Here is a 111,478-nt window from a genome sequence, read left to right as displayed (position 1 = left end):
GTCGACGGCCTTCAGGTAACCTTCGAGCGTGCCGTAGAAGACCACGTCGCCGGCCGTTGCGAGAGCGCCGCCCCAGGCGGAGAACTGCTCGGGGTTCGACCACTTGATCTTGCCGGCGACACCGTCCCAGGCGATGAAGTTGCCCATGCCGCCATGGCTGTTCGGCGCGGGGTACATCGACAGGGTGGCGCCGACATAGGGCTGACCCGGGGTGTAGGAGACCTTGAAGGGCTCGTAGTCCATGCAGACGTGGTTGGTCGGCACGTAGAACAGCGCGGTCTTCGGCGAGTAGGCCGCAGGCTGCTGGTCCTTGGAGCCGAGAGCCGCCGGGCAGATGCCCTTCGAGTTCACGTCTTCACCGTTCTGCTCGGTCGAGTACTTGGAGACGACGAGCGGCCGGCCGTAGGTCTTGGAGTCCTTGTCCATGTCGACCTTGGTGGCCCAGTTCACCACCGGATCGTACTTCTCGGCGACCAGGAGCTCGCCGGTGGCGCGATCGAGGGTGTAGCCGAAGCCGTTACGGTCGAAGTGGGTCAGGAGCGGACGCTCCTTGCCGTCGACCTTCTGATCCGTGAGGATCATCTCGTTGATGCCGTCGAAGTCCCACTCGTCGTGCGGGGTCATCTGGTAGACCCACTTGGCGACGCCGGTATCGGGGTTACGGGCGAAAATGGTCATCGACCACTTGTTGTCGCCCGGACGCTGCTTGGGGTTCCAGGTCGAGGGGTTGCCCGAGCCGTAGTAGAACAGGTCCAGCTTGGGGTCGTAGGAGTACCAGCCCCAGGTCGAACCGCCGCCGGTCTTCCACTGGTCGCCTTCCCAGGTCTTGATCGAGGAGTCCTTGCCGATGGGCTTGCCCTTGTCGGTGGTCTTCTCGGGGTCGACGAGCAGCTGGTCGTCGGTGCCGACCGAGTAGGCGCGCCAGGCCTTCTTGCCGTCCTTCAGATTGTAGGCGGTGACGCTGCCCTGGATGCCGAACTCGCCGCCCGAGATGCCGATGATGACCTTGTCCTTCACCGGGAGAACGGTGGCGGTGTTGGTCTCGCCCTTGCCCGGGTCGCCGTTCTTGACGGACCAGTTGACCTTGCCGGTCTTCGCGTCGAGCGAGACGAGCGTGGTGTCGGCCTGGTGCAGGAGGATGGCGCCGTCGGCATAGGCGAGGCCGCGGTTGACCGTGTCGCAGCACATGACCGGGATCACGGCCGGGTCCTGCTTGGGCTCGTACTTCCAGACGATCTTGCTCTCGGCCGCGAGGTCGAGGGCGTAAACGATGTTCGGGAAGGGCGTGTGCAGGTACATCATGTTGCCGATGACCAGCGGCGAGCCCTCGTGGCCGCGCAGCACGCCGGTCGAGAAGGTCCAGGCGACCTGGAGGTTCTTCACGTTGGAGGCGTTGATCTGATCGAGCTTCGAATAGCGCGTGTTGGCGTAGTCGACGGTCTGAAGCGCCTGTTCCGCCGGGTTGGCGATGGACTTCAGGATGCTTTCGTTGGCGAGCGCCGGGGTCGCAACTGCGAGACCCGCGCCGAGTGCGAGAAGATGTGCCGCTCTCATGGTTCCTCCGTAAGGAAACGTCGACTGCCGGCCGATCGTGACGACGCGGGGCGGCCGGTTTCCGTTGTTTGCCGAATGCCTGGTCGTTGCCAGAGACCATCGCCGCTTGCCGCGAGAGACGGTCAGCGCTCCTAAGCATCCGCGCCCGACGTATCGGGCCACGGCTCCAATGAGCGCCGGACGAGAATAGCCGAGAGCTGCGCAAAATCAATAATAATTTTTTAAATCGAAGATCTTATTCAATGCAATGAGATAAAAAATCGATTAAAATACGCGTTAAGGCCCGATAAAGCGTATCAGGCTTTGCCGGGCTATTCTTATGATGCTGTTATTCTTCTGTCGGTTTAGCGTCGAGATCGATGTTCTTGTTCTGGATTGATTGACACCGACCGTTTCTTCGTTATTTTTCACCTTGTTTGCGACTGGATCTCATCTGCTCTTTGGGGTGTACCGCTCGGGAGCTTTTTGATCGGGGCGGGGTCTTCATGGCCCCGCCTTTTTCTTGCCCGGTCCTGTCACGTTGGCTCGGCCTGACCGCATCGCCTCCCATTCAGGGGCAATGTAGAGAATATAAGCTTATTGTGAGTATGCTCTATCGAGCGTTGCCGTAGGCTGCGAGCCTATCGCATGCGACGGTGATCGAAATTTCGAGCCTCGTCAAACGGCGGGATGATTAGGCAATACCAGTCAGGTAATACAGGTACTTATTGCGGGTCGTTTTGCGAAATCGGACGTCGCCGGCAGAAAGTCCTGCCGCCGACCGCGTGCGGGCTCACAATGCGGCATGCGATCGGCCGCTATCGAGCGCTTGGTCGAGAGGCCGGTGCGTTAGGAATAATTGAGTTTATCCTGTTTTCGGCTCCACCTGTCCGGAGACGCAGCCCCGTTCCGGACGCCCGCCGTGCAGCGGACGGTGATCCGGGACATGGGTGCGCGCACCGAGACATCGGGCGGAAACCGAATGCCGCCCGCTACCGCGCCGGCGCCCCGCCCGGCCCCTCGGCCGAGTTCGCGCCCTCCGTCGTCGCCTTCGGGCTCGCCAGGAACTCGGCGAGATAGCCCTTCCACAATTTGGCGAAGCGCAGCGACTGGTGGCCGTGCGTCTCGGCGGAGGTCGGGACCAGCACGAAGCGGCCGTCCTTCAGCCGGGCCATCGCGGGGTTCATCACGTCGAGCTGCGGTGGGTTCAGCTCGTCGTCGGCGAAGTTGACGGCGAGGACCTTCGCCGTGATCCGGTCGAGCCCCGGATAGGGGTCGTAGTCGAAGGTCGAGTCGAACCAGTACAGCCAGTCATTGGCGTCGGCCTTGCCGGAAAAACCGTCGGCGATGGTGTCGTAGAGCCGGTTGGCGTCGGCATGGGTCGGGGCCTGCTTCTGCAGGCCGAGCACGCTCTCGGTCATGATGTTGAAGATCGGCAGGATCTTTTGGAAGTGCTTCGGCTGTTCCGTGTAGGCGCCGCCCTGCCAGTCGGGATCGTTGCGGATGCCCTCGATGAGGAGGCGCCGCCACAGGGCGTTGCGCCCGCTCACGGCGATCGGCTGGCTCGCCACCGCCATGATCAGGTCCATCGCCGCCGGATAGCGCTCGCCCCACATCCAGGCCTGCATGCCGCCCATGGAGGTGCCGAGCACCATGCGCAGGTGCTTCAGGCCGAGCCCCTCGGTCACCACCCGGTACTGGCCCTCGACGACGTCGCCGTAGCCGTAGCGCGGAAAATCCGCCTTCAGCCCGTCCGAGGGTTTCGACGAGCCGCCGCGGCCGAGCCCGTCCGGCAGGATCACAAAGTATCTTTGCGCATCGAGCGGTGCGCCCGGCCCGAACAGCTCGGGCCCGAGGGACGGGATCAGGAAGGACTTGCCGGTGCCGGTGGTGCCGTGGAGGACGAGCACGGCGTTGTCGACCTCGCCCTGCGCGTTTGTGTGCGGCGTGCCGAGGGTGGTGTAGTGCAGCTTCACCTCGGGCAGCGTCACGCCGCTGGAGAAGCGAAAATCCTTCGCGACGTAATCCGCCTCGGTCTGGTTCGGAAACGCCGCGGGCGCAGCCTGAGCCGTTGCCGTCGCCAGCATCAGGAATCCTGCAAAGGATCCAAGGCGTCCGAAGGGTCGTGCCATGATCGTCCGCTCCCCGCTCGCGCGTCTCGTCCGCAGCGCGGGCGCATGAAGACGCGTCGGGCGCCGTCGGTCAAATCGCCTCGATGGGATTGTCGATGCGGCTGGCGGACCCGCATGCCGGTCTCGGCGCGATCGTTGGCGACGCCGCTCGGTGGAGCTGCCGTTCCGTGTTTCTCGGGGGAGGTGTTTCTTTGGGGGAACTGCCGTGATCGCCGCCGCTACTTACCGGTGACGCGCCGAAACACCAGGCTGAGATTGTTCGCCGGCATCGCCACGCGCTCGGTCAGGACGAGCCCCTGCCTCGCGCCGGCCGTTACGACGGCTTCGACATCGCGAAGGCCCCAGTGCGGGTCGCGGTCGCGGAGGTCCGCATCGAAGGCCGCGTTGCTCGGTGCGGTGTGCGCACCATCCACGGTGAAAGGGCCGTAGAGCACCAGCAGGCCGCCCGCGGGCAGCACCTGCCCTGCCCCGGCCATCAGGCCCTCGGTAACGGACCAGGGCGCAATGTGGATCAGGTTGATCGCCAGGACCGCCTCGGCCCGGTCGACCGGCCAGTCGGCCGTGCCGGCATCGAGTCGGACTGGCGGGAGCAGATTGGGCAGCCCGGCGGCGCGGGCATGAGCGGCGATGCTGCGCAGCGCGGCCGATTCCGGGTCGCTCGGTTGCCAGCGCAGCGCCGGGAGCGCACCGGCAAAGTGCACGGCATGCTCGCCGGAGCCGCTCGCGATCTCCAGCACGCGCCCTGTGGGCGGCAGGACGCGTGTCAGGACTTGGAGGATGACGTCGCGGTTGCGCGCCACCGCCGGGGCGACGAGGGCCTCGCCGTCGAGATCCCATCCGAGCATCGTCAGATCCCGACTGCCGAGGAGCGAAGGTGGCATATCCTACCTCGTGCCAGCGGCCGTAAACTTTGGCTCTTTCGGCAATCAGCGGCTGGCAAGCACGACTGCGCGGCACCGCACAGCCCTTGAGACGTCAGTCGAAAGGGCCACTGGTATAACGGCCGCTCCTTACCCCTTCGCCTGCGCCAACTGCCCCGGCGTCTGCGTCGCGCCCATCGATTCGGCCAGCGCCGCGGCGGTGAGGCCGGAGGCGTCGCGGCGGTCGGGGTCGGCGCCGTGGGCGAGGAGGAGGGCGACGATCTCGGTGCGGTCGAACATCGCCGCGACCATCAGGGCGGTGCGCGAGCCGTCGGCCTCGCCGTCGACCTTCGCGCCGTGGGCGAGGAGCTGTCGGGTGATGTCGAGTTCGCCCTTGAAGGCGGCGCCGGCGAGCGGGGTCTGGCCGCGGTCGTTGGCGAGTTCGGGGTCGCCGCCGGCCTCGAGGATCACGCGGGTGGCCGCCTCCTGGCCGTTATAGGCGGCGAGCATCAGCAGGCTGTCGCCCTTGTCGTTGCGGATGTTGGCGGGCAGGCCCTGCTCGAACAGCTCCGCGAGCTCGTCGGCATGTCCCAGCCGCGCGTACTGGAAGATGCGGCCGGCGAAGGCGAGGGTCTCGTCGTCGAGGACGGGAATGGAGGCGGTCTCCTGAGTCTGCATTCAAAACTCTCTTTGACTCATGAGGAAGCCCATCTGGAGTCGGCGCGCGCGCCGTCCAGCCTCACCGATGCAGAAAGGTTGGGCAGTGGTGATCGGGGCGGAGGCCCGACTCACGGCGGGCGGCCTCACGCCCTCCTGTTATCGCGACGGGTCGGATTTGTCTCGCCGAACCTGAGCCGCCGAAATGGTTGTACCGCTCGCGTCCGGTATCGAACGGTCGGCGCTCGGACGGCTCTCATGATGACGCGATGGGCGTCCCGGCGCATATCCCGGCGCCCTCCGGGTCTATCGCGGGCAGCATGGCCGGGTTGGTTCAGGCGGCGACCGGGACCGCCTTGAGGCCGCCGAAACGGCGGTCGCGCCGCGCGAAGTCGGCCACCGCCGCGGCAAGGTCCGCCTCCCCGAAATCCGGCCACATCCGGTCGGTGAAATGCAGCTCGGCATAGGCCGCCTCCCAGAGCAGGAAGTCGGAGAGCCGCTTCTCGCCGCCGGTGCGGATCAGCAGGTCGACATCACCGCAAGTCTTTGCGTCTTCGACGAGAATCTGCCCGACGGCCTCACGCGTGGCATCCGGCCCGAGGCGGGCTGCGGCTGCCAGGATCGCGTCGCGGGAGGAGTAGTCGACGGCGATGCGCAGGGACAGCTTGGTGCCGCCGGCGGTGGCGGCCTCGGCCCGCTCGATCGCTTCGGGTATGCCCATGGGCAGGCGGTCGCGCCGTCCGAACACCGTCAGCCGAGTGCCGGTGCGGGCGAGCCGCCCGGTCTCCGAGCGCAGATAGGCCTTCAGCAGCCGCATCAGGCCGCCGACCTCGGTGTCCGGCCGCTTCCAGTTGTCGCTGGCAAAAGCGAACAGCGTCAACGTGTCGATGCCCAGGTCCGGCGCCGCCTCGGCGGTCCGCCGGATCGCCTCGACGCCCATCCGGTGGCCGGCCCCGCGCGGCAGCCCGCGTTGCGTCGCCCAGCGGCCGTTGCCGTCCATGATGATCGCGGCGTGCAGGCCTCTGCCGTCGGGATCGGGTCGCATCGTCGAATCTCCGGGCACGGGACGGTACCTGTGGTTCTGGATGGTCCGGTCACACGCACAGGGTGTGCCGGAGACGTGGGGCGGTTTCGCGGTCGATTGCTGACGAAATCACGTCGACCCGGCAAAGGGTTCGGTCATCAGGCGGGGCGTCTCGGGCACGCGCCCGGCGGCCTTGGCCGCGTCGCGCACGACCTGCTCCAGCACGCCGAGATAATCGAGGAAGCGGATCCGGCCCGTCGGCGTCAGGCGGCAGAGCGTCTGCGGGCGGTTGTGGTCGTAGCCCTTCTCCAGGCTGACGAAATCCGCCTCCTGCAGCACGGCGAGGTGCCGGCTCAGGTTGCCGTCCGTCAGCCCGCACAGGCGCCGCAGGTCGGGGAAGGGGAGGCCCTTCGGGTGGGCGACGAGAGAGGTCAGCACCGAGAGGCGCGCCTTCTCGTGGATCACCCGGTCGAGCCCGTCGTAGGAGAAGCGGCCGTCGGTGGTGTCAGAGAGCGGCATCGAGGCCTCCCTGATGATCGCGCATGGCGCGGTGCATGATGAGGGCGAGCATCCCCTGCCCTGCCGCGAAGGGCAGGCCCATCAGCCAGGGCGAGAGGGTGTGGTCCGTGCTGGCCATCGCGAAGACGGACAGTCCGGCAAGGAGATACCAGGCCCCGGCGAGCTGCACCGGCCGCGGCAGGATGCGGGCGGCGGCGAACAGGCCGAGGCCGGTCAGCACCTGCCAGAGGCCCGGCAGCATCCAGACCTGATCCGGCGCGAACCGCGCCACGACCAGGGCGAGGCAGAGCCCGATGCCGGCCGACGGCAGAAAGCTCTCGATGGCGTTCGTCACCATGGCGTCCGCCAGCCCCGAATGCAGCCGCCGCGAGCGCCGTACGGTCTCCACGCCGATCAGCGCGAAGGCGATCGCGGCCGCGGCGATCCAGATTCCGAAATAGGCCAACGGCTTGTCGGACGGCTCGTCGAGCCACCAGGCCTGCAGGCAGGCCGTGGCCAGGGCCAGAGCGCCGGTGGCGGCCAGCGTCGCCGAGCCGAGGCCGCGAAACGCCGTCTCGCGCGCGATCTGCGAGCGGATCGCGACGATGTCGGCCAGTGCCTTGTCCAGGTCCCGCATGCGGGCCGCCCCTCGCGAATCGCGCTTTGTAATACAAAGTAGATTCGGCTGCAGAGGTTGGCAACCGACATTTCAGGTTGTTCAAGCGCTTCAGGCGGTTGCGCGTAGTCCGGCGAGATCGAGCCGCCGCGTCACCATCTGCAGGGCGCCGCCCTCGTCGCGGGGCCACTCCGCCTCCGGCCGGTCCCGGTAGAGTTCGACGCCGTTGCCGTCGGGGTCTCGTAGGTAGAGGGCTTCGCTGACGCCGTGGTCGCTGGCGCCGTCGAGGGCGATGCCGGCCGCCTCGACCCGGCGCAGGGCGTCGGCGAGGGCCGCGCGGGTCGGGTAGAGGATCGCGAGGTGGTAGAGCCCGGTGGTGCCGGGCGCCGGTGCTTCGCCGCCGGCACTCTCCCAGGTGTTGAGGCCGATATGGTGGTGATAGCCGCCGGCCGAGACGAAGGCTGCCCGATCGCCCAGGCGCTGCGTGAGCGCGAAGCCGAGCACGCCGCGATAGAACCCGAGCGCCCGCTCGAGGTCGGCCACCTTCAGGTGGACGTGGCCGATGCGGGTCTCGGGGTGGATCGAATCGGTCATGGGCAGGTCCTTGAGAGCGGGCGCCGGGTTAGCCTTTCCCTCATCACGTCAGACCGCCCGGATCGGTCCCGGGTACCGCGCCATCACGGCATCCGCCGTCGCCAGGGTGATGCCCTCGACCGTGGCCTGCGCGATCAGCAAGCGGTCGAACGGGTCCTTGTGGATCGGCGGCAGGCCCTCGACGGCGACGGCATGCGCGCCGAGGATCGTCAGTTCCTCGTAGCCGTTGTCGAGCAGCGCGCGGCGTAGCACGCGGCGGTCGGTACGAAAGTTCGCACGGCCGAGCCCGCGCTTGATCGCGACCTCCCAGATGCTGACGACGCTGAAGACGGGCGAGGTGCCGGGGTCCACCATCAATTGGCGCGCCGCCGCCGACAGACGGTCGGGGTCTGCCGCTCCCCAAAGCAGCAGATGCGTGTCGAGGAGGACTCTCACTCGTCCTCGCCCTCGAACATCCGGATGATCTCGTCCTGGCCCATGGTGTCGAAGTCGTCGGGCACCGAGATCTGGCCCTTCAGGAAGCCGAGACGCCGCTTCACGAAGGGCGCTGGCACGTCGAGCGCCACGACCTTCACCAGGGGCTTGCCGTCCCTGGCGATCACGAAGGGCTCGCCGCCGGCAGCCTCGTCGACGAGGCGCGCGAACTCCGTATCGGTTTCAGGCAGATCGATCGTCTTCATCCCGGCCTCCGACCGTGGTGGACCAGCCTACCCCGCTCTGCAGCCCCCCGCCACTGTGTGATCCGGAGCGGACCGGTGTCGCGTCCGGCAGCCTTTGTCCGGCTGCGGAACGCGCCCATATTGCGACCATGCCCGCTCCGAAGAAACCGCGCCCCGTCTCGGCCAAATCCGCCTCGTCCAAGGCCGACAAGCCCGAACTGAAGCCCCTCGACGAGCATCTCGCGGAGTTGCTGAGCCCGGCGCTCAACCGCAACCGTCCGAAGCCGATCGAGACGCCGGCCCCGCCGCCGGCCAAGGGTGCGAAGACCAGGGGCGCGAGGGTGAAGGGGGGCGCCGGCTTCGGCGAGGCGCCGCAGGCCGGCTACGCGATCGCCGACGCGGCGGAGGTCGACCCGCGCCTCGCCCAGGCGCTCGGCATGCCGGTGCCGAAGGGCGACTCCGCCCCTCCGGCGGCCGAGGAACCGGTCTCTCAGGCAACCGAGGGCGTCTCCGCCACCATGGCGGCGCTGGAGCAGCTGCTCCAGGAGGGCAACCCGCTGTTCAAGAACGGCGAGGCATGGGTGCCGCACCGGCCCGAGCGGCCGAAGAAATCCGAGGGTGGCCTCCGCTTCACCCTGAAATCCGAGTTCGAGCCGGCCGGCGACCAGCCCCGCGCCATCGCCGAACTGCTGGACGGCGTGAGCAGGCACGAGCGCGACCAGGTGCTGCTCGGCGTCACCGGCTCCGGCAAGACTTTCACGATGGCCAAGCTCATCGAGCTGACCCAGCGCCCGGCCCTGATCCTCGCACCGAACAAGACGCTCGCCGCGCAGCTCTACGGCGAGTTCAAGAGCTTCTTCCCGGACAACGCCGTCGAGTACTTCGTCTCGTACTACGATTACTACCAGCCGGAAGCCTACGTGCCTCGCTCCGACACCTTCATCGAGAAGGAATCGTCGATCAACGAGCAGATCGACCGGATGCGCCACTCGGCGACCCGCGCCCTGCTGGAGCGCGACGACGTGATCATGGTCGCCTCGGTGTCCTGCATCTACGGCATCGGTTCGGTCGAGACCTACACGGCGATGTCGTTCACGGTGACGCTCGGGGAGAAGATCGAGCAGCGCCAGCTCGTCGCCGACCTCGTGGCGCTGCAATACAAGCGCATCCAGTCCGACTTCGCCCGCGGCACCTTCCGGGTGCGCGGCGACGTGATCGAGCTGTGGCCGGCTCACTTGGAGGATCGCGGCTGGCGCATCGGCCTGTTCGGCGACGAGATCGAGGGCATCGTCGAGTTCGATCCGCTGACCGGCAAGAAGATCAACGAACTCAAGTTCGTGAAGGTCTACGCGAACTCGCACTACGTCACGCCGCGCCCGACCCTCCAGCAGGCGATCAAGGGCATCAAGACCGAGCTGAAGGCCCGCGTCGAGGAGCTGACCAAGATGGGCCGGCTGATCGAGGCGCAGCGCCTGGAGCAGCGCTGCACCTTCGACGTCGAGATGATCGAGGCCACCGGCGCCTGCAACGGCATCGAGAATTACTCCCGGTATCTCACCGGAAGAAAACCCGGCGAGCCGCCGCCGACGCTGTTCGAGTACCTGCCCGACAACGCCCTGGTCTTCACCGACGAGAGCCACGTTACCGTGCCCCAGATCGGCGGCATGTACCGGGGCGACTTCCGGCGGAAGGCGACTTTGGCCGAATACGGCTTCCGCCTGCCCTCCTGCCTCGACAACCGCCCGCTGCGCTTCGAGGAATGGGACCTGATGCGGCCCCAGACGGTCCACGTCTCGGCGACGCCCGGCAAGTGGGAGATGGAGCGCACCGACGGCGTCTTCGCCGAACAGGTCATCCGCCCCACCGGCCTCGTCGACCCCATCATCGAGATCCGCCCTGCCCGCTCACAGGTCGACGACCTCCTGGGCGAGGTCCGCGAGGTCGCCCAGGCCGGCTACCGCACGCTGGTCACCACGCTGACCAAGCGCATGGCCGAGGACCTCACCGAGTACCTGCACGAGAACTCGGTGCGCGTGCGCTACATGCACTCCGACATCGACACCCTGGAGCGCATCGAGATCATTCGCGACCTGCGGCTCGGCGCCTTCGACGTCCTGATCGGCATCAACCTGCTGCGCGAGGGTCTCGACATCCCGGAATGCGCCCTGGTCGCGATCCTCGACGCCGACAAGGAAGGCTTTCTGCGATCGGAGACGTCTCTGATCCAGACCATCGGCCGCGCGGCCCGCAACGCCGACGCCCGCTGCATTCTCTACGCCGATAACATCACCGGCTCGATGGAGCGGGCGATGGCGGAGACGGAGCGTCGGCGCGTCAAGCAACTCGCCTACAACGAGGAGCACGGCATCACCCCGCAGAGCGTGAAGCGCGGCATCCAGGACATCCTGGAGAGCGTCTACGAGCGCGACCACGTCCGCGTCGACACCGGCCTCGCCAAGGACGTCGCCACCGTCGGGCACAATCTCAAGGCGGTCATGGCCGACCTTGAGAAGCGCATGCGGGCGGCGGCCGCCGACCTCGACTTCGAGGAGGCCGCGCGGATGCGCGACGAACTCAAGCGCCTGCAATCCACCGAGCTGCTGATCTCCGACGATCCGATGGCCCGCCAGGGCGACGTCGAGCGCAGCGCCGGCCGTCAGGGCGACAAGCGCAGTCGCATCAGCAAGCCGACCCTCGACAACATGGGCCCGGGCACCGACCGTGAGATCCCGGCCGACGCCGTACCCTGGAAGGAGCGTCCGAAGGGGCGCTCGACGCAGGGGATGGGCGGGCAGAAGCCGCGCTACAAGGGCCGCTGATCTGTTTTTCTGAGAGCTTGATCAGTGTTCGGGGTCGGAACCGAACCCGTCGTCGAGGATTGACGAGCCGAGACCTGAACATGGGCCGACTCGGATCGGCAGGCGTAGGTTCGGCTCTCGTCCGCGCGTGACCTCTGGCCACCGGAACAGCTGCATGACCTCCGCTCGCGAACCGGGTGCCGGCGCCGCCGTCACCGGCCTTTTCCTGGGAGGTCTCGCCATCGCCGGCGCGGTCGCCCTCGTCACGGCTCCGATCACGCCCCGCATGGCGGTGGCTCAGACGGCCGCCAATCCGAACGATCGGCCGGCCACCGCCACGCTGTCCGGCGCCGCCGGCACGGTGACAGGGCGGGAATACGCCAGGGGCGCCCTGTCGCCATCCATCGTACCCGTGATGTCGGACGGTTCGGGCAGCCGTATCGATCGGTTGCGGCTGCGCTGACCGGCGAGACCCGTCTGCGACCGACGTGCCGAAATCGGGGCAACCGCGGCGATGATTGCCCGTTGTGCCTGAGGCGGCGCGGGACGGAGGACGGAACATGGGTCTGCTCGATCAGGTCATCGGTGGTGTCGTCGGACAGGTGCTCGGGGGCGGACGCGGCGGCGGCGCGATGTCGCCGATCGTCAAGGCTTTGCTGATGTTGCTCCTCGCCAAGGGCGCGAGCGGCGGCCTCGGCGATATCTTCGGAGGTGGCCATGGTTCGCCGGAGCCGCAGGGCCGGGGCCGCGCGCCCTCCCCCGAGGACTATGACCACCCGCAAGGCGACGACGGCGATCTCGGTGGCTTCGGCCGGCATCCGCAGGGCGGCCGGTCGAGCGGCGGCGATGATGGCGGCGATTTCTCGGATCTCTCCGGCATGCTCGACGGTCCCGGCGATGGCGGCAACCGCTCGCCCGGAGCCGGCCCCTATGCGCAGCTCGACCATGAGCAGGACGTTGCCGGACAGGGCGGTCTCGGCGGTGGGCTCGACGGCCTGATCCAGGGCTTCGAGCGCGGCGGGCTCGGCGACGTGATCGGTTCGTGGATCGGCCACGGCCAGAACCGGGCGATCGAGCCGAACCGGCTCGCCGACGCTCTCGGCTCGGACACCGTGGACACCCTCAGCCGCCAGACCGGCCTCGACCGCTTCGACCTGCTGAGCCAGCTCGCCCAAGCCCTGCCCTCGGTGGTCGACGCGCTCACGCCTCAGGGGCGCAAGCCGGGGGAGCAAGAACGCCAGGGCTGGTGAGGACCGGATTTCGTTCGCGCAGTCTGGCCCGCGCGCTTCCATTTCCTAGCGCGCCTTGCAGGGTCGCAGACCGGTTTTCACGGGATAAACGTTTGAAGCCAAAGCGCGTTTCCCCTCCCCCTTGTGGGGAGGGGGCAGGTGTGGGGGTGGCAATGCCTCATACCGAGGGGTTGCTCAGCGCCGCCGCCGCGTCGACCCCGTCGACTGCACCTTCGCCAGCGCCTCGGCCCGGTCGTCTTCGCTCGCCGCGCTCCAGGCCTTGTCGTAGAGGTCGACGATCCACGCGTCCGATCGGCCCTGCGCACCGTCGCGGGCCAGCGCCAGCCAGGTTAGGCCGCGCACGGTCTGGCGCGGCACGCCGACACCGTTGAAGAGCAGGTCGCCGAGCAGGGCCTGCGCCGGCTTGTGGCCCTTCTCGGCGGCGAGGTTGAACCAGCGCGCGGCCTTGCGCGGATCCGCCTCGGTGCCGGTGCCGTCGAGGGTGAGCCGGGCGAGGTTGTACTGGGCGTTGGGGTCGCCGAACGAGGCGGCGTAGTTGAACATCTCGTAGGCGCGCTCGGGGTTCGCGCGCACGTAGGTGCCCTTGATCCCATCGAGGAAGTAGGTGCCCAGCGCGGTGAAGGCGCTGGCGGCGACGCCGGTGTTGCCGGCCTCCGGCTTGTCGTCGTCGTTGTCGTCGGCGATCCGCGAAAAGTACTCGAAGGCCTTGAGGTCGTCGTGCGGCACGCCGTCCCCGTCCGCATACATGCGGCCGAGCTTCCACAGGGCGAGGGTGTGGCCCTGGTCGGCGGCGTATTCGAGGGCGCGCACGGCGCCTTCCTTGTCGCCGGCATTGTACTCGCGCACGCCCGTGCGCAGGGCGTCCTTGGCCGAGCGGTAGCCCTTCTCCGGGACGGGCGTGCGCGCCGTCGCGTCGAGGGATTCCGCCGGATAGGCGGCGAGGAACATCAGGCCGGCGGCGGCGAGGCCGCAGGCCAGGCGGGAGCGCACTCCGCCGAAGGGGATGCCGGTTCGGCGCAAGAATGCGCGACCGAACGGGGAATCGTCGCGGAGCCGACCGGGAGCGGCCCCGGCCGGCGCAAGCCGGCTTGGGTCAGTCCTAGATGTCCGCATAGGTCTGAATCTCCTGGGCGCCACCCGGATGGGTGACGGCGCCGCTGACCGCGGGTCCGACGGTCTGCATGTATTTCCAGAGGTAGCCGGAGGTCGCGGAGTTGGTCCGCGGCGTCCAGGCCTTGCGGCGCTCGGCGAACTCTTCGTCCGACAGGGCGACGTCGAGGGTGCCCTTGATCGCGTCGAGGGTGATGACGTCGCCATCCTTCAGGAGGCCGATCGGCCCGCCGATCGCTGCCTCGGGGCCGACATGGCCGACGCAGAAGCCGCGGGTGGCGCCGGAGAACCGGCCGTCGGTGATCAGCGCGACCTTGTCGCCCATGCCCTGGCCGTAGAGGGCGGCGGTGGTCGACAGCATCTCGCGCATGCCGGGGCCGCCCTTCGGACCCTCGTAGCGGATCACCAGGACTTCGCCGGGCTGGTAGGTGCGGTTCTGGACGGCCTCGAAGCAGGCCTCCTCGCCGTCGAACACCCGGGCCGGGCCGGTGAACACCTGCTTCTCGGGCGGCATGCCGGCGACCTTCACGATCGCGCCCTCGGGGGCGAGGTTGCCGCGCAGGCCGACGACGCCGCCGGTGGGCGTGAGGGGCGTGTTGGCCGCCCGCACCACGTCCTGGTCCGGGTTCCAGGCGACCTTCTCCATGTTCTCGGCGATGGTGCGGCCGGTGACGGTCATGCAGTCGCCGTGGATGAAGCCGTGGTCGAGCAGGGTCTTGATCAGCAGCGGGATGCCGCCGACCTCGAACATGTCCTTGGCGACGTAGCGTCCGCCGGGCTTCAGGTCGGCGATGTAGGGCGTGCGGCGGAAGATCTCGGCGACGTCGAACAGGTCGAATTCAATGCCGCATTCATGCGCGATCGCCGGCAGGTGCAGGGCCGCGTTGGTCGAGCCGCCCGAGGCGGCGACCGCTGCGGCGGCGTTCTCGAGGCTCTTGCGGGTGACGATGTCACGCGGGCGGATGTTCTTCGCCAGCAGCTCCATGACCTTCTCGCCGGCGGTCATGCAGAATCTGTCGCGGATCTCGTAGGGCGCGGGGGCGCCGGCCGAATAGGGCAGCGCCAGGCCGATCGCCTCGGAGACGGTGGCCATGGTGTTGGCCGTGAACTGCGCGCCGCAGGCCCCGGCGGAGGGACAGGCGACCTGTTCCAGCTCGTCGAGGTCGTCGAGGCTCATGTCGCCGACGGCGACCTTGCCGACGGCCTCGAACAGGTCCTGCACCGTCACCGGCTTGCCGCGGAACGAGCCGGGCAGGATCGAACCGCCATAGATGAAGATCGACGGCACGTTGAGGCGCACCATGGCCATCATCATGCCGGGCAGTGACTTGTCGCAGCCGGCGAGCCCGACGAGGGCGTCGTAGGCGTGGCCGCGCATGGTCAGCTCGACGGAATCCGCGATGACCTCGCGCGATGGCAGCGAGGCGCGCATGCCGGCATGGCCCATGGCGATGCCGTCGGTGACGGTGATGGTGCAGAACTCGCGCGGCGTGCCGTTGGCGGCCGCCACGCCCTTCTTCACGGCCTGGGCCTGGCGCATCAGCGAGATGTTGCAGGGCGCGGCCTCGTTCCAGCAGGAGGCCACGCCGACGAGCGGCTGGTGGATCTGCTCCTTGGTGAGGCCCATGGCGTAGAGATACGAGCGGTGCGGCGCGCGATCCGGCCCCTCCGTCACGTGACGGCTCGGAAGCTTCGACTTGTTGTTCAACCGCAGGTCCATGGCCGTGTCCGAAACCGCTCTTCACCCGTGTCCGGCGCCCTGCGGCACCGGCCGAAAACCCTTTGCGGCCAAGCTTTTCCGGGTGGTGCGACCGCCCTTGGAACAACTTGAAGTCCGGCGCTAAATCCCTGCCGGAACAGCCATTTACCGCGAGGCTCGAGGTGGTCCCGGTTTATGGCGCAATCGCGGCGTGGCCGCGGGCGACCGGGGGCAAAGCTGGGATGGTTTCGCGGTGTGACGGCCCCGCCACAGTCACGCTTGGCGCTCGGGCCGACCCGTGAGGCGCGGGACTCTCCTCCCCCTTGTGGGGAGAAGTTGGCGGTGGGGGCGGTGCCGCCAGCCTTCGACTGCGGCAAGCGGAGCCCCCCCTACCCCTGCCCCTCCCCACGAGGGGGAGGGATGGCGTCGCGCCTCCCGCACCCGGCCGATGAAACCCGAACCGCCCGCTCCGACTTGAGCCCGGGAGGAGACACCCGATGCCGTACGAGCTTCACTACTGGCCGATGATCCAGGGGCGCGGGGAGTTCGTGCGCCTCGCCCTTGAACAGGCCGGGGCGGACTATGTCGACGTGGCCCGCCTCCCCCATGAGGACGGCGGCGGCATCGACGCGATGATGGACCGGCTCGACGCCGAACCGCTGCGTCCGCCCTTCGCTCCGCCTTTCCTCAGGGACGGCGATCTCGTCATCGGCCAGACCGCCAACATCCTGCTCTATCTCGGCCCCCGCCTCGGCCTCGTCGGCGCCAGCGAGGCAGACCGGATCTGGACCCACCAGATCCAGCTCACGATCACCGACATGGTCGCGGAGGCGCACGACACGCACCACCCCGTCGCGAACGGCCTCTTTTACGAAGAGCAGAAGCCGGAGGCCCTGCGCCGCGCGCACGAATTTCGCGAGAACCGGATGCCGAAGTTTCTGGGCTGGTTCGAGCGCGTGCTCACCCGCAACCCGGCCGGCGCCCGCCACCTCGTCGGCGACGCGCTGAGCACCGCCGACCTCTCCCTGTTCCAACTCGTCGACGGCCTGCGCTACGCCTTCCCGAACGCGACCGCGCGGACGCTGGAGGCGACGCCGCGGGTCGTGGCCCTGGTGCAGAATGTCGGCCGCCTGCCGCGGGTGGCGGCGTATCTCGCGAGCGAGCGGCGGTTGGCGTTCAGTGAGAATGGGGTGTTTCGGCGGTATGCGGAGTTGGATGGGTGATCAGTCGGTGTCGTCGTGCTCGCGGTAGAGGGCTTCGTAGTCTCGGCCCCCGTGGAAGATGTTCGTGATGAGCACGCGCGTTTCGTCGATCGTGTAGGCGATCACCGCCGAATGCTCGAACGGTACCATGCGCAGGCCCGGCTTCAGATCGTCACGGGATCGCCCGCTTCGAGGCGCGTCGCCGATGCGCTCGCACCGTGTAATGATCCGCCGGATGAAGTTTTCCGCCGTTGCGTTGTGCTGGCTCACAAGCAGCACCGTGTGAAAGATATCGGCAAGGTCGGCACGGGCTTCCGGCTGGAATTCGACACCCAGCCTATGCACGTCTGGCAGCGTCTTCCTGCGCCTTGGCGAACAGAGTCTCCATGTGCTGCCTCACTTCCTCGGTGCTGAGGGAAGGCCGCGGATCGTCCAGCGAGCGCCGGATGCGAGCCCGGATGGCATCCAGCCGCTCGGCGTCTTCGAGGCGCTGGCGCTGCCAGAGGCGCACCGCGTCGCGCAGCACTTCGCTGGTCGACGCGTACTCGCCCGCCTCGACGCTCTCGCGCACAGCGCGGAGCATGTCGGGCGTCATCGTGATGCTGATCTTCTCGGCTGTCGCCATACCCGACCGCCTCCCGCTAATGACGCAGGATGGTAGCATAAAATGCGACGACATGAATCTCCACAGTGGCCAGGCAGGCGACATGCACCGCCTTCCCTCGCCCCTGCTCGGAAAGTAAAGGCTCAGCGCCCCCCAGGCCCCTGACACACCTCACAAAAAAACGTCGATCGCCCCGACTGCACGATCCGCGAGACCCGCCCAACACACCCCCGCGTCACGCAGGCATGCCCGACCCGGTCGTAGACGCGGAACCCGTGCTGGAACGACCCCCGCGCCCCGTCCGGCTGCGCATAGTCCCGCAAGGTCGAGCCGCCCGCCGCCACGGCCTCGGTGAGCACCGTCCGGATCGCCTTGGCCAGCGCGTTGGCCTTGGCCGTCGGGGTGCCGTCGGGCTTGGCGAGCGTTCCGGCCATGGCCAGCGGCGAGAGGCGGGCGCGGTGGAGGGCTTCACAGACGTAGATGTTGCCGAGGCCCGCGATCAGGCGCTGGTCGAGGAGCGCGGCCTTCAGCGGCGTGATCTTGTGGCGGAAGAGTCTTGCGATGGTCGCGCCGGTCAGCGCCTCGCTCAGCGGTTCGATCCCCATGGCGGCGAAGTGCCGGCACGCGGCCAGCGTGTCGGTCGGCACGAGATCCATGAAGCCGAAGCGGCGGACGTCGTTGTAGGTGATGGTCGCGCCCGAATTCAGAGCCATCACGACGTGGTCGTGCTTCGTGTTGCCGAGCGCGCCGTCGAGATAGAAATCGCCCGGCGAAACATTTTGGCCGTCCGGCAGGGCGACGTCGAAACGGCCGCTCATGCCGAGATGCATGATCAGGCTCTCGCCGGAATCGAGATGCGCGGTGAGGTACTTGGCCCGGCGCGCGAGGTCGGTGACCGTGCGGCCTTCGAGGCGCTGTGCGAAGCGCTCCGGGAAGGGGAAGCGCAGGTTCGGCCGCCGCAGCGTCACGCGCGAAAAACGCGCGCCGACCAGCGCGGGCGCGAGGCCCCGGCGCACGGTTTCGACTTCGGGCAGTTCGGGCATGGATAGGATCGTCAGGCTTGTTGTAGGAATTGTTTCACGTGAAACATGCGACCCGTGGCGTCATAACCGGTGTGCCGCGGCTTCTCCACATGGCGGTTCCGCGGCGCATTCGCTATGAGGCGCGGGCGGGAGCAGGGATCGGGACGGTATGAGCGCGGCAGACGACGGCACGGCTGATTTCGGCTTCGAGCGCGTGAGCCTCGCCGAGAAGCAGGGCCGCGTCGACGACGTGTTTCGCTCGGTGGCCAAGCGCTACGACGTGATGAACGACCTGATGTCGGGGGGGCTGCACCGGGCCTGGAAGTCCCACCTGATCGGGATGCTGCGGCCGGGCCCGAACCGCCCCTTCCGCCATCTCGACGTGGCCGGCGGTACCGGCGACGTCGCCTTCCGCGTGCTGGAGGCCGGCGGCGCGCAGACCCAGGTGACGGTGCTCGACATCAACGAGGCGATGCTGCGGGTGGGGCAAGAACGGGCAGACAATCGGCGCGCCGGCACGCGCTATGGCGAGCGCATCGATTTCGTCACCGGCAACGCCGAGACCCTGCCGCTGCCGGGAAATACCTTCGACGCCTACACCATCGCCTTCGGCATCCGGAACGTGCCGCGCATCGACGTGGCGCTCAAGGAGGCGTTTCGCGTGCTGAAACCGGGCGGGCGCTTCCTCTGCCTCGAATTCTCGCGGGTCGATCTGCCGATCCTGGAAAAGATCTACGACGCCTATTCCTTCCACGTGATCCCGCGCATCGGCGAGCGCGTGGCCGGCGACCGCGAATCCTACCGCTACCTCGTCGAATCCATCCGCAAATTCCCCTCCCCCGGGCGTTTCGCGGCGATGATCGAGGAGGCCGGGTTTTCGCGGGTGACGCACCGGGTGCTGTCGGGGGGGATCGTGGCGATCCACTCCGGCTGGAAGGTGGCTTGAGTGGCTGGCTCCCTGCCTAGGTTTTGCGACGATGCGCTTCCCTCCCCCTTGTGGGGAGGGATTGAGGGTGGGGGTGGCTCCGCTTGCCTGCGTCCCGGCAGGCGAAACCACCCCCACCTCCTACCTCCTCCCCACAGGGGGGAGGAGAAGCTCGCACTGAGCTGCACTGCTGTGCCGGTCACGTTTGGGGCTGTTCCGCTTTGCTAGGCGCCCTCTTCCACTTCGTCCGCGGCGCGCATGTCGGCTTCGTGCTGGCGCGGGAGGGCGGGCTCGCGCTGATCGATACGGCGGAGCTGCCGCCGCATCTGCGGCTCGCGCTGAAGGTCGGGCGCTCGCTGGAGCGGCGGGGCGTCGCCGAGCATGCCGGGGCGAGTCCCCTGGAGCGGGCGCTGACCCGGCTCGGGCCGTCCTACGTCAAGTTCGGGCAGTTCCTGGCGACCCGCCCCGACATCGTCGGCATGGCCGCCGCGCGCGATCTGGAGCGCCTGCAGGACCGGGTGCCGCCGTTCCCGCAAGGCGTCGCCATCCGCGCCATCGAGCAGGATCTCGGCAAGCCGATCGGTGCGCTGTTCGCCACCTTCAGCGAGCCGGTGGCCGCGGCCTCGATCGCGCAGGTGCACAAGGCACAGGTGCTGGACGCCGACGGCACCCTGCGGGCGCTCGCGGTGAAGGTGATGCGGCCGGGCGTGCGGACGCAGTTCGCCCGCGAGCTCCAGGCCATGCGCTTCATGGCGGGCATCGTCCACGCCCTCTGGCCCGAGGCCGAGCGCCTGCGCCCGCGCGAGGTGGTCGAGACGCTGGCCCGCTCGGTGATGATGGAGATGGACCTGCGGCTCGAGGCCGCCGCCATGTCCGAGCTCGCCGAGAACACGAAGGGCGACGACGACTTCCGGGTGCCGCGCCCGGAATGGGAGCTGACCTCCCGCAACATCCTCACCAGCGAGTGGATCGACGGGATCCGGCTCAGCGACCGGGACCGCATCGTCGAAGAGGGCCACGACGCCAAGGCGCTCGGGCGCTCGGTGATCCAGTCCTTCCTGCGCCAGGCGATCCGCGACGGCTTCTTCCACGCCGACATGCATCCCGGAAACCTGTTCGTGGACCGGAACGGCTGCCTGACGGCGGTGGATTTCGGGATCATGGGCCGGCTCGGCCTGCCCGAGCGGCGCTTTTTGGCCGAGATCCTCCTCGGCTTCATCACCCGCGATTATCGCCGCGTCGCCCAGGTGCATTTCGAGGCCGGCTACGTACCGCGCCACCACTCGGTGGACGACTTCGCTCAGGCCATCCGCGCCATCGGCGAGCCGATCCACCAGCGCCCGGCCGACGAGATCTCGATGGCCAAGGTGCTGACCCTGCTGTTCGACGTCACCGCGCTGTTCGACATGAGCACGCGCACCGAACTCGTGATGCTGCAGAAGACCATGGTGGTGGTGGAGGGCGTCGCCCGCTCGCTCGACCCGCATCTCGACATGTGGACCGGTGCCGAGCCGGTGGTGAAGTCCTGGATCGCCCGCAACCTCGGGCCGCTCGGCCGCATCGAGGGCGCCGGCCGCGCCGCCATGACCCTCTCCGACGTCGTCTCCGACCTCCCCGACATCGCCCAGCGCGTCCGCCGCATCATGGTCCGCCTCGACGAGGAGGGCGCGCGGGACGTGCGCGCCCTGGAGCGCATCGCCCGCGCCGAGAAGCGCCGCGCGGTCTGGTCGACCCTGGCCCTGTGGGCGATCGCGCTCGGGGCGCTGGTGATGGCGTTCAAGTGAGCGTGTGAACGCCGGGGCCTGCGAGGCCATCGCGGGCGATCGGGCAGATCACGTCATCGCGAAGATTTCGGATCGTTCTTCAAAGGCCGGCTTTTTTCTGAAATAACCGGACGCCACGCCGCTTGCCCGGCGCATCGACTGAGCGTGTGCGAACGGTCTTCTTGGACTGGATTATGTTTGGCTGTTCCGGCGCCGCAGTATGGCGGTGATCTCCTGCTTTCGAGCGAAAACATTCGTATCAATAGTTTTCGGACGTTGTTCGCTACTGAAAGCTCGACGAGCCGATCTGTCCGGTGAACCGTGCCAGGCGATGTCGTCTGTTCGGCATCGCGGCGTGCGGGCCGGCCCCGCGTCCTCTCGGACGACCGCACGCCTCTGGAACGGGGATCCCGGTAGCCCCGAGTCTTGACGCACGGCTCCGACTCCCCTGACTAGAGCCATGTCCCAGTCCCTCGGCGGCCGCCGCATCCTCCTCGTCATCGGCGGCGGCATCGCGGCCTACAAATCGCTCGACCTGATCCGCCGCCTGCGCGAGCGGGGCGCCGCCGTGCGGCCTATCCTGACCAAGGCGGCCCAGGAATTCGTGACGCCGCTCGCTGCCGCGGCGCTCGCCGGGGCTCGCGCGCATACCGACCTGTTCGACCGGGCGGACGAGGCCGAGATCGGGCATATCCGCCTGGCGCGGGACGCCGACGCCATCGTGGTCGCCCCCGCCACCGCCGACCTGATGGCGAAGATGGCCGGCGGCCACGCGCCGGACCTCGCCGCCACGGTGCTGCTCGCGACGACCCTGCCGATCCTGATCGCACCGGCGATGAACGTGCGGATGTGGGCGCATCCGGCGACGCGGCGGAACCTCGCGACGTTGGCCGGCGACGGCGTGGCGGTCGTCGGCCCCAACGACGGCGCCATGGCCGAGGCGGAATACGGGCCCGGCCGCATGGCCGAGCCGCACGAGATCGCCGACGCGCTCGAAGCCCTGCTCGCCGCGCGGGAAGAGCGCGGCGGTTTCGGGTTCCTCGCCGGGCGGGCGCCGGCGGGGGCACTGGCCGGCCAGGGGCCTCTGGCGGGCAAGGGGCCTCTGGCAGGTAAGACGGTGCTCGTCACCTCGGGCCCGACGCATGAGCCGATCGATCCGGTGCGCTACCTCGCCAACCGCTCCTCCGGCCGGCAGGGCCACGCCATCGCCGCGGCGGCGGCGGCGGCCGGGGCGCGGGTGACGCTGGTGTCGGGGCCGGTGGCGCTCGCCGACCCGGCGGGCGTCGCGGTAGTTCGCGTCGAGACCGCGCGCGAGATGCTGGCGGCCGTCGAGGCGGCGCTGCCGGCCGACATCGCGGTGTTCGCCGCCGCCGTCGGCGACTGGCGCCCGGCGGAGGCCCGCGACGGCAAGATCAAGAAGGACGGCGCCGCCGTGCCCCCGCTCGCCCTCGTCGAGAATCCCGACGTCCTCGCGACCATCGCCCGGCGCAGCGAGGGCCGCCCGCCCCTCGTCGTCGGTTTCGCCGCCGAGACCGACACGGTGCTCGAGAACGCTCACAGGAAGCTCGCGAAAAAGGGCTGCGACCTGTTGGTGGCCAACGACGTCTCGCCTGCGGGCGGCGTGATGGGCGGGTCCGACAACACCGTGCATCTCGTCTCCCGCGATGGCGGCGTCGAGACCTGGCCCAAGCTCGACAAGGACGAGGTCGGCCGGCGGCTGGTGGCGCGGTTCGCGGAACTGCTCGCTTTACGGAACGGGGCGGGTTCCGGGCGGTAGCGGCCGGTTCCGCCGAGCGGGTTGCCCGTGCCGCGTCCCGGTGCATGCCCCGTCGCGCATCCTGGCGCATACCGGGACTTTCCCGGTCGGCATGGCGCGGCCGCCGCGATCGGGCCTCCCGGGCGTTGACGTCGTGGTTGTATCGGCGGCTGGCGCGGGTCAGGCCGAGCGGCGGGATTCGGACGGCTCGGCGGCGTCGCGGCCCTTGCGGGTCGCGAGCGTGCAGAGGCCCTTGCCCATGGATTTCGAGCGGTAGAGCGCCCGGTCGGCGGCCTGGAGCAGGCTCGACATGTCCTCGCCGTGGTCCGGGCGCTGGGCGATGCCGATGCTGACGCCGATCTGCGCAGGCGCGTCGGGGCCGCAGGCATAGGGTTCCGAGATCCGCGCGATCAGGCGTTCGCCGAGGCCGATCAGGTCCGCGCGGCCCCTGCCCTCGCTCAGCACCACGAACTCGTCGCCGCCGATCCGCGCCACGAGATCGCCGAAGGCCGTCTCCTCGCGCAGGCGGTCGGCGACCATCTGCAGGAGCCGGTCGCCCACGACATGGCCATGGGTGTCGTTGACGGCCTTGAAGCCGTCGAGGTCGAGAAAGAGCAGTCCGACCGGTCCGCGCGGGATGGCCTGCATCGTCGCCATCGCTGCGCTGAGGCCGGAGCGGTTCGGCAGGCCGGTGAGAGCGTCGTGGTGGGCGCGAAACCCGTTCTCGCGCTCGGCCCGCATCGTCGTGACCATCATCCGGTTGAGCTTGTGCGCCGCCATGGTCATGGCCAGCATGTAGAACGGCAGCTGCAGGAAGCTGAGATACAGGATCGGCTCGCCGGCGATGGCGGCCCCGATGCAGATCGGCCCCAGCGTCAGGGCGATCATCATCGCCGTGAGCCGCGGCGCCGCGAAGTTCCGGAAGCAGGTTCCGCCCACCATGCCGGCCGCCGAGAGGCAGGAGAGCGTCGTGGCGACCCAGTCGCCGCTTTCGAGGCAGACCAGGGCGCCGACGCCGAGGCTCAACGACCAGGCCAGGGCCAGCAGCAGGGAGACGTCCGTCGGCGTGCTGCGTCCGGCCGCGGCGGCGCGGCGCGCGGCGATCAGGACGACCAGCCGGATCAGGCAGATCGCGACCTCGAACGAGACCCAGGCGAGGACGTGCGGGTGGGGGATGCGGAACGCGATCAGCACCGCCACGCCGATGGTGTTGGCAACGCCGCCCAGGAAGATCGGCAGCGTTCCGTAGAGGCTGCCGATGAGGGCGACCCGGATGTCCTGCGGGACGTCGCGACCGGCATCCGCGAGCCAGCGCGTGAAGCGCCAGCGTGGCAGGCTGTAGGTCAGGGGATTGTCGCGCATGAAGAACCGGGGCAGGCGTGGATACGGCTCTAAGCCTCTGCTTCGACACGCTTTCCTTCGAGGGGCCGGCATCCGCCCGGCCGGAAAGCGCGCTAGACGCGGAATCCACCGCCTGACGTCTCCCGCCAACCTATCCGCCCATTCGTTACGGAATGGTTTGTTCGACGCCAGCGCTACCCTCGGTTGCGATACGGTCATCGCCCCCGGCCCGGAGGATGACCGGGGCGTAGGCGCGCAACAGGTCCGCATCGAGCTGCCCCGCCATGCCGTCCATCAACCGCCAAGCCTGCCCCCCGGAGAGCGCCGGGCGGTAGGCGCGCCGCTCGGTCAGGGCGGAGTGTACGTCGCAGATCGCCACTAGGCGCACGAGGTCGCCGATGGCGTCTCCCCTGAGGCCGTCGGGGTAGCCGCTGCCGTCGAGGCGCTCGTGGTGATGCCGGACCACGTCGAGAATGGTCGCGTCGTAATCGCCATCCTGCGCGAGCAAGTCGGCGCCGATCACGGGATGCTCGCGCATCACCCGCATCTCGTCCGGGGTCAGCGGTCCGGGCTTGTCGAGGATCGCGGCCGGTATGTGTGCCTTGCCGATATCGTGGAGCAGCGCGGCCTGGGCGAGGCGGTGGCGATCGCGGCGGCCGAGGCCGAGTTCCGCGGCGAAGGCGGCGGCGAATCCGGCGACGCTGAGGGAATGCTGGTACACGCCGATGTGATGCTGGCGCAGCCGGTCGAGCCAGGCGTGGATGCCGGCTTCCGAGACGGCGGCGAGTACGATCTCGGTGCCCTCTTCCACTTCAGACACGCTCGGGGATCGGCCGGCTGCGGCAGCATCGAACAGGCCGGTGACGAGGGTCGTGGCGGTCTCGACCCGGACCGCGAGCCTCGCGCCGGTCGATCCGGCGGCCTTCGCATCGTCGAGGAGTTTCAACAGAATCGAGACGATGCCGGCCGAGCGCGAGCCCGCCGCGATCACCGTAGGAGAGCCGAAGCGGCGGCTCCCTTCGGCGCCTTCGCCATGGTGGGCGACGTAGAGACAGGGAACGGTCTCCGTCCGCGTACGCCGGGTCAGCGCCTCGCCCCAGGCGCTCTCGGGCAGACCGTCGGCGAGATCGACCAGGAAGGCGAGCGGCGTGCGCGCGGGCAGTGCCCGCCCCGGCTCGATCACCCGGCAGGGCCGGATCAGGCCGATCGCGCTCGCGAGCCTGTCGGCCCGCTCGCGACGGTCCGAGACGAGGAGGACGCAAGGTTCCTGCATGGGGCCGTCAGACATGGAGCCGTCAGACATGGGGCCGTCATACGCCCATTCGCCCCGGAGCCTGGACGGGACGTCGGATCCGCTTGGGTGAGGGGCAGAATAACCCGGGCTGGTTTCCGAACCATCAACGCTGCGACGCATCGTCTCGTCAGAGATGACACCTCGGCAGCCCAGTCTTGGCAAGCGGGTCTACTCCGCCGCTATGCGCGGTCCATAGACTCCCGGCTCGTTCGCGGCTTGGCCCGGCGGCACGTAGCCGATCTCGTCTTCCGGGTCGTCGCGCTCGCCGACGAAGCGGGCGAACAGGCGCACGAACAGGCGCGACAGGTCGTCGACCAGGATGAAGATCGCCGGCACGAAGATCAGCGACAGGCCGGTCGAGACGATCAGCCCGCCGATCACCGCCACCGCCATGGGGGCACGGAACTCGCCGCCGATGCCCAGCGCCATGGCGGACGGGACCATGCCGGCGGCCATGGCGATCGTGGTCATCACGATGGGTCGGGCACGCTTGCGACCGGCATCGGTGATCGCGGTGACGCGGTCGACGCCCCGCGCCATCTCCTCGATGGCGAAGTCGACGAGCATGATCGCGTTCTTGGTCACCACGCCCATCAGCATCAGGATGCCGATGACGACCGGCATCGAGATCGGCATGTGGCAGATCAGCAGGCCGAGGATCGCGCCGCCGATGGAGAGCGGCAGCGAGAACAGGATGGTGAGCGGCTGCAGGAAGTTGCCGAACAGCAGCACCAGCACGCCGAACACCATCATCAGGCCGGCGCCCATGGCCATGGCGAAGCCGCCGAAGACCTCGCCCATGATCTCGGCGTCGCCCGTCTGCTTGATGGTGACGCCCTCGGGCAGGTTCTGCGCGGCTGGCAGGGCCATGACTTGGTCGATCAGTTCGCTCAGCGCATCCGAGCCCATCAGGTCGGCCTCGATCGCCACGCGCACCTGGCGGTCGTAGCGGTCGATCGCGGTGGGGCCGCGCCCCAGCGTGATGTCGGCCACCGTGGCGAGCGGCACGGCGGCGCCGGCCTTCACCGGAACCTTCAGGGCGCCGAGCTCCTCGAGCTTGCCGCGCAGGGAATCCGGGAACTGTACCCGGATCGGCACCTGCCGGTCCTTGGCGTTGAACTTGGCGAGGTTGGCCGCGATGTCGCCGATCGTGCCGACGCGCACCGTCTCGGCGATGAGGTCGGTCGAGACGCCGAGATCGGCCGCGATGCCGGGCTTCGGGCTGATGCGGATCTCGGTGCGGTCGAGGGGCGCGGTCGACATCACGTTGACGAGGTGCGGCACGCCCGCCGCCTCGCGCTGCAGTCGCGCGGCGATCTCGGTGACGACGTCCTTGTCGTTGCCGGCGACGATCAGGGCGAATTCGCGCTGGCCGCCTTCCTGCAGCGCCCAGAACCGGATGTCGGGCACCTCGCGCAGGATTTCGGCGATCCTGCCGTCGACCTGCTTCTGCGTGAGATGGCGCTCGTTCTTCGGGGTCAGGTTGATGGTCAGGCTCGCGAGCCGGACCTCCTTCTTGCCCGGAAGCTGGCGACCGCCGTCGACGAAGACGGAGCGGACCTCGGGCATCTTGCGGATGGTCTCGACGATCTCGTCGGTGACGCGCCTTGTGTCGTCGAGCCTGGCGCCCGGCGGCAGTTCGACCACGAACATCGTGCGGGCCGCGTCCTCGGCCGGGATGAAGCCCGCCGGCAGCAGCCCGGCGGACATGATCGAACCGGCGAAGCAGACGAGGCCGAGGAAGAGCGTGATGAACTTGTGCCGCACCGACCAGGCCACCACGCGGCCATAGGCGCGCAGCACCGGGCCCTCGTGCTCCTCGTGGCCGGAATCGCGCAGGAAGTAGGCGGCGAGCAGCGGCGTCAGCAGGCGGGCGACCAGCAGCGACATGAACACCGCCACCGCGATGGTGAGCCCGAACTGCTTGAAATACTGCCCGGCGATGCCCGGCATGAAGGAGACGGGCGCGAAGATCGCGATGATGGTCGCCGTGATCGCGATGACCGCGAGCCCGATCTCGTCGGCCGCCTCGAGCGCCGCGCGGAACGGGGATTTGCCCATGCGCATGTGCCGGACGATGTTCTCGATCTCCACGATCGCGTCATCGACGAGGATGCCGGTCACCAGCGTGATCGCGAGCAGGCTGACCGCGTTCAGCGAGAAGCCGAGCGCGCTCATCGCCCAGAAGGTCGGCAGCACCGAGAGCGGCAGCGCGATCGCCGCGATCAGGGTGGCGCGCATGTCGCGCAGGAACAGGAACACCACGACGACGGCCAGCGCCGAGCCTTCCAGCAGCGCCATCATCGCCGAATGGTAGTTGCCGATCGTGTTGACGACGCTCGTGTCGAGGATGTCGAAGTGCACGCCCGGATTGGCCTTGTGCAACTCCTCGATCTTCGCCGCGACGTTCACCGAGACCTCGGCGTCGGAGGCGCCGCTCGATCGCGAGATAGCGAAGCCCACCACCGGCTCGCCGTTGAAGCGGGCGAAGGTGCGCGGCTCCTCGGCCGAGTCGACGAGGGTCGCCAACTCGTCGAGCCGGACCTTGCGGCTGTTCGGGAGCACGATGGACGTGGCCGCGAGCGTCTCTAGGCTCGCCGAGGCGCCGAGCGTCCGGATCGACTGTTCGCCGCCCCCGAGCTCGCCGCGCCCGCCCGCCATGTCGGCGGAGGTCAGGCGCACCTGACGGTTCACGTCGGCCGCGGTGATGCCGAGCGCCAGCAGCCGGTCGGGCTTCAGGGTGATGCGGATCTCGCGCGCCACGCCGCCGAGACGCTCGACCCCGCCGACGCCCTTCACGCCCTGGACCTGGCGCGCGACCACGTCCTCGACGAACCAGGACAGGTCCTCGGGCGTCATCGCAGGGGCCGAGGCGCCGTAGACCATGATCGGCAGGCCGGCGATCTCGACGCGCTGGATGATCGGCTCGTCGATCGTGCGCGGCAGGTTGATGCGGATCTTCGAGATCGCTTCCTTCACGTCGTTGACGGCGCGATCCTGGTTCACCTCCAGGCGGAATTCGATCGTCGTCGTCGAGACACCCTCGGCGATGTTGGAGATGACGTGCTTGACGCCCTTCACGCCCGAGACCGCGTCCTCGACCCACTTGGTGACCTGGGTCTGAAGCTCTGAGGGGGCGGCGCCGGACTGCGTGATCGTCACCGAGACGATCGGAATGTCGATGTTCGGGAAGCGCGTGATCGGCAGGGAGCGGAAGCTGACGAGCCCCAGCACCGTCAGGACCATGAACAGGACGAGCGGCGAGATCGGGTTTCGGATCGCCCAGGCGGAGACGTTGAGGCGCATGGTCGATCGCCTCAGCGTTTGCCGGACACGGCGTCGGCGGCGGCCTGCGCCGCAGCTTGTGCCGTCTTGGGCGGCACCGGCCTGACCCGGTCGCCGTCGCGCAGGAACGAGCCAGCGCGAGAGACCACGACGTCGCCCGCGCTCAATCCGGAGCGGATCTCCGTCAGGCCCTCGGCCGACAGGCCGGTGGCGACCTTGCGCGCCTCGACCCGGCCGTCCCTGACGACGAGGACGCTCGCGGTGCCGTCGGCGGCGTAGAGCACGGCCGCGAGCGGCACCGAGGCGCCGGTGCGGCGGGCGACTTCCACCGTGCCGCGGGCGAAGGCGCCGATATGCAGGGCCGGATCGGGATCGAGGCTGATGCGCACCTTGCCGAGCCGCGTCTGCCGGTCGACCTCCGGGTAGATGCGTCGGACGCGACCGCCGAGCGAGCGGGTCTCGTCGAGGGCGAGCCGGGCCGGGTTGCCGGGGGAGAGGCGCGGCAAAGCCGTCTCGGGCACTTCGCCCTCCAGCTCGATCTCGCCGCGGGCGATCAGCCGGAACAGCGGCTCGCCGACGGCCGTCGCGGTGGCGCCGATGCGCGCCGTGCGGCGGTTGACGATGCCGGCCTCGGGCGCCCGGATCTCGGTGCGGGCCCGGCGCAGCGCGATCTCCTTGGCCTGCGCCCGCGCGGTGGCGAGATCGGCCTTGGCCCCGTCGAGACCGCCCTTCGCCGCCGCCAGCCGGCCCTCGGCGCCCTGGGCCGTCGAGACGCGCTGCTCCAGCGTCACCGCCGTGGCATTTCCCGTCTTCACCAACGACTGCGCGCGCTCCAGGGCCTGCTTCGCTTCGACGTTGGCGGCCTCCATCTGAACGATCTGGCTCCGAGCCTGGATGATCGCGGCCTCGGCGCGGGCGATCGCCGCGACGTTCGAGGCCTCCGAGGTCTCGATCATCTCCATGGAGAGGCGGGCGAGCACCTGGCCCTTGGCGACCGTGTCGCCCTCCTCCACCAGGAGTTCGGTGATTCGCAGGCCCTCGACCTCCGGCGCCACCAGGATTTCGTCGCGCGGGACCAGCGTGCCGGTGACCACCGCACGCTCGACGATCTCGCGGGTCTCGACCGGCACGACGCTCACGGCGGGCAGCAGCGTGGCCGGATCCGGCACGGTCGCCGGCTCGGCCGCGAGGGCGTGCGCGCAGGCGGTTGCCAGCAGAGCCGCCGTGAGCAGAGGGAGGAATCGGGTCTGGGTCATCGCTATGCTTCGCTCACGGGCACCCCGCGCCAGCCTTTCGTTCCGCCTCAGACCGGCGTTTTCAAGGCGTGACCGTGTCGTGCCTTGCGCGGCGGCGACGCTACCATGGCGGACCCGGAATTTCTCAAGCAATCGCAAGGGTGCAGTGCAACCCGCCAATGGGCCGCACGTTGATGAAGCCAGACCACGATCTATCCGGACGGTGTCGAATGAGCATTTTCCAGATCAAGCAGAAGACCAGCGGCGCCGTTCTCTGGACAGGCAGCGCCCATGACGAAAAGACCGCGCTCGACGCGATGGCACGCGAGGCCGGGTATCCGGATTACGCGTCCCTGCCGAACCAGATCCGGGCGAGCGGTGTCCAGGCGGCCAAGCTCGACCTGATCTCGTAGATCTCTTTCGCCCCACACGAATACTTTATAAGGCATCCTTCGATGAAGGGTGCCTTTTCGTTATCCATACCACGGGAGGTATTTCTGCCGAGAACGGGGATCACCTTTCCGTGCACCGGCTACCCTTGCCAAGACACCGAATCAGGGCCTAGCATCATGTCATCGCCACTGCAGGCTTCGGTCGCGGCGGCTGATGGATAGAGATGAAGGAGGTTCGCTTATGCGTTACTCTGTCGTTCTCTCAACGTCGCGCACCGATGACGGTGACGCGGACGATCCACCGAATCAGTACCGACAGGGATGAGGCTTTCGGGAGGGCGAGTGCCGCTCGCGACCGACCTTAAGGGTCGTCGACGGTGGCCCGATCCTCACGGGGAACCCTTGAACCCGAAAGCGTGGACCCTGCCTGAAGGCCCGACATTCGCCGTGTCGGGCCTTTCTCATGCGTGGTCTCGACGGCATCGTCGGCATCGCCGATACCGTGACGATCTTCGCGAAGACGATTTTCGCACGGTCCGGGATCCGCGCACGGCAGAATGGCCCAGTTGAGTGACGATTGCTTTGCCGCCGGCGAAGCGCCGATGACCATCGAGGAGGCCGTGGCGCTGGTCGAGCGGCGCGTCTGCACGGTCGCCGGCATCGAGACGGTGCCGCTCGCCCGGGCCGACGGCCGCATCTCTGCCGTGGATGTCCGAGCTCCCGGCGACCTGCCGCCCTTCGATAACTCCGCCGTCGACGGCTACGCCGTGCGTCACGCGGCGTTGGCGCCCGACCGGGAGACCGTGCTGCCGCTGGGCGGCCGGCTGACGGCGGGAGTTTCGGCCGAGGGCGTGCTCGCCGGCGACACGGCGGTGCGCATCTTCACCGGCGCCCCGATGCCGCGCGATGCCGACACCGTGTTCATGCAGGAGGACGTGCGCGCCGAGGGCAGCCGCATCGCCCTGCCCCCCGGGCTGAAGCCGGGCGCCAACCGCCGCCGGGCCGGCGAGGATGTCTCGCGCGGCGATCTCGTGATTCCCGCCGGCCGTCGTCTGAGGCCACAGGATCTCGCACTTGCCGCCGCCACCGGTTTCGAGGGCCTCGCGGTGCGCAGCCCCCTACGGGTCGCCCTCTTCTCCACCGGCGACGAACTGACCGATCCGGGGACGGTCCTGCGCCCCGGTGCGATCCACGATTCGAACCGTGTCATGCTCGGCGCTCTGCTGCGCCGCCTCGGGGTCGCGGTCGCGGATCTCGGCATTCTCCGAGACGAGCCGGAGCCGTTGGCACGCCGGCTCGCTGCCGCAGCCGAGGATCACGACCTCATCGTCACCTCCGGCGGCGTCTCGGTCGGCGAGGAGGATCATGTGAAGGCGGCGGTCGAGGCGGTCGGGCGGCTGTCTTTCTGGCGCCTCGCGATCCGGCCCGGCCGGCCCGTCGCCATGGGCCAGATCGGCCGGAAGCCGTTCGTCGGACTGCCGGGCAATCCCGTTGCCGCCTACGTCACGCTGCTTTTCGTGGTGCGCCCGCTGATCGCGCGGCTGGCCGGCCAGACCCTGGCCCCGCCGACACCCCAGCCCGTGCGCGCCGCGTTCGGTTACCGCAAGAAACCCGGTCGCCGCGAATATCTTCGCGTCAGCGTCGCGCCGGGGGCAGACGGCGTCGTCGAGGCCCAGAAATACCCGAAGGACGGCAGCGCCGCCCTCACCTCGCTGACCGAGAGCGACGGGCTCGCCGAACTCTTGGATGACGCGACCGGGGTGAGCCAGGGCGACACGATCCGATTCTACCCGCACGCGCTGTTGTGGTGAGGTCGTCCCCGCTCGGCACGTTCGGACCGAGCGCATCCCCTCGCCCCGCAAGCGGGGAGAGGGGATGCGTACCTCCAGAGCGCTCGACCGGAGCCGGCATGAGCCATCACCCCTTCGGCCGCGGCCCGTAGCTCCGAAACTTCTCCACGTTGCGCGCGATCTCGTCGTCCGGCAGCACGCGCGGCGTACCCACCTGGAGCGCCACGGCGTATTGCCGGCAGAGCGTCTCCAGCTCCACCGCGAGCCAGAGCGCCTTGGCGAGGCCCGGCCCGGTGGCGATCATGCCGTGGTTGGCGAGCAGACAGCAGGTCCGGTCCTCCAGCGCCTCAAGCGCCAGTTCGGACAGCTCCGGCGTGCCGAAGGTGGCGTAGCCGCTACAGCGCACCGTCGGGCCGCCCGCGGCCGCGATCATGTAGTGCACCGCCGGAATCTCCATCCCGCAGATCGCGAAGGCCGTGCAGTGGATCGGGTGGGCGTGGACCACCGCATTCACGTCGGCGCGAGCCTCCAGGATGTCGCGGTGGAAGCGCCACTCGCTCGACGGCGCCAGCGGGTGCTCGAACCCGCCATCCATCCGCAGATGCACGATGTCGTCGGCGCTCATCTGCTCGTAGGGCAGGCCCGAGGGCGTGATCAGCAGGCCGTCCCCCCAGCGCACCGAGACGTTGCCCGAGGTGCCGTGGTTGAGGCCGAGCCCGCTCAGGCTGCGGGCCGCGTCGACGATCGACTGGCGCACCGCGAATTCGGTGTGACGGGACATGGCGGCCTCCTGAGACGCCCCCTCTTCTCCCAGGCCGGCGGCCCTGACAACCGAGGGAAAGTCCCGACCTTCTCAGGGCTGTCATGAAGCGCGGGCTAAGCCCGGGGCGACGATCCACGTAGGTGCCCCGAGACATGACCGACGACGCAGCCACCATCGAGGCGATCCGCCGCGAGCTGGCCGACAGCTACGACGAGGAGTTCGAACTCGAACTCGAGGACGAGCGCCTCGAAGGCGTTGCCACGGCCGCGACCGGCCACACGCCGAACGGCATGGAGCGCAAGGTCTATTTTCGAGAACTGCTCCGCCTGCAGCACGAACTCGTGCGGCTGCAGGACTGGGTGCAGAGCCAGAAGCTCCGGGTCGTGGTGCTGTTCGAGGGGCGCGATTCCGCCGGCAAGGGCGGCGCGATCAAGCGCATCACCCAGCGCCTCAACCCACGCATCTGCCGCGTCGCGGCCCTGCCCGCACCGAGCGAGCGCGAGCGCACGCAATGGTACTTCCAGCGCTACGTCGCCCATCTGCCGGCGGCCGGCGAGATCGTGCTGTTCGACCGCTCCTGGTACAATCGGGCCGGCGTCGAGCGGGTGATGGGCTTCTGCACCGAGGCCGAGGTGGAGGAGTTCTTCCGTTCCGTGCCCGAGTTCGAGCGCATGCTCGTCCGCTCCGGCATCGTGCTCGTCAAATACTGGTTCTCGATCACGGACGCGGAGCAGGAATTCCGCTTCCAGATGCGCATCCATGATCCGCTGAAGCAGTGGAAGCTCAGCCCGATGGACGTCGAATCACGCAGCCGCTGGGAGGACTACACCCGCGCCAAGGAGGAGATGCTGGCCCGCACCCACATCCCCGAGGCGCCCTGGCGCGTGGTCGAGGCTGTGGACAAGAAGCGCGCCCGCCTCAACTGCATCAGCCACCTGCTGCAGCAGATACCCTACTCGGACGTCCTGCATCCGCCGGTGACCCTGCCGCCCCGCGTGCGCCACGAGGATTACATCCGCCAGCCGATCCCGCAGGACCTCTACGTGCCGGATCAATTCTGAGGCCGATGATCGATCGGCCGAAACACATCAGGGCCGCGTGTCGGTCTTGAGCGCATCGCTGCCGAACACGTAACCGGCGAACGTCGCGGCCGCGAGAACGAATACCACCAGCTCCCCACCCATCGGACGCTCCATCGTGTCTTGATGAATGGTTAAGCTGTAGAGCGGCTCGGTGTTCCGCCGTGCCGTGGAAATTGTCGGGGACGGACGGTCGTTTCGGCCCCGTGCCGTCGCCTGCGAGCAGACGGCGCTTGACCTCCCCTCCCCCGAACCCGACATCGGGCTCCTCACAGGAGCGATCATGGCGGGCCTCAAGGACAAGCGTGGCTTCATCGACAAGGACCGGCTCGACCTCTCCGAGCGCAAGGCCGTCGAGTACTGGATGAAGCGCTGGGGCGTGACCCTGGATCAGGTCACCGCGGCCCACCGCAAGGTCGGCCGCATGACCAAGGACATCGCCGCCGAGCTCGGCAAGAAGCGCTGACGCCCATGCCCCGCTACTTCTTCCACACCCACATCGACGACGACGTCATCGTCGACCCCGACGGCCGCGACTTGGCCGATGCGGACGCAGCCTGGGCGGCGGCGAAGGTTCTCGCCCTCCAGCTCCTCCAGGGCGCCGACAGCGACCCGGCGCTGTTCAAGGCGGTGATTTTCGTCACCGACACGAGCGAAGAGGTCGTCTTGGAGTTTCCGCTGACCGATGCGCTCGTGGCCGAGCCGGTGGCGCTGCCGGACGACGAGACGCGGCATTGAGGTGAGTGGTCCTCCGTCGTCCCTGCGAGCGCAGCGAAGCAATCCAGGGCCACGCACAGACCATCGGGGAGCCGGCCCTGGATCGCTTCGCCTTCGGCTCGCGATGACGGCGCGGGTACCCGACCCTACGAATGGATCACCTTCCCATACGCATCCAGCACGCTCTCGTGCATCATCTCCGAAAGCGTCGGGTGCGGAAACACCGTGTGCATCAGGTCTTCCTCGGTGGTCTCGAGGTTCATGGCGACATGACCAAAAGCCGAGTAAGGCGAGACACATAGCGGTCGGAATGCTTGATCGCCCGGTCAACCTGAGGAGTATCTAGAAAATCACCACCGGAACTCGCTGGCACAAATGTGGCACAGTGAGACCGACACCGATGGCAACGATCAGGAAGCGGAACGATAGGTGGCACGTACAGGTCAGACGTAAGGGCTCCCCTGCCCTCACCCGGTCATTCCTGACGAAGGCCGATGCTCAGACCTGGGCACGCCAGATTGAGTCTGAAGCCGACCGTAGGGGCCTCCCGGTGGGCCTGAAGGCTCTCGACGATCTGACTGTAGGGTGCATCCTGAAGCGGTATCGTGATGAAATTACACCAACGAAAAAAGGGGCCGTCAGGGAAGGCATGGCAGTCAGGGTGTTACTCAAGCATCCCATCGCGAAGGTGCCTCTGAGTATCCTCACGGTGGCAAAGGTGGCCCATCACCGAGACACACGACTGAAGACGATCAAGCCCGGCAGCATCAACCGCGAACTGGGCATGTATCAGCACGCCTTTGAGGTCGCACGGAAGGTCTGGGGCATCCCTATCGCTGAGAACCCCTTTGCCCTCGTACAGAAGCCCGTGGTGTCCAACGCACGATCCAGACGGCTAGACGCGGGGGAATGGGAGCAACTGAGGGATGCCTGCCTGCGGTCCCGAAATCGCTACATCCTGGCAATGGTGGAATTCGGCGTTGAGACGGCCATGAGGCGGGGGGAGGTGCTGGCCTTACGGTGGCGACACATCAACGCTGCGAAGCGGACCCTACACATCCCCGTGGCGAAGAATGGCCATCCTCGGACCATCCCGTTGACCACAAGAGCCCTGGTGATCCTCGCTGAGCGCAGGCCTGAGAGTGCGGGCCCTGACGTAGCTGTGTTCCCGACCACGGAGGATGCCATAAAGACGGCGTGGCGCTTCGTGATGAGACGGTGTTCCCTACCTGACTTCCGGTACCACGACCTGAGGCACGAAGCGGTCTCACGGTTCTTTGAGATGGGCCTGAGCATCCCCGAGGTTGCCCTAATCAGTGGACACCGAGACACCCGCATGTTGATGCGGTACACTCACTTGAGACCTGAGGATGTGGCTGAGAAGCTTAATAGAAATTCTCATACCTAACTTATGATAAAATATACTTAATATAAATTGGCATACTAGTATTATGTAGAAAAATATCGCGAGACCAAAACTTCGGTTTATTAAATTAATTATGTTATAATATATTATAGGTTGTGCCGAATTTTAATTGATGGCTAAAATCAACCTTACATAATTCATGCGGTGAAATGTCGCATTTAGTATCATGGGCTGTTAAGTCAGAGTATGAAAGATTCCCTGCTCTTGTTTTTCAATATATTTGCCTTTGCGACCACATGCTGATCAATAAGGCTCGATATGTCTAATGAACCGCCCAACATAAGTGAGCTTATTAGGCTAATTAGTGATGCTAAGGACAAGCTTGGATCGACCGGATACTTCCGTGTTCGTGTCCTGCTTGAAATGGTACTCATTCAGCTTGCTGTGGATCATCCCGAATATTTTCCAACTGACACGCCAAGCGAACCCTTAGAGGGATAGCATTCGCCTCATCGCGAACCGTGAGGACTAGCGTAGTTTCTTTTGAATCTTCAGCTTCTGCAATGAGAAGCCTTGCTGCTGTCTGAAGTGTCTCTGCGCGAAGGATTGAGCCCTCTTCAAGTTCACGACCGATTTCGTCACGTATTTCGGTGCCGTCGGTTACATCAAAATAATAGCGCGGCATTTTCACGAACCCCACAGCTGACCGACGGACTCGGTGTTCTCGGAGACAAAGCCGTGAAGTTAATTTCTGATGCAGGTGGGTCAACCGTAGCTAACTGACCCTTGATGGATTGTACGATAACGTACATTTATGATTTTCTTAATTATGGCATTCGGATTTACGGCGGCGTTTCAAATCTAATGACCCCGGCCAACCACGATACCCGCCAGTTTCTCGGCAAGCTTCAAGCCGTCAGCCGAGAGATGATAATCGAGGTGCTGTAGGCCCGCAGGTTGAACTTATCGAAGATTTTCCGGGCGCATTATCTCCGTAACTCTCCGAACCAAGGCCTCTCCTTTAGGCGTCAAGCGATACTCCACCTGCCTGAGACTATGAGGGCTTACGCAGCGTGACACGAGATTGAGAGGCTCTTGGCGCTCTCTGGCCTGAGGCCCGATCTCAAGGAGTACCCGAGACGCTATCGGCTGTGTCGTTCCTGTGGGCTTGGCGTACTCGGTGGGCCCAAGGCCCGGCTTCATCGACACCCATAGCAGCATGTGGAGATACCCGAGGGGCATGTTCGGGGCCACACGACGGACGGTCTCAACGGTCCAATTCAGTCTGGTGAGCGCGCGAAGATCGTTGCCGTCCAAGGTGAAGACCGGAGGTGCCGAAAGGGCCATAGTAGCTTCCATGCAATAGCTTTCAATATGCGTTGACGTAAAGAGAAGCCTGTAAGGTCCCTCTCGGTGTGTGATCAGATTAAGACGAACTCATCGGGCATCTCATCGAAAGCAAAAGCTATATCATCGTGCCCATAAATCATGAGTACGCCATCGATCATTTGACCGATCTTCATCGCAAGACATCCAAGCCAATCCCGGGCCCGGTGCGTAGCAGCTTGAAGCGCCATAGGTGTTACGCTGCCATCCTCATTGAGGTCGGCCCCATCATAAATCAGGTCCACGATCATAACTTAGTCCCTTTACGCCCTATTGTTCTATCGAACGCCGACTCTATAACATGATAGCCACGGGTAGACAAGAGTAAATCTGATATACATACGAATTGTTATTGAATACCACAGTGCGAGGATTGCAAGTCCTCAACACATTGCTTGGATATCAATAGGTTGCTGAGGGTGTCCACTACTCTGCCGTAGCGGCTCATGGGTGTCCCACCGAACCTTTCGGCCCCCTGCGGTTTCCCTGAGCGATCCAAAGGGCCGCTGGTGATTTTGCCATTGGAGGGACCCGTTGCGGAAGGACCCAAAGAGGGGCCGTGGAATCCCCCACGTTCACGCAACGCTCCAAGGTCGAACAACAACGCGAGGCTTTACCGGGAATTTGAAAGCCGGGGGCCTGCCTTGGTCCAGAACGAAGGGGCCTAGAGGGGACCCACGGAGTCCCGGCGACTATGCCCAGGTGGACGGCAGGCGGACTATGGAGGGGGGTCGTAGTGTCAGGCCGGGCGAACGCTCGGGGCTCGGCTCTGAATGATGATGTCAGTAATCCGTAGGGCATTCGGTCAGACATTAGGCTGACCCTTGGGTGTGCCCTCAGTTTAAACCGGCAGCCTTCAAGACGATGCTTCCAAGCAGTGCCACACAGATGCCTAGGTAGGCCACTCCGATGAATGCCACGGGGTTGCCAAAGAGTTTGCCCGAAAGCACGAAGATAATATGCATTGCGACAAGACCTATAACCCAAGCCATTTTTTGCTCCGATCTGATTTAGATCACCACTTTAATCGAGAAATCCTTAAGATCAACCTAGATAACGTGAGTCATAGCCTAATTTTATTGATCATATTGCTTTGGTGGTAATTGAAATCGGGTAAATCAGGGTGTAACAATAACAGCAACGAGCGTAGGGCTCGACGTAACACCCGAGGTAAGCTGTGGCTCAGGGCAAGTTCGTTTCGTATCTCCGGGTCTCTACAGAAAAACAGGGTCGCTCAGGGCTAGGGCTTGAAGCTCAGCGTGAGGCGGTCGCCGGGTATCTCAACGGGGGGCAATGGTCCCTTGTGGCTGAGGTCGTTGAGGTGGAGAGCGGTGGCAAGAATGACCGTGTGAAGCTCGGCGAGGCCCTGAGGCTCTGTAGGCTGCACAACGCGACCCTCGTCATTGCGAAGCTCGACAGGCTTTCCAGGGATGCAGCGTTCCTGCTTAGGCTTGAGGGCGACCTGAAGCGTATGGGCCTTCGGTTTGTCGCTGCTGACATGCCCGATGCGAACGAACTTACGATCCACATCATGGCGGTGGTCGCTCAGGCGGAACGCCAGATGATCTCGGCGAGGACCAAGGCTGCCCTTGCAGCGGCTAAGGCACGGGGGACCAAGCTCGGTGGCGATAGAGGCAACATCCACGACATCAGAGCCATGGGGGTAGCTGCGAGCGTGGCCAAGAGGACTGAGAAGGCCACTCAGCGGGCTGAAGATCTTGGGCACCTCGTGCTGGACCTACACCGTGACGGGGCTTCCTTGAGGCACATAGCGGCTGATCTAAACGTCAGAGGCATCGAGACAGCCCGTGGAGGCCAGTGGAGCGCCGTACAGGTGTCTCGGGTGCTGACGAGGCTGGAAGGCCTTGGCGAGGCTCGTAAGGGCAACCCTGGGGCATCCTAGCGAATCACAGAGACGCCCACATCGCTCATCCCGTCTGCCTACATTTCTAGGCCTGCTGCCTCTAGAAGCGCTCGCATTTGAATAGCGCCAACCCGATGCCATCTTGAAGACGCCATTGCGTCATCCGCTCCGTTGTAATTTCCTTCGTGTTCAAGTGTAAGAGCTAGTTTATACAGGCTGTCAGCGAGTCCTTCTTCAAGCAAAATTGTCTGGTGCATCGTGAATAGCATTGTACGATATACTTCAAGGCCAAACGGAGAGCCTATAGGGTCATCCCGGGTGATTCGCTTGCGAGACATGTCTAAAGACTGCGTGTGACGAAATCGCCTGTCTAGACGCAAGCTCGGATTTGTGCGCTTTCGTACTGATAGCTTGCCGTTGGGATTGAAGCGTAGCCAGTGGAGCGCCGTGCAGGTCTAAAGGGTGATGGCGAAGCTCGAAGGCCGTCCTGGGGCATCCTGAGAGGCCTACGCACGCCAATCGGCTAAATCGTCTTTTCGATCAGAGGCTTAATTGCGATTTAGGGTCACAACGCCCCCCCCTAGAGGAAGCGGGCATCCATACGGTGGCTTGCCGTGCTCACGTCTCGGCTTTCATAATCGGAGGGTTTGTCCGCAAGCTCAGGGACTTAGGCCCGATTTAGGGTCACAACGCACGGTACACGACAGTGTGGCGGCGGGCGGTGTGAAGTGGTGGACTGAAGGATTCCTCGCCAAAGGGATCCCGCGATGTCCTTGTGTCTCCGCACCGCCCTGATCGGAAGCCTATCGGCGCATCTGGGCCTGAGCAAATCGCGTCTCGAGACGTTGAGCACGTTGCTGATCGGTCTGATCCATGGCCGGACAGTGAACCTCACGCACATCGCAAGCCACTGTCACGGATCGGCCTGCCACGCCTCGAAGTACCGCCGCCTGCAACGCTTCTTCCAGTATGTGCGCCTCGATCAGGCGGTGATCGCCGCCATCGTGGTGCGCATGCTGAAGCTATCACGGCCCAAATGCCTGGCGCTCGATCGCACCAATTGGAAGCTCGGCCGCAAGGACATCAACGTCCTGGTGCTGGCCATCGTCACGCGCCGCTTTCGGGTGCCGCTGCTGTGGTCCGTTCTCAGCCATCCAGGCAACAGCAACACGCACCAGCGCATCGCCCTGCTGCAGCGCTATCTCGCCCTGTTCGAACCCAGTTCGATCGACCTGCTCCTGGCCGACCGCGAGTTCATCGGCGCCGATTGGATGCGCTTCCTGGTCGAGAGCCGGGTGCCCTTCGCCATCAGGGTCCGGCAAGACTTGGTGATGGCGCTCACCGATGGAAGCGCTTGGTCGATCGCGACCCTGCTGCGCACCAAGCGCGCCCGTCACGCGATCCACACGCTCGACCTGCTCCTGCCTGACAGCCGCTTGCCGGTGCGGCTGGCCGCCAAGCGTCTCGCAGGCGGCGAATGGTTGATCGTCGTGACCAACAGCCCCGAGCCGCGCCGGGCGCTCCAAACCTACAGAAGGCGTTGGGGGATAGAATGCCTCTTCGGCGACGCCAAGACGCGCGGCCTCAACCTGGAGGACACCCACCTGACCGATCCAGCCAAGATCGACACCCTCACCGCAGTCCTGACGCTGGCGATGACCTGGATCTACAAATCTGCGACCGACAGCATGGGGATGAAGGCCATCGCGCGAAAGACGCATGGCCGACGCCGGAAATCCTGGTTCCGCACAGGCTTCGATGCCCTCCGAAGCGCCCTCATCAATACCCCCGACACCGCCGCAGCCCTATGGTCCGAAAGCTGCCCAAAACGCCTTCGATCCCCGTGAGTCGTGTACTGTGGTCACAACGTGCCCCCCCTAGAGAAACGATCGGTCCAGTAAAGCGTCTGGCCCTGTCATCTCGATCCATCCGTCAGCACCGCATGGTGCTTGGTGTTCAACCCATGGGGGCCTTCGGGCTCCCTTTTTATTTTGTCACGAAGGAAGCAGTCAATGATTACACGACGCTATAGAGAGCCAAGAGGCCTTGAGGCCAACACACCGGACTATGGTTTCTTTGTGAGGGTATCTGGCGAAGAGCGCGATCTACTCAAATCAGCACGCGATTTAGCAGAGAGGCGTCTAGGGGGTGTCCCTAGCAACCCCATGCTCCTCATCGACATGATGAAGTTTTACACGGGAGAAGCTTCCAGCCGTCTACAAGTCGCCCGAAATGAAGACTTGGATATTTGAGGGATCACCACAATGGCTGATGATAATGGGCTCTGGGGCTTCCTGAGGCCCGATGGTTCCCTTGGGATGCCTCCCGCACCACGGAAGGACGCTCAGGACAACTCGCTCCTCAGGTGGCTCAGGGGCGACGGTGTGGTGCAGTTGAGCGGACCACCATCAACGATCCGACAGGCGACCGATGAGCCCGTGGTGGCCATGGGGAGACCCAATGCGATGCCACAAATGCCCTCAGGGATACAGGTGGCCTCTGGGGACAATGAGGCTGACCAACAGGACGGCTTTGCACTGCAGGCTGCCCAGAGGACTGCGGAGAACGAGGCGAGGCAGGTCCAGACCGAAGCGTTCACCAGGGCACTCATTGAGCGGGGCGAGGCTCAGAGACAGGCTGAAGCTCAACAGCCGTCGGCACTCGCTCAGATGACACAACAGACGAGAGCCAGACTGGAAGCCATCAACGGTGATCCGGTGGTCTCCAATGGGCCACAGAAGCCCGTCGCTCGGTCTTGGCAGGAAGAGGTGCTGAGGATGCGGCAAAGGCCCAAGTGGCGCTCTCAGTCCATCCTAGAGCAAGTGATGAAACAGGTCTTATAGATGAATGACAAAGCTACTGGATGACTAGGGTGCTGTCATTGATCTAACACACATATCCTTACGGGCTCCATTATAGGAAGAACCTTAGGGGACCACGAGAGACAACGGACGACATAGGACACAACAATTATGAACACAATAAATATCAAACCTAGAGGAGGAGACCCTTAGATAACTGAGGATCATGACATTGATGTGTTAGACGAGGATGATGAATCTGAGGTAGACCTAGAAGTCTCATGGTATGATTATCATATATACTCTCAATCTAATGTGCTAAAAGATTTGGTGTCAAGCGTCATCCTTATTGTGGACGCTAAGATATCTAGTCATTGCATTAGGCAGCGAAAGCATAGAAAGGGTGTCCGAAAAAGCTTCCTAGCTTCTATAGATAGTATTGTGTCCAATTTAGCCTATGTGTTTGTCCAGCGACAGATATCGACACCGATAGTAGTCTCACGGAAAACCTCAGATAAGCCTGAGCACAAGAACATATATCTTCCAACTAAGACATTTATCAGTTGCTTAGATCTGCTAGAGGAGTGTGGTATCCTTACGCAGACTGTTGGTGCTTTCCGAGGACAACGGACCACCATCACCGCAACAGCATCCTTCGTGGAGTCCTTATTAGCTGCCAATCTCAACCCAACAAGTTTCCGTGAGTGCGATAGTCGCCCGTTGGTAGTTCTAAAGCGGTCCAAGAAGAACAGGCCTGGAAAGAAGCGGACCAAAGAGCCGGTGTCTATCAAAGGCAACCCTGAGGTCGCACAGATGGCTGCTCAGGTTGATCGGATTAATAACTTCCTTCGCTCGGCAGACATAGCGTTTCTGTCAGATGGCCTAATTCCTGTGGTTTTCGACAGTAGGCGAACCTTGGTCCGCTTCTTCACCATCAGGGACGCTCAGGAACCTCGGTTCGATCAAGGTGGCAGGTTATTCGGTGGCTTCTGGCAGGCTCTGAAGTCCGACCGCAGGGGCAACATACGGATTGATGGGGAGCCCGTTGCAGACCTCGATTTCAAGAACCTTGGTCCACGCTTGGCCTACGCCTTAAGCGGACACGAGGCACCGGGGGACGATGAAGACCTGTACGATGTCTGTGGCCTGCTTCCAGGCTACCAGCACCACTATCCAGATCACCGCCCAGCGATAAAACAGGCCCTTGCTTCGCTCTTCAACGGTGGTCAGGCGGGCTCTAGGGAAATCCTCGACAAGCTGCCCAAGGGGACAACGGCAGAGGCCGTCCGTGTGGCTCTGTGGATCAAGCACCCCGCCCTTGAAGCCCTGTGTGATGGCCGCCCGGTGCCTATTGGCTTCACCATCATGTTCACAGAGAGCCGCATCCTGCTGTGTACCCTTGAGAAGCTGATGGCGCTCGGTGTGGTCGCTCTTCCGTTCCACGATGGTTTGATGTGTGCAGCCAGCAAGCGAGAGATCGTCAGGGAAGCTCTCAGGGAGGCCTCAGAGGAGATTGTGAGGGTTAGGCTGCCTGTGGTGTCAAAGGCCGACTACGGGCAACCTGAGGCAACTGAGGGCCTATTGGCCGCTTAAGGTGGTCTGTATAGTAGTGAACATTAATTATATTACTCAAAGGATACCGAATTAGCTAAGGTAAGCCATGGTCCGAACCCTTGGTTTACTCAGATTACTGTCGGCCCCCACAAGCCATCCACTAGACCACCCGTGGACACAGCAAGCCAAACAGCGGCTCACCACTTGTCACCCAAGCTTGACCATGCTTCTCAGTTTGAGTGCCACACGCAGGGACCATCGGCACTGAGGATGACCATGAGGATCGCTGTTGCCCTGTGTATCCTTGGAGTCGCCCTCGGTGGCTGTATGTCCACCGCTGAAAAGCAAAAGGCTGCCTCTGAGAAGGCCAAGACGTACTGTTACGCCAATGGGTTCAACGAGGGCACCGACCCGTTCAATCGATGCGTTGCCGGGGCAGGCTTGGTGTTCACTGACGAGCTTGAGAGGGACCAACGGGCCAAGCGGCAGGACTTTGCGGACCGTCTTGGGAGGGCCAGTGAGGCCATGCAGTCGCTGGATAGAAGAGCCTCGATCAACTGCACGTCCACCAAGGGCCTCGGGCAGACGGTAGAGACCTCTTGCAATTGAGTTTCTCAGATTTACCCTAATGCTGTTCAACCATCTCATAACTTACGAGAGGCATTTGTGTCAGGAAGTTCGTCTTTGCCACTGGTGGTGAGCATTATTGCCTTAGCTATATCTACCTCCCTGACCGTCGTCACCATAAACATATCTTCCAGTCAGATGAAAATCGCTAAGAGGGCGTACGAAGATACTAAAAAACAAACCGAATTACAAACAAGGGCGTATATAACTTCCGTAAATTCCAAGCTCATAAATTTTGAAGTCGGCAAGAAGCCAACAATTTGGATATCTGTAAAGAACGTTGGTCTGACACCCGCTATTGAAGTCACTACAAATGGTCGTCTCGGATTATATCATGCCGAAGAAAAAGAGCCGCAATACGATCAAATTGGCGCGTTTTCATTGTCCCCGTACATGCCCCAGGGGACTGAGCTAACTATACAAATGTACCTCGACCATGAAATTACAATCGAAGACATGACAAAATATAAGTCAAAGAATCTGATTTTGAGAGTTGAAAATGTTTTGACATTCAAAGATATATATGGAGCATCACAGAAATATATTGTTTGCTTAAATGGGGCATACTTTCCGGATACCGATACGTCTAATTTGCCAAATTGTAAGTGAAAACTCTCTGTCTTCAATCTGCGCTGGAAGTTAGGCTAAGAAACGGGAGGTAGCGTTTGGCATTATCAATCACCCAAGTCGGTCTCGATGTTGTGGCCTCGCCGTTTCGCTTCCCTAAGAAAATCCACGACAACCGATGGAAGTTCTTTAGGTCTACCTGCGGCCCTGCGGTCTAGTTCATTAACTTCCTCACGACGTATGGCAGCCGCTTCCAAGCTGAGGCCAAATTTCGATTTGATGTCTTCCGCCGTGTCTGATGATTGGATGAGATAGGCTGGAGCTAATATGCGGGCGGCAAAGCGTTTCGCCTCGCTCTCTTCACGTTTCACCTCAGAGACGAAGCGTTCTGAAGCACTCTTTACTAAGCTGCGATTACGGATACCGCCGTGGCCGAGTTCTCGGTGTGCAATTTCGTGAGATACCGTCATCCGTGCTCTAGAGTGCTGAGCTTGCATACCCTGAAATACGCTCTCCCGAAGACGGATAGTCTTTTTTTCTGAGTCCCATTGCCCCTCTGCATCCGGCATCTGGTAATCAGGAACCCTGAGGTATCCAAATGATTGGTTCTCGACTTTCAGCTTCTGCAGTACCGTCATCATGTCGATGTGCTGCTGGTGTTCCAAGCCAAGTCTGCGCCTGAGTCCGCGCGCCTTGTCCTCTAGCTCCTCATCCGTGCGAAAACGCGACATATCGGTCCTCCGATGACATCGCACACTAGATGTAGTGGTAATCGCTTCGCAATGGCTAAACGAGGACCCAAAGAGCACAGGCAAGCTCGACATGCCGCTTCCTGTGGATAACTACGGAGAAAACTGCGATTTCTGCCGATTGAAAAGGTGGTACCGAGATCGGCTAGGTCCTCCACCAAGGGAACTCTCTGGCACAATTCGGGCACAGTGCGGTGTGCCAAAGGGGGTGTTGTGGTCCCTCCCCTGGCTTGACTGTAGGACAGACGCCCGGCTACCCTGAGAAGCTAACCGCCTGTTCCTGTGGAGGTTTTAGGCACCCCTCAGTCTAGCTGTGGATCACCTTCCCATACGCATCCAGCACGCTCTCGTGCATCATCTCCGAGAGCGTCGGGTGCGGAAACACCGTGTGCATCAGGTCTTCCTCGGTGGTCTCGAGGTTCATGGCGACGACGTAGCCCTGGATCAGCTCGGTGACCTCGGCGCCGACCATGTGGGCGCCGAGCAACTGCCCGGTCCCCGCATCGAAGATCGTCTTGATCAGCCCGTCCGGCTCGCCCAGCGCGATCGCCTTGCCGTTGCCCGCGAACGGGAAGCGGCCGACCTTGATGGCAAAGCCTTGCTCGCGGGCCTTGGCCTCGGTGAGGCCGACGCTGGCGATCTGCGGCTGGCAATAGGTGCAGCCGGGGATTTTTGCCTTGTCCATCGGGTGGGTGGGCAGACCCTTGATCGTCTCGATGCAGAGCACGCCCTCGTGCTCGGCCTTGTGCGCCAGCATCGGCGGCCCGGCGACGTCGCCGATGGCGTAGATGCCGGGTACGTTGGTGCGCCCGAGCCCATCGGTGACGACGATGCCGCGCTCGATCGCGACCCCGAGCCGTTCGAGGCCGAGATTCTCGATGTTGCCGACGACGCCCACCGCCGAGATCAGCTTTTCGGCCGTCAGCGTCTGTGAGCCGTCCTTGTCGTCCTCGACGGTCGCGGTGACCGAGTCGGCGCCCTTCTCGACCTTCGTCACCTTGGCGCCGGTGAGGATCCTGATGCCCTGCTTCTCGAAGCGCTTGCGGGCGATGGCGGCGATCTCGGCGTCCTCCACCGGCAGGATCTGCGGCAGCAGCTCGATCACCGTCACCTCGGCGCCCATGGTGCGGTAGAACGAGGCGAACTCGATGCCGATCGCGCCCGAGCCCATCACCAGCAGGCTCTTGGGCATTTTTTCCGGGACCATGGCCTCGTAGTAGGTCCAGATCTTCTGCTTGTCGGGCTCGATGCCGGGCAGGGCACGGGGCCGTGCGCCGGTGGCGACGATGATGTGCGTGGCTGTGTAGCTGCCTGCCCCCTTGGCGCCCTTCGGCGCGGGCGCCCGTGCCGTCTCCTTCACCGTAACCCGGCCCGGCGCGTCGATGGCGGCCTCGCCCCAGATCACGTCGACCTTGTTCTTCTTGAGCAGCATCCCGACGCCGCCGTTGAGCCGGCCCGAGACGCCGCGCGAGCGCTTGACCACCGCCGCGATGTCGAAGCTCACATCCTTGGCGGAGAGCCCGTAATCGCCGGCATGCTGCATGTAGTGAAAGATCTCGGCCGAGCGCAGCAGCGCCTTGGTCGGGATGCAACCCCAGTTCAGGCAGATGCCGCCGAGATGCTCCCGGTCGACCACCGCGGTCTTGAACCCGAGCTGCGCCGCCCGGATTGCCGTGACGTAACCGCCTGGCCCGGCACCGATGATGATGACGTCGTAGGTCTCGGACATTCAGCTCTCCGGCCACGCTCCTCCCCCTTGTGGGGAGGAGTTGGAGGTGGGGGTGGTTCCGCCGGGCTCCGGGGCGGCTAGCGGAGCCACCCCCATCCCTGACCCTTCCCCACAAGGGCGAAGGGAACGCGGCGCGTTCAACGCAGCGAGAATCGTTTCGAGGACGCCATCGATCTCACGCATGACCTCAGCGTTCGTGAAGCGGAGGACGCGGAAGCCTTGCGCTGCCAGAGCCGCGTCCCGTCGCGCGTCGTAGGCCGCCTGAGCGTCGTGGCCGTGTCCGCCGCCATCGACTTCGATGACGAGCTTGGCGTCCAGGCAGCAGAAATCGGCGACGTAGGAACCGAGGGCGGCCTGCCGCCGAAAATGCGAGCCTGAGACCGGAATCCGATGGCGGAGATGCTTCCAGAGCCGCTTTTCCGGTTCGGTTAGCGAACGCCGTAATGTCTTCGCGTTTGCGGCCGCCCGCGGCGATGCGGACATCGGCGGCGACCGTCTCCAGGGCATCGCCAGGGCTCCACTCATCGCGCCGTGAGGCACGGACGACGTACTTGCCGTCGACCCTCTCCTCCCCCTTGTGGGGAGGAGCCGGAGGTGGGGGTGGTTCCGCCTGCCGCGAGGGTCCAAGCGGAGCCACCCCCACCCTCGATCCCTCCCCACAAGGGGGAGGGAGGAGCATCAGTGCGCTCGGCCGCCATCAGACCAGCATCCCCATCGGGTTCTCGATCAGCCCCTTGAACGCCGCGAGCAGCTGCGCCCCGAGCGCCCCGTCGACCACGCGGTGATCGACCGAGAGCGTCACCGTCATCGCCTGCACGACGGCCGGAGCGCCGTTCTTGGCCACCACGCGGGCCTCGCCGCCGCCCACCGCCAGGATGGTGCCGTGGGGCGGGTTGATGACCGCGGAAAAGCTCTTGATGCCGAACATGCCGAGGTTCGACACCGCCGTGGAGCCGCCCTGGTATTCCTCGGGCTTGAGCTTCTTGGAGCGGGCGCGGCCGGCGAGGTCCTTCATCTCGGCGGAGATCGTCGAGAGCGTCTTCTGCTCGGCCCGGCGGATCACCGGGGTGAACAGCCCGCCGTCGATGGCGACGGCCACGCCGACGTCGGAGGTCCGGAACTTCAGGATGCGGTCGCCGGCCCAGACGGCGTTGGCGTCCGGCACGTGCTGCAGGGCGACGGCGAGGGCCTTGATCACGAAGTCGTTCACCGAGAGCTTGAAGGCCGGCTTGCCGTCCCGGTCCTTCGGCGCGCCGGCGTTGACCTGCGTGCGCAGCGCCAACAGGGCGTCGAGCTCGACGTCCACCGACAGGTAGAAGTGCGGCACCGTCTGCTTCGACTCGACGAGGCGCTTGGCGATGGTCTTGCGCATCCCGTCGAGGGTAATTTCTTCGTAGCTGCCGGCCTCGAACAGCGCCTTGACCTGGTCCGTGGTCATGCCTGTGGCGACGCCGCCCGCGGTCGGGACTGCGGCCTTCGGGGTGGGTGCCGCCGGCGCTGTCGCGGGCTCGGCGGCCGCCTTGCCCGTACCGGCCGCCTTGGCCGCCTGCACGTCGGCGACGACTACTCGGCCATGCGGGCCGGAGCCCTTCACGGCGGTGACGTCGATGCCTTCCTGCTTGGCGATGCGGCGGGCCAGCGGTGAGGCGAAGATGCGGCCCGTCGCCGGCTGCGCCGCACCGTTCGGCTTGGCGCCCTCGGGCGCGGCGTCGACCCGGGCGTATTCCCGATGACCGCCGCCGGGCGCCACGTTCTCGCTCGCCGTGTCGGCGGGCTCGGCCGCATTCTTTGCGGCCGGCGCGCTGCTCGACGCCGCCGTGACGCTGGCGGGGTCCTCGCCGTCCTGAGCGATCAGGGCGATCAGGTCGTTCACCGGTACGTCGGCGGTGCCCTCGGGCACCACGATCCTGGCGAGCACGCCCTCGTCGATCGCCTCGACCTCCATGGTGGCCTTGTCGGTCTCAATCTCGGCGAGGATGTCGCCGGATTTCACCGCGTCGCCCTCCTTCTTGAGCCATTTGGCGAGGTTGCCCTTCTCCATGGTCGGGGACAGGGCGGGCATCAGCACGTTGATCGGCATGGATTCAGCTCTCGGGCGGGCCTGAAGGGGCCGGATCGTCGAAGGCGAACAGGTCGTCGAGGGGAAACGCGATCGCGTCGAAGGGCGGCAGCGAGACGGTTTCGCCCCGCTGGATGGTACCGAGCAACAGCCACCGGCCACCGGTAAGGGCGAAGGCTTCGAGTTCGCCGTCGGTCGGATCGAGCAGCCAGAGATGGCCGACTCCAGCGTCCGCGTAGATCTGACGCTTCGAGCCACGATCGAGCCGCCTCGTGGACGGTGACAGGATTTCGCAGACCCAGTCCGGCGGGGTCTCAATGAAGGCTGTCTCTGGCTCGACAGGCAGACGGCTGCGACGCCAGCCGGCGAGATCGGGCACGACGATCTGCGGCCCAAAATGCAGCTCGGGCTCGTCCATGAAGATCCAACCGCCCGGCCCGCCGCGTCCGTAACGAAAGGGCGGGCTGAGAGTACCGCTCAGATCATTGGCCATCGTCGCATGCCTGGGGCGCGGCCGCGGATGCGTCTCCAGCGTCCCGTCGATGATCTCGGCGACGAGATGTTCCGGGACGGCCTCCAGGTCGGCATAGGTGGCGATGCGGCGTGCGGGCTCGGCCATGGTCAGGGCTTCCGTCGCACCAGGCGAACGAGCCGGGGCGTCGTGTGCGTGATCGTAGCCCGTTCGTCCCGACAGGTCATGCGATGGGCCTTGGCGGTCTAGTTGAAGCTGCCGGGGTCGAGGCTCTCGGCCTCGATGCCCGCGCGGATGCGCTCGAACGCCTCCTCCTCCGACATGTCCGTCTCCAGCGCGTAGGCGCGCGCAGCCTGACGGGCGAGGTCGATCAGCAGGCGCCCCCAGGTGGCGGGATCGTCGAAGGAGCGGCGCAGCGCCACGCTCACGGCCCCGTCGACGACGGCGGCGCGCAGCACTTCGATGCCGCCCTGTTCGAGGGCGTCCGGCGGGATGTCGAGGGCTTCGAAATTTTTCGTCATAGATCCGAGATCGCCTCTCACTCCAAAATGGTCGCGCATTCGAAGCCGACAGGCTGGCGTGTGCTGCAACGAAGAACTCGCAACTTCTGCCGCGATGTTCCCAGTATCATGACGGCATAGTCGTGCGGCAAGCGCGCCTCGCCGCAACTAAGGTTCCAAATGCCGCTCCGTGTGCCGATTTCTGAATTGACAATCGTCTGAATGCGACAAGCACTGGGGTCCGCGATGTGCACGGCACGATCGAATAGCTGGATCTGAAGACTTGCGGGCATCTTCAGTATCTCGGATACCGAGCCAACAAGCGGCTCCCGCTTGGGTTGGCAGTCCCCCGAATCGCGTGAGCAGGACCCTGTCTCTTCAGCCGCAGACGCTGCGCGATTGAAAGCAACATGACAGTCAAAAGAGAGAAACGCGCAAAACAAATATGCTGCTAGGTATCGTGATACGCGCATAGATTCGTTGCCCTATACCAATTTACTTGTAACAAACCGCCTTCGCCGCCGCGATCACCTCACCGACATTCGGCAGCGCCAGTTTCTCGAGGTTCGCCGCATACGGCATCGGCACGTCCTTGCCGGTTACGCGCAGCACCGGGGCGTCGAGGTAGTCGAAGGCGTCGACCATGAGCCGGGCGACGATCTCGGCGCCGATGCCGCTCTGGGGAAAGCCCTCCTCGACGGTGACGCAGCGACCGGTCTTCTTCACCGAGGCGACGACGGTGTCGGTGTCCATCGGGCGCAGCGTGCGCAGGTCGATCACCTCGGCCTCGATGCCCTCCTCGGCGAGCGCCTGCGCCGCCTTGAGCGCGTAGGTCATGCCGATGGAGAACGAGACGATGGTCACGTCCGTGCCCGGCCGGTGGACCTTGGCCTTGCCGATCGGCAGCACGAAGTCGTCAAGCTTCGGCACCGGGAAGCTCTGCCCGTAGAGGATCTCGTTCTCTAAAAAAATCACCGGGTTCGGGTCGCGGATCGCGGCCTTGAGCAGGCCTTTGGCGTCGGAGGCCGTATAGGGCGAGACCACCTTCAGGCCGGGCACGTTGGAGTACCAGGCGGAGTAGTCGTGGCTGTGCTGGGCGCCGACGCGGGCGGCCGCGCCGTTGGGGCCGCGAAACACGATCGGGCAGCCAAGCTGGCCGCCCGACATGTAGAGCGTCTTGGCCGCCGAGTTGATGATGTGATCGATCGCCTGCATGGCGAAGTTGAAGGTCATGAACTCGCAGATCGGGCGCAGGCCCGTGAAGGCCGCGCCCACCGCGATGCCGGCGAAGCCGTGCTCGGTGATCGGGGTGTCGACCACCCGGCGTGCACCGAATTCCTGCAGCAGCCCCTGCGTGACCTTGTAGGCGCCCTGGTACTCGGCGACCTCCTCGCCCATCACGAAGACCTTGTCGTTCGCACGCATCTCCTCGGCCATGGCGTCGCGCAGGGCCTCGCGGACGGTCATCGAGACCATCGGCGTGTCGGCCGGGAATTCCTGCATCACCGGCGCGGCGGCCTTGTTGGTGACGACGGCCGGCGCGGCCGGAGCTTTTTTGGCCGAGTCGTCGCCGGTCTTGGCCGTGGCGGAGGGAGCGTCCGCCATCCCCTCGGCGTCCATGTCCGGTGTCGGCGCGGGCTGGGTGTCGCCCTTGGCGCTTGCCTTCGGCTTGCCGCCGCCGGCTGCCGCTGCGGCGACGTCCTCGCCCTCGGCGGCGATGATCGCGATCGGTGTGTTCACCGCGACGTTCTCGGTGCCGTCCGGTACCAGGATCTTGGCGAGCACGCCCTCGTCGATCGCCTCGACCTCCATGGTGGCCTTGTCGGTCTCGATCTCGGCGAGGATGTCGCCGGACTTCACCGCGTCGCCCTCCTTCACGAGCCACTTGGCGAGCTTCCCCTCCTCCATGGTGGGCGAGAGGGCGGGCATCAGGATGTCGGTCGCCATGAACGCTGCTCTATCGATCCGGTCGCGTGGGGTGGTCGGTCGGCCGAGCGGGGCTCAGGCGCTGGCCTCCAGCAGGATGTCCGTCCAGAGCTCCTTCGGATCGGGCTCGGGATCGTGGGTGGCGAACTCGGCCGCGTCGTTGACGATCTCGCGGATCTTGGCGTCGGTGGCCTTGAGGTCTGCCTCGGAGACCCCGTGCGCCTCGATCAGGCGCTTGCGCACCATCTCGATCGGGTCGTGCTCGTCGCGCATCTTCGAGACCTCGTCCTTGGTCCGGTACTTGGCCGGGTCGGACATCGAGTGGCCGCGATAGCGGTAGGTCTGCATTTCGAGGATGAAGGGGCCCTGCCCCGACCGGGCGTGCTCCACGGCGCGCTCGGCGGCCTCGCGCACGGTGCGCACGTCCATGCCGTCGACCTGCTCGCCCGGAATGCCGAAGGAGAGGCCACGCTTCGAGAAATCGGTCTGGGCCGAGGCGCGGGCCACCGAGGTGCCCATGGCGTAGCGGTTGTTCTCGACCACGTAGACCACCGGCAGCTTCCAGAGGGCGGCCATGTTGAAGCTCTCGTAGACTTGGCCCTGGTTGGCCGCGCCGTCGCCCATATAAGTGAAGCTGACCTTGCCGTTCTTCGTGTAGGCGTCGGCGAAGGCGAGGCCGGTGCCGAGGGAAACCTGCGCCCCGACGATGCCGTGCCCGCCGAAGAACTGCTTCTCGCGCGAGAACATGTGCATCGAGCCGCCCTTGCCGCGGCTGTAGCCGCCGCGGCGGCCGGTCAGCTCGGCCATGACGCCTCTGGCTTCCATGCCGGTGGCGAGCATGTGGCCGTGGTCGCGGTATCCGGTGATGACCTGGTCGCCGTCGGTCGAGGCCATCTGCAGGCCGACCACCACGGCCTCTTGGCCGATATAGAGGTGGCAGAAGCCGCCGATGAGACCCATGCCGTAGAGCTGGCCCGCCTTCTCCTCGAAGCGGCGGATCAGGAGCATCTCCCGATAGGCGTGCAGATCCTCGTCCTTGGTGAATTGCGGGATGTTGGGAGCGGGCTGGTGCTGGGGCGCATCCACGCCTGGCGCGGCCGTGCCCACATCGCTGCCTGCTGCCATCGGCGACCTCCCGGACTTGTCTGTCGTGGAAGGGTTCTAGGGCGCGGCGCGCGGGAAAGCGAGGGTCGGAGCGCGGCCGGGGTGGCGTTCTGCCCGGTTTCGACAGCCGTCGGGCTCGCAGTGCGATCCGTGCGGAGCACAGGCCGATTTCGCCGGATTATTCAGAATGCATAATCGTGCGGGCGCTGGGCGCGCGCAGGTCAGGGGTCGATGATCACGACGTCGTTGGCGTGGACCCGGCCGAGGACGACACGGGCGCGCTCCTCCAACAGGTCGCGGTCGATCTGCTCGGAGCGCAGCAGCGAGACCCGGTGCTCCCAGGTGGCGCGCTCAGCTTTGACCGCCGCGAGCTCCTTGTTGAGGCCGTAGGCCTCGACCTTGAGGGCGCGCTTGGCCTCCATGCCGCGGTTGCCCGTCTCGGCCTGGAGCAGGAAATAGCCGCCCACCAGCGCCGACACCGTCCAAAGGACGGCGGGCACGACGACGGCTCGGACGCGGCGACGGATGACCATGGCGCCTACGATGCAGCGCCAGGGTTAACGTTTCGCGAAGTTTTTCGCGCCGGTCAGGCCGAAGCGAGCTGCTTCAGCGCCTCGCGGCCGGCGTAGCGGCCCTGCGCACCCAGGCCCTCTTCGATGCGGATCAGCTGGTTGTACTTGGCCAACCGGTCGGAACGCGCGAGCGAGCCGGTCTTGATCTGTCCGCAATTCGTCGCGACGGCCAGATCCGCGATGGTCGAGTCCTCGGTCTCGCCGGAGCGGTGCGACATCACCGCGGTGTAGCCGGCGCGCTGGGCCATATCGACGGCGGCGAGCGTCTCGGTGAGCGAGCCGATCTGGTTGACCTTCACCAGGATCGAGTTGGCCGTGCGCTCCTTGATGCCCCGCGACAGGCGCTCGACATTGGTCACGAACAGGTCGTCGCCGACGAGCTGGACCCGGTCGCCGATCTTCCGGGTGAGCAGGTTCCAGCCCTCCCAGTCGTCCTCGGACATGCCGTCCTCGATCGAGAGGATCGGGTAGGCACTCGCCAACTTGGCGAGGTAATCCACCTGCTGCTCGATGGAGCGGGTCTGGCCCTCGCCCTCGTAATGGTAGGCGCCGTTCTTGAAGAACTCGGTGGCCGCGCAATCGAGCGCCAGCACCACGTCCTGGCCCGGCTTGAAGCCGGCGGCCTGGATCGACTCCATCACGAAATCGAGGGCGGCCTCGGCCGAGGGCAGGTTCGGGGCGAAGCCGCCCTCGTCGCCGACATTGGTGTTGTGGCCGGCCTTCTTCAGCGCGCCCTTGAGCGTGTGGAAGATCTCGGCGCCCATCCGGACGGCTTCGCTGAACGAGGGCGCGCCGATCGGCATCACCATGAATTCCTGGAAGTCGATCGGGTTGTCGGCATGGGCGCCGCCGTTGACGATGTTCATCATCGGCACGGGCAGCACGCGGCCCTGGACGCCGCCGACATAGCGGTAGAGCGGCAGGCCGGCGGTCTCGGCCGCGGCCTTGGCGACGGCGAGCGAGACGCCGAGGATGGCGTTGGCGCCGAGGCGCGCCTTGTTCGGGGTGCCGTCGAGGTCGATCATCGCCTCGTCGATGGCGACCTGATCCTCGGCCTCCATGCCGCCGATGGCGTCGAGGATCTCGGTCTGCACCGCCTCCACCGCCTTGAGCACGCCCTTGCCGCCGAAGCGCGCCTTGTCGCCGTCGCGGAGCTCCACCGCCTCGTGGGCACCGGTGGAGGCGCCGGAGGGGACCGCAGCGCGGCCGAAGGAGCCGTCTTCCAGCAATACGTCCACCTCGACCGTGGGGTTGCCCCGGCTATCGAGAATCTCGCGGGCGGCGATGTTGGTGATCGCGGTCATCGAAGGTCCTTCGTCAGGCGTCGCGCGGCGCCGGGCCGGCAGGCGGCGGCAGGGTGCGACATCATCCGCGCGGCTTATCCGCCAAGCGGCAGCGCCGGGCAAGCGCCGCCGCAGTTCAAGAATTTTTTGAGACTTCGAAGTATTTTTCGCCCGTGCGGGCGCGGACGACGGTCCCCGCCCCGTCCGAGCCGGATGCGCCTCGCGCGGCTTCCCGCTATAGCGGCGGCATGAGCGACGATCTCCAGCCCGCCGGCCTGCAACTCGGCCAGTCCACCCCTCTGCCCGCCTCTCCCGAGACGGCGCAACTCGATCGGGTGCCGAACCCGCACGCCGACACCGACTATCTCGCGCGCTTCACCGCGCCCGAGTTCACCTCGCTCTGCCCGGTGACCGGCCAGCCGGATTTCGCGACACTGGTGATCGACTACGTGCCGGGCGACTGGCTCGTCGAATCGAAGTCGCTCAAGCTCTATCTCGGTGCCTTCCGCAACCACGGCGCCTTCCACGAGGATTGTACGGTGGGCATCGGCCGGCGGCTGACGGCGCTTCTCGAACCGCGCTGGCTGCGCATCGGCGGCTACTGGTACCCGCGCGGCGGCATTCCGATCGACGTGTTCTGGCAGACCGGGGAGCCGTTGAAGGGCGTCTGGCTCCCCGAGCAGGGTGTCGCAAATTATCGCGGGCGGGGCTGAGCCTTCGACCGTTTCGCCTTCCCGCAAGGGGAAAGGACACCGCTCGCCACGGACTTGCCGTTCGATCGGGGAGGGTCTCGCCTCAGTGCTGCTCGGCCAGCACGCGGACGGCGCGGGCGATCAAGCGCTCCTGCCGGTCCGTCGGTCCGTGGTGGATGACGGCAACGGCCTCCAGCATACGCTCCAGGTCGTCGCGCTCGGAGGCGTCGAGCTTTTCGCGGAGCAGAGGGGCGATGTGGTCGATCGCCGTGTCGGCGTCGGCGGCCTGCGCCGCGGCATGGCGGATATAAGCCATGCGGGCCGCGAGATCGTCGCCGGCGGGAACGATCGTGCGCATCTGCTCCTCGATCGCCGTTTCCTGCTCGGGCGTCGGCGTGCCGCGGACCAGCGCGACGAGCTGCATGAGCACCCCGGCGGCGTCGGCCGGGTTCCTGATCGCGCGCAGCGGCGCCGCCTTGAAGGCGGCCTCACTCTTCAGTCTCAGCTTCGCGTTGCGGCGGTCTCCGAGATAGCGGTCGATCTGCTCCATGCCGTTTCCGTACATGAACCAGTAGATGAGCCCCGTCATCACCGCCCCGACGACGGCTGCGATCACTGGCATTCGACACCCCCAATGTGTCCTCAGACACACGCAAGATGTCCAGAATGTCGCAGGGACGCAATCGGGTTGAGCCGGCTAAGCCTCGCACCTGCCGCGTGAAGCCGGCAAACGAAAAGGCGGCCGGTTTGCACCGGCCGCCCTTCATCGTGACGCGTGATACGGCTCAGTAGCCGTAGTAACCGCCGCCATACCCATAGGCCGGAGCGTAGCCGTAGGCCGGACGCTCATAATAGCCGTAGGCCGGGCGGCCGTAGTAGTTGCTGGCCGCGCCGGCGGCGATGGCTCCGGCCGCGAGGCCCGCGATGCCGAGGCCCACGGCAGCGCCCGTGCCGATGCCGCGACGGCCGCCATAGTAACCACGGCCGTAGCCGCCGCCGTAGTGACCGCCGTAGTAGCCGCGGCCGTAGGGGCGCGCTTCGGCGGTCGCTGCGAGCATCGGGATGGTCGAAGCCACGATGGTCGTGATGATTGCAAGTTTGCGCATAGCGTCCTTCCCACTTCGAGCTTTGTTAGGGCGGATAACGCCGAGCTTCGCACCGAGTTCCGAAGAATTCGGGGAAATCCGAAACCGCTTCCGCCGGCCCGAAGATTTTCGATGGCCTCAGGATCGCATCCGCGAAATGAACCTGTGCTGAAAGCGGAGTGACGGACGGACGGGAATCGTCGCGTTAACTACGATGCCGAATTCTTGGCCAGCCGGTCAAAGGCCTGCAACGTGGCGAGTAGCCCCGGCATCGCGTCAAGCGGCACCATGTTCGGTCCGTCCGAAGGGGCGTTGTCGGGATCCTGATGCGTCTCGATGAACAGCCCAGCGACGCCGACGGCCACGGCGGCGCGGGCCAGCACCGGCACGAACTCGCGCTGGCCGCCGGATGTCGCACCCTGCCCGCCCGGCTGCTGCACGGAATGCGTCGCGTCGAACACCACGGGTGCGCCATGGGTGACCCGGGCCATGATCGGCAGCGACCGCATATCCGAGACCAGCGTGTTGTAGCCGAACGAGGCGCCGCGCTCCGTGACCATGACGTTGGGGTTGCCGGCCCCGGTCACCTTGGCGGCGACGTGGGCCATGTCCCAGGGCGCCAGGAACTGGCCCTTCTTGACGTTGACCACCCGGCCGGTTGCGGCGGCGGCGAGCAGCAGGTCGGTCTGACGGCAGAGGAAGGCCGGGATCTGCAGCACGTCGACGACGTGCGCTGCCGCGGCACAGTGCGAGGCCTCGTGCACGTCGGTCAGCACCGGCAGGCCCAGCCGCTCCTTGATCTCGGAAAAAATCGGCAGCGCGCCCTCCAGTCCGATGCCCCGGGCGGTGCCGCCGGAGGTACGGTTGGCCTTGTCGAAGGAGGACTTGAAGACGAGGCCGATGCCGAGCCTGTCGGTCATGTCCTTCAGCGCGGCAGCGATGGTGAGGGCGTGCTCCCGGCTCTCGAGCTGGCACGGGCCGGCGATGAGCGCGAAGGGCAGATGGTTGGCGAAGGCGACGGCGCCGGCATGGACGACGGGGCCGGTGGCGGCGGAGGTCTGCGACATGGCTCTCGCTCTACTCCGCTCACGAGCGGGCGGAAAGTCCGCCCCTGCGCCTCGGCCCCCGATCCGCTGCGAGCCGGCACAGCGCCCCTTCCGAAAATCCGTCGAGCCGGTCCGTCGGCTCGCAGCGCAGCACTGCGCTGCCCGCCCTGCCCTGCTGCGGTTCGCCGGTGAGCAGCGTCTGCTGGTGCAGGTTCAGCGCCAGGGTCTCGACGCCCTCGGCATCGGCCTTCGCAAGCGTCTTCGCCGCGAGACCGATCAGCACGAAGTAAGAGCGGTTCGGCTGGCGATAGAGTGAGCGAAACACCATCCGGCGGGGCGTGCCGCAATCGAGGCTCATGCGCTCGGCATCGGCTGCGCGAAACACGACCAGAGAGCCGGTGCGGCCGGCGAGCGAAGCGCCGGTGCCGCGGATCAGCCGCGCGGTCAGTGCGTCGCAGCCGTCGGCGCGGGCCGGAGCGCCGGCGGCGAGACAGAAAATGAGGCCGGCTGCGGCGGCACGGAGGATCATGGCCGACGGTCTATCCCGCACATGGCGGAATGGCGAGACGGAGATCCTCCGAGCACCAGCCTACGGCCCCGGGTCGCTTCGCTGCGCTCGCGATGACGGGGTCGTTCCTGTCGTCGAACGGACAAAGAAATCAGTTCGTGGAGGCGGTGGTGTCGGGGTCCTGCGGCATGGCCTGGCAGGCTTCGCGCTCGTGCGAGCGCAGCACCCGGCGCAGGCGCAGGGGCCGGTCGCCGGATCCGTCGCTGAGCGTGCCGGCGAGCACGTCGGCCGCCGCAATGCCCTGGAAACGCACCGGGCCGGCCTCGCTCTCGACGGTGAAGGCGATCTCGCGGGTCCCGTCGTCGATGGACAGGACTTCGGCTGGGACCGGGGTGACGGCTGTGCCTGCCGCTGCCTCGTACAGCACGCCGTTGCCGTTGGGCGAGCGCCGCACCGTCACGCGCCGGCCTTCCAATCGGTGCGCGCTCGGATCCGTGCAGAGGTCGGCGTAGACGAAGGTGCCGGTGGTCCAGACCGGCCGCGCCGCAGCTTGGAGAGTCGCCGGCACCACGAGCAGTCCGGTCAGGATCAGGGTCGCAGCGCGCATATGGAGGCCTTTCCGGTCGGCAGACGGCGTTGCGGTGCGCCATGCAGGATTCGGGCAACTTTGTGGCGGCCGACTGCCGAACCCCGCCTGGGACCCCGCCGATGTCGCATCGATCCTTTGCTGGTTGATGTCGCGTCGCCGGGCGCGCCGCATGAAACCGCTCACGAAGCCGACGTCCAGGCCGCCCGGCCCTGCGCGTCCAGCGCCTGGAATTCGTCGTCGGTGAGGACGAGGCCGGCACCCTTCACGTTCTCGGCAAGATGCCCGGGATCGCCGGTGCCGGGGATCGGCAGCATTACCGGCGAGCGCTTCAGCAACCACGCCAACGCGACCGCCCCCGCGCTGGTGCCGCGCTGGCCCGCAATGTCGGCGAGTGCCGAACCGGTCTTCGCCAGCGTGCCCTTGTCGAGGGGTGCCCAGGGGATGAAGCCGATGCCATGCCTTTCGCAATGATCCAGAACCGCTTCACTGGTGCGGTCGACGAGGTTGAAGCGGTTCTGGACCGTCGCGACCGGAAAATACGTCCGGGCCGCTTCGATCTCCGCGACCGACACCTCGGAGAGGCCGACATGGCGGATCAGGCCCTCCTCGCGCATCGCCGCGATCACCTCGAACTGGCGCTCGCGCGGGACGTCCGGGCCGATGCGGTGCAGCTGCCAGAGGTCGATGCGGTCGACCCCAAGCCGGCGCAGGCTCATCAGCACGCATTGGCGAAGGTAATCGGGGTGGCCCACCGGCCGCCAGATGTCCGGCCCATGCCGGGTCAGGCCGCCCTTGGTGGCGACGACGAGACCGTCATAGGGGTGAAGCACCTCGCGGATCAGGTCTTCGCTGACGAAGGGGCCGTAGCTGTCTGCGCTGTCGATCAGGTCGATGCCGAGTTCGGGCACCCGCCTCAGCGTGGCTTTCGCCTTGTCCCGATCGGCCGGCTCTCCCCAGATGCCGGGGCCGGTGACGCGCATGGCGCCGAAGCCGAGGCGGTGAACGGTGAGATCGCCGCCGATGGCGAAGGTGCCCGATAGGTGTGCGCTGCTCATGCCCGTTCCGTTCGTCGTGTCACAGGCACAACAAAGTTCGGGGCATCCGGTTCGGCTGGCCGTACCCCCAACGGTTTTCAGGTCGCATGCCGCCCTCACTCCGAACCGATCTCTTCATCGATCGGGAAGGCGATCCAGCGGCTTCAAGGTGATGAACCTTCCGATATCGCTCGGGCCGTCGAAGTCGATTTGCCAGACGGTTCGCACGTTCGGATTGGTGCCGTCCGGCGACGCGATGCGACCTTCGTAATGGAACTTGCGGCCATGCGGGGCGGCATAGGCCTTAATGAGTGTGGCCCCGGCCGGATGCAGGTTGATCGCCTGCAGGAGCTTCAGCGGATCGCCGACGGTGAAGCCGAAGGCCATCAGGAACTTGGCCCGGCCCTTGTTGTCTTCGTGGCTGGGGTTCAACAGAAACTCGGTGACCTTGCCGAGCTCGGTTGCGAAGAGTCGCGGATTGGCCAGATCGCCGGTCAAGATCCAGCGCGGCGGACGAGCCGCAGCAGATCCGGTTCGATCGTCGCCAGGGTCTCCAAAGGCTCGGTGAACTCGACTTCGAAGGCGAGCCCCCTGCCCCAGACCGCGACCACCGTGCCGGTCGAGCCCTTCGGAACCACGGCGTCTTCACCGAGCGCGTCCGCCAGCAGCTGGACGCGGTCCAGCTCGTCGAAAGCAGGCTCCCGGCGAACTTCGGCAGGGCGGCCTGACACCACGTATGTCATGATGCGATCGGACATTTTCGTATCATCGTTTTCGCTCGACCGTGTGGCAACCGGCTTTCTCGCATGGATCGGCGCGATGGCCGCTCTCCCACGCGCGCAACAAAATGACGCCGGCTTCTCTGTGAAGCCGGCGCCGAGTCGGAGGGAATCGACGAGATGACGGCGCGGGCGAACCCGCGCTCGGGAGTACGGCCGAACTCAGCCGCTTTTCGACAGCGAGACCGCGACGAAGCGGGTCACGCCCTTCGAATTCTTGACGCGCATCAGCACCGCCTTGCGTCCGTTGGACTCGGCCGTGCGGATCTGCGCGGCGACGTCGGCAGGGCTCGAGACGTTGGTGCCGGCAACATCCAGGATCACGTCGCCCTGCTCGATGCCCTTGGCCGCAGCCGGACCTTCGGGATCGACCCGCACCACGGCGACGCCGCTGGTGCCGAGGCCGACCTCGTCCGCCGGTGCGAGGCCGAGGCCGAGGCGCGGCTGGCCGCTGTTCGAGAGGCCGCCGTCATCGTCGTTGCGGGCAGCCTTGATGTCGGTCGGCAGGGTGCCGAGTTCGACCGTGGCGACGTCGCTCTTGCCGTTGCGGAGATAGGCGAGCTCGACCTTCGTTCCGGGCTTGAGGCCGGCGATCTTGCGCGACAGCTCCTTGGCGTCGTCGATCGGCTTGCCGTCGACCTTTTCGATGACGTCGCCGGTCTTGAGCCCGGCCTTGGAGGCCGGGGTGCCGCTCTCGGTGGAATTCACCAATGCGCCCCTGGCCTTCTGGAGCCCGAGGCTGTCGGCGATGTCCTGCGTCACCGGCTGGATCTGCACGCCGAGATAGCCGCGCACCACCTTGCCGTCGGTGCGAAGCTGGTCGACCACCGCCTGCACGGTCTCGGCGGGGATCGCGAAGGCGAGGCCGACGCTGCCGCCCGACGGCGAGGCGATCGCCGTGTTCACGCCGACGACCTCGCCGTTGACGTTGAAGTCCGGGCCGCCCGAATTGCCCTTGTTGATCGGCGCGTCGATCTGCAGGAAGTCGTCGTAGGGGCCGGCGCCGATGTCGCGGCCGCGGGCCGAGACGATGCCGGCGGTGACGGTGCCGCCGAGGCCGAACGGGTTGCCGATCGCCACGACCCAGTCGCCGACCTGCGGCGCGGACTTGCCGAACTGGACGTAGGGGTAGGAGCCGGCATCCTGGATCTTCAGGAGGGCGATGTCGGTCTTCGGATCGGTGCCGATCACCTTGGCGTCGAGGGTGCGGTTGTCGTCGAGGGTGACCTGGACGCTCTTGGCCTTGCTCACCACGTGGTTGTTGGTGACGACGTAGCCGTCGGCCGAAATGATGAAGCCTGAGCCGACGGCGCCGCGCTGGCCCTGACGCTGCGGCGACCCGTTCTGGCCCTGCTGACCTTGCTGGCCACCATTCGGGCCGCCCTGCCCGAAGCGCTTGAAGAACTCGCGCAGCTGCGGGGGCACCTGCTGCATGTTCGGGCGGCCCGGGCCGTCGTCGTCGTCGTCCGTGGCGTCGTCGTTGAGCTTCACCTTCACGGCGACGACCGCGGGCTTCACCTTGTTGACGATGCCGGCGAACGAGCCCGGCGGATGCTCCGGCGCCTCGATCGGGGTCTTCGGCAGGGCCTGGGCCAGGGCCTGCGTCGTGGGGGCGATGGAGCCGATGCCGGCCGCGCCGCCTGCGACGAGGGCGGCGGCTGCGACGGACGCGAGGGCGCGGCGACGGAAGGTCGATGTCATGGAACTCTCCGGAAACGGTCGTGCTGTCGCCGCGAGGGGCGGAGCGTGTTTCCGGTGATAGGGGCCGCAGCCTGACCCGGTCGTGGCGCCGGCATTACGGTTTCGTCATGCGACGCGGATGGAGCCGTGAGCGGGCGGGCTCAATTTGGTCGCGATCGGACCCGATAGCGAAGGCCGCAACGGAGCGGTCGACGGCCTGCCATGCAAATCGAAGTCCCTTCGCTCGGGTCGCGGTCCATCTTCTCGAAGGCCGAGCGGATCGACTCGTATCTGCGCGTGCTCAACGCATTGATGCTGCGCGACATGCGCACCCGCTTCGCCGGCTCCTACTGGGGCTATCTGGTCCAGGTGCTCTGGCCGGTGGCGCACATGTTCATCATCGCCTGTGCCATGACATTTCGCCATGTGCCGCCGCCCTTCGGTGACAGTACGATGGTCTTCGCGGCAACGGGCGCCATTCCCGCGCTCGCTTTTCAGTACATCTCCCGTGAAATCATGAAGGGCATTCTGACGAACAAGCCGCTGACCTACTATCCTCAGGTCAGGACGCTCGACGTCATGTTTTCCCGCGTGCTGGTCGAGATCGTCAGCAGCTTCCTGGGCGTCATGCTGATTTTCTCCGTGTTGATGGCGTTCGGGCTCAATCCGATCCCGATCGATCCGGTCACGGCAATCTGCGGTTATCTGTGCGCCATCGCTCTCGGCATTGGAGCCGGAACGATCAACGTCGCGATCGTTCAGGTGTTTCCGGGCTGGATGCTGGGCTATATCGGGATCGGCATCCTGCTCTACATGGCGAGCGGCGTCTTGTTCATGCCTAGCGAATTGCCGGAGCAGATCTATGACTACATGAAATGGAACCCGGTGCTCCAACTCGTCGAATGGGTCCGGCTGGGCTACGATCCGAGCCTGCCGATCACGATCGACTACGTGTACCTGTTCCTGTGGGTGTTCTGCACGCTCACGCTCGGCCTGACCCTCGAGCGCACGATCGGACGCCGCGGCGGCGCCTGAGCCGGCTTCTCCCGGCCCGGTCGTCGGGAGTTCCCGGTCTCCTGTGACGGCCGCCGCTTCGTGGACCGGCATGCCCGGATGGCGCGATAGACGGGCGATGTCGCGTCAGCTCGGGCGGCCCCGCCTCCGGATGACGGGCCGAGATCCGCTTCGCCGGACGCGCTTCTTCCGGATGGCCGAGGCCGGTCGTCATGGGAGTTAAGAATGCTCCGGGATACCGCCCTCGGCTCCCTGCGGCCGCCCTCTCCCTCGCCTTCACCGGCAAACCGCCGGCACAATCGAAAACACCCTCGGACCGGTTTCCGGTCCGAGGGTGTCGATGTCGCCCGGACGGCCCCTTGCGGGACCGCCGGGAGGTCGGTGGCGATAGGTCCTAGTACGAGCCGAACTTGTAGTTGATGCCGGCGCGGACGACGGCGAACTCGGTGTCCTGGCGGCGGACGGCGCCGGAGAGCAGGACGCCGTTGCCGGCGGCGAGGCTGGCGACGCCGCCCGGGCCGACCGCGAAGGCGCCGGTGTTGCGGTTGCCGCCGCGATCGAGATTCACGTAGAGGCCTTCGACCTTCAGCGTCACGGCCGAGGACTTGAAGAAGTTAACGAACGAGTCGGTGGGCAGCGCGTACTCGATGCCGCCGCCGACGGCGTAGCCGGTCTGGAAGTCGCTGGTGGACGAATCCGGCAGGCCGAACTCGCGGCCGCCGCCGGCGCCGTAGGCGAAGCCGCCGGTGCCGTACACGAGGGTGCGGTCGAAGGCGTAGCCGAGTCGACCGCGGACGGTGCCGAAGTAGTCGAGGCCCGACAGGCCGTTCGGGTTGAACACGGTCACGCCGGCGCCCGGTGCGGTGCCGATGCTGGTGGCGAAGCGGTTCCGGTCACGGCCGAAATCGGCGTACTGGGCGTCGGCCTCGACACCGATCACGAAGCCCGAGCCCGGCGTGAACTGATAGTTGTAGCCGATCTGGCCACCGCCGACGAAGCCGTCGGTGCGGTTGCTGTTGCCGAAGGCGATCGCGCCGGTGGCGGGGGCGCCGGCAGCGTTCACGAGCACGCCGTTGGCGGGGACGCCGATCACGGTCGCCTGCTGGTTGTCCTTCGTGCCGAACCCGTAGCCGGCATTGAAACCGGCATAGAAGCCCGTCCAGGTGAAGACCGGAACCGGCGTGAAGATCGGCGGTGCGGCGACGCGGCGGGGAAGGTCGGCGGCCGATGCGACGGCCGTCATGCCGGCGAGGACGGTCGAGGCGAGGAGCAGTTTTTTCATTCGGTGCAAGGTCCTGATTGGCGATAGCCGGCGAGCTTCTAGCCCCGGTCCCGTCGGAAGGTCTGTCGCTTTCCTGCAACAAGCCGCTCAGATGCACCCGGTCTCGTCAAGGAAAGGTAAAGGTTAGCCCCTCCCCGCCGAGAGGATTCGTCGCAGGTGATTTTTCGCACATGGCCCGATCTGGAAGATCATCGCCGCCGTTTCATCGGCGACATGTTGAGTACCGTCTGCTGCTGCGTCGAAAGGATGCGGCTCGATCGTTCCGCTCTGCCGTTTTTGTGGATTTATACTGCCCCTCGCGTAGTGGGCGGTGAGATGATCATGATCATCCGTCCCAAAAAGGACAGCTTTCGGCTTCCTTGCGTCAGGCTGCGTTAACCGCGTTCGCCGAAGATGCCGGCGTGCTCCCCATGTCGGGCGCTCGCGAACGGTGCCCCTCGATGTCCTTGGATCTTTCCGGTTCGCACCCGCTGCGCGGCTTTCTCGTCTCGACGGCCGTTGTCGCCCTCGTGGCCGGCGTCGGTGCGTTCGGGCTGGTCCATCACCTCGCCCGGACCGTGGCGGCGCCGGGAGCCCGGTATGCGGCGCTGCCGCCCGGCATCGTCGATCCGGAGGTTACCGGCGCGATCGGCACGACGGCCCGCAGCATCATGCTCGACCCCTGCAACGGCCGTGAGCGGCTGGTCGTCCGCGGCCCCTGAAAGCAGCGGGAAGGGCATCCCGAACGGGTACGGCCGTCGCGCGCAGATTGACAAGCCACTGCAAGCCTCTAAACGTCGCGCACGCTCGCACCCTCGGCGGAGCGAGGATGGTGCGCGGCCGGACCATGGCTGCGGTGCACGACCGGATGTTTCCGCCGCGACGCGAGCCCGATCGGCCCGAACAGGGATCCGCGGGACGATTCCCGCGGATCCCTGTTCGGGTCTCTTGATTTCGCATCATTCGCCTTGGCGAGATTCGTCCCGGTGAGCCGACGCCGCGTCGCGCCGATGATGCCGAAGACCTCGCGCGGACGGTCTCCCAACGATCATGTCATTTGCCGATCTCGGACTGAGCGACAAGGTCCTCGCGGCCGTCGCCGCCGCCGGATACACCGAGCCGACGCCGATCCAGGCGAACGCGATCCCCCATGTGCTCGCGCGCCGCGACGTGCTCGGCATCGCCCAGACCGGCACCGGCAAGACGGCGGCCTTCACGCTGCCGATGCTCACCATGCTGGAGAACGGCCGCGCCCGCGCCCGGATGCCGCGTACGCTGATCCTCGAACCGACTCGTGAACTCGCGGCGCAGGTCGTGGAGAACTTCGAGCGCTACGGCACCAACCACAAGCTCAACGTGGCCCTGATCATCGGCGGCGTCTCCTTCGGCGACCAGGACGCCAAGCTGATGCGCGGCACCGACGTGCTGATCGCCACGCCCGGCCGCCTGCTCGACCATTTCGAGCGCGGCAAGCTCCTGCTCACCGGCGTCGAGCTCCTCGTCATCGACGAGGCCGACCGCATGCTCGACATGGGCTTCATCCCCGACATCGAGCGCATCGTGAAGATGGTGCCGTTCACGCGCCAGACGCTGTTCTTCTCGGCGACCATGCCGCCGGAGATCGAGCGCCTCGCCGACATGTTCCTGTCGAACCCGCAGCGGGTCGAGGTCAGCCGGCCGGCCTCCGCCGCGACGACGATCGAGCAGCGCCTCGTGGCCACGGGCTCGGAGGCAGCCGCCAAGCGCGAGACCCTGCGCCGCCTGATGCGCGACGCCAAGGAACTCCAGAACGGCCTCGTCTTCTGCAATCGCAAGCGCGACGTGGCGCTGCTGCAGAAGTCGCTGGCGAGCCACGGCTTCAACGTCGCGGCTTTGCACGGCGACATGGATCAGCGCGCCCGCACCCTCGCCCTCGAAGGCTTCCGCTCCGGCGAGGTGCCGCTGCTCGTCGCCTCCGACGTCGCCGCGCGCGGCCTCGACATTCCGGCCGTGAGCCACGTCTTCAACTTCGACGTGCCGCACCACGCCGAGGACTACGTCCACCGCATCGGCCGCACCGGCCGCGCCGGCCGCTCGGGCCATGCCTTCACCCTGATCGGACGCGGCGACGAGCGCTCGCTCGCCGCGATCGAGAGCCTGATCGGCCAGCCGATTCCCTGGCTCGACGGCGACCTCGCCTCGGTCACCGGGGGCGAGGGGGAGTCCGAAGAGGGCCGCCCGCGCCGCCGCGGCAGCCGGAGCGGCAGCCCGTCGCGCAGCGAACCGGCCGCCGAGGCCCGCAACGAGCCCCGCGCCGAGGGCTCACGCCGCCCCAGGAGTGACGAGACCCGCTCCGAAACCCGCGTCCGCGGCCGCCGTCCCCGGTCCGTGGAGGCCGCACCGGCGGAGGAGCCGGCCGCCGAGCGTGCTGCGCCGCCGCCTCGCCGGGCCGTCGAACGTACGGAGCGACCGCCGGCCGAGCGCCCGCGGGAGCGCGAGAGCCGGCGTCCTACGCCTCGGCGCGACGAGGACGGCGACACGCCGGTAGGCCTGGGCTCGCATGTGCCGGCCTTCCTGATGCGGCCCGTGCCGCCCAAGAAGGACTGATCCGGTCCCTCGACGCCCCGTTCGGACATCGTCGAGAGGCGATCGGCGTCTTTCTGCCGCTACCTTAACCTGGCGGCTACGATCCATCGGGCATGATCGTCGCACGGTGGATCGGATAGGTCGAATGAGCGGCGCGGGTCATGAGGATCGCGAGCGGAGCTTCGTCATCGCGCAACGCGCGAACGAGCTGATGCGCGACTACGGCTCGTCGGCGAGCCCGCAGGCCTATGCAGTCTGGTACACGTACGTGTCCGGCCGGCAGCCCCAGATGAACGAGGCCATCAAGCGCCTGACGACGAAGAGCGGCACGCTCTCCGACGACGACATCGCCGAGCTCTACGAGGCCCATATCGATCGTCGCCAGATCGAGGGTGAACTCGACCGCCACAATGCCGGTCTGATCTCCGAGGTGCAGAGCATCATGGAGATGATCGACCTGTCCCTCGGCTCGACCGCCGAGTACGGGGCGTCGCTCCAGGCCATCTCCCGGGATCTCCACGACACGACGCCGAACCGGCTCAAGGACATCGTCGCCACGTTGATCGTCAACACGCGCGACGTGTCGGCCAGCAACCGGACCCTCGAAGCGCATATGCGCGAGAGCCGTCGCGAGATCGAAGCGCTGCGCGAGACGCTTGCCGCCGCCCGGCTCGAGAGCCTGACCGACCCGCTGACCGGCCTGTCGAACCGCAAGCATTTCGAGGAGATGTTGCGCAACGAGATCGACGAGGGCGCCAGGTCGCCGCGCCCGTCCAGCCTGATCCTGATCGATATCGACTTCTTCAAGCGCTTCAACGACCAGTTCGGCCACCTGACCGGCGATCAGGTCCTGCGGCTCGTGGCGATCGTGATGCGGGAGACCGTCGCGTCGGGGGGGACCCTTTCGCGCTTCGGCGGCGAGGAATTCGGCATCCTGCTGCCCGGTATCGGCCGCGAGGCCGCCCGCGTCATCGCAGAAACGGTGCGGACCACCATCATGGGCCGCGAACTCGTGAAGCGCGCGACCGGCGAGTCGCTCGGAAAGGTCACGATCTCGCTCGGCGTCGCACAGAGGTGCTCCGACGACACCATCGTGTCGTTCATCGAGCGGGCCGATTCCTGCCTCTATGCCGGAAAGCGTATGGGCCGGAACCGTACGGTCGACGACGCCGAGATGTCGGCATTGCCCGAGGTCGCCTGACGCGGATCCGAACTGAGGTCTTCGAGGCTGACGCCACGAGGAACGCCAGCTCCTACCGTCGCGACCTGCGATCGTCGAAAGCAGGTCGCCCGACGGGACTCGACCTATCGGTTCAGGCTGACATTCCGGCGGCGGCGAGCCTGTCCGGCGTCGCGGGTGTGATGGCGATCGACTCGCCGCAGCCGCAGGCCGAGGTCTGGTTCGGGTTGTTGAACACGAACTGCGACGACAGCTTGTCGGTCTTGAAATCCATCTCGGTGCCGAGCAGGAACAGCACCGCCTTGGGATCGATGAAAACGGTCACGCCGTTCACCTCGACCATGTCCTCGCCGGCATTGCGGCCTTCGGCATATTCCATCGTGTAGGCCATGCCGGCGCAGCCGCCGTTGCGCACGCCGACGCGCAACCCCGCGATCGGCCTGTCCGCGTCGGCCATGATCGCCTTGAGCCGGTCCGCGGCGCGGTCGGTCAGCGAGATCACCTTGAAACCTGACATCGTTCTCTCCTGCGGCAGGGTTTAAGGCCCGGGCGGGTGAGGGGAATTGTGCGCTAGGCCAAGATAAGCATTCGCCGATTGCTGGTCCAGCGCAGCGCTGCCACGCGCGAAGCCAGCAGCTACCACATATCCAGCGCCACGCGCGCCTCGTCCGACATCCGGCTCTGGTCCCACGGCGGGTCGAACACCATCGTCACGTCGCAGGACTGGACGCCCGGCACCTTCGAGACCGCGTCCTCGACCCATCCGGGCATCTCGCCGGCCACGGGACAGCCCGGAGCGGTCAGGGTCATGTCGATGGCGACTTTGCGGTCGTCGGCGATGTCGACCTTGTAGATCAGGCCGAGCTCGTAGATGTCGGCCGGGATCTCGGGATCGTAGACGGACTTCAGCGCCGCGACGATGTCGTCGGTCAGCCGGTCGAGCTCCTCCGGCGGGATCGCGGAGGTCGCCGCGACGGCCGGCGTGTTGTTGCCGCCGGTGATGGCTGCGTCGGTGCTCATGATGACTCTCCTCCGGTGCGGCCCGCGCCGCGACGGACAATCCGAAAACTCAGGCGAACAGCATCTCGGCCTTGGCGAGCGCGTCCGCAAGCGCGTCGATCTCGGCCTTGGTATTATACAATCCGAACGAAGCGCGGCAGGTCGAGGTCGCGCCGAAGCGGTTGAGAAGCGGCATCGCGCAATGCGTGCCGGCCCGGATCGCGATGCCCTGGCGGTCGATCACGGTGGCGATGTCGTGGGCGTGCGTGCCCTTCATCTCGAAGGCGACGACGCCGCCCTTGTCTCGGGCCGTGCCGATCAGCCGGATCGCGTTCATCGCCCCGAGGCGCTCCTGCGCATAGGCGGTCAGCGCGTCCTCGTGCGCACTGATCGCCTCGCGGCCGACGCCCATCATGAATTCCAGGGCGGCGCCCAAGCCCACCGCCTCGATGATCGCCGGCGTGCCGGCCTCGAACCGGTGCGGCGGGTCGTTGTAGGTGATGGTGTCCTCGGAGACGGTCCGGATCATCTCGCCGCCGCCCTGATAGGGGGGCAGCCGGTCCAGCCATTCCTTCTTGCCGTAGAGCACGCCGATACCGGTCGGGCCGTAGACCTTGTGGCCTGTGAAGACGAAGAAGTCGCAGTCGAGCGCCTGCACGTCGATCGCGCGATGCACCGCACTCTGCGCCCCGTCGAGCAGCACGGGTACGCCATGGCCATGGGCGATGCGGATGATCTCCTCGGCCGGCGTCACCGTGCCGAGCACGTTCGACATGTGCGTGATTGCGACCATTTTCGTACGTGGGCTGAAGAGCTTTTCGTATTCCTCGACGAGGAAGTTGCCCGCGTCGTCCACGGGAGCCCACTTGATGACGGCCCCGTAGCGCTCGCGCAAAAAGTGCCAGGGCACGATGTTGGAGTGGTGCTCCATGATCGAGAGGATGATCTCGTCGCCCTCCCCGATCAGGCCGCCGCGATGCATCGACGACGCGACGAGGTTGTAGGCCTCGGTGGCGTTGCGGGTGAAGACGATCTCGTCGGTGGAGCTGGCGTTGAGGAACTGGCGCGTGGTCTCGCGCGCGCCCTCGAAGCCTTCGGTTGCCGCGTTCGCCATGTAGTGCAGGCCGCGATGCACGTTGGCATAGGCGCCCTCCATGCAGCCGACCATGGCGTCGATCACCGCCCGCGGTTTTTGCGCGGAGGCGGCGTTGTCGAGATAGACCAGGGGCTTGCCATAGACCTGCTTCGCCAGGATCGGGAATTCCTTGCGGATCGCCTCGACGTCGTAGCCCGGCTGGCGGATGGGTGCGTTCATCAGGTTGCGCTCGCGCGAAACCCTCCCCCCTCTGCGGGGGAGGGTGCCTCGCGGAGCGAGGCGGGAGAGGGGAAACCCCGGTCCTCGATGGCCGTGCCGATGGCAGTCATCACTGCATCGAGGTTGCCGAGGACGAGATCGTTCGGAAATCGCAGGATCAGGAAGCCTTGGCTGGTCAACCAAGCGTCCCGGGCTGCATCGTGATTCTTTCGCTCTTCCGTCTCATGAAGCTCGCCATCGAGTTCCACGATCAGGCGCGCCGACGCGCAGAAGAAGTCGGCGATGTAGGGCGCTATGGGAACCTGACGCTTGAACTTGACGCTGCGGAACCGGCCACCGCGAACCTGTTCCCAGAAAAGGGCCTCGGCGCGCGGCATGTCCCGCCTCTGACCGCGGGCGAAGTCACGCAGACGGGGCGTCACTTCGTTCAGCTTTGGACGATCGTTCATGTCCAAATCCCCGTTATGCGCGTCCTCTCTCCCCGTTGCGGGAGAGGGTGGCCCGCGTAAGCGGGTCGGGAGAGGGCAGCGCCGTATCCTGAAGCGTTGCTTCCCTCTCCCGGTCGCTCCGCGACCACCCTCCCCCGCAGAGGGGGGAGGGTTTCCTACCCCCGCGCCCTCAGCCAGCCCTCGACCTCGCCGATCAGCGCCTCGCGAGCGCCTTCGTGCGTGACAGACTCGATCGCCTCGCCGACGAAGGCCTGGACCAGCAGGCTCTCGGCCACCGGCTTCGGCAGGCCGCGGGCCATGAGGTAGAACAGCAGGTCCTCGTCCGGCGCGCCGCAGGTGGCGCCGTGGCCGCAGGCGACGTCGTCGGCGAAGATTTCGAGCTCCGGCTTGTTCATCATCTGGCCGTCGTCGGTCAGCAGCAGGCAGTCCGACTTCATCTTGCCGTCGGTCTTCTGCGCCGCCTGGCGGACGATGATCTTGCCCTGGAACACGCCGGTGGAATCGCCGTCGATCACCGTCTTGAACATCTCGCGGCTGACCCCGCCGACCGCGGCGTGGTCGGCCAGCAGCGTCGAGTCGGCAAGCCGCCCGTCACCGAGCATGGCCGCGCCGTTGACGGTGGCGGTGGCGTTCTCGCCGGCGAAGTGCAGGTAGATCTGGTGGCGCGAGAGTACGCCGCCGAAGACGAGGTTGACGGATTCGATGTTGGAGCCAGCGCCGAGCCGCGCGGTAATCGTCGAGAGCGCAATGGCCTTGTCGCCCTCGCGGTTGAGCCGGGTGTGATGCAGGTTGGCCCCGTCGGCGATGACGGTGTCGACCACGTCGTTCGGCTGGTAGGCGATCCCGTCCGGCCCTTCGTGGCTTTCCAGGAACGAGAACTCGGCGCCCTCCCCCAGGGTGACCAGCACGCGGGTCGCCGTCGAGAACGCGGTCTCGCCAGTGCCGACGAAGCGCAGGTGGATCGGCATCTCGACCTTGGCTCCGGCCTCGACCGAGATCAGCGCGCCGTCCGCCAGGAAGGCGGTGTTGAGCTGATAGATCGGATTTTCGCGGGTCTGCGCCACCGGCGCGAGCTGCTTGAGCAGCGGATCGCCCTGGCTCATCGCCTCGTTCAGCGGCGTGACGGTGACGCCGGCCGGAACGCGGTCGAGGTCGGACAACTCGCCGATCAGGTGGCCGTTGACGAAGGTCAGGCGCACGGCCTCAATGCCGACGAAGGCCGTCGCGGCATTCGCCGCCGCCTTCGCGACCTCGAGCGAGGGCTTCTCGGCCGGATGCGCGGCATCCTCGATCGCGGCGCGCAGGTCCGTGTACTTGAAGGCCTCGACGCGACGGCTCGGCAGACCGGTCGCCTCGAAGAACTTGAACGCTTCTTCCCGCGAGATCTTCTCTTCGCTGGCGAAGCTCTGGCGAGCCGACTCGAACAGGCTCGAAAGCCCGGTCTCGGCAGCGCTGCGCAGGTTCTGGATGTCGGCCATCACGCGGCCTCGCTGCGGTAATCGGCGTAGCCGGACTTCTCGAGTTCCAGCGCCAGCTCCTTGCCGCCCGTCTTCACGATCAGGCCCTTCGACATGACGTGCACGGTGTCCGGCACGATATGGTCGAGCAGGCGCTGGTAGTGGGTGATGACGAGGAACGAGCGCCCCTGAGCGCGCAGAGCGTTGACACCCTCGGAGACGATGCGCAGAGCATCGATGTCGAGGCCGGAATCGGTCTCGTCGAGCACGCAGAACTTCGGCTCGAGGAGCGCCATCTGCAGGATCTCCATGCGCTTCTTCTCGCCGCCGGAGAACCCGACATTGAGGGCGCGCTTGAGCATGTCCTTCTCGATCTCGAGCTTGTCGGCGGCGGCGTTCACCTTGCGGATGAAGTCCGGCGTCGAGATCTCGCCCTCGCCGCGGGTGCGGCGCTGCGCGTTGATGCAGGCCTTGAGGAAGGTCATCGTGCCGACGCCGGGGATTTCCAGCGGATACTGGAAGGCCAGGAACAGGCCGGCGGCGGCGCGCTCGTCCGGCGACATGTCCAGCACGTTGTTGCCGTCGAGCAGGATCTCGCCGTCGAGCACTTCGTAGTCCGCCTTGCCGGCGATGACGTAGGAGAGCGTCGACTTGCCGGAGCCGTTCGGCCCCATGATCGCTGCGACCTCGCCGTCGTTCACGGTGAGGTTCAGGCCGTTGAGGATGCGGTTGTCCTCGATCTGTACGACGAGGTTCTTGATTTCGAGCATGTTCGGGTCGTCCTAGCTTGGAATGGCAGCCAGCCCCCACTGCAAGGCAGCGGGGACGGCACCGGATCTGATCGGCAGGCCGGCTGCAGGCCTCAGCCCACCGAGCCCTCGAGGCTGATCGAGATCAGCTTCTGCGCCTCAACGGCGAACTCCATCGGCAGCTGCTGCAGCACGTCGCGGACGAAGCCGTTGACGATCAGCGCGGTGGCCTCCTCGTTCGAGAGGCCGCGCTGCTGGCAGTAGAACATCTGGTCCTCGGAGATCTTCGAGGTGGTGGCCTCGTGCTCGAACACCGCGGATGCGTTCTTCGACTCGATGTAGGGTACCGTGTGCGCGCCGCACTGATCGCCGATCAGCAGCGAGTCGCAGTTGGTGAAGTTGCGGGCGTTCTTGGCCTTCTTGTGCGCCGAGACGAGACCCCGATAGGTGTTCTGCGAGCGCCCGGCCGAGATGCCCTTCGAGATGATGCGGCTCGACGTGTTCTTGCCGAGATGGATCATCTTGGTGCCGGAATCGACCTGCTGCATGCCGTTCGACACCGCGATCGAGTAGAACTCGCCGCGGGAATCGTCGCCGCGCAGGATGCAGGACGGGTACTTCCAGGTGATCGCCGAGCCGGTCTCGACCTGCGTCCACGAGATCTTGGAGCGGGTGCCGCGGCAATCGCCGCGCTTCGTCACGAAGTTGTAGATGCCGCCCTTGCCCTCGTTGTCGCCGGGGTACCAGTTCTGGACGGTCGAGTACTTGATCTCGGCATCGTCCAAAGCGATGAGTTCGACCACCGCCGCATGGAGCTGGTTGTCGTCGCGCTTCGGGGCAGTGCAGCCCTCGAGATACGAGACGTAGCTGCCCTTGTCGGCGATGATGAGCGTCCGCTCGAACTGCCCCGTATCGCGCTCGTTGATGCGGAAGTAGGTCGACAGTTCCATCGGGCAGCGCACGCCCGGCGGAATGTAGACGAACGAGCCGTCGGAGAAGACCGCCGCGTTCAGCGTCGCGAAGAAGTTGTCCGTCACCGGCACGACGGTGCCGAGGTACTTCCGGACGAGGTCCGGGTACTCGCGAAGGGCCTCGGAGATCGGCATGAAGATCACGCCGGCCTTCGCGAGTTCCTTCTTGAACGTGGTCGCGACCGAGACCGAATCGAACACGGCGTCGACGGCGACGCGGCGCTCGGGGGCGATGCCCTCCAGCACCTCGACCTCACGCAGGGGGATGCCGAGCTTCTCGTAGGTCCTGAGGATCTCGGGGTCGATCTCGTCGAGCGACAGGGCCGCCGGGCGCTTGGGCGCCGCGTAATAATAGAGGTTGTTGTAGTCGATCTTGTCGTAGGAGACCCGAGCCCAATCCGGCTCCTTCATGGTCAGCCAGCGGCGATAGGCGTCGAGGCGCCATTCCAGCATCCATTCCGGCTCGTTCTTCTTGGCCGAGATGAAGCGCACCACGTCCTCGGACAGGCCGCGAACGGACTTCTCCATCTCGATGACGGTCTCGAAGCCGTACTTGTACTGGTCGAGGTCGATCGAACGAACCCGGTCGATGGTCTCCTGCACTGCAGGCATTCAACGTCTCCTGACGGCGCCGGGCCGAACGGCCGGCGTATTTTCGAGATGACGGTGGGAGGCGCGCGTCATGCCGCCTGCCCTCTCCGCTGATATAGGGACGACACGACCCGTTCGAAGGCCGTGAGGAAGCGTGCCGCATCCGCGTCCGTGGAATTCCAGCCGAAACTGACGCGCAACGCCCCCGCGGCCACCGCAGGATTCACGCCCATGGCCGCGAGCGTGGCCGAGCGCGCCACCTTGCCCGACGAGCAGGCCGAGCCCGACGAGACCGCGACGCCGGCGAGATCGAAGGCGATCAGTGCGGTGGCGGCCTCCAGGCCCGGAAGCGCGAAGCTCAGGGTGTTCGGCAGGCGTGGGGCGCCCTCCCCGAACACGACGGCGTCCGGCGCGAGCGCCAGCACCTGGGCTTCGAGCGCGTCGCGAAGGCCGGCGAGCCGCGCGCCTTCGTCGGCGAGATCGGCCTGCGCGCGCCGCGCCGCCTCCCCCATGCCGGCGATACCCAAAAGGTTCTCGGTGCCGCAGCGCAGGCGCGCTTCCTGGCCGCCGCCACGCACGAAGGCGGATTCGAGCACGACGCCCTCGGCGAGCACCAGCGCGCCGACGCCCTTCGGCGCCGCGAATTTGTGACCCGACAAGGTCAGCGCATCGAGGCCGAGCGCGACCATGTCGAGGGGGATCTTGCCGACCGCCTGCACGGCGTCGCTGTGAACCAGCGCCTGCCCATGCCCCCTGGCCAGCGCGACGATCTCGGCCAGCGGCTGGACCACACCGGTCTCGTTGTTGGCGGCGTGGACCGAGATCAGCAGGCTCTCGCCGGCGAGCGCGGCCAGCCGCTCGCGCAGCATGTCGAGCCGGAGGACGCCCGCTTCGTCGACGGGCAGCACTTCGACGGTGTCCGGCGAAAAGCGGTGGCCGGCGGAGACGCAAGGGTGCTCGGTCGCGGAGATCAGCAGCCGCGTCGGCGCCGGCCGGCCGGTGCGGCGCAGGGCGCCCGAGAGCACGGCGTTCGCAGCCTCGGTGCCGCCGCTGGTGAAGGTGACCTGCGTCGGCTTCGCGCCGACGAGGGCGGCGAGGGCGTCGCGGGCGGCGTCGAGCACGGCGCGGGCGGCGCGGCCTTCGGCATGGATCGAAGACGGGTTGCCGGGTAGCGCCAGCGCATGCGCGACCGCCGCCGCCACCTCCGGACGAGCCGGAGACGTGGCGTTGTGGTCGAGGTAGCTGCGGGCTGCTGCGGTCATCCTGTCTGGTTCTCGATCGCTCGATTTCGTCGCGCCGGCCGAACCCCGTGCTCGAAATTCTTGCTTTCGCCCCCCGTCACCGTGCTAAGGCGCTGCCACGCAACACCTGCAACGACGGGGCCGCCTCAAGCGGCTTCTTCTTTAGAATGCTTCTAATCGCCTAGAATTATTCTAAGCCGCTTGTACGAAGCTGGCGGACCGAGTCAAGGCGTTGCGAGATGCGCCCGGATCGGGGGTCCCGCCGGCTTTTCGCAGAGCGGAGGCGATCGGACGCTCCGCCCGAGGACATCATGCCCGAAGTCATCTTCACCGGTCCGGCCGGTCGCCTCGAAGGCCGCTACCAGGCGCCCAAGAAGAAGGGCGCGCCGATCGCAATCGTGCTGCATCCGCACCCCCAGTTCGGGGGCACGATGAACAACCAGATCGTCTACAACATGTTCTATACGTTCGCGAATCGCGGATTCGCAGCGTTACGCTTCAACTTCCGCGGCGTCGGCCGCAGCCAGGGCGCGTTCGATCACGGCTCGGGCGAGTTGTCGGATGCGGCGTCCGCCCTCGACTGGGTCCAGTCGGTCAACCCCGAGGCCAAGGCCTGCTGGATCGCCGGCGTCTCCTTCGGCTCCTGGATCGGCATGCAGCTGCTGATGCGCCGCCCCGAGATCGAGGGCTTCATCTCGATCGCGGCCATGGCCAACCGCTACGACTTCACCTTCCTCGCCCCCTGCCCCTCCTCCGGCCTGTTCGTGCACGGCTCCGAGGACCGGGTCGCCCCGGCCCGCGAGGTCATGCCGGTGATCGAGAAGGTGAAGGTCCAGAAGGGCGTCATCATCGAGCACCAGATGGTCGAGGGCGCCAACCACTTCTTCGACGGCAAGGTCGACGAGCTGACGCAGACGGTGGACACCTATCTCGACAAGCGGCTGGGGCCTGCGAAGGCGGCGTAGCACCAGAACCCTCTCCCCTATGCGGGAGAGGGTGCCTGCGGAGCAGGCGGGAGAGGGGAACGACCTCTCCGGACCCGGCGCACCCCTCTCCCGACCCGCTTCGCGGGCCACCCTCCCCCGCAGAGGGGGGAGGGCTTGGTGCCCGCCCCTACAGCGTCGCTGCCAAAGCCGCGAGCTGATCCGCAGCCTTCCCCCACCCCTCGTGAAAACCCATCCCTTCGTGGGCCTCGCGGTCGGTGGCGGTCCAGTGGCGGGCGCGGGCGGTGTAGCGGGTGCCGCCGTCCTCGGGCTCGAAGGTCAGGATCACCGTCATGAACGGCTTCTGCGAGGGCTCCCAGGCCGAGACGTAGGCGTCGGTGAAGACGAGCCGCGCGTTCGGCACGACCTCGAGATAGACCCCGCGATTCGGGAATTCGGTGCCGTCCGGTCCCCGCATCACGACGAGGCTCGCGCCGCCGGGGCGGACGTCGGTCTCGGCGTGGATCGTGGTCCAGGGCGCGGGCGTGAACCACTGCTTCATCAGCTCCGGCTCGGTCCAGCAGCGGTAGAGCGCGGCCGGGCTCGCCGCGATCAGCCGCGTGAGCACGAGGTCGCGTTCCGCGGTGTCGGCGGTATCGGTCATGGGTATGTCTCCGTCCTGTCAGGTGGCCGCGGTGCTGCTCAGCCGAGCGGCTGGTTGAGCGCCCAGATCACGCCGAACGGGTCGCGGAGCTGGCCGTAGCGGTCGCCCCAGAACATGTCGGCGACCGGCACCACGACGCTGCAGCCGGCGGCCACGGCACGGTCCCACCACGGCGCGATGTCGTCGATCATCAGGGTCAGGTTGAAGGCCTGCGGCGGCAGGAGCGGGTGGCCGTATTCCGGATAGGCGTCGCCGAGCATCACCGACGAGCCGTTGATGTGCAGATGGACGTGCATGGTCCGGCCCTTGTCGTCCGGCGGGATGACGTAGGCGGTCTCGGCCCCGAAGGCGCGGGCGTAGAACGCGGCCGCCTTGAGGGCGCCGTCGACCTGCAGGTATGCGACGACGCCGCCCTTGGTGATGTCCTTCGGGGGCGTGGCGTGCGGGTGGTCGCTCATCGTCGGGCTCCTCTCGTGCTCGGCCGTCTCGCCGGTCCGATCCCAGGACGACCGAAGCAGGGCCATCCCGACAGGCTTTTCACGATTTTTTTGCCGGAGCCTCTCAGGCCGCCTGCTTCGCCTCGGCCGGCGCGCGCGTCACCGGCACCGGCGGCGCGCCCTCCCACTCGCTATGTGCCGGAATCGTCTCGCCCTTCATGACGATGGTGAGGGGCCGGAGCCGCGCGAAGTCGCCGACCTTGGCGTCGTAGAGCACGGTGGCGAAGGAGCCGATCGAGACGCCGTTGCCGATCTCGACACGGCCGACCTTCATGATCCGGTCCTCGTAGAGATGGGTCTGCGCCGCCGAGACACGGTTGACGGTGACGTAGTCGCCGATCGTCACGCAGTCGAACTCGGTGACGTCGGTGGTGAACAGGCAGCAGCCCTGGCCGATCTTCACGCCGAAGAGCCGCAGCATCCAGGGCAGGAACGGCGTGCCCATCATGTGTTCGAGCAGCACCTTTCCGGCGAGCCCCCAATAGGCCACCGCGATCGCCTCGGTGCGCATGGCGAACCACGACCACATCGGGCGCATGCCGGGCTTGTAGGTGCCCATCAGCGCCCATTTCAGCCCGATCACCGCGGCCGTCTGGATGAAGGCGAAGGCGACGCTGACCACGACGAAGCTGATCGCCAGCCCGCTCCAGTTCTCGGCGAGGATGGCCGGGTAGAAGTAGTAGTCGATGCCGCAGACCGCGAGCGTCAGGTACAGCATCGGCGAGAACGAGGTCGAGAACGCCTCGAACAGGCCGCGCCGCAGCTTCGGCCCGATGCCGGGCTCGTAGGTCTTGCCGATCTCGCCGAGGTCGACCCGCTGCCGTGTCGGCAGCTTGATCGGCGGCGAGCCGAACCAAGTGTCGCCGGGCGACATCTCGGCGTTGGACGGCGCCTTCGACTTGATGCCGATCAGCACGTCGTCCGGGATGATCGCGCCGGGCTGCACCACGGCCTCGTTGCCGATGAAGACCCGCGCGCCGGTCGTGACCGGCTTGGTCTCGACCCAGCCGCGGACGATCTCCTCCTCGCCGATGATGACCTCGTCGGCCAGGAAGTTGTTCGGGCCGATGTCGACGATGTCGTAGCGGCCGGAGAGGTTGGTCGAGATCTCCGAGCCCTTGCCCATCCGCGTGCCCATGATGCGGTACCAGGCCCGCATGTAGACCGTGGCGAAGAGCGAGGAGAGCATCTCCAGCGTCACCTCGACGGCGAGCGCCAGGGTCCATTTGCGCAGGTAGAACACCGAGTGGACCGAGTAGGTCTCGGTGCGCAGCCGCGGCACCAGCACCCAGCGCATCAGCGCGATCACCATGACCGAACTCGCCGTCATCAGCATGGCGGTCGGCCAGGTGAGCAGCGGCAGGTACCAGTGGTAGTCGATGTCGGTGACGTTCGAGAGCGAGTCGCTGATCTGGTCGAACACGAAGAAGGCCGGGAAGATCGGCAGCAGCCCGACCGATGGCACGATGGTGACGAGGAGCAGGTAGGCCGCGCCGAGCCAGAACCGGCGGGCCGGCGAGGCATAGGCCGGCTCCGGCAGGCTCGCGACGTCGACCATGCCGACCTTGCGGCCGGGCGAGCCGTCCCAGGCCTCGGCCTCGCCGATCACGGTGCCCTCGGGCACGGTCGTCAGGTCGGCGAGCTGGGCGAAGTCGCCCACCACCGTGTCCGGTCCGAACACGCAGGACGCGCCGGTGACGACGTCGCGGCCGATGCTGACGGTGCCGATGACGAGCTCGTTGCCGACGACTTCCGCGTTGGCGACGACGTTGTGGCCGCCCAGCGTCGCGTCCGCGCCGACGGTGAGAAGATCGGGCGCGCCGACGACGAGTTCCGAGATCAGCGCGTCCCGGCCGATCTTGGCGCCCATCAGGCGCAGGTACCAGACGATCGCCGGCGAGCCCTGGAGCCACTTCACGTGGACCAGCGGCGACAGCCGCGAGACCAACCACCAGCGGAAATAATACTGGCCCCAGAGCGGGTAGCGGCCGGGCTTGGTCCGCCCCAGCAGGATCCACTTCGCCGCGATGGCGATGGCGCCGGTGCCGAGCACGAGGCCGATATAGACAGCGAGCAGCACGCCGAGCTCTTCGAAGAAGCCGAGCCCGCCGCCGGTGAGCAGCAGGTAGGTCACGAAGATGCCGAGCCATTGCGAGGTCGCCAGCGCGATCACGAAGGGCAGCGCGATGGCCTGGGCGAGGCCGCAGAGCGCCCGGCGCAGCAGCGGCGGCGGTGCGAAGCTCAGGTCGCGCACGGCGACGTCCGTGCCGACGCCGCCGAAGCGCGCGATCAGGTCGTCCGACATCGCCCGGAGTGTGCGGTGGGCGTAGACGTCGCGGATGGTCATGGCCGCGAGCACCGGCGTGTCGCGCACGGCGCCGACGAAGCGGGCCGCCAGCAGCGAGTGGCCGCCGAGATCGGCGAAGAAGTCCGCCTCGAAGCCGATCGGCTGTTCGCCGAACGCCTTTTTCGCCGCGGCGAGGAGCGCGGCCTCGGTGTCGTTCCTCGGCTCCTCCTGCTCGCCCGCTACCACCGTGACGGTGAGCGGGGCGGCCTTCAGCGCCTTGCGGTCGACCTTGCCCGAGGTCAGCCGCGGCAGCGTCTCGACGGTCTCGAAATGGCCCGGCACCATGTAGGGCGGCAGCTGCGCGGCCAGCGATTTTCGCAGGGCCGGCGCGTCGATCGTGATCCCGCGGTCCGGCACCAGGAAGGCCACGAGCCGGTCGACGCCGTCGTCGCCCCGCAGCACGACGGCGGCCTGGTTGATGCCGGCCTCGGCCCGGATCCGCGTCTCGATCTCGCCGAGCTCGACCCGGAAGCCGCGCACCTTGACCTGGTCGTCGATGCGGCCGTGGAAGGCGATGCGTCCCTCGGCGTCCAGCGAGACCGCGTCGCCCGAGCGGTAGAGCACCGGATCGATGCCCCCCGTCGCGAAGGGGTTGGCGACGAACTTTTCCGCCGTCAGCTCGGGCCGCTGCAGGTAGCCCTTGGCGACGCCGGGGCCGCCGATCAGCAACTCGCCCTGCTGGCCGGGATCGAGCAGGTTCAGGGCTTCGTCGGCGACGTAGACGGAATAGTTGGCGATCGGGCCGCCGATGGTGACGGGCTCGCCCGGGCGCATCTCGGCGGCGGTGGCCACCACCGTGGCCTCGGTCGGGCCGTAGGTGTTGAAGAGCTGGCGGCCGTTCACCGCCCAGCGGCCGACCAGCGGCTCCGGCAGGGCTTCGCCGCCGAGCAGCACCAGCCTGACCTCGGGCAGATCGCCGGTGATCATGGCGAGCAGCGTCGGCACCGTGTCGAGCACCGTGACGCCGGCTTCCGCGATGATGCCGGGCAGGGTCTCGACGTCGCCCATCATCGTCGGCGTCGCGACGAACAGGCTCGCGCCGACGAGATAGGGAACCCAGATCTCCTCCATCGAGAGATCGAAGGCGACGGATGCGCCCTGGAACACCACGTCGTCGGCCCGCATGCCGTAGAGCGCGTTTCCGGACCGCAGGAAGTGGCAGATGTTGGCGTGGCTGATCACGATGCCCTTGGGCACGCCGGTCGAGCCCGAGGTGTAGATCAGGTAGGCCGGATGCTCCGGCGTCAGGCGCAGGGCCTTGAGGTCCGGCGCGGGCGCACCCTCCGGCACGTCGTGCAGCAGGGCTTCGGTGGTGACGACGGGCGCTGCGTCGGGCGCGCCGGCCTTCAGCGCCTCGGAGACGATCAGCGCCTTCGCCGCTGCGTCGGTGAGGCAGATTCCGACGCGGTCGGCCGGGGCCTCGGCGTCGAAGGGCAGCCAAGCGGCGCCGGACTTGGTGATGCCGATCTGCGCGATCAGCAGTTCCGGCCCGCGCGCCATCCAGAGGCCGACCACCGCGCCGGGACCGATGCCGCGATCGGCCAAGGCCGCGGCGACCGCATCGGAGCGGGCGTCGACCTCGGCATAGGTCAGCGACGGATGGCGGCCGTCCCCATCCCGCGCGGCGCCGTCGATCAGGCACGGATGTCCCGGCCGCGCCTCGGCGCTGGCGCGAAAGATGTCGGCCAGGACTTCGTCGCGGATCAGGTCCGGCCGGGACTCGCCGCGCAAGACGGCCTTGCCCGTGATCCCGTCGGGAGGCGTGCTGCCCTGCCGCCCCCGGCTCGTCTCGGCGAGTGTGCTCATCCGAATCTTCGCTGCCGCTCCCGCCAGGGATCGGCCCTCTCGTCTCAAGTCGGCTCGGGTAGAGCTTGGCCGGCGCGCGGGGCCATTCTGCGACCGGATCTTGCCGTCACGGGGGCGTGATCCCCGTGCCGGTCGCCTAGCACGGTTCCATGGGCCGCTTGAACCGGCGTTGAATGCCGGGACGGATCATGCGGGATACCGAACCATGGCATCGCAGGCTCCGCCCCCGTCTCGGACGCCTGGAGCGTCAGCGGAAGGTGTTTCGGGGAATGGCGGGGTCGGAAGGCGCGGCTTCACGCCCAGCGCCAACCCTCCGGCTCGATCACCAGGATGCTGCCCTGGCGGATGCCGAGCCGCGGGGCGGCGTAGCTGTCGACGTGGCCCAGCGCCACCAGCACCGCGCGGGCGACGCCGCCATGGGCGACGAGCACCGTCGGGCCGTCGAGTTCGGCGACGAGGGCGGCGACGCGGCCCGTGAGCATGGCGTAGCTCTCGGCGCCCTGCCCCTTCGGCTGGTAGTTCCAGCGGTCGCGGTCGCGGGCCGCCGCGCCGGAGGGGTCCCAGCGCCGGATCTCGGCCCAGGTCGACCCTTCCCAGGCGCCGAAGCCGATCTCCCTGAGGCGCGGATCGGTGCGGTAGCCGGAGGGCGGCAGGTCCAGCGTGCGGCGCAGGATCTCCATGGTGTGCCGGGTGCGGACCAGCGGGCTCGCGACGAAGGCGGCATCGTTCAGCCCCTCCCCCGCGACGGCGCGCAGGCGCGCGGCCGCCTCCGCCGCCTGCGCGAGGCCGGTGGCGTTGAGGTCGATGTCGCGCTGGCCCTGGAGGCGCCTTTGCGCATTCCAGTCGGTCTGGCCGTGACGCACGAACCAGATCGCCGATTTCGGCTTCACCGCATCTCCTCTGGCCCGGCTCGGCCTTGGACCTCGGCCGCCACCTCCGATAGCCTGCAACCTTCGCGTTGCGAAAACCTGTCAGGATCCGACTTTTCCCATGACGAAGAAGCACGGCAAGCGCCACCGCGCCGCAACCCCCGCATCCGCCGATGCGACACCATGGCAGGATCGTCCGCGCGCCGCGCCGGGCATCGTCACGGTGGTGCCGGGCCGGAGCTTCGACCTCGCCTCGGTGGATCCGGCCTCGGACGGCGGCTTCGAGAAGGAGGCGGCCGGGGAGGCCTTGAAGGCGGAGCGTACGCGCATCAGCGCGCTGCAGGAGCGGCTCTATGCCGAGCACAGGCGCAGCCTGCTCGTGGTGTTCCAGGCGATCGACACCGGCGGCAAGGACGGCACCATCCGCAACGTCTTCCAGGGCGTGAACCCGCAGGGCTGCCGGGTCTGGTCGTTCAAGGTGCCGAGCGCGGAGGAGCTCGATCAGGATTTTCTCTGGCGCTACCACGCCAAGGTGCCCGGGCGCGGCCTGATCGGCGTGTTCAACCGCAGCCATTACGAGGACGTCCTGGCGGTGCGGGTGAAGGATCTCGTACCCGAAAAAATCTGGCGCGAGCGCTACGGGCTGATCAACGATTTCGAGCGGCTGCTGACGCTCTCGGGCGTCACCGTGCTCAAGTTCTTCCTGCACATCTCGAAGGAGGAGCAGAAGGAGCGCCTGGAATCGCGCCTCGTCGAGCCGGACAAGCACTGGAAGTTCGATCCGGCCGACCTCGTCGAGCGCAAGTCCTGGGACGCCTACCAGTCCGCCTTCACCGACGCGCTCTCGCGCTGCTCGACGCCCTACGCGCCCTGGCACGTCGTTCCGGCCAACCGCAAATGGTACCGCAACCTCGCCATCGCCCGGACCGTCGCCGACACGCTGGAGGCGATGGACCCGCAGTTCCCGGAGCCGAAGCCGGGGATCGCGGGTTTGACGGTTTCGGATTGATCGACCCGCCGGAGGCTCGTCCATGCTCGCCGTCCGTGAGATCGCCGTCTCCGGCTACCGCTCGCTCGAGCGGATCCGTTTCCCGGTGGACGGCCTCGGGGTGTTCATCGGCGGCAACGGGGCCGGCAAGACCAATCTCTATCGCTCCCTCGAACTACTCCAGGCCGCCGCCGACGGCGTGCTGACGCGGGCGCTCGCGGCCGAGGGCGGGATGGAATCGGTGCTCTGGGCCGGCCGGCGCAGGGTCGGCGCGCCGGCGCGCGTCCACCTGTCGGCGACCCTGGCCGACGACGCGATCGGGCATTCCTTCGGATACGAAGTCGCGGTCGGCCTCGTTCCGCAATCCGGCGACGGGATCCACGGCGCCGCCTTCGCGCTGGAGCCACAGGTCAAGGCGGAGCGCCTGACGCTGCAGACGGGCCTGCGCCCGGTGGTTGCGCTGAGCCGGGACGGCCCGTCCGGCTTCGTGCGCGACGAGGACGGCCGGAAACGGCCGTTCGGCAGCTCGCTGCTCGCCACCGAGACCGCGCTCGGCGCCCTGCAGGACGCGATGCGCTTCCCCGAGATCGCGATCGTGCGCCAGGCCATGGCCGCCTGGCGCTTCCACCACGACTTCCGCACCGACGCCGCCTCGGCCCTGCGCCGGCCTTGCCTCGCGGTGACGACGCCGACGCTGGCCTCCGACGGCTCGGACCTCGCCGCGGTGTTCGCGACGTTGAAGCATATCCGGCAGGACACGGCCGATCTCGACGAAGCGGTCGACCACGCTTTCCCCGGCGCGCGCCTCGTCATCCCGCCGCCCGACCGCGACGCCAGCTTCGGCCTGATCTTTTCAGACTATCCGAAGCGGGTCTTCGCGGCCTCTGAACTGTCGGACGGCACGCTGCGCTATCTCGCGCTCGCCGGAGCGCTGCTCGCCTACCGGCTGCCGCCCTTCATCGCGCTGAACGAGCCGGAGACCAGCCTGCACCCGGACCTGATGGAGCCGCTGGCGCGGATGATCGTGCGTGCGTCCGAGCGCACGCAGGTCTGGCTCGTCACCCATTCCGAGCGGCTGGCGCAGGCCATCGCCGAGCTCGGCGGGGTCCGGCCCCGCATCGTGGTCAAGCGCGACGGCGCGACCTGGATCGAGGGGCTGCGGCTCGCCGGGGATTTTTCGGAGGACGAAGAGGACTGATTGGGCACATCCCGGATGCGCAGCGAAGCCGCGCATCCGAACCCAAAAGGAATCAGTCCCTGTCGAGCGCCAGATCCGGCGCGTCGGGGTTCTTCATGCCCACCACGTGATAGCCGGCATCCACGTGAAGAATCTCGCCGGTCATGCCGCGGGACATGTCGGAGACGAGATAGGCCGCCGTCTCGCCGACCTCGTCGATGGTGACGGTTCGGCGCAGCGGCGCGTTGTACTCGTTCCACTTCAGGATGTAGCGGAAATCGCCGATGCCGGAGGCGGCGAGCGTCTTGATCGGGCCGGCCGAGATCGCGTTGACGCGGATCTTCGAGGGGCCGAGGTCGGCGGCGAGGTAGCGCACCGACGCTTCGAGCGCGGCCTTGGCGACGCCCATCACGTTGTAGTGCGGCATCCACTTCTCGGCGCCGTAATAGGTCAGCGTGAGCAGCGAGCCGCCGTTCGGCATCAGCTTCTCGGCGCGCTGGGCGATCGCCGTGAACGAGTAGCAGGAGATCAGCAGCGACTTGGTGAAGTTCGCCTCCGAGGTCTCGACGTAGCGCCCGGTCAGCTCGTCCTTGTCGGAGAAGGCGATGCAGTGGACGACGAAGTCGATGCCCTCGGGAAAGACCTCGGCGGTACGCGCGAAGACCGCGTCGATCGAGGCCGGGTCGGTGACGTCGCAATGGCCGACGACGTGGGCATCCAGCTCCTTCGCCAGCGGCTCGACGCGCTTCTTCAGCGCGTCACCCTGGTAGGTGAAGGCGAGCTTGGCACCGTGCGCGGCTGCGCTCTTCGCGATGCCCCAGGCGATCGAGCGGTTGTTGGCCACCCCGAGCACCAGCCCGTTCTTGCCTGCCAGCAAACCGGTTCCGTCCGACATGTTCCACCCTGATGAGGTCCGCACCGCCGCCCGACCCGAGGGTCGACCATGCGGCCGGCATCCTTAGCGGAGGCCTAAGCCAGGGGAAAGCCTCGTGCAGCCACAGGGTGTCGGCTCAGGCCGTGCCGGCCTTCGCCTCGCGCCGCTGCCGCGCGTAATCGGCCAAAGCCGCGTCCGCGTCGGCCGGCAGGACGATGGCGGTGGTGGCGATGAGGTCGCCCCGCGCGCCGTCCTTCTTCGGCAGGCCCTTTCCGCGCAACCGGAAGGAACGGCCGGAACTCGTCATGGCGGGAATCTTCATCTCGACCGCGCCGGTGAGCGTCGGCACGCGCAGCGCCCCGCCGAGCACGGCATCTTCCAGCGCGAGGTCGACGGTGACGCGCAGGTCCGCGCCCTCCGCCTTGAAGCGGTCGTGCGGCTTGATCCGGATGGTGAGGAGCGCGTCGCCCGGCTCCGAGCGCGGGCCGCCCCCGCCGCCGAGGCCGCGCAGCCGGATGGTCTGGCCGTCGACCACGCCCTTGGGGATCATCACGTCGACGCCGCGCCCGCCCGGCAGGGTCAGGCGCAGCTTCTCGTCGCTCGCCACCTGCTCCAGGGTGACGGAGAGCTCCGCCGCGACATCCTCGCCGCGCGCCGGCCCGCGTCCCGGACCAGGCCCGGCGCCGCCTGCGCGGAACGCCTCGCCGAACAGCGTGGAGAAGATGTCCTCGCCCATGCCGCCGGCCGGGCCGCGGCCGCGCTGCGCGTTCTCGAAGTCGAAGCCGCCGGGACCGCCGCGGCCGCCGCCGAAGCCCGAGAACCCCTCGAAGCCGGTGGCGCGCGGCTTTCCGTCGCCGTCGATCTCGCCGCGGTCGAACTGGCCGCGCTTGTCCTTGTCGCCCAGCACCTCGTAGGCGGTGTTCGCCTCGGCGAAGCGCTCCTTGGCCTTCGGGTCCTTGTTGCTGTCGGGGTGATAGGCCTTGGCGAGCTTGCGGAAGGCCTTCTTGACCTCCGCCTCGCTCGCGCCCTTCGGCACGCCGAGCACGTCGTAGGGGTTCCGCATCCGGGGTCGTTTCCAAGAGAAATCCGGCCGTACGGATACGACCTCGTGATCAGCCCTTCAACGTGGGAATGTCGTTGCCCAACCGCAACGGCGGCGATCAGGTCGCCGCCGGTTTGGGCGCCGCCTTGAGACGCTTCAGCGCCCAGCCGCCGCCCGAGGGCTTGCAGCCGGTGCCGCGCACGAAGCGGCTCGTGGCGGGTGCCACCACGGAGGCGAGGAAATCGCGGCAGATCTCGTCGTTGGAGACGTAGGGCAGGCCGGTGGGGTTCACCGAGCCGCGCATGGCGGTCTCGGGGTTGTCCCACTTCACCGGCTTGCCGTTGCCCTGCGGATCGAGGGCGACGGAGAGCGCGGCATGCGCCCGCCGCCAATCCTCCTCGCCGAGATCCTTGCCGAAGCTGGTCGGCGGCTTGGCGATGCTGCCGGTGCTGGTCGGCTCGTGCGGCAGCTCCGGCTTGGCGTCGACCCCGAACGACAGGATCGGCCCGCTGCAGGCGCAGAGCCCCGACAGGATCAGGCCCGCGACGACGAGCGCACCCGGCGTCGGCCCGTTGAGGGCTTTACAGTCGCGAAAACGCATTACACCTGAACTCGCGAGACATACGTGACCGACGTGTCGGTGCTCCACGCCGGTACCCCCCCGACACGGATGTCACTGCGAGGGAGTAGACCGTGGATCCGTTAAGAGACGATGAGCTTGGGGTGCCTGCGGACTTCACGCTTGCGCGAGATCCCTGGCCGCTGTTTTCCGCCTGGATGACTGAAGCCACGGCCGCGGAACCCGAGGACGCCAACGCCATGGCGCTCGCCACTGCCGACGCCGACGGCCTGCCCGACGTGCGCATGGTGCTCCTGAAGGGCGCCGACCCGCGCGGGCTCGTCTTCTACACCAACGTGGAATCCGCGAAGGGCGGCCAGCTTGCCCGCAATCCACAGGCGGCGGTGGTGCTTCACTGGAAATCTCTGCGCCGGCAGATCCGCGCCCGCGGCCCGATCGCGCCGGTGACGCCGGAGGAGGCCGACGCCTACTTCGCCAGCCGCCACCGCGACAGCCGCATCGGCGCCATCGCCAGCCGGCAGTCGCGCCCGCTCGCCGACCGGCCGACGCTGATGGCCGAAGTCGCGGCCCTGTCGGAACGCTACGACGACGGCCCGATCCCGCGGCCGGAGAACTGGACGGGCTTCCGCATCGATCCCGTGCAGATGGAGTTCTGGCAGAACGGCGATTTCCGCCTGCACGACCGCGTGCGGTTTTCGCGGGACGGCGCGGGCTGGAGCCGGTCGCGGCTGTATCCCTGATCGCGGCAGCGGCTGGATTTGAACGGCACGGACGTTTCGACGCTTCGCGACGCCGTCATGCCGGACCCCGGATCGGGTTCCGTTGACGCTCCACCCGTCCAGGGAAGGGAGCGTGGCAAATTGAAGGAATCGACCGGAAACGGTCTGGATCGCTTCGCTACATTCGCAAAGATGAGAGACGGGTTCGGAGCGAAGCCCGAGAAGCCGGGAGAGCGCAGAACGCTCTCCCGGCCGGCCGAAAGCTCAGTGCTTGAACTTGCCTTCGTACTTGAACTCCGGCGCAGCCTTCAGGGCCTCCTTGGTCGCGTTGATCGAGGCGACCCACTTCTTGGCGCTCTCGTCGTAGGTCAGGCCGACCGAGGTCGGATCGACTGAGACGTAGCGCTCGCCCAGGCCGAGGAAGCCGCCGACCGACAGGATGAAGCCCGACAGCTTGCCATGCTCGATGGTGAGATCCTTGATCTCGCCGACGTTGCTGTTGGTGCCGTCGACGACGTTGAGGCCGATCAGGTTGTAGCTGAGGACGGCCTCCGGCGGCACGGGGGCGAACTTCACGGCCGCGGGGGGCGCGACGGGCTTGGCGCTCTCGGCGAGGACGGGCGAGGCGAGCAGGGTCGCGGCCAGGGCGGCGAGGGCGATACGGCGCATTGTCTGTGTGTCTCCTTGAGACCCGATGGGCGGCTGGAAATGGCTATGTCCGGCCGTTCGTTCCGTCGGCTGCGCCAGAATGTGAATCTTTTTAACATGGCCGCTGCAGCGGTAGCCGGATCTGTTGCCGGCGCTCGAACGCCGTGCCGAGCGTCGGCCCATTGGGGCGGACATGGGCGCGGAGATATGGGGGCGGAGCCGCCGGCAACCCGGCACCGAACCGTTTCGGCCGGCAGAACGTTCCTCTCGTCTCGGAATGAGGAGGTGCGTCGTGAAAATCCGCTACCTGTTGCCGCTGATCGGGGTCTTTGCCCTCGCCGGATGCAAGGACGAGAAGAAGGCTCCCCCGCCGCCGCCCGTGAGCACCGCGCCGACGACCCCGCCGCCGGCCTCGCCCGATGCGCCGAAGCCGGACGCGCCGAAGCCGTAGCCGCTCTGCACGAAAGCCGCCGCGCCGACGCCGTCGGCGCGGCGGCTTTTCGGAGCGCCTGCAGTGCGGGCTGCAGGGCCGATAGCCTATCCGCTCCTTTTCCCGGACGCATGGAGCGTCAGCGGAATGCGATCCGGGATCCAGCGCAAGACTCGCTAAGCGTCCTCATCTCTGAGCGCATTCGGGACTCGGAGCCGCTACGCGGCTGTTTTCCCGCTGGATCCCGGATCGCATTCCGCTTGGCTGCATGCGTCCGGGAAGGGTGGCGATGGATCGTGAACCCAAGGCGTTTCACGATCCATCGCCCTCGGGCCCGGCCCTGCTCTCTCCACCCGTTCCAATCCTCATCCCTACCGATCGCTGCAACGCGGTAGGGTGCTGGATTTCCGGTCTCGCGCGTCATAGACCTGTTGCCGTCCGTGCGGGCGCCGCGGCCTTGGCGGTTCGCGTGCCGGGACTGAAGGAGCGGCCTTGGCCCAGTCCAACGATCGTCGGCGCGTCATGCTGCTCACCGGCGCGAGCCGTGGGATCGGCCACGCCACCGTGAAGCGCTTTTCCGCCGCGGGCTGGCGCGTCATCACCTGCTCGCGCCACCCTTTCCCCGAGAACTGCCCATGGGAAATGGGTCCCGAGGACCATCTCCAGGTCGACCTCGCCGATGCCGAGGACACGATCCGCGGCGTGCGCGAGGTCGCGGGACGGCTCGAGGCGGAGGGCGGCATGCTGCACGCCCTCGTCAACAATGCCGGCATTTCGCCGAAGGGGCCCGAGGGCCAGCGCCTCGGTGCCCTCGGCACCGACTACACCACCTGGGCGCGGGTGTTTCAGGTCAACTTCTTCGCCCCGATGCTACTGGCCCAGGGCATGCGCGAGGAGCTGGCCCGGGCCAAGGGCTCCATCGTCAACGTCACCTCGATCGCCGGTTCACGCGTCCACCCCTTCGCGGGCGCCGCCTACGGCACCTCGAAATCGGCTTTGGCCGGCCTGACCCGTGAGATGGCCGAGGATTTCGGACCGCTCGGCGTACGCGTGAACGCGATCTCGCCCGGCGAGATCGACACCTCGATCCTGTCGCCGGGCACCGACGAGATCGTGAAGAAGATTCCGCAGCGCCGCCTCGGCACGCCGGACGAGGTCGCCAAGGCGATCTACTTCCTCTGCACCGAGGCCTCGTCCTACGTGAACGGGGCGGAACTGCACATCAACGGCGGGCAGCACGTTTGAGGGTGCGGTCGCTCGGCTCTCTTCCCCTCATCGCGCGCGTAGCGAGGCAATCCGGGGTTGCGTCGCCGACTCCGCGCCTGCGGCCCTCGTTTGCTTCGCCTTCGGCTCGCAGGGACGGCGGACGCGCGGGCCTCCTCGCCGCCCTGCTGCTTGCGCTGGCCGGTCCGGCCGCAGCCGCCGAGACGGCGGGCGGGGTCGCGATCGTCGACCTGCCCTTCCCCGTCAAGGCGATGCGCGGCCCCGGCAGCGAGGTGGCGCTCGCCGTCTCGACCTCGGGCCTGCTGCCGATCGCCCGGCCGAAACCTGCGAGCGCCGACCCGAAGGCCGCGCCCCCGCCGGAGCCGGACGCGTTCGAGGTCGCGCCGGTGGCCGTGGTCTGGGGCGAGGGCGGCGGGGCCGTGCTCAGCCTCGACGGCGACACCGTGAAGACCACGCTGATCGGGGCCGAGGCGGTGGAGGGGCTCGTCGCCTCCGAGATGCCGCGCGGCGCGGTGCCGGGCACGCGCCGGGCACTGTCCGGGCCGCTCAGCGCCTACCTGTCGGGGGCTGCCGACGCCGCGGGCCTGACGATCCGCGAGCGCCAGCCCGTCGGCACCCCCAGCGAGCCGACGGCGGTGCCGGTGGCGAGCGTCACGCTGACGCCGGGACCCGGCGCCGCCTTCGCCACCGTCCGCCGGCCGCGCATCGCGACGCTCGACGGCAAGCCGGCGGTGCTCGCCGTCACCGCCGGGCCGGGCGCCGCCTCCGCGCTGGTCCTTGCCGCCAAGGACGTCGCCAAGGACGCTCCCAAAGACGCTGCGGGTGCCTGGAGCCTCGTCGCACGCACGCCGCCGCAGGCCGGCGGCACGCTACTCGCCATCGCCGGCATCGCCGACTTCTCGGGCGGTGGCCGCCCCCAGGTCGCGACGATCCGCGAGGCCGACGGCGGCGGCGTGCTGCAGCTCTGGTCCTATGCCGGCGGCGCCCTCACCCTCGCCGCCGAAGCGCCGGGCTATGCCGGCCCCAGTGCCGACCTCGACCTCGCCGCGGTGATTCCGGGCGAGCGCGGCAAGCCGGCAACCCTCGCCCTCCCCGCGGCCGACCGCGGCACGCTCGCGATCGTCTCGTTGACGGGCGGCATCGAGGAGCGGACGCGAATCCTGCTGCCGGGTCCGGCGGCGCTCGGTGTCGCGGCGCTCGGGCGTGGCGGGCGGGCTCGCGTGCTCGTCGGCCTCGCCGACGGCCGGTTGGCGATCGTCCCCGCGAATCTGCCGGGAAACCTGCCGCGATGAATGCCCCGGTACAAACCCTGGCGCATGCACGGTCATCACCAGGATTATCCATGACCAATGACGACCGGCTGTTTCCGACCCGTCCCTATATCGGCGTCTCGATCGCCGTGGTCCGTGACGGCTTGGTCCTGCTTGCCGCCCGCGCCAACCCACCGATGCAAGGCGTCTGGACGCTGCCGGGAGGCCTCGTCGAGGCCGGAGAACCGTTGGCGGATGCGGCAATTCGTGAGTTGCAGGAAGAGGTTGGCGTGGTCGCCGCAGTCGTCGGCACCAGCCTGACGCCCACCGAGATCATCCTGCGCGACGAGGCCGGGCGCCTGCGCCACCACTTCGTCATCCACCCCCATGCCGCGACCTGGCTCTCCGGCGAGCCGAAACCCGGTCCCGAGGCTCTCGACGTACGCTGGGTACGGCTCGACGACATCGCCGAACTGGAGACCACGCCGGGTCTCGCGGGCACGCTGGCCGAGGCGATTTCCCGTGTAAATGGAGGCGTTTAGGTGATCCGCCGCCTCGGCCCGATCCTGCTGTCGGCGCTGCTTGCCGGCGCTCCGGCCGCCACGGCCCTCGCCCAGCAGCGCGGCGCACCGGTGCGTCCGCAGCCTCAGCAGAAGGCTCCGGACAAGGAGCCTCCGCCGCCTGCCGAGCCGCCGCCGGCCCCCTACGACCGCGACCTGCTACGCCTCTCCGAGATCATCGGCGCTCTGGCCTTCCTGCGCGGCCTCTGCGAGGCGGGCGATGCCGCCGAATGGCCCACGCGGATGAAATCCATCCTGGAATCCGAAGGAGTTACGCCGAACCGCCGTGACCGGCTCGCCGGTGCCTACAACCGCGGCTACCGCGGCTACGCCCTGACCTACCGGGTCTGCACACCCTCGGCGGCCGAGGCCACCAACCGCTATCTCGGCGAGGGCGAACGCCTGTCACACGGCATCGCCGGCCGCTTCGGCGGGTGATCCTGTTGCCGAAAGGCCACGTCACCGCTTGGTTACGACGATCGCTCCAATCGCAGCGTCAACGTTAACCTCTTCGCAATTCCCCGCTGGTCGCCACCGCCCAAGCATCCTATCGTCTCGATGCTTCGCCGGACAACGGATCGGCCCGAAACATGCGCGAGACCATGCTCCAGGAAACCGCCGCCGAAACCTTCGACGTCGACAGCGATGACAAGCGCGTCGCCTTGGGCCTCGTCACCGAAGCCTTCGCGGAGGGCTGTCTCGACGGACTCGACGGGGATTGCATGGCGCAGGCCGCGCTGTTCGCGGCCTTCCAGGAACTTGTTGCCACCTATGGCGAAGACGCCACGGCGACCTACGCCGAAGGCCTGCCGGAGCGCATCCGCGCCGGCGGCTTCACGACGACGCTTCATCATTAGGACGTCGTTCGCCGGGCCGATCGCTCAGGTATCCACTGAGGCTTCCCTGCCGGGATACGCTTCGCTGCATCCCGGGTCTTCAGAATGATCCGGCCCGGATCCGGTCTCTGCGTCACGAAAGCGGATGCAGGGCCTCTTCGAACACGACGGCTTCGCCGCGCGACGGCGTTACGAGTTCGTCCTGCCACACGACGGGGATGCCCCGCACCAGCGTGCCGACCGGCCAGCCGGTGACGGTGACGCCGTCATAGGGCGTCCAGCCGCATTTCGAAGCGATCCAGTCGTTGCGGATTTTTTCGCGGCGCTTCAGGTCGACCACGGTCACGTCGGCATCGTAGCCCACCGCCAGCCGGCCCTTGCGCGCGATCCCGAACAGCCGCTTCGGCCCGGCGCTGGTCAGGTCGACGAAGCGTGCGAGCGAGAGCCGCCCGGCCGCGACGTGGTCGAGCATGATCGGCACCAGCGTCTGCACCCCGGTCATGCCGGAGGGCGAGTCCGGATAGGGCTTGGCCTTCTCCTCCAGCGTATGCGGGGCGTGGTCCGAGCCGAGCACGTCGGCGATGCCCTGGGTCAGCCCCCGCCAGATCCCGTCGCGATGGGCGGCGTCGCGCACCGGCGGGTTCATCTGCACCAGCGTGCCGAGGCGGGCATAGGCCTCGCTGCCGTCCAGCGTCAGGTGATGCGGCGTCACCTCGACGCTCACGAGGTCTTTTGCCTCGCCCAGGATCGGCATCTCGTCGGCGGTCGAGATGTGCAGGATGTGGATGCGCGCGCCGGTCTCGCGGGCCAGCGCGATCAGGCGCCGCGTCGCCTTCACCGCGACTTCGGGTGAGCGCCAGACCGGATGCGAGGACGGATCCCCGGAGATCCGAAGATCCTTGCGTTCGCGCAGCATCGGCTCGTCTTCCGAATGGAAGGCGGCGCGCCTGCGGATGCGTTTCAGGATTTCGCGCACCCCGGCATCGTCCTCCACCAGCAGCGCGCCGGTCGAGGAACCCACGAAAATCTTGATGCCGGCGGCGCCCGGCAGCCGCTCGAGGTCGGCGACCTGATCGGCGTTCTCGTGCGTGCCGCCGACCCAGAAGGCGAAGTCGCAATGCATCCGGTGATGTGCGCGGCCGACCTTGTCGGCGAGCGCCGCGGCGCTCGTGGTCAGCGGGTTGGTGTTCGGCATCTCGAACACCGCCGTCACGCCGCCCATCACGGCTGCGCGCGAGCCGGACTCCAAATCTTCCTTGTGGTCGAGTCCCGGCTCGCGAAAGTGGACCTGGCTGTCGATCACGCCGGGCAGCAGGTGCAGGCCGGTGCAATCGCGCGTCTCGACGGCCTGCGCTCGGGATAGATCGCCGATGGCGGCGACGCGGCCGGCCCGGATGCCGAGATCGGCCCGGGTCTCGCCATCGTGGTTGACCACCGTGCCGCCCGTCAGCACGAGATCGAAAGGCGTCTCCGTCACCGGCCGCTCCACATTGAGGCTCACTGCCGGGCGGCTTATGTCAGCCGCTGGCCGCGCGCAAATGGGTGCGGCGCCATTCAGGAGGCCTCATGCCGATCGCATTGCTGCCGGACCGCGCCGTCGTCACGGTCACCGGCGAGCCGGCGACCTCCTTCCTGCAGGGCATCCTCACCTGCAACGTCGAGACCCTGCCCGAGGGCGAGGCCCGCCTCGGCGCCCTGCTGACCCCGCAGGGAAAGATCCAGTTCGATTTCCTGGTCTCGCGCGCCGGACCCGAAGCGTTCCGCCTCGACGTGGCGGCCGAGCAGGTGCCGGCCCTCGTCAAGCGCCTGACCCTCTACAAGCTGCGCGCCAAGGTCACGATCGCGGTCGATCCGTCCCAGGGCGTCGGCGCCGCCTGGGACGGTGCCGAGACCAGCGCCGAGGTGCCGCGCTTCGCCGATGGGCGCCTGTCGCAGCTCGGCGTACGCCTCTACTTTTCGGAGGGCGCGTTCTCGGCGGATGCCACCGAGCAGTATTACCACGCCCATCGCATCGCCCTCGGCGTGCCAGAAGGCGGGCGCGACTTCGCCTTCGGCGACGCCTTTCCGCACGAGGCGCTGATGGACCAGATCGGCGGGGTCGATTTCCGCAAGGGCTGCTATGTCGGCCAGGAGGTGGTCTCGCGCATGCAGCACCGCGGCACCGCCCGCACCCGTATCGTGCCGCTAGTCTACAGCGACGGTGAGGCCGCCCCCGCCGGCAGCGAGGTGACGGCCGGGCAGAAGAATCTCGGCACCACGGGCAGCGCCGCCGGAGGGCGCGGGCTCGCCGCGATCCGCCTCGACCGCCTCGGCGACGCCCTCGCCACCGGAGAGCCGGTGCGCGCCGGCGGTTTATTGGCCGGTGTCGAGAAGCCGGCCTTCGCCACTTTCGCCTTCCCGGCCGATGCCGCGGCGGCAGCGGGCTGACGCCGCATGGCGGACGTGACCGGCCTCATCACCACCCATCCCGACGGCTGCCCGCGCTGCTGGTGGGCCGGGCTCGACGCGACATACGTCGCCTATCACGACACCGAATGGGGTGTGCCGGAGTTCGATTCCCGCGCGCTCTACGAAAAGCTGATCCTCGACGGCTTCCAGGCCGGGCTGTCCTGGATCACGATCCTGCGCCGTCGCGAGGGGTTCCGCAGCGCCTTCGCAGGGTTCGAGCCTGAAACGATCGCGCGCTTCACCGACGCCGACGTGGCGCGGCTGATGACGGATACCGGCATCATCCGGAACCGCGCCAAGATCGTCGGCACCATCGCCGGAGCCCGCGCTTGGCTCGCGATCGAGGAGAGCGGACCGGGGTTTTCGCGCTTTCTCTGGGATTTCGTCGATGGGACGCCGGTCCAGTCCGGTGCGCAAACGCGCGCCGACATCGCCACCGAGACCGAGGTCTCGCAAAGAATCGCGAAGGCATTGAAGGCGAAGGGCTTCAGCTTCTGCGGGCCGACCATCATCCATGCCTTCATGCAGGCGACCGGCATGGTCAACGACCACCTCGCCGGCTGCCACCGCCACGCGGCCTGCGCGGCTTTGGCGCCGGCATGACGGCTTCGAAACAGCCGCCCCGCGCGTGGCAGCGCATGCTGTCGGGCCGGCGCCTCGACCTGCTCGACCCCTCTCCGCTCGACGTCGAGATCGCCGACATCGCGCATGGCCTCGCCCGCGTCGCCCGCTGGAACGGGCAGACGCACGGTCCGCACGTTTTTTCGGTCGCGCAGCACTCGCTGCTGGTCGAGGCGATCGGCGGTGGTCTGCCCGGCGGCGACGGGCCGGCGCAGCGCCTCGAACTGCTCCTGCACGACGCGCCCGAATACGTCATCGGCGACATCATCTCGCCCCTGAAGGCCGCGATCGGCGACGCCTACAAGTCCGTCGAGCGGCGGCTCCTCGGCGCCATCCGGCGGCGCTTCGACCTCGCCCCGCCCTCCCCGGCCCTGGCCCGTCTCGTCAAGCGGGCCGACCGGATCGCGGCCGCGATCGAGGCGGTCCGGCTCGCCGGCTTTTCGGAGGAGGAGGCCGGGCGCATCTTCGGCCGGACGCCCGCGCTGCCGAAAGCGGTGATCGGCGACATCGAGACCTGGATCGTCTGCAAGCCGACCGCCGCCGTGCAGGCCTGCTACCTCGCCCGCTTCGCGGCGTTGACGGCGGCCCTCCCCGCCGGGCAATTCCCCGTTCGATCCTGAACCGAAGAGACCGATGCCGACCCTCCACGCCTGTTCGCTGGCGCGCCTGCCCGAAACCGTCGCGGCGACGGGGGCGAGCCACCTCGTCACGCTGTTCACGGCCGGCACCGCCGTCAGGCGGCCGCCCGCGATCGAGGCGGAGCGCCATCTCGTCCTCGGCGTCAGCGACATCTCGGCGCCGCAAGCCGATCACATCCTGCCGGCGGAGGCGCATGTCCGTGCCCTTCTCGACTTCGTGCGCGGCTGGGATCGCGCCCGGCCCCTGGTGATCCATTGCTATGCCGGCATCAGCCGTTCGACCGCCGCGCTCTACGTTGCCGCCTGCGCACTCCAGCCGGAGCAGGACGAGGGCGCGATCGCGTCGGAGCTGCGCCGGGCCTCCCCCTCGGCGACCCCGAACCGGCTGCTCGTCGAGATCGCCGACGGCCTGCTCGAACGGGACGGGCGCATGGTCGTCGCCATCGCCGGGATCGGCCGTGGCGCGGAGGCCTACGAGGGCACGCCGTTCCACCTCGCCCTGGCCTGAAGAAAACGCGACGGAATCCGGCCATCATGCGTTACTGGCCCGAGATGATCAGCCGGACCACACACGGGGCTGCGGCCCCGCGCACTCCACCGGACTTGTGCGGCTGCGGCTGCACCGGCATAACCCGCCCGATGGGATGTGAGGGATGAACGCAGCTCGAACCGCCGCGCCGGCCCCTGTGCCCGAGGCGCCCGACGTCGTGCCCGAAGACCTGCCCTTCGAGGCGGCGCTGGCGCAACTCGAAGAGATCGTGCGTCAGCTCGAGAAGGGCGACGTGCCCCTCGACCGGTCCGTCGAGATCTACGAGCGCGGCGAGGCCCTGAAGCGCCACTGCGAGTCGCTGCTCAAGCGGGCCGAGGCCCGCATCCAGCGAATCACCCTCGGCTCCGACGGCCAGGCGGCCTCCGTCGCTCCCCTCGACGTGGAATAGCGGGCGCCTGCCGCATGGCTTCCATGGCGCGCGCCGATCAAAACACGCAGCTCGCGCAAGATCTTGCGCGCCTTTCCTTACTCCGGACATGAGGCTGGTTCGGTGGCATTCGTAGACAAGACCATTCTCGACTCGATCTCGACCCCGGACGCGTTGCGGCGTCTGCCGGAATCGGACCTCCGCGCCGTGGCCGATGCGGTGCGGGCGGAGATGATCGACGCCGTGTCGGTGACGGGCGGGCATCTCGGTTCCGGCCTCGGCGTGGTCGAGCTGACGGTGGCCCTGCATCACGTCTTCGACACGCCCTCCGACCGCATCGTCTGGGATGTCGGCCACCAGGCCTATCCGCACAAGATCCTCACCGGACGGCGCGATCGCATCCGGACGCTGCGCCAGGGCGGGGGCCTGTCGGGCTTCACCAAGCGGAGCGAGAGCGAGTACGACCCCTTCGGCGCGGCGCATTCCTCGACCTCGATCTCGGCCGCGCTCGGCATGGCGGTGGGCCGCGACCTGCACGAAGCCGATCTGAAGGCGCGCGGCGAAACCCCAAAAAACCGTCGCAACATGATCGCCGTGATCGGCGACGGCTCGATGTCGGCGGGCATGGCCTACGAGGCCATGAACAATGCCGGCGCGCTGCATTCGCGGCTGATCGTGATCCTCAACGACAACGACATGTCGATCGCGCCGCCGGTCGGCGCGATGTCGGCCTACCTCGCGCGGCTTGCCTCGGGCGATACCTACCGCTCGATCCGCGAGACGGCGAAGCAGCTCGGCAAGCTGCTGCCGAAGCGGCTCTACGAGCGCGCGGTGCAGGCCGAGGAATACGCCCGCTCCCTCGTCGTCGGCGGCGGCACGATGTTCGAGGAGATGGGCTTCCACTATGTCGGCCCGGTCGACGGCCACAACCTCGACCACCTGCTGCCGGTGCTGAAGAACGTCCGCGATGCGAGCGAGGGCCCGATCCTGCTCCACGTCGTGACCCAGAAGGGCAAGGGCTACGGCCCGGCCGAGGCGAGCGCGGACCGCTACCACGGCGTAGTGAAGTTCGACGTGATCTCGGGCGTGCAGGCCAAGGCCAAGCCCAACGCCCCGGCCTATACCCGCGTCTTCGGCGAGAGCCTGATCAAGGCGGCCGATGCCGACCCGAAGGTGGTGGCGATCACCGCGGCCATGCCCGGCGGCACCGGCATCGACCTGTTCGGCAAGGCGCACCCCGACAGGACCTTCGACGTCGGCATCGCCGAGCAGCATGCGGTGACCTTCGCGGCGGGCTTGGCGACGGAGGGCTACAAGCCGTTCGTGGCGATCTACTCGACCTTCCTGCAGCGGGCCTACGACCAGGTCGTGCATGATGTCGCGATCCAGAACCTGCCCGTGCGCTTCGCCATGGACCGGGCCGGGCTGGTGGGCGCCGACGGTGCGACCCATGCGGGGGCCTTCGACCTCGCCTATCTCTGCTGCCTGCCGAACTTCGTGGTGATGGCGGCCGCCGACGAGGCCGAGTTGGTGCACATGGTGGCGACCTGCCACGCGCACGACAGCGGCCCGATCGCGCTGCGCTACCCGCGCGGCGAGGGCGTCGGCGTCGAGCTGCCCGAGCAGGGCGAGCCGCTGGCCATCGGCCGCGGCCGGGTGATCCGGCGTCCCGCGAATGCCCGCGTCGCGCTGCTTTCCCTCGGCACGCGTCTCGGCGAAGCGCTGAAGGCGGCAGACGATCTTGAGAAGGCCGGCATCGCCGTCACCGTGGCCGACGCGCGCTTCGCCAAGCCGCTGGACGAGGACCTGATCCTCGATCTCGCCGGGACGCACGAGGTGCTGGTGACGATGGAGGAGGGCTCGGTCGGCGGCTTCGGCGCGATGGTGCTGCACCTGCTCTCGGCCAAGGGCGCCCTCGATGCCGGTACGGTACGGGTCCGCACCCTGACCCTGCCCGACAGCTTCCAGGACCACGACAAGCCCGAGAAGATGTACGCCGAGGCCGGCCTCGATGCCGACGCCATCGTCAAGACCGTCAAGGCCGCTTTGCCGGCCGGCAAGGCCTCCGGCGAGCCGCCCGTCGTCAGCCTCGCCGGCCGCCGCTGACATGCGAACGGCGGCCGCACCGCGCGGCCGCCGCAGATGTCACGACGCAAAGTCCCAAAAAATTACTTGATGACCGAGCAGGCGACGCGGGCGCCGGCGCCGCCGATCGGCTGGGCCGTGTGATCGTCCTCGTTGGCGTGGATGATCAGGGCGGAGCCGTCGCCGTCCTTGAGGCTGTCCTCGCCGGTCAGCGCCATCTCGCTGGTGACCTCGCCGTTGGCCGAGCCGTCGGCGTTGGCGAAGAGGTTCGGCAGGTCGCCCTCGTCGGGACCGTCGGCGTTGAGCAGGCCGTGCGAGCGCTTGTCGTGGTTGACGTGCGCCTTCGACTTCTCGAACTTTTCCGGGTCCGAGCAATCGCCGACCGCGTGGAAATGCAGCCCGTGCCAGCCGGGCGTGAGACCGCCGGCCTGGATCGTGACGCGCAGGACCAGCGCGTTCGCGCCGTCGCGGATCACGATCTTGCCGATCGGCTCGTTCTTCCCGTTGGTGATCGGGCTCTCGAAGGTCTGGACTGCGACGGGCGCTTCGTCCTTTTTGTCCTGCGCCAGCGCGGACGACGCGAGGCCCGCGAGCACGAGGGCGGCCGGTATGCATCTCATCGGGTGACTCTCCTTCACACGACGGGCTAGGTAGGGGCCTTGTGGGCTCGCAGACAGGGGCAGCCGGCAACACCTCACCCTTATCCGCGGATCCGACGACGTGCTTGCGATGACGGCCGAACGACAGCGCGCGGACCGGGTGCTGGTGGAGCGCGGCCTGTTCGAGAGCCGCGCCCGCGCGGTCGCCGCGATCCGGGCCGGGCTCATCACCGCCGACGGCCGGGCCGTCGAGCGCCCCGCCGATCTCGTGGCGCCGGATGCCCGGATCGAGGCGAGCGCGCCGCATCCGTATGTCTCGCGCGGCGGCCTCAAGCTCGCGGCGGCGCTCGACGCCTTCGGTTTCGACCCGCGCGACAGGACTTGCCTGGATATCGGTGCCTCGACGGGCGGCTTCACCGACGTGCTGCTGCGGCGGGGCGCCCGCCACGTCACTGCTCTCGATGTCGGCCGCGACCAGCTCCATGCCTCGCTGCGGGCCGACGCTCGGGTGACGAGCCTGGAGGGCACCGACATCCGCAGTCTCGACCCGGCCGCGCTCGGACAGGCACCGGAGCTGGTGACGATCGACGTCAGCTTCATCGCGCTACGCCTCGTCCTGCCGGCGGCGGTCGCGCTGATGGCGGATGGCGCGGAGTTGGTGGCGTTGATCAAGCCGCAATTCGAGGCCGGGCGCGAGCGTGTCGGCCGCGGCGGCATCGTCCGCGACGAAGCCGTCCACGCTGCGGTCTGCGACGAGGTCCGAGCCGGCCTCGAAGGGCTCGGGCTCACGGTGCTCGGTCTCGTTCCCTCCCCCGTCGAGGGTGGCGACGGCAATCGCGAATTTCTGATCGGCGCAGGCAAGGGCACCCATACGTGACCGAGGGTTCGAGTGAGAGTGTCGCCATCGCGCGGCTCGGAGCGCGCGGCGACGGGCTGACCGCGGCGGGGCTCGCCGTCGCCGGTGCGCTGCCGGGCGAGCGCGTCTCGGTCCGGCGCGAAGACGGCCGGGCGCGGCTTCTCGCGATCGAACTGACCTCCCCCGATCGGATCGATCCGTTCTGCCCGTACTACGAGGAGTGCGGCGGCTGCGCCGTGCAGCATCTGGCACCCGAGCCCTATGCGGTCTGGAAGCGCGGCATCGCCGAGCAGGCGCTCTCGCAGGCCCATATCGACGTGGAACTGCTGCCGCTCGTCGACGCGCACGAGGCGGGACGGCGCCGGATCACCCTGCATGTCCGCCGCGTCGACGACGTGGCGCGGGCCGGGCTGATGGCGGCGCGAAGCCACGCCCTCGTGCCGATCGATCACTGCCCGATCACCGTGCCGGACCTGCATCGCGCGCCGCAGGTCGCCGAAGCCCTGGCCGAGCATCTCGGCCGTGGCTCAAAACCCCTCGACGTGCAGGCGACGGCGACCGAAGCCGGCCTCGACATCGATATCCGCGGCCACGGGCCGGTGAGCGACAAGGCGCGCATCGCCCTGACCCGGCTCGCGGGCGATCTCGGCCTCGCGCGGCTGGCGTTGCACGGCGACATCGTCGTCGAGTTGCGCCCGCCGACGCTGCCCTCGGGCGCGGCGCGGCTGATGCCCCCGCCCGGCGGCTTTCTCCAGGCGACGCAGGCCGGAGAGGCACTGCTGACGGCCCTCGTCGTCGGCGCGATGGACAAGCGCGTGAAGCGCGTCGCCGACCTTTTTGCCGGCTGCGGCCCGTTCGCGCTGGCGCTGGCCCGCACGGCCGACGTGCTTGCGGTGGAGGGCGACGAGGCGGCCCTGCGTGGTCTCGACCGGGCCGCGCGCGCGATTCCGTCCCTGCGCCGGATCACGCCCGAGCGCCGCGACCTCTTCCGCCGCCCGCTGCTGCCGATCGAACTCGACCGCTTCGATGCCGTCGTGTTCGACCCGCCCCGCGCCGGCGCCCAGGCCCAGGTGCGCTGGCTCGCCGAATCGAAGGTGCCGCTCGTCGTCGGCGTCTCCTGCGATCCCGGCACCTTCGCCCGCGACGCCGCCACCCTGATCGCCGGCGGCTACCGGCTGGAGCAGGTCACGCCTGTCGACCAGTTCCGCTATTCCGGCCATGTCGAGTTGGTCGGCGTGTTCCGGCGGGAGGCGGTGGCGAAGAAGCGGCGGCTGTAACCCTTCAGAACAGGCTTCCCTGCCCGCCGTCGTCGCTTCGTCGCGGCTCGGCTGCGCGGGGTCTCCGTGCCGGCGCGGCGACCGGCGCGACGAGATCCGCATCGTCGTTCCGGGCGTTGTTCACGCGGTCGCCGACCTGCACCATCGTCAGCCATTCGTCCGGGCACGGCCGGCATAGCTCGATGACTTCGCGGGGTTCGTTGCCGACCGTATCGAGCCAGTTGCCCACCGACTCGGGCGACAGGATCGCCGGCATGCGTTCGTGGATCGCCGAGAGGGTACCGTTGGCGCCGCAGGTGACGATGGTGGCGGTGTCGACCTCCGAGCCGTCGGCGCTCGACCACGTCTCCCAGAGGCCGGCGAGCGCCATCGGCGCACCGTCCTCGCGGCGGATCAAGTACGGGGTCTTCGTTGCCGTCTTGCCGGTGCCCTCGCGCCGCCACTCGTAGAAGCCGTCGGCCAGGAAGACGCAGCGGCGGTGGCGCAGCGCACCACGGAACGTCGGCTTTTCGGCGAGTGACTCGACGCGGGCGTTGAAGATCAGCGGGAAATCAGCCGGATCCTTTGCCCAAGTCGGCCAGAACCCCCAACGCACCAGCCGGAAATGCCGGGCGCCGTGCTCGGCGGTCACGATCGGCACGGGCTGCGTCGGCGCCACGTTGTGGCGGGCCGGGAAGTTCGGCGTCTCGGCATAGCCGTAGAACCGCCGAAAAATCTCGGGCGTCAGGCTGATGACGTAGCGACCGCACATCGGTTGGATATGGTCTGTCCGGCGGCGCGAAATCAAGCGAGGGACCGGTGCGGAATCGGTTGCGGCGACCCGTAGCATCCCCTCATCGACCGTCTCCGCGTAGGAGTGACTTTTGAATTTTTCGTCGTGATAAAGCAAAACTGATTATCGGCATCGATTTGGCCGTGTTTTACGGATCGTCGATTGGAAAAATCGGTTTGTTTTGTGTTTGCCGATCTCTGCAAGAGCGGTTCGAAAATCGTAATGATAGCGCGCCGAAGCAGGAGGGAAGACCAAAGGCATGGGATGCAGGAGCCGAACCTGACGACCATGCGCATCCTGACGTCTTTCCACGCTTCAATGCCGATTCATTGCGGAGTTCCGGGGATGCCTGCGAGCTTGAGGGGACGGAGCGGCCGCGGTCGGGGGCGAGAACACTTGCTGCAATGCCGTCCCGGCCGGCAGCGAAATCTATTCGCCGAAGACGCTCATCGCTGTTGTCTGAGGCGATGGTCGACAAATGGGCGCATTCGAACCGCACCCTCCATCGGATGCCCGATCGGAGCCTGTCCGGGGTGACCCGATGCGCGGAGCGACTATGCTCCGGTTTGAATTTGGAAATCGGGGTGCGGGATGACGAACGGATCTTCCGGGACGCGCGTACTGCTCGTGTTTCCGCGCTTCAACCCGAATTCATTCTGGAGCTTCAAGGAGCCCTGCGAATTGCAGGGCGCCAAGACTTCGACACCGCCGCTGGGCCTCATCACGATGGCCGCGATGCTGCCCAAACATTGGCAGGTCCGGCTGATCGATCGCAACGCGCAGGAATTGAGCGACGCCGACCTCACCTGGGCCGACGTCGTCATGACCGGCGGCATGTTGCCTCAGGAGCCGGACGCGATCCACGTGATCGGGCTTTGCAAGGAGCTCGGCGTCCCGGTCTGCGTCGGTGGTCCGGCCCCGACCTCGAGTCCGGACTATTACGAGACCGCGGATTTCCAGGTACTCGGCGAGGCCGAGGGTGTCATCGACCAGTTCATCGAGGCTTGGGAGCGCGGCGAACGCAACGGCCGGTTCGTGGCGGTAAAATTCCAGGCCGACGTGACCCAGAGCCCAATTCCGCGCTTCGACCTGCTCGATTTTTCAAATTATCTCTACGTTGGCGTTCAGTTTTCGCGCGGCTGTCCGTTCACCTGCGAATTTTGCGACATCATCGAGCTGTACGGGCGCAAGCCCCGCACCAAGAACACGCCTCAGATCTTGGCCGAACTCGACGTGCTGTACGGGCTCGGCTACCGCGGTCATGTCGATTTCGTCGATGACAACCTGATTGGCAACAAGAAGGCCGTGAAACTGTTCCTGCCGCATCTCGTGGCGTGGCAGGAGGCCCATGGTTATCCGTTCCGGTTCTCGACCGAGGCCTCGCTGAACCTCTCGGACGATCCCCACCTTCTGACGATGATGCGGATGGCGAATTTCTTCGTCGTCTTCATCGGCATCGAGACCCCCGACGAGGCGACGCTCGCACAGACTCAGAAGAAGCAGAACACCCGCCGGTCGATCGCGGATAGCGTCCACCGGATCTACGGTGCGGGAATGTTCGTCACCGCCGGCTTCATCGTCGGCTTCGATTCGGAGCAGGGCAGCATCGCCCAGCCGATGATGGATTGCGTGCGCGACACCGCAGTCCCCGCCGCAATGGTCGGTCTGCTCACGGCACTCCCGAATACCCAGCTCCAGCGCCGGCTCGAGAAGGAAGGTCGGCTCTTCGAGAAATTCTCGCACGTCTCGACGGTCACGGGCGATCAGTGCACCGCCGGACTCAATTACGTGACGGCACGGCCCCGGCGAGAGATCCTCGCGGATTATCGTCAAGTGCTCGCCAACGTCTATGATCCGACCGTCTTCTTCGAGAGAGTGCGCGTCGTCGGCCTCGCGTTGAACCGCCCGACCTTCGAGGCCGCCAAACCGAACTGGGCGAGCATCCTCAAGGATATCCGCACCTTTACACGGACCTGCGTGCGCATGACGGTCCGGCGCCCCGAACTGGCCAGGCACTTCTGGAGCGCGTTCTTCATGCTGGCCAAGCGCAACCCCAAGGCGCTCGACTATGCGATCATGAACATGGTGCTCTACCTGCACCTCTATCCGTTCTCGCGCTACGTTATCGCGGAACTCGACGATCGCATCGCGGCGATCGACAACGGAGAGTACGTCGAGCCGTCGGTCATGCCTGCCAACACGCAGCAAGCCTGTAGCACCAAGCCCCTCGCTGCCGTCGCTTGAATTGGCGCCGCTATCGTCAAGCAGATTAGAGCAAAAACTGCGTGGCACAAATCCACGTCACGGCATGCTGCATTTTTCGACTACAATGCAGCATGTATTTTATTGAAATCGGATGTGTATCGAAGCGTTTTTTATAAATATTATTGGGGCGCTTAGAGCCACTTCTTCCAGCGGAAGAACACATACGGCAACACCGCTGCCACAACCATCATGCAGACGGCGAGAGGATAGCCTAGGCTCCAGTCCAATTCCGGCATGATCTTGAAGTTCATGCCGTAGATCGAAGCGATCAACGTCGGCGGCATGAACACCACCGCCATGACCGAAAACAGCTTGATGATGTTGTTCTGCTCGAGATTGACGAGGCCCAACGTCGCGTCGAGCAAAAATTGGATCTTGGACGACAGGAACGTCGCGTGCTCTTCCAGCGATTGCAGGTCGCGCAGAGTCGAGCGTACGTCCTCGCGCAGCTCCCTCGGAGCCTTGCTCGTACGATAGGTCGCCGAGAGCGACAGCAGGATGCGCTCCATCGAGACGAGGCTCTCGCGCTGCTTCGAGATCAGGTCGCCGTGGCGCCCGAGCGCCCGCAGCGTGTCCTGGAGAGCGGTGTTGCGGGCACTGGGATCGCTCTTCTCCTCGAAAATTTTACGGGACAGCCGATCGATGCGCTCGCCTTGCAGCTGCAGCACGTCGGCGGCCCGGTCGATCACCGCCTCGATCAGCCCCGCCAGAATGGTCTCGCCCGAGGAGTTCTGAGAGGGACCGTTGCCGGTCGAGCGTCCGGCCCGCTGCGTATACATCCGGAATGCCTGAGGCTCCTCGTAGCGCACCGTGACGAGGCGGTTGCCGCGCAGAATGAAGGTGATGCCGGCAAGCCCCGGTTCCTCCGAATCCTCGACCTTCGAGAGCACCCGGCCCGTCATGTATCGGGCACCCTCCTCCACGTAGAGGAGTTCGGACGGCTCGATGTCCTTCATCTCCTCCCGCGTCGGGACGGAAATGCCCATGAAGGATTCGACCTTGAGATCCTCCTCCCGTGTCGGGCGGACCAGGTCGAGCCAGAGCGTGTCGTCTGGAATGACGTCCTGCAGTTCGAGCGGCCGCCGCTCCAGGAGTATCTGGGCGGTGCTGGAGACCGGCTGGTGAATGAAGATCAAGGGATCAGACCAACGCGTCGTGAGGCGGTACGCTCGCATCCGGCACGAAGAAGTCCGGCGCAAGAGGGACGCCGGGTGTGACGCGGTATTGTGTGAAGTCCGTGACACCCTCCTCGGCGAGGAACGTATCGTCGATGAGGAAGCGGCCGGAAAATTCTTTCGCCGGCTTCAGGAAGACGGCATGGGCCGCGTCGGCGATGATCTCCGGCGTGCGGCTCGCCGCGATCAGCGCCTCGCCGCCGAGGATGTTGCGCACCGCCGCCGTGGCGATGGTGGTGCGCGGCCACAGAGCGTTGACCGCGATACCGGTCTTGCGCAGCTCGCCGGCCAGCCCCAGCACACAGAGCGACATGCCGAACTTCGCCATGGTGTAGGCGAGGTGGGGCGCGAACCACTTCTCCGCCATGTCGAGGGGCGGCGACAGCATCAGGATGTGCGGGTTGTCGGACTTCTGCAGGTAAGGAATCGCGTGCTTGCTGACCATGTAGGTGCCGCGCGTGTTGATCTGATGCATCAGATCGAAGCGCTTCATCGCGGTCTGGGGCGTGCGCGTCAGCGAGATCGCGCTGGCGTTGTTCACGACGATATCCACCCCGCCGAATTTTTTGGCCGTTTGGTCCAGCGCATCGCGGACAGCGTCCTCGTCCCGCACGTCGACGAGCAGCGGCAGCGCCTTGCCACCGGCCGCCTCGATCGCCGCGGCGGCCGTGTGGATCGTGCCTTCGAGCTTGGGATGCGGCTCGGCCGTCTTGGCGGCGATGGCGACGTTGGCGCCGTCGCGGGCCGCACGCAGGCCGATGGCGAGGCCGATGCCCCGCGAGGCGCCGGTGATGAAGAGCGTCTTGCCCTGCAGGCTATGGCCCATCGCTGTTGTCCTCCGTCGCGATCCGGAAACGGTCTGGCTGGGTGCCGTCGGTGTCGGTGAAGCCATACGTCCGGGCGAGATCGGCCACGTGCAGCGTGCGCCCGCTCTGGGTCAACACCGACGTGTCTGCGGCCAGCGCGGCGACCGCCCGGCCTGCATAGAGCGGGCTCTCGGTCGCCAACGCGTCCTGGCCGAGGTCGCGCACCCGCTCGGTGCGCACGAAGCCCGGCGAGAGGCCGACGCTGCAGACGCCATGCGGCGCGAGTTCGGCGGCGCAGGCGAAGGCGAGACGGTTCGTCGTCGCCTTGGCGAGATCGTAGAAGACGTCGCCGAGATAGCCGCTCTCCGTCCCGAACGAGACGAAGACGAACAGCCCGCTGCGGGCGGAGACCATCGCCGGCGCGACGGCGCGTGCCAGTAGGAGCCCGGGATAGGGGCCGCCGTCGAGGAAGTTCGAAAACGGTTCGGCCGAGCGGCGCCAGAACGGCGTGCCCCAGGCGGCCCCGTCGGCGTAGCGCTCGCCGTCATAGCCCTCGTTGCCGCCCCAGACGCTGGAGACCGCGACGTCGATGCGGCCGAAGCGGCGCAGCACCCAATGCACCAGTTCGTCGACGGCGCGCTCGCTGCGGTGGTCGCAGAGGTAGTGGTGCCCCTCCCCGCCCGCGGCGTCGACCTCCCGGGCGGTGTCTTCGATCGCCTCCGGGCGCATCTCGGTGCGAGGGCCGGTCTCGCTGGAGCGGGCCGTGACGATCACGGTCGCGCCCGCCTCGCCGAGGCCGCGCGCGATGCCGCGCCCGACGCCGCGCGAGGCCCCCGCCACGAGGCAGACCTTGCCGGCGAGGGCTTGGCCGGCGAGGGGTTTGTCGCTCACGCGGCGGGCTTCGGGGTTCGGTCGAGAAACGTCTTGAAGGCGGCCTGCGCTTCGGGCGAGCGCAATCGCGCCTCGAAGGCCTCGGCTTCAGCTTCCAAAGCGGCCTCGACCGCCGCCTGGTCGCCGCGGATCAGCTTTCGCGAGGCTTCGACCGCGCAGCGCGGCAGCGCCGCCAGCCGGGACGCCTGCGCGATTGCGTGCTCGACCAGCATGTCGGAGGGGATGATCCCGTTGGCGAGGCCGAGACCCACGGCCGTCGCGGCGTCGAACGGCTCCGACAGCAGCAGAAATTCGGTTGCCTTGAGCAGGCCGACGCGGCGGGGCAGCAGGTAGCTGGAGGCGGCCTCCGGCACGAGCCCGAGTTCGACGAACGGCATCCGGAACCGCGCGCTGTCGCTGACATAGACGAGGTCGCAATGCAGCGTCAGCGTCGTGCCGATGCCGACCGCGATCCCGTCCACAGCCGCCACCATCGGCGTTCTCGTGCGAGCCAGCTGCCGGATGAACTGAAGCGCCGGCGCGTCCCCGAAAGCGGTCCGCGTGCCCTCGTCGAAATCCGCAAGGTCGTTGCCCGCGGTGAAGATGCCCGGCAGGCCCGCGAAGACGACGGCGCCGATCTCGCCTGACGCATCCGCGTCTGCGAGGGCGACCCGCATCGCGTCGTACATGGCGCCGGTCAGCGCGTTCTTCTTCTGCGGCCGGTCGAGGCCGATCAGGCGGACGCCGCCGGGGGTGTTCTGGACCGTGATGTGGTCGGTCATCGTCGCATCCGCCTTGCCCGCTCTACGGTGTCTAGCTCGCCAGCATCGCCACCGCATCCTCGGCGAACGCCCCACCGTCGATCACCGCCTGCTCCAGCCCGCTCGCCGCCGTCAGCAGGTTCTCCGCAAAGAAACGCGCCAGGGCGATCCGGGCGGCATGGGCCGGATCGGTGTCGCCGGCCTTCAGCGCCGCGCTCGACGCCAGCCCTGCCTGCGCCAAACAGGCCGCGCCCTGGGCCAGGCCGAACAGACGCAGATACGGCGTGGCACCGGCCAGAGCCGTCTCCGGCCGGTTCGAGGCGAGGGTCTTCAGCAAAAAGCTCGTCGCGCGGTCGAGGCTACAGACGCCGTCGCGCAGGCGCGCCGCCGCATGGCCGAAGCCGGGCGAGCCGTCCTTGAGCAGGCCCTCGGCCACCCGCCGCAGCGTCGCGATCTGCGCGCGCACCGTGGCGCCGCCGGAGAGCGGCAGCTTGCGCGTGACGAGGTCGATCGCCTGGATGCCGTTGGTGCCCTCGTAGATCGCGAGGATGCGGGCATCGCGCATGAGCTGGGCCGCGCCCGTCTCCTCCACGAACCCCATGCCGCCATGCACCTGTACGCCCAGCGAGGTCACCTCGTTGGCGATGTCGGTGGCGAAGGCCTTGGCGACGGGGGTGAGCAGCGAGGCGCGCTCGAAGGCGGCCTTGCCCTCCGGCCCGTCCGTGGCGTCGAGGGCTTGAGCCGTGAGGTAGCAGATGCCGCGCGCGGCGGCCGTGTAGGCCTTCATGGTCAGGAGCATGCGCTGCACGTCGGCATGGGCGACGATGGCGCTGGTCTCGGCTGTGCCCGGCGCCCTGCCCTGCCGGCGCTCGCGGGCATAGGCGAGCGCGTGCTGATAGGCGGCCTCTGCGACCCCGACACCCTGGAGGCCGACATTGAGCCGGGCCGAGTTCATCATCGTGAACATGCAGGCGAGCCCGCGGTTCTCCTCGCCGATCAGCCAGCCGATGGCGCCGCCCGCATCGCCGAAGGCCATGGAGCAGGTCGGCGAGGCGTGGATGCCGAGCTTGTGCTCGAGGCCCGAGCAGCGGAGGTCGTTCCGCGTTCCGTCCGGCAGGATCTTCGGGACCAGGAACAGCGAGATGCCGCGGGTGCCGGCCGGTGCGTCCTTCAGGCGTGCCAGCACGAGGTGCACGATGTTCTCGGTGAGGTCGTGCTCGCCGTAGGTGATGTAGATTTTTTGGCCCACGATCCGGTAGCGGCCGTCCCCGATCGGCTCCGCGCGGCTGCGCAGCAGTGCGAGATCCGAGCCGGCCTGCGGCTCGGTCAGGTTCATCGTCGCGGTCCACTCGCCCGACACAAGTTTTGCGAGGTAGCGCTCCTTCAGATCGGCCGAGCCGTGCGCCGTCAGCGCCTCGATGCCGCCGGCTGTCAGCAGCGGGCACAGGCCGAAGCTGAGATTGGCGCCGTTCCACATCTCGTTGCAGGCCGCCGCCATCAGGTGCGGCAGGCCCTGGCCGCCATGCTCGACCGTGGCGCCGAGGCCGTTCCAGCCGCCATCGACGAAGGCGCGATAGGCCTCGCGCCAGCCC

At 67.1% G+C, this 111,478-nt stretch carries 108 protein-coding genes and 1 pseudogene (2 of these 109 running past the window's edge); 42 read left to right on the top strand and 67 right to left on the bottom strand.

Annotated features, from left to right (window positions below):
- The 10 genes from xoxF1 to MFF07_RS11505 all read right to left on the bottom strand — a co-directional run.
- Nucleotides 1-1,554, bottom strand: partial view of a lanthanide-dependent methanol dehydrogenase XoxF1 gene (gene xoxF1, locus MFF07_RS11550; RefSeq protein ID WP_147817196.1) — the 5' portion only. It extends 252 nt beyond the left edge of the window; 1,554 of the gene's 1,806 nt are visible here — the first part of the coding sequence; it begins with the start codon at nt 1,552-1,554; its stop codon lies beyond the left edge, outside the window.
- Nucleotides 1,555-2,525: 971 nt separating this feature from the next.
- Nucleotides 2,526-3,620 (bottom strand): alpha/beta fold hydrolase, encoded by a 1,095-nt coding sequence (locus MFF07_RS11545; protein ID WP_238231957.1) that lies wholly within the window; start codon nt 3,618-3,620, stop codon nt 2,526-2,528.
- A gap of 263 nt (nt 3,621-3,883) precedes the next feature.
- A complete protein-coding gene (locus MFF07_RS11540; RefSeq protein WP_147817218.1) occupies nt 3,884-4,510 on the bottom strand; it encodes a DUF938 domain-containing protein in 627 nt (208 codons plus the stop codon).
- A gap of 165 nt (nt 4,511-4,675) precedes the next feature.
- Nucleotides 4,676-5,203, bottom strand: coding sequence for an ankyrin repeat domain-containing protein (locus MFF07_RS11535; protein ID WP_147817194.1), 528 nt, complete (start codon nt 5,201-5,203; stop codon nt 4,676-4,678).
- A 313-nt stretch (nt 5,204-5,516) separates the two neighbouring features.
- Complete coding sequence (locus MFF07_RS11530) at nt 5,517-6,227, bottom strand: di-trans,poly-cis-decaprenylcistransferase (protein ID WP_147817193.1); 711 nt, start codon at nt 6,225-6,227, stop codon at nt 5,517-5,519.
- Nucleotides 6,228-6,335: 108 nt separating this feature from the next.
- Nucleotides 6,336-6,725 carry a transcriptional regulator gene (locus tag MFF07_RS11525; RefSeq protein WP_147817192.1) on the bottom strand — a complete coding sequence of 130 codons (390 nt, stop codon included), beginning with the start codon at nt 6,723-6,725 and terminating at the stop codon, nt 6,336-6,338.
- Nucleotides 6,712-7,341 carry a hypothetical protein gene (locus tag MFF07_RS11520; protein WP_147817191.1) on the bottom strand — a complete coding sequence of 210 codons (630 nt, stop codon included), beginning with the start codon at nt 7,339-7,341 and terminating at the stop codon, nt 6,712-6,714. Before MFF07_RS11520 ends, MFF07_RS11525 begins: the two co-directional genes overlap by 14 nt.
- Before the next feature lie 90 nt (nt 7,342-7,431).
- A complete protein-coding gene (locus tag MFF07_RS11515; protein WP_147817190.1) occupies nt 7,432-7,914 on the bottom strand; it encodes a VOC family protein in 483 nt (160 codons plus the stop codon).
- A 48-nt stretch (nt 7,915-7,962) separates the two neighbouring features.
- Nucleotides 7,963-8,349, bottom strand: coding sequence for a type II toxin-antitoxin system VapC family toxin (locus MFF07_RS11510; RefSeq protein ID WP_147817189.1), 387 nt, complete (start codon nt 8,347-8,349; stop codon nt 7,963-7,965).
- On the bottom strand, nt 8,346-8,594 hold the full coding sequence (locus MFF07_RS11505) for a type II toxin-antitoxin system Phd/YefM family antitoxin (protein WP_147817188.1): 249 nt from the start codon (nt 8,592-8,594) through the stop codon (nt 8,346-8,348). The genes MFF07_RS11510 and MFF07_RS11505 overlap by 4 nt, the downstream gene beginning before the upstream one ends.
- Nucleotides 8,595-8,722: 128 nt before the next feature.
- Between MFF07_RS11505 and uvrB the strand changes: the two genes are divergently transcribed.
- The 3 genes from uvrB (at nt 8,723) to MFF07_RS11490 (ending at nt 12,621) form a co-directional block, all read left to right on the top strand.
- Nucleotides 8,723-11,392 (top strand): excinuclease ABC subunit UvrB, encoded by a 2,670-nt coding sequence (gene uvrB, locus MFF07_RS11500; RefSeq protein WP_147817187.1) that lies wholly within the window; start codon nt 8,723-8,725, stop codon nt 11,390-11,392.
- A gap of 154 nt (nt 11,393-11,546) precedes the next feature.
- Nucleotides 11,547-11,834 carry a hypothetical protein gene (locus tag MFF07_RS11495; protein ID WP_147817186.1) on the top strand — a complete coding sequence of 96 codons (288 nt, stop codon included), beginning with the start codon at nt 11,547-11,549 and terminating at the stop codon, nt 11,832-11,834.
- A gap of 97 nt (nt 11,835-11,931) precedes the next feature.
- Nucleotides 11,932-12,621, top strand: coding sequence for a YidB family protein (locus MFF07_RS11490; protein ID WP_147817185.1), 690 nt, complete (start codon nt 11,932-11,934; stop codon nt 12,619-12,621).
- Nucleotides 12,622-12,795: 174 nt separating this feature from the next.
- Here the strand turns inward: MFF07_RS11490 and MFF07_RS11485 are convergent, their stop codons facing one another.
- The gene (locus MFF07_RS11485; protein ID WP_147817184.1) at nt 12,796-13,734 is read right to left on the bottom strand and encodes a tetratricopeptide repeat protein; all 939 of its coding nucleotides are present in this window, start codon (nt 13,732-13,734) and stop codon (nt 12,796-12,798) included.
- Nucleotides 13,721-15,451, bottom strand: a complete 1,731-nt coding sequence (ilvD, locus tag MFF07_RS11480; protein WP_147817183.1) for a dihydroxy-acid dehydratase — start codon at nt 15,449-15,451, stop codon at nt 13,721-13,723. The genes MFF07_RS11485 and ilvD overlap by 14 nt, the downstream gene beginning before the upstream one ends.
- Before the next feature lie 476 nt (nt 15,452-15,927).
- Between ilvD and MFF07_RS11475 the strand changes: the two genes are divergently transcribed.
- Nucleotides 15,928-16,653: a glutathione S-transferase gene (locus tag MFF07_RS11475; protein WP_238231956.1), complete on the top strand. Its 726-nt coding sequence runs from the start codon at nt 15,928-15,930 to the stop codon at nt 16,651-16,653.
- Here MFF07_RS11475 and MFF07_RS11470 read toward each other — a convergent pair whose 3' ends face one another.
- The 3 genes from MFF07_RS11470 to mutM all read right to left on the bottom strand — a co-directional run bounded on the left by MFF07_RS11470 (nt 16,654) and on the right by mutM (nt 18,279).
- Nucleotides 16,654-16,977: a type II toxin-antitoxin system RelE/ParE family toxin gene (locus MFF07_RS11470; RefSeq protein ID WP_147820539.1), complete on the bottom strand. Its 324-nt coding sequence runs from the start codon at nt 16,975-16,977 to the stop codon at nt 16,654-16,656.
- Nucleotides 16,970-17,257: a ribbon-helix-helix domain-containing protein gene (locus tag MFF07_RS11465; RefSeq protein ID WP_147820536.1), complete on the bottom strand. Its 288-nt coding sequence runs from the start codon at nt 17,255-17,257 to the stop codon at nt 16,970-16,972. The genes MFF07_RS11470 and MFF07_RS11465 overlap by 8 nt, the downstream gene beginning before the upstream one ends.
- Nucleotides 17,258-17,379: 122 nt before the next feature.
- The gene (gene mutM / locus MFF07_RS11460; protein ID WP_147820534.1) at nt 17,380-18,279 is read right to left on the bottom strand and encodes a bifunctional DNA-formamidopyrimidine glycosylase/DNA-(apurinic or apyrimidinic site) lyase; all 900 of its coding nucleotides are present in this window, start codon (nt 18,277-18,279) and stop codon (nt 17,380-17,382) included.
- A 148-nt stretch (nt 18,280-18,427) separates the two neighbouring features.
- Between mutM and ubiE the strand changes: the two genes are divergently transcribed.
- From ubiE to MFF07_RS11445, 3 genes are all read left to right on the top strand, one after another.
- A complete protein-coding gene (ubiE, locus tag MFF07_RS11455; RefSeq protein ID WP_147820532.1) occupies nt 18,428-19,204 on the top strand; it encodes a bifunctional demethylmenaquinone methyltransferase/2-methoxy-6-polyprenyl-1,4-benzoquinol methylase UbiE in 777 nt (258 codons plus the stop codon).
- Nucleotides 19,205-19,404: 200 nt separating this feature from the next.
- Entirely contained in the window at nt 19,405-20,967 is a 1,563-nt protein-coding gene (gene ubiB / locus MFF07_RS11450; protein ID WP_147820530.1) for a 2-polyprenylphenol 6-hydroxylase, read from the top strand.
- Between the two features lie 439 nt (nt 20,968-21,406).
- Entirely contained in the window at nt 21,407-22,723 is a 1,317-nt protein-coding gene (locus MFF07_RS11445) for a phosphopantothenoylcysteine decarboxylase domain-containing protein (RefSeq protein WP_238231954.1), read from the top strand.
- A gap of 159 nt (nt 22,724-22,882) precedes the next feature.
- On the opposite strand, the gene MFF07_RS11440 is transcribed toward MFF07_RS11445, so the two are convergent.
- The 4 genes from MFF07_RS11440 to MFF07_RS11425 all read right to left on the bottom strand — a co-directional run bounded on the left by MFF07_RS11440 (nt 22,883) and on the right by MFF07_RS11425 (nt 29,878).
- The gene (locus MFF07_RS11440; RefSeq protein WP_147817764.1) at nt 22,883-24,064 is read right to left on the bottom strand and encodes a GGDEF domain-containing protein; all 1,182 of its coding nucleotides are present in this window, start codon (nt 24,062-24,064) and stop codon (nt 22,883-22,885) included.
- A gap of 145 nt (nt 24,065-24,209) precedes the next feature.
- A complete protein-coding gene (locus MFF07_RS11435) occupies nt 24,210-25,331 on the bottom strand; it encodes an HD-GYP domain-containing protein (RefSeq protein ID WP_238231952.1) in 1,122 nt (373 codons plus the stop codon).
- Nucleotides 25,332-25,505: 174 nt separating this feature from the next.
- Nucleotides 25,506-28,643 carry an efflux RND transporter permease subunit gene (locus MFF07_RS11430; RefSeq protein WP_147817763.1) on the bottom strand — a complete coding sequence of 1,046 codons (3,138 nt, stop codon included), beginning with the start codon at nt 28,641-28,643 and terminating at the stop codon, nt 25,506-25,508.
- A gap of 11 nt (nt 28,644-28,654) precedes the next feature.
- Nucleotides 28,655-29,878 (bottom strand): efflux RND transporter periplasmic adaptor subunit, encoded by a 1,224-nt coding sequence (locus MFF07_RS11425; protein ID WP_147817762.1) that lies wholly within the window; start codon nt 29,876-29,878, stop codon nt 28,655-28,657.
- A gap of 209 nt (nt 29,879-30,087) precedes the next feature.
- On the opposite strand from MFF07_RS11425, the gene MFF07_RS11420 reads away from it, so the two are divergent.
- Together MFF07_RS11420 and MFF07_RS11415 are read left to right on the top strand one after the other, a co-directional pair.
- Nucleotides 30,088-30,270 (top strand): hypothetical protein, encoded by a 183-nt coding sequence (locus MFF07_RS11420; RefSeq protein WP_147817761.1) that lies wholly within the window; start codon nt 30,088-30,090, stop codon nt 30,268-30,270.
- Between the two features lie 536 nt (nt 30,271-30,806).
- Entirely contained in the window at nt 30,807-32,060 is a 1,254-nt protein-coding gene (locus MFF07_RS11415) for a molybdopterin molybdotransferase MoeA (RefSeq protein WP_238231950.1), read from the top strand.
- Between the two features lie 106 nt (nt 32,061-32,166).
- On the opposite strand, the gene MFF07_RS11410 is transcribed toward MFF07_RS11415, so the two are convergent.
- Nucleotides 32,167-32,820 (bottom strand): class II aldolase/adducin family protein, encoded by a 654-nt coding sequence (locus MFF07_RS11410; protein ID WP_147817759.1) that lies wholly within the window; start codon nt 32,818-32,820, stop codon nt 32,167-32,169.
- Between the two features lie 134 nt (nt 32,821-32,954).
- On the opposite strand from MFF07_RS11410, the gene ppk2 reads away from it, so the two are divergent.
- From ppk2 to MFF07_RS11395, 3 genes are all read left to right on the top strand, one after another.
- Nucleotides 32,955-33,863: a polyphosphate kinase 2 gene (gene ppk2 / locus MFF07_RS11405; protein ID WP_238231948.1), complete on the top strand. Its 909-nt coding sequence runs from the start codon at nt 32,955-32,957 to the stop codon at nt 33,861-33,863.
- A gap of 301 nt (nt 33,864-34,164) precedes the next feature.
- A complete protein-coding gene (locus MFF07_RS11400; protein WP_147817757.1) occupies nt 34,165-34,347 on the top strand; it encodes a DUF3606 domain-containing protein in 183 nt (60 codons plus the stop codon).
- 5 nt (nt 34,348-34,352) lie between these two features.
- Nucleotides 34,353-34,619 (top strand): DUF6894 family protein, encoded by a 267-nt coding sequence (locus tag MFF07_RS11395; protein ID WP_147817756.1) that lies wholly within the window; start codon nt 34,353-34,355, stop codon nt 34,617-34,619.
- 125 nt (nt 34,620-34,744) lie between these two features.
- Here MFF07_RS11395 and MFF07_RS22715 read toward each other — a convergent pair.
- Nucleotides 34,745-34,867 (bottom strand): annotated as a pseudogene (locus MFF07_RS22715) (oxidoreductase dimerization domain-containing protein); the annotation flags it as partial.
- A 131-nt stretch (nt 34,868-34,998) separates the two neighbouring features.
- Between MFF07_RS22715 and MFF07_RS11390 the strand changes: the two are divergent.
- Nucleotides 34,999-36,006, top strand: a complete 1,008-nt coding sequence (locus MFF07_RS11390; RefSeq protein WP_238231946.1) for a site-specific integrase — start codon at nt 34,999-35,001, stop codon at nt 36,004-36,006.
- Nucleotides 36,007-36,394: 388 nt separating this feature from the next.
- Here the strand turns inward: MFF07_RS11390 and MFF07_RS11385 are convergent, their stop codons facing one another.
- Both MFF07_RS11385 and MFF07_RS11380 read right to left on the bottom strand, forming a co-directional pair.
- A complete protein-coding gene (locus MFF07_RS11385; RefSeq protein ID WP_238231944.1) occupies nt 36,395-36,649 on the bottom strand; it encodes a DUF6894 family protein in 255 nt (84 codons plus the stop codon).
- A gap of 736 nt (nt 36,650-37,385) precedes the next feature.
- Nucleotides 37,386-37,601: a hypothetical protein gene (locus tag MFF07_RS11380; protein ID WP_238231942.1), complete on the bottom strand. Its 216-nt coding sequence runs from the start codon at nt 37,599-37,601 to the stop codon at nt 37,386-37,388.
- 926 nt (nt 37,602-38,527) lie between these two features.
- On the opposite strand from MFF07_RS11380, the gene MFF07_RS11375 reads away from it, so the two are divergent.
- From MFF07_RS11375 to MFF07_RS11355, 5 genes are all read left to right on the top strand, one after another.
- Nucleotides 38,528-39,253, top strand: a complete 726-nt coding sequence (locus MFF07_RS11375; RefSeq protein ID WP_238231940.1) for a recombinase family protein — start codon at nt 38,528-38,530, stop codon at nt 39,251-39,253.
- A 728-nt stretch (nt 39,254-39,981) separates the two neighbouring features.
- Nucleotides 39,982-41,061 carry an IS4 family transposase gene (locus MFF07_RS11370; protein WP_238231936.1) on the top strand — a complete coding sequence of 360 codons (1,080 nt, stop codon included), beginning with the start codon at nt 39,982-39,984 and terminating at the stop codon, nt 41,059-41,061.
- Nucleotides 41,062-42,252: 1,191 nt separating this feature from the next.
- Entirely contained in the window at nt 42,253-43,608 is a 1,356-nt protein-coding gene (locus tag MFF07_RS11365) for a hypothetical protein (RefSeq protein WP_238231934.1), read from the top strand.
- Between the two features lie 231 nt (nt 43,609-43,839).
- Nucleotides 43,840-44,178, top strand: coding sequence for a hypothetical protein (locus MFF07_RS11360; protein ID WP_238231932.1), 339 nt, complete (start codon nt 43,840-43,842; stop codon nt 44,176-44,178).
- 57 nt (nt 44,179-44,235) lie between these two features.
- Nucleotides 44,236-44,805, top strand: a complete 570-nt coding sequence (locus MFF07_RS11355; RefSeq protein ID WP_238231931.1) for a hypothetical protein — start codon at nt 44,236-44,238, stop codon at nt 44,803-44,805.
- Nucleotides 44,806-44,870: 65 nt separating this feature from the next.
- Here MFF07_RS11355 and MFF07_RS11350 read toward each other — a convergent pair whose 3' ends face one another.
- The 10 genes from MFF07_RS11350 to eno all read right to left on the bottom strand — a co-directional run bounded on the left by MFF07_RS11350 (nt 44,871) and on the right by eno (nt 55,178).
- On the bottom strand, nt 44,871-45,494 hold the full coding sequence (locus MFF07_RS11350; RefSeq protein WP_238231929.1) for an ImmA/IrrE family metallo-endopeptidase: 624 nt from the start codon (nt 45,492-45,494) through the stop codon (nt 44,871-44,873).
- A 325-nt stretch (nt 45,495-45,819) separates the two neighbouring features.
- The gene (gene lpdA, locus MFF07_RS11345; RefSeq protein WP_147817755.1) at nt 45,820-47,241 is read right to left on the bottom strand and encodes a dihydrolipoyl dehydrogenase; all 1,422 of its coding nucleotides are present in this window, start codon (nt 47,239-47,241) and stop codon (nt 45,820-45,822) included.
- Entirely contained in the window at nt 47,242-47,724 is a 483-nt protein-coding gene (locus MFF07_RS11340; RefSeq protein WP_147817754.1) for an endonuclease domain-containing protein, read from the bottom strand. It abuts the gene before it with no gap.
- A gap of 214 nt (nt 47,725-47,938) precedes the next feature.
- Nucleotides 47,939-49,321 carry a pyruvate dehydrogenase complex dihydrolipoamide acetyltransferase gene (locus MFF07_RS11335; RefSeq protein WP_147817753.1) on the bottom strand — a complete coding sequence of 461 codons (1,383 nt, stop codon included), beginning with the start codon at nt 49,319-49,321 and terminating at the stop codon, nt 47,939-47,941.
- Between the two features lie 4 nt (nt 49,322-49,325).
- The gene (locus MFF07_RS11330; RefSeq protein WP_147817752.1) at nt 49,326-49,919 is read right to left on the bottom strand and encodes a Uma2 family endonuclease; all 594 of its coding nucleotides are present in this window, start codon (nt 49,917-49,919) and stop codon (nt 49,326-49,328) included.
- A gap of 98 nt (nt 49,920-50,017) precedes the next feature.
- The gene (locus MFF07_RS11325; RefSeq protein ID WP_147817751.1) at nt 50,018-50,293 is read right to left on the bottom strand and encodes a DUF5076 domain-containing protein; all 276 of its coding nucleotides are present in this window, start codon (nt 50,291-50,293) and stop codon (nt 50,018-50,020) included.
- Between the two features lie 474 nt (nt 50,294-50,767).
- On the bottom strand, nt 50,768-52,219 hold the full coding sequence (locus tag MFF07_RS11320) for a pyruvate dehydrogenase complex E1 component subunit beta (protein WP_147817750.1): 1,452 nt from the start codon (nt 52,217-52,219) through the stop codon (nt 50,768-50,770).
- Between the two features lie 54 nt (nt 52,220-52,273).
- A complete protein-coding gene (pdhA, locus tag MFF07_RS11315) occupies nt 52,274-53,323 on the bottom strand; it encodes a pyruvate dehydrogenase (acetyl-transferring) E1 component subunit alpha (protein ID WP_147817749.1) in 1,050 nt (349 codons plus the stop codon).
- A 200-nt stretch (nt 53,324-53,523) separates the two neighbouring features.
- Nucleotides 53,524-53,835, bottom strand: a complete 312-nt coding sequence (locus tag MFF07_RS11310) for an FtsB family cell division protein (protein WP_147817748.1) — start codon at nt 53,833-53,835, stop codon at nt 53,524-53,526.
- A 53-nt stretch (nt 53,836-53,888) separates the two neighbouring features.
- On the bottom strand, nt 53,889-55,178 hold the full coding sequence (gene eno / locus MFF07_RS11305; RefSeq protein WP_147817747.1) for a phosphopyruvate hydratase: 1,290 nt from the start codon (nt 55,176-55,178) through the stop codon (nt 53,889-53,891).
- A gap of 227 nt (nt 55,179-55,405) precedes the next feature.
- On the opposite strand from eno, the gene queF reads away from it, so the two are divergent.
- A complete protein-coding gene (gene queF / locus MFF07_RS11300) occupies nt 55,406-55,870 on the top strand; it encodes a preQ(1) synthase (protein ID WP_147817746.1) in 465 nt (154 codons plus the stop codon).
- Nucleotides 55,871-55,952: 82 nt separating this feature from the next.
- Here queF and MFF07_RS11295 read toward each other — a convergent pair whose 3' ends face one another.
- The 9 genes from MFF07_RS11295 to MFF07_RS11255 form a co-directional block, all read right to left on the bottom strand.
- Nucleotides 55,953-56,471: a hypothetical protein gene (locus MFF07_RS11295; protein ID WP_238231927.1), complete on the bottom strand. Its 519-nt coding sequence runs from the start codon at nt 56,469-56,471 to the stop codon at nt 55,953-55,955.
- 163 nt (nt 56,472-56,634) lie between these two features.
- Complete coding sequence (locus tag MFF07_RS11290; protein WP_238231925.1) at nt 56,635-56,955, bottom strand: hypothetical protein; 321 nt, start codon at nt 56,953-56,955, stop codon at nt 56,635-56,637.
- Between the two features lie 188 nt (nt 56,956-57,143).
- On the bottom strand, nt 57,144-58,001 hold the full coding sequence (gene kdsA / locus MFF07_RS11285; RefSeq protein WP_147817743.1) for a 3-deoxy-8-phosphooctulonate synthase: 858 nt from the start codon (nt 57,999-58,001) through the stop codon (nt 57,144-57,146).
- A 19-nt stretch (nt 58,002-58,020) separates the two neighbouring features.
- Entirely contained in the window at nt 58,021-58,509 is a 489-nt protein-coding gene (locus MFF07_RS11280) for a hypothetical protein (RefSeq protein WP_238231923.1), read from the bottom strand.
- Nucleotides 58,510-58,639: 130 nt separating this feature from the next.
- Nucleotides 58,640-59,095 carry a hypothetical protein gene (locus tag MFF07_RS11275; protein ID WP_147817741.1) on the bottom strand — a complete coding sequence of 152 codons (456 nt, stop codon included), beginning with the start codon at nt 59,093-59,095 and terminating at the stop codon, nt 58,640-58,642.
- A gap of 161 nt (nt 59,096-59,256) precedes the next feature.
- Nucleotides 59,257-60,132 carry an aldo/keto reductase gene (locus MFF07_RS11270; protein WP_238231921.1) on the bottom strand — a complete coding sequence of 292 codons (876 nt, stop codon included), beginning with the start codon at nt 60,130-60,132 and terminating at the stop codon, nt 59,257-59,259.
- 114 nt (nt 60,133-60,246) lie between these two features.
- Entirely contained in the window at nt 60,247-60,609 is a 363-nt protein-coding gene (locus MFF07_RS11265) for a DUF6883 domain-containing protein (RefSeq protein ID WP_147817739.1), read from the bottom strand.
- On the bottom strand, nt 60,606-60,869 hold the full coding sequence (locus MFF07_RS11260; RefSeq protein ID WP_238231919.1) for a DUF4926 domain-containing protein: 264 nt from the start codon (nt 60,867-60,869) through the stop codon (nt 60,606-60,608). Before MFF07_RS11260 ends, MFF07_RS11265 begins: the two co-directional genes overlap by 4 nt.
- 183 nt (nt 60,870-61,052) lie before the next feature.
- Entirely contained in the window at nt 61,053-62,591 is a 1,539-nt protein-coding gene (locus MFF07_RS11255) for a Do family serine endopeptidase (RefSeq protein WP_147817738.1), read from the bottom strand.
- 201 nt (nt 62,592-62,792) lie between these two features.
- On the opposite strand from MFF07_RS11255, the gene MFF07_RS11250 reads away from it, so the two are divergent.
- Nucleotides 62,793-63,605 carry an ABC transporter permease gene (locus MFF07_RS11250; protein WP_147817737.1) on the top strand — a complete coding sequence of 271 codons (813 nt, stop codon included), beginning with the start codon at nt 62,793-62,795 and terminating at the stop codon, nt 63,603-63,605.
- Nucleotides 63,606-63,978: 373 nt separating this feature from the next.
- On the opposite strand, the gene MFF07_RS11245 is transcribed toward MFF07_RS11250, so the two are convergent.
- Nucleotides 63,979-64,866 carry an outer membrane protein gene (locus MFF07_RS11245; RefSeq protein ID WP_147817736.1) on the bottom strand — a complete coding sequence of 296 codons (888 nt, stop codon included), beginning with the start codon at nt 64,864-64,866 and terminating at the stop codon, nt 63,979-63,981.
- A 440-nt stretch (nt 64,867-65,306) separates the two neighbouring features.
- Between MFF07_RS11245 and MFF07_RS11240 the strand changes: the two genes are divergently transcribed.
- From MFF07_RS11240 to MFF07_RS11230, 3 genes are all read left to right on the top strand, one after another.
- A complete protein-coding gene (locus tag MFF07_RS11240; protein ID WP_147817735.1) occupies nt 65,307-65,567 on the top strand; it encodes a hypothetical protein in 261 nt (86 codons plus the stop codon).
- 328 nt (nt 65,568-65,895) lie between these two features.
- Complete coding sequence (locus tag MFF07_RS11235; RefSeq protein ID WP_238231917.1) at nt 65,896-67,431, top strand: DEAD/DEAH box helicase; 1,536 nt, start codon at nt 65,896-65,898, stop codon at nt 67,429-67,431.
- Nucleotides 67,432-67,555: 124 nt separating this feature from the next.
- The gene (locus MFF07_RS11230) at nt 67,556-68,611 is read left to right on the top strand and encodes a GGDEF domain-containing protein (protein WP_147820423.1); all 1,056 of its coding nucleotides are present in this window, start codon (nt 67,556-67,558) and stop codon (nt 68,609-68,611) included.
- Nucleotides 68,612-68,723: 112 nt separating this feature from the next.
- Here the strand turns inward: MFF07_RS11230 and MFF07_RS11225 are convergent, their stop codons facing one another.
- From MFF07_RS11225 to MFF07_RS11190, 8 genes are all read right to left on the bottom strand, one after another.
- On the bottom strand, nt 68,724-69,107 hold the full coding sequence (locus MFF07_RS11225) for a HesB/IscA family protein (RefSeq protein ID WP_147820421.1): 384 nt from the start codon (nt 69,105-69,107) through the stop codon (nt 68,724-68,726).
- A 119-nt stretch (nt 69,108-69,226) separates the two neighbouring features.
- Entirely contained in the window at nt 69,227-69,610 is a 384-nt protein-coding gene (locus tag MFF07_RS11220) for an SUF system Fe-S cluster assembly protein (RefSeq protein WP_147820419.1), read from the bottom strand.
- Nucleotides 69,611-69,659: 49 nt separating this feature from the next.
- Nucleotides 69,660-70,904 carry a cysteine desulfurase gene (locus MFF07_RS11215; protein ID WP_147820417.1) on the bottom strand — a complete coding sequence of 415 codons (1,245 nt, stop codon included), beginning with the start codon at nt 70,902-70,904 and terminating at the stop codon, nt 69,660-69,662.
- Nucleotides 70,904-71,281, bottom strand: coding sequence for an endonuclease domain-containing protein (locus MFF07_RS11210; RefSeq protein ID WP_238231914.1), 378 nt, complete (start codon nt 71,279-71,281; stop codon nt 70,904-70,906). The genes MFF07_RS11215 and MFF07_RS11210 overlap by 1 nt, the downstream gene beginning before the upstream one ends.
- 227 nt (nt 71,282-71,508) lie before the next feature.
- The gene (sufD, locus tag MFF07_RS11205; RefSeq protein ID WP_147820415.1) at nt 71,509-72,831 is read right to left on the bottom strand and encodes a Fe-S cluster assembly protein SufD; all 1,323 of its coding nucleotides are present in this window, start codon (nt 72,829-72,831) and stop codon (nt 71,509-71,511) included.
- Nucleotides 72,831-73,580, bottom strand: coding sequence for a Fe-S cluster assembly ATPase SufC (gene sufC, locus MFF07_RS11200; RefSeq protein ID WP_147820413.1), 750 nt, complete (start codon nt 73,578-73,580; stop codon nt 72,831-72,833). The genes sufD and sufC overlap by 1 nt, the downstream gene beginning before the upstream one ends.
- A gap of 92 nt (nt 73,581-73,672) precedes the next feature.
- The gene (sufB, locus tag MFF07_RS11195) at nt 73,673-75,142 is read right to left on the bottom strand and encodes a Fe-S cluster assembly protein SufB (RefSeq protein WP_147820411.1); all 1,470 of its coding nucleotides are present in this window, start codon (nt 75,140-75,142) and stop codon (nt 73,673-73,675) included.
- A 68-nt stretch (nt 75,143-75,210) separates the two neighbouring features.
- Nucleotides 75,211-76,383 carry a cysteine desulfurase family protein gene (locus MFF07_RS11190; protein WP_238231913.1) on the bottom strand — a complete coding sequence of 391 codons (1,173 nt, stop codon included), beginning with the start codon at nt 76,381-76,383 and terminating at the stop codon, nt 75,211-75,213.
- A gap of 290 nt (nt 76,384-76,673) precedes the next feature.
- Between MFF07_RS11190 and MFF07_RS11185 the strand changes: the two genes are divergently transcribed.
- On the top strand, nt 76,674-77,327 hold the full coding sequence (locus MFF07_RS11185; RefSeq protein ID WP_147080905.1) for an alpha/beta hydrolase: 654 nt from the start codon (nt 76,674-76,676) through the stop codon (nt 77,325-77,327).
- Nucleotides 77,328-77,475: 148 nt separating this feature from the next.
- Here MFF07_RS11185 and MFF07_RS11180 read toward each other — a convergent pair whose 3' ends face one another.
- The 4 genes from MFF07_RS11180 to MFF07_RS11165 all read right to left on the bottom strand — a co-directional run bounded on the left by MFF07_RS11180 (nt 77,476) and on the right by MFF07_RS11165 (nt 83,489).
- Nucleotides 77,476-77,949 (bottom strand): SRPBCC family protein, encoded by a 474-nt coding sequence (locus MFF07_RS11180; RefSeq protein WP_147819028.1) that lies wholly within the window; start codon nt 77,947-77,949, stop codon nt 77,476-77,478.
- A 38-nt stretch (nt 77,950-77,987) separates the two neighbouring features.
- Entirely contained in the window at nt 77,988-78,407 is a 420-nt protein-coding gene (locus MFF07_RS11175; protein ID WP_147819026.1) for a VOC family protein, read from the bottom strand.
- A 103-nt stretch (nt 78,408-78,510) separates the two neighbouring features.
- A complete protein-coding gene (locus MFF07_RS11170) occupies nt 78,511-82,599 on the bottom strand; it encodes a Pls/PosA family non-ribosomal peptide synthetase (protein WP_147819024.1) in 4,089 nt (1,362 codons plus the stop codon).
- A gap of 293 nt (nt 82,600-82,892) precedes the next feature.
- Nucleotides 82,893-83,489, bottom strand: coding sequence for a histidine phosphatase family protein (locus MFF07_RS11165; protein ID WP_147819022.1), 597 nt, complete (start codon nt 83,487-83,489; stop codon nt 82,893-82,895).
- A gap of 100 nt (nt 83,490-83,589) precedes the next feature.
- On the opposite strand from MFF07_RS11165, the gene MFF07_RS11160 reads away from it, so the two are divergent.
- Both MFF07_RS11160 and MFF07_RS11155 read left to right on the top strand, forming a co-directional pair.
- Nucleotides 83,590-84,477 carry a polyphosphate kinase 2 family protein gene (locus MFF07_RS11160; RefSeq protein WP_147819020.1) on the top strand — a complete coding sequence of 296 codons (888 nt, stop codon included), beginning with the start codon at nt 83,590-83,592 and terminating at the stop codon, nt 84,475-84,477.
- A 22-nt stretch (nt 84,478-84,499) separates the two neighbouring features.
- On the top strand, nt 84,500-85,654 hold the full coding sequence (locus MFF07_RS11155; protein WP_147819018.1) for an AAA family ATPase: 1,155 nt from the start codon (nt 84,500-84,502) through the stop codon (nt 85,652-85,654).
- 52 nt (nt 85,655-85,706) lie between these two features.
- On the opposite strand, the gene fabI is transcribed toward MFF07_RS11155, so the two are convergent.
- The 3 genes from fabI to MFF07_RS11140 form a co-directional block, all read right to left on the bottom strand.
- Nucleotides 85,707-86,528 (bottom strand): enoyl-ACP reductase FabI, encoded by an 822-nt coding sequence (gene fabI, locus MFF07_RS11150; protein ID WP_147819016.1) that lies wholly within the window; start codon nt 86,526-86,528, stop codon nt 85,707-85,709.
- Between the two features lie 115 nt (nt 86,529-86,643).
- The gene (locus tag MFF07_RS11145) at nt 86,644-87,570 is read right to left on the bottom strand and encodes a DnaJ C-terminal domain-containing protein (RefSeq protein ID WP_147819014.1); all 927 of its coding nucleotides are present in this window, start codon (nt 87,568-87,570) and stop codon (nt 86,644-86,646) included.
- 97 nt (nt 87,571-87,667) lie between these two features.
- Nucleotides 87,668-88,150, bottom strand: a complete 483-nt coding sequence (locus MFF07_RS11140; RefSeq protein ID WP_147819012.1) for an RT0821/Lpp0805 family surface protein — start codon at nt 88,148-88,150, stop codon at nt 87,668-87,670.
- Nucleotides 88,151-88,242: 92 nt separating this feature from the next.
- On the opposite strand from MFF07_RS11140, the gene pdxH reads away from it, so the two are divergent.
- Nucleotides 88,243-88,869, top strand: coding sequence for a pyridoxamine 5'-phosphate oxidase (gene pdxH, locus MFF07_RS11135; protein WP_147819011.1), 627 nt, complete (start codon nt 88,243-88,245; stop codon nt 88,867-88,869).
- A gap of 243 nt (nt 88,870-89,112) precedes the next feature.
- On the opposite strand, the gene MFF07_RS11130 is transcribed toward pdxH, so the two are convergent.
- Complete coding sequence (locus MFF07_RS11130) at nt 89,113-89,517, bottom strand: PRC-barrel domain-containing protein (protein ID WP_147819009.1); 405 nt, start codon at nt 89,515-89,517, stop codon at nt 89,113-89,115.
- A gap of 271 nt (nt 89,518-89,788) precedes the next feature.
- Here MFF07_RS11130 and MFF07_RS11125 point away from each other — a divergent pair, with 271 nt between their 5' ends.
- From MFF07_RS11125 to MFF07_RS11100, 6 genes are all read left to right on the top strand, one after another.
- On the top strand, nt 89,789-89,947 hold the full coding sequence (locus MFF07_RS11125; protein ID WP_187272643.1) for a hypothetical protein: 159 nt from the start codon (nt 89,789-89,791) through the stop codon (nt 89,945-89,947).
- A gap of 501 nt (nt 89,948-90,448) precedes the next feature.
- A complete protein-coding gene (locus MFF07_RS11120; RefSeq protein WP_147819030.1) occupies nt 90,449-91,171 on the top strand; it encodes an SDR family NAD(P)-dependent oxidoreductase in 723 nt (240 codons plus the stop codon).
- A 77-nt stretch (nt 91,172-91,248) separates the two neighbouring features.
- A complete protein-coding gene (locus MFF07_RS11115) occupies nt 91,249-92,442 on the top strand; it encodes a hypothetical protein (protein WP_238231975.1) in 1,194 nt (397 codons plus the stop codon).
- Between the two features lie 50 nt (nt 92,443-92,492).
- Entirely contained in the window at nt 92,493-92,942 is a 450-nt protein-coding gene (locus MFF07_RS11110; protein ID WP_147820573.1) for an NUDIX hydrolase, read from the top strand.
- Nucleotides 92,943-92,945: 3 nt separating this feature from the next.
- Nucleotides 92,946-93,398, top strand: coding sequence for a TIGR02301 family protein (locus tag MFF07_RS11105; protein ID WP_147821633.1), 453 nt, complete (start codon nt 92,946-92,948; stop codon nt 93,396-93,398).
- Nucleotides 93,399-93,550: 152 nt separating this feature from the next.
- Nucleotides 93,551-93,817, top strand: a complete 267-nt coding sequence (locus MFF07_RS11100) for a hypothetical protein (RefSeq protein ID WP_238231910.1) — start codon at nt 93,551-93,553, stop codon at nt 93,815-93,817.
- A gap of 112 nt (nt 93,818-93,929) precedes the next feature.
- On the opposite strand, the gene MFF07_RS11095 is transcribed toward MFF07_RS11100, so the two are convergent.
- Complete coding sequence (locus tag MFF07_RS11095) at nt 93,930-95,273, bottom strand: dihydroorotase (protein ID WP_147820575.1); 1,344 nt, start codon at nt 95,271-95,273, stop codon at nt 93,930-93,932.
- 89 nt (nt 95,274-95,362) lie between these two features.
- Between MFF07_RS11095 and ygfZ the strand changes: the two genes are divergently transcribed.
- The 6 genes from ygfZ (at nt 95,363) to dxs (ending at nt 100,526) form a co-directional block, all read left to right on the top strand.
- Nucleotides 95,363-96,223, top strand: coding sequence for a CAF17-like 4Fe-4S cluster assembly/insertion protein YgfZ (gene ygfZ, locus MFF07_RS11090; RefSeq protein ID WP_147820577.1), 861 nt, complete (start codon nt 95,363-95,365; stop codon nt 96,221-96,223).
- 6 nt (nt 96,224-96,229) lie between these two features.
- On the top strand, nt 96,230-96,847 hold the full coding sequence (locus MFF07_RS11085) for a DNA-3-methyladenine glycosylase I (RefSeq protein ID WP_147821627.1): 618 nt from the start codon (nt 96,230-96,232) through the stop codon (nt 96,845-96,847).
- On the top strand, nt 96,844-97,485 hold the full coding sequence (locus MFF07_RS11080; RefSeq protein WP_238231907.1) for an HD domain-containing protein: 642 nt from the start codon (nt 96,844-96,846) through the stop codon (nt 97,483-97,485). Before MFF07_RS11085 ends, MFF07_RS11080 begins: the two co-directional genes overlap by 4 nt.
- 13 nt (nt 97,486-97,498) lie before the next feature.
- Nucleotides 97,499-98,011 (top strand): tyrosine phosphatase family protein, encoded by a 513-nt coding sequence (locus tag MFF07_RS11075; protein WP_147818536.1) that lies wholly within the window; start codon nt 97,499-97,501, stop codon nt 98,009-98,011.
- A gap of 145 nt (nt 98,012-98,156) precedes the next feature.
- Nucleotides 98,157-98,441 carry an exodeoxyribonuclease VII small subunit gene (locus MFF07_RS11070; protein ID WP_147818537.1) on the top strand — a complete coding sequence of 95 codons (285 nt, stop codon included), beginning with the start codon at nt 98,157-98,159 and terminating at the stop codon, nt 98,439-98,441.
- Between the two features lie 102 nt (nt 98,442-98,543).
- A complete protein-coding gene (gene dxs / locus MFF07_RS11065) occupies nt 98,544-100,526 on the top strand; it encodes a 1-deoxy-D-xylulose-5-phosphate synthase (protein WP_238231905.1) in 1,983 nt (660 codons plus the stop codon).
- A gap of 62 nt (nt 100,527-100,588) precedes the next feature.
- On the opposite strand, the gene MFF07_RS11060 is transcribed toward dxs, so the two are convergent.
- Nucleotides 100,589-101,125, bottom strand: a complete 537-nt coding sequence (locus tag MFF07_RS11060) for a superoxide dismutase family protein (RefSeq protein ID WP_238231903.1) — start codon at nt 101,123-101,125, stop codon at nt 100,589-100,591.
- A gap of 109 nt (nt 101,126-101,234) precedes the next feature.
- On the opposite strand from MFF07_RS11060, the gene MFF07_RS11055 reads away from it, so the two are divergent.
- Nucleotides 101,235-101,981, top strand: a complete 747-nt coding sequence (locus tag MFF07_RS11055) for a TlyA family RNA methyltransferase (protein WP_238231901.1) — start codon at nt 101,235-101,237, stop codon at nt 101,979-101,981.
- Nucleotides 101,978-103,237, top strand: coding sequence for a class I SAM-dependent RNA methyltransferase (locus MFF07_RS11050; RefSeq protein ID WP_147819388.1), 1,260 nt, complete (start codon nt 101,978-101,980; stop codon nt 103,235-103,237). Before MFF07_RS11055 ends, MFF07_RS11050 begins: the two co-directional genes overlap by 4 nt.
- A gap of 4 nt (nt 103,238-103,241) precedes the next feature.
- Here MFF07_RS11050 and MFF07_RS11045 read toward each other — a convergent pair whose 3' ends face one another.
- Nucleotides 103,242-103,988 carry an SOS response-associated peptidase gene (locus tag MFF07_RS11045; RefSeq protein WP_147819390.1) on the bottom strand — a complete coding sequence of 249 codons (747 nt, stop codon included), beginning with the start codon at nt 103,986-103,988 and terminating at the stop codon, nt 103,242-103,244.
- Between the two features lie 612 nt (nt 103,989-104,600).
- Here MFF07_RS11045 and MFF07_RS11040 point away from each other — a divergent pair.
- The gene (locus tag MFF07_RS11040) at nt 104,601-106,253 is read left to right on the top strand and encodes a B12-binding domain-containing radical SAM protein (RefSeq protein ID WP_147819392.1); all 1,653 of its coding nucleotides are present in this window, start codon (nt 104,601-104,603) and stop codon (nt 106,251-106,253) included.
- 152 nt (nt 106,254-106,405) lie between these two features.
- Here MFF07_RS11040 and MFF07_RS11035 read toward each other — a convergent pair whose 3' ends face one another.
- The 5 genes in view from MFF07_RS11035 to MFF07_RS11015 are tightly spaced (at most 47 nt apart) and all read right to left on the bottom strand, a layout consistent with a single transcriptional unit that may run on beyond the window.
- The gene (locus MFF07_RS11035; protein ID WP_147819394.1) at nt 106,406-107,410 is read right to left on the bottom strand and encodes a magnesium transporter CorA family protein; all 1,005 of its coding nucleotides are present in this window, start codon (nt 107,408-107,410) and stop codon (nt 106,406-106,408) included.
- 4 nt (nt 107,411-107,414) lie between these two features.
- The gene (locus MFF07_RS11030) at nt 107,415-108,275 is read right to left on the bottom strand and encodes an SDR family oxidoreductase (protein WP_147819396.1); all 861 of its coding nucleotides are present in this window, start codon (nt 108,273-108,275) and stop codon (nt 107,415-107,417) included.
- Entirely contained in the window at nt 108,265-109,095 is an 831-nt protein-coding gene (locus MFF07_RS11025; RefSeq protein ID WP_147819402.1) for an SDR family NAD(P)-dependent oxidoreductase, read from the bottom strand. Before MFF07_RS11025 ends, MFF07_RS11030 begins: the two co-directional genes overlap by 11 nt.
- Nucleotides 109,096-109,142: 47 nt before the next feature.
- Nucleotides 109,143-109,907, bottom strand: coding sequence for an enoyl-CoA hydratase-related protein (locus MFF07_RS11020; protein ID WP_147819398.1), 765 nt, complete (start codon nt 109,905-109,907; stop codon nt 109,143-109,145).
- A 31-nt stretch (nt 109,908-109,938) separates the two neighbouring features.
- On the bottom strand, nt 109,939-111,478 hold the 3' portion of the coding sequence (locus MFF07_RS11015; RefSeq protein ID WP_147819400.1) for an acyl-CoA dehydrogenase. It continues 221 nt past the right edge of the window; only the last 1,540 of its 1,761 coding nucleotides appear in the window; its start codon lies off the right edge, out of view — the gene reads right to left on this strand; its stop codon occupies nt 109,939-109,941.

This window comes from Methylobacterium thuringiense (assembly GCF_022179645.1).
Classification (GTDB): Bacteria; Pseudomonadota; Alphaproteobacteria; order Rhizobiales; family Beijerinckiaceae; genus Methylobacterium; species Methylobacterium thuringiense.
The sequence above is the reverse complement of the archived record's forward strand: the minus strand, read 5'-3'. Positions and strand labels throughout refer to the sequence as shown.

Coding starts and splice junctions, on each gene's coding strand:
- MFF07_RS11235 (WP_238231917.1), top strand. CDS start 65,896: ATGTCATTTGCCGATCTCGGACTGAGCGACAAGGTCCTCGCGGCCGTC.
- MFF07_RS11440 (WP_147817764.1), bottom strand. CDS start 24,064: ATGCGCGACAATCCCCTGACCTACAGCCTGCCACGCTGGCGCTTCACG.
- MFF07_RS11520 (WP_147817191.1), bottom strand. CDS start 7,341: ATGCGGGACCTGGACAAGGCACTGGCCGACATCGTCGCGATCCGCTCG.
- MFF07_RS11220 (WP_147820419.1), bottom strand. CDS start 69,610: ATGAGCACCGACGCAGCCATCACCGGCGGCAACAACACGCCGGCCGTC.
- MFF07_RS11180 (WP_147819028.1), bottom strand. CDS start 77,949: ATGACCGATACCGCCGACACCGCGGAACGCGACCTCGTGCTCACGCGG.
- pdhA (WP_147817749.1), bottom strand. CDS start 53,323: ATGGCAGCAGGCAGCGATGTGGGCACGGCCGCGCCAGGCGTGGATGCG.
- MFF07_RS11215 (WP_147820417.1), bottom strand. CDS start 70,904: ATGAACGCACCCATCCGCCAGCCGGGCTACGACGTCGAGGCGATCCGC.
- MFF07_RS11380 (WP_238231942.1), bottom strand. CDS start 37,601: ATGATCGTGGACCTGATTTATGATGGGGCCGACCTCAATGAGGATGGC.
- MFF07_RS11505 (WP_147817188.1), bottom strand. CDS start 8,594: ATGAAGACGATCGATCTGCCTGAAACCGATACGGAGTTCGCGCGCCTC.
- MFF07_RS11330 (WP_147817752.1), bottom strand. CDS start 49,919: ATGGCCGAGCCCGCACGCCGCATCGCCACCTATGCCGACCTGGAGGCC.
- MFF07_RS11270 (WP_238231921.1), bottom strand. CDS start 60,132: ATGAGCAGCGCACACCTATCGGGCACCTTCGCCATCGGCGGCGATCTC.
- MFF07_RS11230 (WP_147820423.1), top strand. CDS start 67,556: ATGAGCGGCGCGGGTCATGAGGATCGCGAGCGGAGCTTCGTCATCGCG.
- MFF07_RS11130 (WP_147819009.1), bottom strand. CDS start 89,517: ATGCGCCGTATCGCCCTCGCCGCCCTGGCCGCGACCCTGCTCGCCTCG.
- MFF07_RS11390 (WP_238231946.1), top strand. CDS start 34,999: ATGGCAACGATCAGGAAGCGGAACGATAGGTGGCACGTACAGGTCAGA.
- MFF07_RS11045 (WP_147819390.1), bottom strand. CDS start 103,988: ATGTGCGGTCGCTACGTCATCAGCCTGACGCCCGAGATTTTTCGGCGG.
- MFF07_RS11280 (WP_238231923.1), bottom strand. CDS start 58,509: ATGATCCTCCGTGCCGCCGCAGCCGGCCTCATTTTCTGTCTCGCCGCC.
- MFF07_RS11260 (WP_238231919.1), bottom strand. CDS start 60,869: ATGTCCGATCGCATCATGACATACGTGGTGTCAGGCCGCCCTGCCGAA.
- MFF07_RS11515 (WP_147817190.1), bottom strand. CDS start 7,914: ATGACCGATTCGATCCACCCCGAGACCCGCATCGGCCACGTCCACCTG.
- MFF07_RS11430 (WP_147817763.1), bottom strand. CDS start 28,643: ATGCGCCTCAACGTCTCCGCCTGGGCGATCCGAAACCCGATCTCGCCG.
- MFF07_RS11320 (WP_147817750.1), bottom strand. CDS start 52,219: ATGGCGACCGACATCCTGATGCCCGCCCTCTCGCCCACCATGGAGGAG.
- MFF07_RS11040 (WP_147819392.1), top strand. CDS start 104,601: ATGACGAACGGATCTTCCGGGACGCGCGTACTGCTCGTGTTTCCGCGC.
- MFF07_RS11245 (WP_147817736.1), bottom strand. CDS start 64,866: ATGAAAAAACTGCTCCTCGCCTCGACCGTCCTCGCCGGCATGACGGCC.
- MFF07_RS11340 (WP_147817754.1), bottom strand. CDS start 47,724: ATGTCCGCATCGCCGCGGGCGGCCGCAAACGCGAAGACATTACGGCGT.
- MFF07_RS11275 (WP_147817741.1), bottom strand. CDS start 59,095: ATGCGCGCTGCGACCCTGATCCTGACCGGACTGCTCGTGGTGCCGGCG.
- MFF07_RS11140 (WP_147819012.1), bottom strand. CDS start 88,150: ATGCGTTTTCGCGACTGTAAAGCCCTCAACGGGCCGACGCCGGGTGCG.
- MFF07_RS11020 (WP_147819398.1), bottom strand. CDS start 109,907: ATGACCGACCACATCACGGTCCAGAACACCCCCGGCGGCGTCCGCCTG.
- MFF07_RS11255 (WP_147817738.1), bottom strand. CDS start 62,591: ATGACATCGACCTTCCGTCGCCGCGCCCTCGCGTCCGTCGCAGCCGCC.
- MFF07_RS11240 (WP_147817735.1), top strand. CDS start 65,307: ATGTCCTTGGATCTTTCCGGTTCGCACCCGCTGCGCGGCTTTCTCGTC.
- ppk2 (WP_238231948.1), top strand. CDS start 32,955: ATGACCGACGACGCAGCCACCATCGAGGCGATCCGCCGCGAGCTGGCC.
- MFF07_RS11445 (WP_238231954.1), top strand. CDS start 21,407: ATGTCCCAGTCCCTCGGCGGCCGCCGCATCCTCCTCGTCATCGGCGGC.
- MFF07_RS11530 (WP_147817193.1), bottom strand. CDS start 6,227: ATGCGACCCGATCCCGACGGCAGAGGCCTGCACGCCGCGATCATCATG.
- MFF07_RS11110 (WP_147820573.1), top strand. CDS start 92,493: ATGACCAATGACGACCGGCTGTTTCCGACCCGTCCCTATATCGGCGTC.
- MFF07_RS11400 (WP_147817757.1), top strand. CDS start 34,165: ATGGCGGGCCTCAAGGACAAGCGTGGCTTCATCGACAAGGACCGGCTC.
- MFF07_RS11080 (WP_238231907.1), top strand. CDS start 96,844: ATGACGGCTTCGAAACAGCCGCCCCGCGCGTGGCAGCGCATGCTGTCG.
- MFF07_RS11495 (WP_147817186.1), top strand. CDS start 11,547: ATGACCTCCGCTCGCGAACCGGGTGCCGGCGCCGCCGTCACCGGCCTT.
- MFF07_RS11415 (WP_238231950.1), top strand. CDS start 30,807: ATGGCCCAGTTGAGTGACGATTGCTTTGCCGCCGGCGAAGCGCCGATG.
- MFF07_RS11185 (WP_147080905.1), top strand. CDS start 76,674: ATGCCCGAAGTCATCTTCACCGGTCCGGCCGGTCGCCTCGAAGGCCGC.
- MFF07_RS11410 (WP_147817759.1), bottom strand. CDS start 32,820: ATGTCCCGTCACACCGAATTCGCGGTGCGCCAGTCGATCGTCGACGCG.
- lpdA (WP_147817755.1), bottom strand. CDS start 47,241: ATGTCCGAGACCTACGACGTCATCATCATCGGTGCCGGGCCAGGCGGT.
- MFF07_RS11465 (WP_147820536.1), bottom strand. CDS start 17,257: ATGGCGACAGCCGAGAAGATCAGCATCACGATGACGCCCGACATGCTC.
- ubiE (WP_147820532.1), top strand. CDS start 18,428: ATGAGCGCGGCAGACGACGGCACGGCTGATTTCGGCTTCGAGCGCGTG.
- queF (WP_147817746.1), top strand. CDS start 55,406: ATGAGCGACGATCTCCAGCCCGCCGGCCTGCAACTCGGCCAGTCCACC.
- MFF07_RS11425 (WP_147817762.1), bottom strand. CDS start 29,878: ATGACCCAGACCCGATTCCTCCCTCTGCTCACGGCGGCTCTGCTGGCA.
- MFF07_RS11160 (WP_147819020.1), top strand. CDS start 83,590: ATGACGAAGAAGCACGGCAAGCGCCACCGCGCCGCAACCCCCGCATCC.
- MFF07_RS11290 (WP_238231925.1), bottom strand. CDS start 56,955: ATGCGCAAACTTGCAATCATCACGACCATCGTGGCTTCGACCATCCCG.
- MFF07_RS11435 (WP_238231952.1), bottom strand. CDS start 25,331: ATGTCTGACGGCCCCATGCAGGAACCTTGCGTCCTCCTCGTCTCGGAC.
- sufB (WP_147820411.1), bottom strand. CDS start 75,142: ATGCCTGCAGTGCAGGAGACCATCGACCGGGTTCGTTCGATCGACCTC.
- MFF07_RS11075 (WP_147818536.1), top strand. CDS start 97,499: ATGCCGACCCTCCACGCCTGTTCGCTGGCGCGCCTGCCCGAAACCGTC.
- MFF07_RS11225 (WP_147820421.1), bottom strand. CDS start 69,107: ATGTCAGGTTTCAAGGTGATCTCGCTGACCGACCGCGCCGCGGACCGG.
- MFF07_RS11060 (WP_238231903.1), bottom strand. CDS start 101,125: ATGAGATGCATACCGGCCGCCCTCGTGCTCGCGGGCCTCGCGTCGTCC.
- MFF07_RS11175 (WP_147819026.1), bottom strand. CDS start 78,407: ATGAGCGACCACCCGCACGCCACGCCCCCGAAGGACATCACCAAGGGC.
- MFF07_RS11325 (WP_147817751.1), bottom strand. CDS start 50,293: ATGACGAAAAATTTCGAAGCCCTCGACATCCCGCCGGACGCCCTCGAA.
- MFF07_RS11540 (WP_147817218.1), bottom strand. CDS start 4,510: ATGCTCGGATGGGATCTCGACGGCGAGGCCCTCGTCGCCCCGGCGGTG.
- MFF07_RS11030 (WP_147819396.1), bottom strand. CDS start 108,275: ATGGGCCATAGCCTGCAGGGCAAGACGCTCTTCATCACCGGCGCCTCG.
- MFF07_RS11190 (WP_238231913.1), bottom strand. CDS start 76,383: ATGACCGCAGCAGCCCGCAGCTACCTCGACCACAACGCCACGTCTCCG.
- MFF07_RS11250 (WP_147817737.1), top strand. CDS start 62,793: ATGCAAATCGAAGTCCCTTCGCTCGGGTCGCGGTCCATCTTCTCGAAG.
- MFF07_RS11070 (WP_147818537.1), top strand. CDS start 98,157: ATGAACGCAGCTCGAACCGCCGCGCCGGCCCCTGTGCCCGAGGCGCCC.
- MFF07_RS11155 (WP_147819018.1), top strand. CDS start 84,500: ATGCTCGCCGTCCGTGAGATCGCCGTCTCCGGCTACCGCTCGCTCGAG.
- sufC (WP_147820413.1), bottom strand. CDS start 73,580: ATGCTCGAAATCAAGAACCTCGTCGTACAGATCGAGGACAACCGCATC.
- kdsA (WP_147817743.1), bottom strand. CDS start 58,001: ATGTCGCAGACCTCCGCCGCCACCGGCCCCGTCGTCCATGCCGGCGCC.
- MFF07_RS11545 (WP_238231957.1), bottom strand. CDS start 3,620: ATGCTGGCGACGGCAACGGCTCAGGCTGCGCCCGCGGCGTTTCCGAAC.
- MFF07_RS11485 (WP_147817184.1), bottom strand. CDS start 13,734: ATGCGGACATCTAGGACTGACCCAAGCCGGCTTGCGCCGGCCGGGGCC.
- MFF07_RS11310 (WP_147817748.1), bottom strand. CDS start 53,835: ATGGTCATCCGTCGCCGCGTCCGAGCCGTCGTCGTGCCCGCCGTCCTT.
- MFF07_RS11335 (WP_147817753.1), bottom strand. CDS start 49,321: ATGCCGATCAACGTGCTGATGCCCGCCCTGTCCCCGACCATGGAGAAG.
- MFF07_RS11295 (WP_238231927.1), bottom strand. CDS start 56,471: ATGCCAGTGATCGCAGCCGTCGTCGGGGCGGTGATGACGGGGCTCATC.
- MFF07_RS11490 (WP_147817185.1), top strand. CDS start 11,932: ATGGGTCTGCTCGATCAGGTCATCGGTGGTGTCGTCGGACAGGTGCTC.
- MFF07_RS11475 (WP_238231956.1), top strand. CDS start 15,928: ATGCCGTACGAGCTTCACTACTGGCCGATGATCCAGGGGCGCGGGGAG.
- fabI (WP_147819016.1), bottom strand. CDS start 86,528: ATGTCGGACGGAACCGGTTTGCTGGCAGGCAAGAACGGGCTGGTGCTC.
- uvrB (WP_147817187.1), top strand. CDS start 8,723: ATGCCCGCTCCGAAGAAACCGCGCCCCGTCTCGGCCAAATCCGCCTCG.
- MFF07_RS11170 (WP_147819024.1), bottom strand. CDS start 82,599: ATGAGCACACTCGCCGAGACGAGCCGGGGGCGGCAGGGCAGCACGCCT.
- MFF07_RS11085 (WP_147821627.1), top strand. CDS start 96,230: ATGGCGGACGTGACCGGCCTCATCACCACCCATCCCGACGGCTGCCCG.
- MFF07_RS11370 (WP_238231936.1), top strand. CDS start 39,982: ATGTCCTTGTGTCTCCGCACCGCCCTGATCGGAAGCCTATCGGCGCAT.
- mutM (WP_147820534.1), bottom strand. CDS start 18,279: ATGCCCGAACTGCCCGAAGTCGAAACCGTGCGCCGGGGCCTCGCGCCC.
- MFF07_RS11055 (WP_238231901.1), top strand. CDS start 101,235: ATGACGGCCGAACGACAGCGCGCGGACCGGGTGCTGGTGGAGCGCGGC.
- MFF07_RS11145 (WP_147819014.1), bottom strand. CDS start 87,570: ATGCGGAACCCCTACGACGTGCTCGGCGTGCCGAAGGGCGCGAGCGAG.
- MFF07_RS11385 (WP_238231944.1), bottom strand. CDS start 36,649: ATGCCGCGCTATTATTTTGATGTAACCGACGGCACCGAAATACGTGAC.
- MFF07_RS11100 (WP_238231910.1), top strand. CDS start 93,551: ATGCGCGAGACCATGCTCCAGGAAACCGCCGCCGAAACCTTCGACGTC.
- ilvD (WP_147817183.1), bottom strand. CDS start 15,451: ATGGACCTGCGGTTGAACAACAAGTCGAAGCTTCCGAGCCGTCACGTG.
- sufD (WP_147820415.1), bottom strand. CDS start 72,831: ATGGCCGACATCCAGAACCTGCGCAGCGCTGCCGAGACCGGGCTTTCG.
- MFF07_RS11395 (WP_147817756.1), top strand. CDS start 34,353: ATGCCCCGCTACTTCTTCCACACCCACATCGACGACGACGTCATCGTC.
- eno (WP_147817747.1), bottom strand. CDS start 55,178: ATGACCGCGATCACCAACATCGCCGCCCGCGAGATTCTCGATAGCCGG.
- MFF07_RS11360 (WP_238231932.1), top strand. CDS start 43,840: ATGACCATGAGGATCGCTGTTGCCCTGTGTATCCTTGGAGTCGCCCTC.
- MFF07_RS11120 (WP_147819030.1), top strand. CDS start 90,449: ATGCTGCTCACCGGCGCGAGCCGTGGGATCGGCCACGCCACCGTGAAG.
- MFF07_RS11210 (WP_238231914.1), bottom strand. CDS start 71,281: ATGCCGCGCGCCGAGGCCCTTTTCTGGGAACAGGTTCGCGGTGGCCGG.
- MFF07_RS11420 (WP_147817761.1), top strand. CDS start 30,088: ATGAGCATTTTCCAGATCAAGCAGAAGACCAGCGGCGCCGTTCTCTGG.
- MFF07_RS11535 (WP_147817194.1), bottom strand. CDS start 5,203: ATGCAGACTCAGGAGACCGCCTCCATTCCCGTCCTCGACGACGAGACC.
- MFF07_RS11350 (WP_238231929.1), bottom strand. CDS start 45,494: ATGTCGCGTTTTCGCACGGATGAGGAGCTAGAGGACAAGGCGCGCGGA.
- ygfZ (WP_147820577.1), top strand. CDS start 95,363: ATGCCGATCGCATTGCTGCCGGACCGCGCCGTCGTCACGGTCACCGGC.
- MFF07_RS11525 (WP_147817192.1), bottom strand. CDS start 6,725: ATGCCGCTCTCTGACACCACCGACGGCCGCTTCTCCTACGACGGGCTC.